A 112,162-nucleotide genomic window follows, 5' to 3' on the forward strand; every position below is an offset into this window, starting at 1 on the left:
AAATAGATCCTGAAACCGTGTGCGTACAAGCAGTCGGAGCCCGCAAGGGTGACGGCGTACCTTTTGTATAATGGGTCAGCGACTTACTGTTCGTGGCGAGCTTAACCGTATAGGGGAGGCGAAGGGAAACCGAGTCTGATAAGGGCGCATAGTCGCGGGCAGTAGACCCGAAACCGGGTGATCTAGTCATGCCCAGGGTGAAGGTCGGGTAACACCGACTGGAGGCCCGAACCCACTCCCGTTGCAAAGGTAGGGGATGAGGTGTGATTAGGAGTGAAAAGCTAATCGAACCCGGAGATAGCTGGTTCTCCTCGAAAGCTATTTAGGTAGCGCCTCATATGTATCCTCTCGGGGGTAGAGCACTGTTATGGCTAGGGGGTCATTGCGACTTACCAAACCATTGCAAACTCCGAATACCGAGACGGACTGTATGGGAGACACACGGCGGGTGCTAACGTCCGTCGTGAAAAGGGAAACAACCCAGACCCACAGCTAAGGTCCCAAATTCATCGCTAAGTGGAAAACGATGTGGAAAGGCACAGACAGCCAGGAGGTTGGCTTAGAAGCAGCCACCCTTTAAAGAAAGCGTAATAGCTCACTGGTCGAGTCGGTCTGCGCGGAAGATTTAACGGGGCTAAGCGATGAACCGAAGCTTGGGGTGCATACTTCTGTATGCGCGGTAGAGGAGCGTTCCGTAAGCCGTTGAAGGTGACTTGAGAAGGTTGCTGGAGGTATCGGAAGTGCGAATGCTGACATGAGTAACGATAATGCGGGTGAAAACCCCGCACGCCGAAAGCCCAAGGTTTCCTTGCGCAACGTCAATCGGCGCAGGGTGAGTCGGCCCCTAAGGCGAGGCTGAAAAGCGTAGTCGATGGGAAGCTGGTTAATATTCCAGCACCTCGCGTAAGTGCGATGGAGGGACGGAGAAGGTTAGGCAGGCCCGGCGTTGGTTGTCCGGGTGAGAGAGTTGAGGCGGTTCCCTTTGGCAAATCCGGGGGAGCAACGTTGAGACTAAGGACGAGCCCATTAGGGCGAAGCTGCCGATATCACGCTTCCAGGAAAAGCTCCTAAGCTTCAGCTTACGCAGACCGTACCGTAAACCGACACAGGTGGGCAGGATGAGAATTCTAAGGCGCTTGAGAGAACTCGGGTGAAGGAACTAGGCAAAATAGCACCGTAACTTCGGGAGAAGGTGCGCCCTTTTTGGTTAATAGCTGAGAAGGGCCGCAGTGACCAGGCCGCTGCGACTGTTTATCAAAAACACAGCACTCTGCAAACACGAAAGTGGACGTATAGGGTGTGACGCCTGCCCGGTGCTGGAAGGTTAAGTGATGGGGTTAGCCGCAAGGCGAAGCTCTTGATCGAAGCCCCAGTAAACGGCGGCCGTAACTATAACGGTCCTAAGGTAGCGAAATTCCTTGTCGGGTAAGTTCCGACCTGCACGAATGGCGTAACGACAGCGGCGCTGTCTCCACCCGAGACTCAGTGAAATTGAAATCGCTGTGAAGATGCAGCGTTCCCGCGGCAAGACGGAAAGACCCCGTGAACCTTTACTATAGCTTTACACTGAACGTTGAGTTCGTCTGTGTAGGATAGGTGGGAGGCTATGAAACCGAGGCGCTAGCTTCGGTGGAGCCATCCTTGAAATACCACCCTGATGTGCTTGACGTTCTAACCTGGCGCCGTTATCCGGCGCGGGGACCGTGTATGGTGGGTAGTTTGACTGGGGCGGTCTCCTCCCAAAGAGTAACGGAGGAGCACGAAGGTACGCTCAGCGCGGTCGGACATCGCGCACTGTGTGCAAAGGCATAAGCGTGCTTGACTGCAAGATCGACGGATCAAGCAGGTACGAAAGTAGGTCTTAGTGATCCGGTGGTTCTGTATGGAAGGGCCATCGCTCAACGGATAAAAGGTACTCCGGGGATAACAGGCTGATACCGCCCAAGAGTTCATATCGACGGCGGTGTTTGGCACCTCGATGTCGGCTCATCACATCCTGGGGCTGTAGTCGGTCCCAAGGGTATGGCTGTTCGCCATTTAAAGTGGTACGCGAGCTGGGTTCAGAACGTCGTGAGACAGTTCGGTCCCTATCTGTCGTGGGCGTTGGAGATTTGAGAGGGGCTGCTCCTAGTACGAGAGGACCGGAGTGGACGAACCTCTGGTGTTCCGGTTGTCACGCCAGTGGCACTGCCGGGTAGCTATGTTCGGAAGCGATAACCGCTGAAAGCATCTAAGCGGGAAGCGCGCCTCAAGATGAGATCTCCCGGGAGCTTGACTCCCCTAAAGGAACGTTGAAGACTACGACGTTGATAGGCAGGGTGTGTAAGCGCAGCAATGCGTTGAGCTAACCTGTACTAATGATCCGTGCGGCTTGACCATATAACCTCAAGACGCTTTGGGTTAACCAAAGCACCTTACCCTCGTGACACGTCACGACATTCACTGCTCGCTACATCCAACTTATTCCGCTCAGATCGCAAGGTCTGTCCGGTAACCGTCGAGAGCGTGGCGCCGAAAGGCGACCCTCCACCCTCTCCCTGGTGACCATAGCGGTGTGGAACCACCCGATCCCATCCCGAACTCGGAAGTGAAACGCACCCGCGCCGATGGTAGTGTGGCATTTGCCCATGCGAGAGTAGGTCATCGCCAGGGTCTTTATCCCGCAAACCCCCGCCTGTACATACAGGCGGGGGTTTGTCTTTGGGCGGTGTGGAATATTGGCGGTTACGCTGGAAGAAGTAATGGCGCATTGGGCTTGGCTAATGCGTACGGGGCCCGAAGTCGTCCTGGCCTGGGACGCGGCAACTGATGGCGCAGCGCCCGGTATTCGAAGGCGTCTTAGGTAGCTGCCTGCAGCTCGGCAGCGCCCGCAGCGCGTTGAGTTCCACTGGGGTGGTGGGCTAGCCGATCTCTGGTGGCTGTATTAATTAGCGCACCGTTCAAGTCGCGCAAGCAATGTGGCTCATAGCTCAGACGTCGGGTAGGCGCCTATTAGGGCGACCCGACATCCCGCGCGCCTGCTTGAGCCCGGTAATACGCGACGCCCCCGGCGCACTACCCGCGCCGTGGGTTCAATCGTCCCTTTGACCTAGGCATATGGTATCGATGTCGCGCCCTTGTTAGCAGCGCGGTCGAGCTGGCGACGCAGTGCTTGGGGTCCCTATAGTCCGGCAGGGCCTAAGTCGTCGGCCCGACGCCCAGGAGCGCCGAATTGCTCCTCGAACGTCGGCTCGGTTGGCGTTGTCGCGCCGTATGACGTTCGCGAGCGAATGTCGATGACCAAGTCCTACAAAAGGATTGCCGCATCCGCGGCCGTTGCGCTAGTTACTGTCGTGGGTGCGGCCACGGCGGGGCCGCAGTCTGAGACGGCGGGACGGATGTCCGCAGCCGAGCTGACACGGCTTAACGCCGGGTTGGCGATCAAGGTGGCGGGTGTCGACCGCGTGCCATTGCTCATCGAGGGCTATCGTCCGCTCTTTCCGGCGCCACGCGTCGTGCGAGGCCAGGCGGGCAAATGCCTTGTGCGTTTCTCGATCGGCGTCGACGGTCGGGTGGCTGACGCCAAGGGCGATGGCACGGACAAGATGATGTGTGACCACGCGATCATCGCCATGCGCTACTGGCGTTTCGAGCCGGCGCTAAAGAACGGCATGCCGACCATCGCCAGTGATCTGGCCATGCCCGTGAACTACGAGCTTCGCTGACCCGGGCGCTTGTCGCGCGGCGTTTTGGGGCCGCGACCAGCTCCATTGCCCTCTTAGGCCGACGCTACCGGGCGCCGTAGAGACAGATTTCGGAAGCGCTACAAACGCCGCGCTTATGTCCGCACCGAGTTGCTCGAAGCTGCACCGTTGCGGCCGGGCATAGCTCGCCATGTTTCGCGTCCACTGATCCGGACTGACGCGATCCTCGACCGCACAATCTTTAACCAACCGCGCTACCTCGTGGTGCGAGCATGCGCAACATCACGACTGCGCCGCCATCGCCGCCTGCATCAACAGCGCAAACACGCACACGATCCCAACCAGCCAGCTCAGGCTGCGCGCGCGCGGGAAACCTGCGACGTACAACGCGCCATGCAGCACGCGGGCAATGACGAACACGATCGCGAGCACCGAGATCCGCTCGTCCGCAACACCGGCGACATGCGCCAGGATCACACCCGCAGCAAACGCGGGGAACGCCTCGAACGCATTCAGCTGCGCCGCATTCGCGCGCTGGATTCGCGGGTCGGTCTGGCGTGCCAGCCAGGCGCGCGGTTCGCGGTTGTCGTAGCGCTCGCCCTTCGACTTGGCGATGACGGCCCAGACGTACGGCAGTGCGGCCGCGATCAGCACGCACCAGTAGGCGATCGAGATCGGCATGTCGGTTCCCCTGAGAGTCCGGGGAGACTAACCGAGCGCGTATCGCGACGGCCATGACTTCCGGCGGCCGGAATTCGCCGCATTTGCCGTTAGGCTGCCCGCTTCCAACCGGAAGGGGAATTCCGATGCGACGTCGTCTATTGCCCGCGCTGCTCGGCGGGCTGCTCATCACCGCGTCCGCGCATGCCGCGACGCCCGATCGCTGGCAGGTGCCGGTGTCGGTCAAGAAGCTCGACAACGGCCTGACCGTCGTCGTGTCCGAAGACCACAGCTCGCCCACCGTCGGCGTCTCGATGGTCTATCACGTCGGCATGCGCCTCGAGCCGAAGAACCGCACGGGTTTCGCACACCTTTTCGAGCACCTGATGTTCGAAGGCACGCCGAATGCGAAGGAAGGCGTGTTCGACAAGGTGATCACCGGTGGCGGCGGTCGCAACAACGGTTCGACGCGTCCGGACTTCACCAACTACATCGAGATGGCGCCGGCGTCGGCGCTTGAGCCGATCCTGTGGCTCGAAGCCGATCGCATGAAGACGCTCGACTTCAACCCGGTCACGCTGAAGAACCAGCAGGACGTGGTGAAGGAAGAGATCCGCGTCAACGTGAAGAACCAGCCGTACGGCGGCTTCATGTGGATCGACATCGGCCAGCAGGCCTTCAACAAGTGGGAAAACAACCACGACGGCTACGGCAGCTTCAAGGATCTGGAAGGCGCGAGCCTTGCGGATGTCGCGAGCTTCCATCGCGATTTCTACGGCCCGAACAACGCGGTGCTCGGCATTTCCGGTGACGTCACCCCGCAGCAGGCGTTCGCGCTCGCGCAGAAGTATTTCGGTGCGATTCCGGCACGCACGACGCCGAAGCGCCCGGACGTCAAGGAAGGTTTGAACACCGTCGAGAAGCGCATCCAGCAGACCGATGCGCTGGCGCAGGTGCCGGCGATCGCGGCAGCGTGGAAGATGCCCGAGCGCGGCAGCAAGGATCAGGCGGCGATGGCGGTGCTCGGCGATGTGCTCGCTGGTGGTGATGCATCGCGCTTCTATCAGGGCCTGGTCAAGGGTCGGCAGCTCGCGATCAACGTCGAGTCGCTGTACGGCCTGACCAGCCCGTGGGAATACGACGGCCCGACGCTGTTCACCGCGTTCGCGCTGTACAAGCCGAACACGACGGCCGACGCCGTGCTTGCCGCGATGGACGAGGAGATCGCGAAGGTCGCGAAGGACGGCGTCAGCGATGCCGAGCTCAAGCGCGTCAAAACCAAGATGCTCGCCGACTGGTACAACGGGCTCGAATCGTTCCTCAACCGTGCCGACACCGTCGCCAAGCTGCAGACGCTGTGGGGCGATGCAAACGTGGTCAACAAGATTCCGACGTGGATCGAAGGCGTGACCAGCGCCGACCTGCAGCGCGTGGCGAAGACGTATCTCGCGCGCACCAACCGCACCGTCATCGACCGCGTTCCGACCGCGATGGCGAAGGCCGCGCCGGCCGCACCGGCCGCCGGCAAGTAAGGAGACGACGATGAAGACGATTTCCCTGCTCGCCGCCGCCGTATCGCTGGCGATCGCCGGCGCTGCCGTCGCCGGGCCGAAGGCCGTGATTCCGGCCGACCTGCCGAAGTACGCGCCCGACCGTCCGTTGCCGGTGCCCGCAATCCAGAAGACCACGCTGTCGAACGGTCTCGAAGTGTGGATCGTGCCGCGCACGGGCATTCCGCGCGTCGATGCGGTGCTCGCGATTCGCGGCGCTGGTCTTGCCGCTGACGACGCGCAGCATCCCGGTTTCGCGAACACGCTGGCCGGCCTGCTCAACGAAGGCACGACGAAGCACGACTCCAAGGCCATCGCGGAACTCGCGCAGGGCCTCGGTGGCGGCATCGGTGCGGGCGCGAACAACGACGGCATGATGGTGTCGGCGAATTCACTGGCATCGCACGCGAACGAGATGCTCGCGCTGCTCGGCGAAGTTGCGCGTACGCCGACGTTCCCCGACAACGAAGTGAAGCTCGCGCAGGCCAATGCGCTGCAGAACCTCAAGGCCGCCGAAGCGCAGCCGGGTTTCAAGGCCGAACGCGCGCTCGCCGAAGCGGTGTACGGCGATCACCCGTACGCGCATACGCAGCCGACCGAAGCATCGATCATGTCGGTGACGCCGCAACTTCTTCGTGACGCGTATGTGCAGCGCTTCCGTCCCGATCGCGCGTTGCTGGTCATCACCGGTCCCGTCAATCGCGACGAGGCGATGCGCGCGGTGAATGCCGCGTTCGGCGACTGGGCCGCGAGCGGCACGGCACTCGCCGACACGCCGCCCGCGCCGCATACCGCGACGCCGAAGTACGTGCTCGTGCAGCGCGACGGCAGCGTGCAATCCGCGATCCGCCTCGGCCGTCCCGGCATCGCCGCGACCGACCCCGACTACGTGCCGCTGCAACTTGCCGGCACCGTGCTCGGCGGCGGTTTCAGCTCGCGCTTGATGCAGAACCTGCGCGAGGACAAGGGCTATACCTACGGCGCACGCGGCGGTTCCAGCGCACTGCGCGAAGGCGGCCGCATCAGCGCGTCGGCCGACGTGCGCAACGAAGTGACCGGCGCATCGATCAAGGAGTTCATGGCCGAGTTCAAGCGCATGGGCGACGAACCCGTGCCCGCGCAGGAACTGGAAGACACCAAGCGCTACGTCGCCGGCGGTTACCTGCTCAGCAACCAGATGCAGGCCGCCGTCGCCGGCACGCTCGCGACCAACTGGCTGGTCGGACTGCCCGCCGAATTCCTCGGCGAATACGTCCCCAAGATCCGCGCCGTCGACGCCGCCCAGGTGCAGGCCATGAGCCGCAAGTACTTCGACCCGAAGGACCAGTCGATCGTCGTGGTCGGCGACCCGAAGGCCGTCACCGAACAGCTCAAGCCGTACGGCAACTTCGAAGTCCGCACGAAGTAAGCGGCAACGCAATCGAGAAAAAGCCGCCGAAAGGCGGCTTTTTCTTTTACGCCGAGTCAGTGCGAGACCACATGCCCACCCATCGGCCGTGTTCTTAGCGAAGCAAATATTCGGCGTGTACCGCGCGAGGAGTCAGGTGCGACCAGCGGCGCACAAAGTCGCCGCATGTACTCGACCACCACGCGATCGCTTCGCCGAGTCGCCGACGAGCACCTTGCGAGCATGCATCGACGCTCATCGCAAGCGCACGCGCGACGAGCAAACCGAAGGTCGCACGGCGCATAGGCAACAAGCGACTCGAAACAACAAGTGACGAATCGCGACTGCAGTCGTAAGACCCGAAGGGCGGCGCACAGGACGTGCGCCGTCCGCACCCGAGCCAGGATGGCGAGTGTGCGGATCGTGGCGAACTCACACGATCGCGCGCTGTAGACCTGATCGGGGAAGGTGCTTTCTTTTGGTTACTTTTCTTTGCACCAGCAAAGAAAAGTAACTCGGGCGCGCCAGCGTACGAAACGCCTTTTGCTTCGCGCAACCAGCAACCAGCAACCAGCAACCAGCAACCAGCAACGAGCAACGAGCAACCAGCAACCAGCAACGAGCAACCAGCAACCAGCAACCAGCAACCAGCAACCAGCAACCAGCAACCAGCAACGACGCCAGCCGCGCCAAACAACGCCCGTCAGCCAGACCCACAAACAACGAAGCCGCCCAAAGGCGGCCCCGTCCCGACAAGAACAACCCAACCCTTACGGCGCAGCCGGCGGCACAGCCCCACTGAACCTCTGCACCGTCGCCCCCGTCACCGCCCCGATCTTCGCGCTGTCATGCACGAACAACGTCACCGGGCGCTCGAACACCAGCGCGCCGTCCACCTGCGCATTCGGCCCGATCACGATGCGCGGATCGCGCTTGTGGAAGCTGATCACCTGCATCCGCTGCTTCTCGATCGTGATCCCGCCGTGCACGTGGCTCCCGACGCCCACCGTGATGTCGCCAGTCACCGTGCGGATGCCGTGCGATACATCCGTGCCGACCAGCCCGATCGCGCCGTTCACCGTTTCGATGCCGCCGGAGATCGTGCTGCCGTTGTCGACGAAGATGCCGCCGTTCACGGTGGTCACGTCGCCGGTGATGCGCAGGCGCGTGCCGACATGGATGCCGCCATTCACCGTGGTGAGCTCGCCCACCTGCGCGCCATCGCCGACGCGGATGCCGCCGTTCACCGTCTCGGCCGAACCGGTCTGCACGTTGGCGTCGATCTCGATGCCGCCGTTGACGGTCTCGAGGCTTCCGTAGGCGCGGCCGGCCTCGGCGTGGATGCTTCCGTTGACCTTGTCGATGCTGGTGCGGTCTGCAGCTGCGGCGGACGCCGACAGCGCGAGGCCGAGGGCGAGCGGCAGGATCATCAGGCGGGTGCGCATGGCGTTTCCTCGTGGTCTGTACGTCTGGGATGCCGCGAGCCGCGCGAAGGTTTAAGGGCGTCGCGGCAGGGCGTTGATCATGCGCCGGTACAATCGCGCTTCCGCTCCCGCCGGGCACCTGCCCGAAGTCACAGGTCTGCGCCGTGTCGAACGCCCCCGCCGTGAAACCCGTTGTCCTCCTGATCCTCGATGGCTGGGGCCATCGCGACGATCCCGCCGACAACGCGCTGGCGCAGGCCTCGCTGCCGAACTGGGACGCGCTGGTGCGCGACTGCCCGAACACGCTGATCCATACCGAAGGCCGCCATGTCGGGCTGCCGGACGGGCAGATGGGCAATTCCGAGGTCGGCCACATGAACCTCGGCGCGGGGCGCATCGTCTATCAGGACCTGACCCGCATCGATGCGGCGATCGAGGACGGCACGTTCTTCGACAACGCCGAGCTGCGCGCCGCCTGCGAGGCCGCGAAGGCCGCGAGCGCGACGCTGCACGTGATGGGCCTGCTTTCACCCGGCGGCGTGCATAGCCACGAACAGCACATCTTCGCGATGCTGGAGATGGCGCATCGCCTCGGCGTCGCGAAGGTCGCCGTGCATGCGTTCCTCGACGGCCGCGACACGCCGCCGAAGTCGGCCGAGCCGAGCCTGCGCGCGCTGCAGGACGTCTGCGACCGTCTCGGCAACGCACACATCGCCACCGTTGGCGGCCGTTACTTCGCGATGGATCGCGACAAGCGCTGGGATCGCGTGCAGCGCGCATGGGATGCGATGGTCGACGCACGCGCCGCGCATGGCGCGACCGATGCGCAGGCTGCGCTCGCCGCTGCATACGAGCGTGGCGAGAACGACGAGTTCGTCGCGCCGACGGTGCTCGACGGCTACACCGGCATGCACGACGGCGATGCGATCGTCTTCATGAACTTCCGCGCCGACCGCGCGCGCCAGCTCACCGCCGCGTTCGTGCTGCCGACGTTCGATGGCTTCGATGCACGCCGTCCGCGGTTGTCGCGATTCGTCTGCCTGACCGAGTACGACGCCAAGCTTCCGGCGCCGGTCGCGTTCGGTCCGGACGATCTTCGCAACACGCTGGGCGAAGTACTCGCTGACCATGGCTTGAAGCAACTACGCATCGCCGAGACCGAGAAGTACGCGCACGTCACCTTCTTCTTCAGCGGTGGACGCGAAGACGAATATCCCGGCGAGACGCGCATCCTCGTGCCGAGCCCGAAGGTCGCGACGTATGACCTGCAGCCGGAAATGAGCTGCCCGGAAGTCACCGAAAGGCTGTGCGCGGCGATTCGCTCGGGCGACATCGATGTCGCGATCTGCAACATCGCCAATCCCGACATGGTCGGCCACACCGGCATCATCAGCGCGGCGATCAAGGCCGCCGAAGCGGTCGACATCGCGCTCGGTGCGATCCGCGCGGCGGTTGCCGACGTGCACGGCGCGCTGCTGATCACCGCTGACCACGGCAACCTCGAAATGATGCGCGACGTCGCCACCGGCCAGCCGCATACCGCACACACCGTCGGCCCGGTGCCGTTCGTCTACTGCGGCCCGCGTGGGGCGACGCTGCGCACCGGCGGCGCGTTGCGCGATGTGGCGCCGACCATGCTCGATCTGCTCGGCGTGGACGTACCGGCCGAAATGACCGGCACGAGCCTGCTGCAGGGCTGACGCATGCGCCTGCGTGTCGCGTTGCTCACGCTGATGCTGGCGTCGCCCATGATGGCTGGCGCGGCGCAGGACACGCGGGGCACCGAGAAAAAACTGCAGGCGATCAAGCGCGAACTGCAGGGCGTCGCCGCCGAGCGTCGCAATCTGGAAACGCAGCGCGGCAGCGCGAGCCAGCAACTGCGCCAGGCTGACGAACAGGTCGGACGCACCGGCGTGCAGCTCGAGACCACGCAATCGCGCATCCAAAACGAGAAGGCGCGCCTCGCGCAGCTGCGCGTCCAACAGGCGCAACTGCGCGCGACGCTCGGCGGTGCGCGGGAGGAACTGGCGACGCTGCTGCGTGCGGCGGATCGACAGGGCCCTGCGGGACCACTCAAATCCTTGCTCGCGCGTGATCGCGTCGAGGATGCGCAGCGCCTGCTCACGTATCACGCGTATCTCGAAAAGGCGCGCGCCAAGCGCATCCGCGAACTCACCGCGCAGCTCGCCGGGCTGGATCGTGTCGAAGCGGAGATCGCGCAACGCACCGGCGAACTCACCGCCGCGCAGCAGGCGCAGGCCGATCAGCTGAAGAAGCTCGAGCAGGACCGCCAGGAACGCGCCGTGCTGGTCGCGCAGCTCGACGCGAAGTACAAGGACCGCGCCGCGCGCGAGCAAGCGCTCGGCCGCGATGCGAAGGCGCTGGAATCGCTGCTGCAGAAGCTGCGTATCGCCGCGGCGAAAGCGCGCGCCGAGCAGAAACGCATTGCCGAGCAACGTGCCCGCGAAGCCGCGGCAGCCGATGCCGCCGCAGCGAAAGCCGCGCAGGCGAAGGGGCTTCCGCCACCGCCGAAACGTCCCGCACGTCCGCCGGTGCAGGTCGCGAGTGCGCCGGCGCCGCAGGTCGGTGGTCTCGGTTGGCCGCTGTCCGGCGCATTGCTTGCCGGCTACGGCGGAACGATGCCGGATGGTCGACGCAGCGACGGCCTGCTCATCGCAGCCAGTGCGGGCACCGCCGTGCATGCGGTCGCCGACGGCACCGTCGTCTATTCCGAATGGATGACCGGTTACGGCCAGCTGCTGATCATCGACCACGGCAACGGCTACATGAGCCTGTACGCGCACAACGACTCGCTGCTCCGGCAGACGGGTGCGCCCGTGCATCGCGGCGACAACATCGCCACCGTCGGCACCTCGGGCGGACAGGGTCGGCCGTCGCTGTATTTCGAGCTGCGCCGCAATGGCCAGCCGGTCGATCCCGGCACGTGGCTGCGTCGCTGAGTCGAACCCCGTCTCGACGCCGCTTTCCGAGCGGCTGGTTAACGTGCTGAACTCGACGCTTCCTCGACGGTCCCACCGTCGCCCCCGTTCCGGAGTCGCCATGCGCCGCCTGCTCGCCCTTGCTCTCCTCGCCGCGCTGCCCGTGGCCGCGCAACAGGCGCCCGCGCCCGCTACGCCGCCGAAGGAAACGCCGGCCACGCCCGCGCCTGCCGCGGATCCGCAGGCGCCCGCGAGCACGCCCGCGGCGCCGGCCGCGAAGGCTGCGGTCGCCGCCGATGCGAAGGCCGACGAAGACGCGAGCAAGGTGCCGCTCGACGAGATCCGCCGATTCGTCACCGTCTACAACGCGGTCAAGCAGGCCTATGTCGAGCCGGTCACCGACGACAAACTGATGAAGGCCGCGATCCACGGCCTGCTGCTCGACCTCGATCCGCACAGCACCTACTTCGACAAGAGCGACGCCGAGGATTTCGACGAGAACGCACGCGGCGCGTACGAAGGCATCGGCGTCGAACTGCAGCGCCAGAAGGACGGCACGCTCAAGGTGGTGTCGGCGATCGACGACACGCCGGCTGCCAAGGCCGGCTTGAAGTCGGGCGACATCATCGTCGCGATGGACGGCAAGCCGTTCGGCCCCGACCAGGGTGATACGTCGGCGCCGTTGCGCGGCGCGGCAGGCAGCAAGGTCGTGCTCACGATCGTGCGCAAGGGCGCGACCAAGCCGATGCAGATCACCGTCGTGCGCGACACCATCCATGTCGCGTCGGTGCGCGGCCGCATGCTCGAGCCGGGCTTCGGCTACGTGCGCGTCGCCGCGTTCCAGGCCGACACCGCGGCCGATTTCGAGAAGGCCCTCGACAAGCTCAAGGCGAACGGCAAGTTGCGCGGCCTGGTCATGGACCTTCGCAGCAATCCGGGCGGCCTGCTGACCAGCGCGGTGCAGATCGCCGACGACCTGCTCGACAAGGGCGGCATCGTCAGCACGCGCGGCCGCATCTCCATCAGCGACGCGCAGTTCTCGGCGACGCCGGGCGATCGCCTCGACGGTGCGCCGCTCGTGGTGCTGGTCGACGGCGGCTCGGCCAGCGCGTCGGAAGTGCTCGCCGGCGCGCTGAAGGACAACGGCCGCGCGCGCATCGTCGGGAGCCGCACGTTCGGCAAGGGCTCGGTGCAGACGGTGCTTCCGCTCGACAACGGCGACTCGGTGAAGCTCACCACAGCGCGTTATTTCACCCCGAGCGGCAAGTCCATCCAGGCGCTGGGCATCGTGCCGGACGTGGCGTACACCGCGACGCGTTCGCCGGACGACGCGCGCCTGCTGTTGTCGGAAGCGAGCCTGCCGGGTCACCTGCGCGGCGATGCCGACGACAACGAGGATGCCGGCGACGTGCTCGAAGGCGAGGGCTACATCCAGCAGGCGTTGAACGAACTCAAGCGCATGGCGGGCGTGCCGGTCGCGCCGGCGTCGACGAAGCCTGCTGCAAAGCCGGCGCCGAAGACGAAGTAATCGTCAGCGCGGCTTGCCCGGCATCGGGAACGGCGTCACCACGCGCTCGCCGGTGGTGGCGTCGCGGATCGCGGACTGCGCTTTGCGCTCGACTTCCTCGATGCGCACGATCGAATGCATCGGCAGGTGCAGCACGCGCGTATTGCCAAACTCGTCGCGCAGGCGTTCCTCGGTGGGGTCGACGACCACGCCCTCGTTGACGTCGAACACCAGCTCGCCGACCTCGGTGAAACCCCAGATCGCGCCGCTGGCGACGTGGCGGGCGTACAGCTCGTACACCTTGCCGGCGTTGAGGAAGGTCACCTTGTAGAGCGGCTTGGACATGTCGGGTTCGTTCTGCGGGGTCGCAGCGAAGTGGGGTGGCGATCGCCGCGGTTCAATAGGATGCGCCGCGCCGCGTTGCCGGCGTCAGAAGCGCGGCTCGCGCTTCATCCGGCGTTTGATCGCCTTGGCCGAGACGAGCGCGAACGCGCCGCCGAACGCGAAGCCCGCCAAATGCGCCGACCACGCCACCGCACCGAACGCGGGGCCGACGAAGGTATAGACCAGCTGCAGGCCGGCCCACAGCCCGATCAGCACCGCGGCGGGCATCCGCACGAACTGCAGGAATAGGCCCAGCGGGACCACCAACCCGAGGCGCGCGGTCGGGAATAGTGCGAGATAAGCGCCGATCAGCGCCGAAACCGCGCCACTTGCGCCGATGATGAGCCGATCGGGCGTGCCGATCGCGAGAACCGTCGCCAGGTTCGCCACCGCGCCACCGACGAGGAACAGCGTCAGGAAGCGCCACGGGCCCATCGCCCGTTCGGCCGGCACGCCGAAGATCAGCAGGAACAACAGGTTGCCGACCAGATGCGCCCAGTCCGCATGCAGGAACAGGGCGGTGACCAGCCGTGCGAGGTGCCCGTCGGCCACCGCCGCCTTGAGTTCCGGCCACGAACGCAGGTCGCCCGACAGCGCGCCCCACTGCATCACCAGCTGCTGGCGCTCGGCCTCCGGCAGCAGGATGGTCGCGACGAAGCAGCCCCACAGCACCACGAACAGCGTGGGCATGGCCCACGGCAGCGGCGGCTTCTCGCGAGGGGGAATGGCGACGAACACGGTGTGGCGGGGCGCTCCGGTCGGGCCCGGGCATCATGCGGCACGGCCCGGGCGACGCCCAGCTCCCCGCCCGATGGCCTATTGTTAGGTGAGGGTTAAAGGCTATATTCGGTCCCGCATGGTCGCCGTCAAACGGGCCAGCCACAGAAGCCGGCCCGACCGGCACAGCACAAAATTCCTTCGGAGAGAGACATGCAGAACGGCTTCATGCGCTTCACCGCGCTCGCGCTCGGCGTCGCCGGCGTGTTGACGCTGGGCAATGCCCATGCGTCCGGCTTTCAGATCCGCGAGAACAGCGTCAAGAACCTCGGCCGCGCCAACTCCGGCACGACGGTGGCGAAGGACGACGCGTCCGTGGTCTCGAACAACCCGGCCGCGATGGTCAACTTCAGCAAGGCCGCCGTCCGCGTCGACCTGACCGACATCGACCTCGATGCCGACTTCACCGGCGGCGGCACCACCGCTATCGGTACGCCGCTCAACGGCGGCAACGGCGGCGACCCGGGTGATCCGACGATCGTCCCGGCGCTCTCGGCCGTGTTCCCGCTGTCGGGCGCGCTCGACAACGTCACCGTCGGCGTCAGCGTCGATGCGCCGTTCGGCCTCAAGACCGAATACGACCCGAACTGGGTGGGCCGCTACAACGCCATCAAGTCGGACGTGAAGACTGTCGACCTCAACCTCTCGGCCGCGCTCGCGATCACCGACCGCTTCTCGATCGGCTTCGGCGCGATCGTGCAGCGCGCGGACGTCACGTTGTCGAACGCGATCGACTTCGGCACCGCCGTGTGCGCGGGCTCGGGCAACCCGGCCAACTGCGTCAACCCGGCGTACCCGTTCCACCCGCAGGGCAGCGACGGTTCGGTCGAGGTCAAGGGTGACGACACCGGCTTCGGCTGGCGCGTGGGCCTGCAGTGGCGCCCGACCGATGCGCTGAGCATCGGCGTCGCCCACCGCTCGGAAATCGACCACAACCTGCAGGGCGACGCGGACTTCACCGTGCCGTCGGCGATCGCTGCGATCCCGACCATCGCCGCGACCTACCGCGACCAGGGCATCTCCGCGCCGCTGACCACGCCGAGCACCACGACGGTGTCGGTGCAGTACGACTTCAGCGACAGCTTCCGCCTGATGGCCGACTACCAGGCCACCGATTGGCATTCTCTGCAGTCGGTGAAGATCTTCACTGCCGGTGGCGGCGTGCTCGGCAACGAGCCGTTCCAGTGGAAGGACACGAACTTCTACTCGCTCGGCGGCGAATGGGATCTGAGCCCGTCATGGACGCTGCGCGCCGGTATCGCGAAGGACGAGTCGCCGACCAACGACAAGTACCGCACGCCGCGCCTGCCGGACAAGGATCGCAAGATCTTCTCGATCGGCGCGACCTGGAACGTCAGCGATGCGTTCAGCGTCGATGCGGCCTACATGCGCATCAACGTCGACGATCCGACCATCAACGGCGCGACCTCGTCGAGCAGCTCGAAGCTGACCGGCGTGTTCAATGCGCATGCGGATCTGTTCGGTGTGGCGGCGCAGTTCAAGTTCTAATTCGCTGCAATCGCATTACGAGAAAGCCCCGCTTCGGCGGGGCTTTTTCTTTTGGGCACGTGCGAGTTCTTTCTTGATTGCTCGGCTGCTCGGCTGCTCGGTTGCGTTGAAGCCAGAGCGTTTCGTGCGCTGCGCGCCCGAGTTACTTTTCTTTGCTGGTGCAAAGAAAAGGTAACCAAAAGAAAGCACCTTCCCCGATCAGGTCTACAGCGCGCGATCGTGTGAGTCTTCCACGATCCGCACACTCGCCATCCTGGCTCGGGTGCGGACGGCGCACATCCGTGTGCGCCGCCCTTCGGGTCTGGCGATTGATGTGGTTGTCGGGAGATTTAATGTGTGGCTGCGTCGCGCTCGTGCGCGCTTCGCTGTGTCGCGATCAACGTTCGATCGGTGTGGTTGTATTCGACCACCGGTGCCGCCGCGAGCCGAGCGACTGCCTCTGCCAGCGCCGCAATCGCTCTACGTCGGCAAGCGTCGAAAAGAAAAAGCCCCGCATTCGCGGGGCTTTTGTGCATCGGCGTTGCGTGCGTCAGTCGCCCAGCGTCAGCAGCGATGCATTGCCGCCCGCCGCGGTCGTGTTGACGGTGATCGTCTTCTCGGTCGCGAAGCGTGGCAGGTAGTGCGGGCCGCCAGCTTTCGGGCCGGTGCCGGAGAGGTTCTGCCCGCCGAACGGCTGCACGCCGACCACCGCGCCGATCTGGTTGCGGTTGACGTAGCAGTTGCCGACCTTGATGCGGCTCGCGATCTTGTCGATCGTCGCGTCGATGCGCGAATGCACGCCGAGCGTCAGGCCGTAGCCGGTGGCGTTGATCGCATCGATCACCGCGTCGAGCTGGTCGGCCTTCCAGCGGATCACGTGCAGCACCGGGCCGAACACTTCGCGATGCAGCTGGTCGAGCGAGCGCAGTTCGTACGCGCGTGGCGCGAAGAAGCTGCCGTGCGCGGCGTTCTCGCCGAGGCCGACTTCCGCGATCTTCGCGACCGCTTCCTTGTCCATGCGTGCGGCGTGTTCCTTCAGCACGCGCAGTGCGTCTTCGTCGATCACCGGACCGACGTCGGTCGACAGCAGACCCGGGTCGCCGACGACCAGCTCGGCCATCGCGCCGGCAAGCATCTTCGTCACCTTGTCGGCGATGTCGTCCTGCACGAACAGCACGCGCGCGGCGGAGCAGCGCTGGCCGGCCGAAGTGAACGCCGAGCCGATCGCATCCTTCACCACCTGCTCGGGCAGCGACGACGAATCGGCGATCAATGCGTTCTGGCCGCCGGTCTCGGCGATCAGCACGCCGATCGGTGCGTTCTCGCGTGCGGCGAGCGCACGGTTGATCGCACGTGCGGTGTCGGTCGAGCCGGTGAACGCGACGCCGACGATGCGTTCGTCGCGCGTCAACGCGGCACCGACCGTCGCGCCGTCGCCCGGCAGGAACTGCAGCACGGCTTCCGGCACGCCGGCTTCGTGCAGCAGCTTCACCGCGGCGAAGCCGACGAGGTTGGTCTGCTCGGCGGGCTTCGCGATCACGCAGTTGCCCGCGGCGAGCGCGGCGGTGATCTGGCCCATGAAGATCGCGAGCGGGAAATTCCACGGCGAGATGCACACGAACGTGCCGCGGCCCGACAGCTGCAGCGTGTTCGATTCACCGGTCGGGCCGGGCAGGGCTTCCGGTTTGAACAGCGCGCGCGCCTGTTCTGCGTAGTAGCGCAGGAAATCGACCGCTTCGCGCACTTCGGCGATGCCGTCCGGAATCGTCTTGCCCGCTTCCTTGGTGCACATCGCGATGTACGCCGGCATGCGCTGCTCGAGCAGGTTCGCCGCGTGCTCGAGGATCGCCGCGCGGCTCGCGGCCGGCGTCGTGTTCCATGCATCGTGCGCGGCGCTCGCATTCGCAAGTGCGCGTTCGACCAGCTGCGTATCGGCAGCGATCCAGTGGCCCACCACTTCACGACGATCCGACGGATTCGTCACCGTGATGCGCTCGCCCGACGCCTTCGCGCCCGCGACGAGCGGCTCCGCGAACCACGGCTGCGCGGCCGCGGCATTGACCTGGTCGGCGAGTGCGCGCAGCGCGTCGTCGTTGGCGAGGTTCACGCCCATCGAATTGCTCCTGGAAATGCCAAAGCTGCGGTAGAGATCGACCGGCAGCGGAATGCGGGGATGCGGGATCGATTCGAACTGCGACACGACGTCGATCGGATCGCGGATGAGTTCGTCGACCGGAATCGATTCGTCGGTGATGCGGTTGACGAAGCTCGAGTTCGCGCCATTCTCGAGCAGGCGCCGCACGAGATACGGCAACAGGTCTTCGTGCGAGCCGACCGGCGCATACACGCGACACGGCACGTTCAATCGATCGGTCGGAATCACTTCGGCATACAGGTCGTCGCCCATGCCGTGCAGCTTCTGGAACTCGAACGCGCGACCGGCCGCCATGCCATGCACGTGCGCGATGGTCTGCGCGTTGTGCGTGGCGAACATCGGGTAGATCGCATCCGACGAATCCAGCATCTTGCGGGCGTTCGCGACATAGCTGACGTCGGTGTTCGGCTTGCGCGTGAACACCGGATAGCCCGGCATGCCGTCGACCTGCGCGCGCTTGACCTCTGCGTCCCAGTACGCGCCCTTGACCAGCCGCACCGGAATGCGACGACCAGTGCGACGCGCGAGATCGGCGATGAAATCGATCACCTCCGGGCAGCGCTTGGAATACGCCTGGATCGCGAGGCCGAAGCCTTCCCAGCCGGCGAGCGATGCATCCGAATACGCACCGGCGATGACGTCGAGCGAGAGTTCGAGACGATCGGCTTCCTCGGCATCGACAGTGAAGCCGATCGCGTACGACTTCGCGAGCTGCGCGAGTTCCAGCACGCGCGGCGTCAGCTCGGCGGCGACGCGCGCGCGCTTGGCGTGCTCGTAGCGCGGATGCAGCGCGGACAGCTTCACCGAGATCGACGGCGCGGCGAATACCGCGACCGCGTTCGATGGATCGACCGTGCCTTCCTTCGCCGCATGCTTGCCGATCGCATGGATCGCCATGCGATACGCGTTGAGATAACGGTCGGCGTCGGCCTGCGTGAGCGCGGCTTCGCCGAGCATGTCGAACGAATAGCGGTAGGCCGCGTTGTCGCCCTTGCGCGACCGCGCGAGCGCTTCGTCGATGGTTCGGCCCATGACGAACTGGTGGCCCATGATGCGCATCGCCTGGCGCACGGCGAGGCGGATGACGGGTTCGCCGACGCGTCCGACCAGGCGCTTGAAGGCACCGTGCACGTCGCGCTTGGTGTCGTCAGCGAGGTCGACCAGGTGGCCGGTGAGCATCAGGCCCCAGGTAGACGCGTTGACCAGCACCGACGGCGACTGGCCCATGTGCCGCTTCCAGTCGGCATCGCCGAGCTTGTCGCGGATCAGGCGGTCGGCGGTCTCGGTGTCCGGAATGCGCAGCAGGGCCTCGGCCACGCACATCAGCAGCACGCCTTCCTCGCTGCCGAGGTCGTACTGGCGCATGAAGGCCTCGATTGCGCCCTGGTCGGTCGCGCGGCGGCGAACGCGGGTGACCAGGTCGGCGGCGGTGGCCTTCACGGCGGCGCGGTCGGCCTCCGGCAGGCGGGCGAGGTCGAGCAGGCGGCGGACGTGGGCGGCCTCGTCGCGCACCCAGCCGGCGGTGATGGCGGCGCGCGGGCCCGGCGGGGGGGCGGGCAGCTCGGGCGCGATCAGGACGTGCACCGGTGTACCGGGCACGGCGGGGGACGGAGTCGACATCGGATCCCAACAACTGCGACGGAAGCCGCGTAGTCTAGCGATCGCGCCCTCGCGGGTCGCGCGGAATGCCCGGCGGATACGGCTTTCGCGACCGCTTTTGCTTGCCGGGTCCGGCGTGCAGGGCTAACATTTCTCGGTTTCCATAACGCTCTGGCTCCGGCCAGGAGGCGGGCCGTCCCGGTCCGTCGGCGGCTCCCTTTCCTCCCGTCGATCGCGCTGGCGCGCGACGCAGGACGGCAGCCGGCGGAAAATCCGAATTCACGCCAATTTGCTGATCTGGGGCTCCATCTGATGAAAGCCGGTCGTATCAAGCAGTGGGCTGCGGGCCTGGTCGCCCTCACCCTGCCGGTCCTCGCCATCGCGCAGCAGCATCCGGGCGATCCGACCAGTCCGCATCGCTGGCAGCTCAATATGCGCGAGGGCGTGACGCAGATCTCGCACAACGCCTATTCGGCGCACATGCTCGCGCTGTGGATCTGCGTCGCCATCGGCATCCTCGTGTTCGGCGCGATGGCCGTGGCGATGGTGAAGTTCCGCAAGTCCAAGGGCGCGGTGCCGGACGTCGACTTCACGCACAGCACGAAGCTCGAAATCCTCTGGACCGTCATCCCGATCGTGATCCTGGTCGGCATGGCGTTCCCGGCGACGCACAAGCTCATCAACATGTACGACGTCCGCCAGTCCGAGATGACCATCAAGGTCACCGGCTACCAGTGGATGTGGAAGTACGACTACCTCGGCCAGGGCGTCTCGATGACGAGCCGCCTCAAGCGCGAGAGCGACGCGATGCGCCAGAGCGGCAAGGTGCCGACCGCGGAGACGAACCCGAACTACCTGCTCGAGGTCGACAACGAGCTGGTCGTCCCGACCAACACCAAGATCCGCTTCGTGGTCACCGCCGACGACGTGATCCACGCGTGGTGGGTGCCGTCGCTGGGCTGGAAGCAGGACGCCATCCCGGGCGAGATCAACGAGGCCTGGGCGCGCGTCGACCAGCCGGGCATCTACCGCGGCCAGTGCGCCGAGCTCTGCGGCAAGGACCACGGCTTCATGCCGATCGTCGTGCGCGCCGTGCCCAAGGCCGAGTTCCAGCAGTGGCTGGCCTCGCGCCAGCCGCAGCCGGCCGCTGCGCCTGCCGCGCCTGCGGCTCCGGCCGCCGCGCCGTCGACGCCGGCCACGACCTCGCAGCCGGCCACCGCCGCCGCCCCGAATACCGACGCCACGACCGCTCCGGTCGCCGGCTGATCGCACCGAATACGCAGAGGTAGTCCCAATGGCTGTCACGCATCCCGTCGCCGACCATCATTCCGATGAGCACGGCCACCAGCAGGGCTTCATCGAGCGCTGGTTCTTCTCGACGAACCACAAGGACATCGGAACGCTGTACCTGATCTTCTCGTTCACGATGTTCATCGTGGGCGCGTTCCTGTCGGTGCTGATCCGCGCCGAGCTGATGAAGCCGGGCCTGCAGTACTTCGATCCGATGCTGTTCAACTCGTTCACCACCATGCACGCGCTGGTGATGATCTTCGGCGGCGTCATGCCGGCCTTCGTCGGCCTCGGCAACTGGATGATCCCGCTGCAGATCGGCGCGCCCGACATGGCGCTGCCGCGCATGAACAACTGGTCCTTCTGGATCATGCCGTTCGCGTTCACGCTGCTGCTGATGACGTACTTCCTGCCGGGCGGCGCGCCCGCCGGCGGCTGGACGATGTATCCACCGCTGTCGCTGCAGGGTGGCTACAACGTCGCGTTCCTGGTGTTCGCCGTCCACCTGATGGGCATCAGCTCGATCATGGGCGCGATCAACATCATCGCCACCATCCTCAACATGCGCGCACCGGGCGTCGACCTGCTGAAGATGCCGATCTTCGTGTGGACGTGGCTGATCACCGCGTTCCTGCTGATCGCCGTGATGCCGGTGCTCGCCGGCGCGGTGACGATGCTGCTGACCGACAAGTACTTCCACACCAGCTTCTTCAACGTGGCTGGCGGCGGTGACCCGGTGATGTTCCAGCACATCTTCTGGTTCTTCGGTCACCCCGAGGTCTACATCATGATCCTGCCGGCGTTCGGCATCGTGTCGGAAATCATCCCGACCTTCAGCCGCAAGCCGCTGTTCGGTTACCAGGCCATGGTGTACGCGACCGCGTCCATCGCGTTCCTCTCGTTCATCGTGTGGGCGCACCACATGTTCACCGTCGGCATGCCGCTCGGTGGCGAGATCTACTTCATGTTCGCGACGATGCTCATCGCGATCCCGACCGGCGTGAAGGTGTTCAACTGGGTCACCACGATGTGGCGCGGTTCGCTGTCGTTCGAAGCGCCGATGAAGTGGGCGCTCGCGTTCGTCATCCTGTTCACCATCGGCGGTTTCTCGGGCCTGATGCTCGCGATCGTGCCGGCGGACTTCCAATACCACGACACCTATTTCGTGGTGGCGCACTTCCACTACGTGCTGGTGACCGGCGCGCTGTTCTCGATCATCGCGGCCACGTACTACTGGTGGCCGAAGTGGACCGGCAAGATGTACAGCCAGAAGCTCGCGGGCTTCCACTTCTGGTGGTCGATCGTGTTCGTGAACCTGCTGTTCTTCCCGCAGCACTTCCTCGGCCTCGCCGGCATGCCGCGCCGCATCCCCGACTACAACGTCGTGTTCGCGGACTGGAACCTCGTCAGCTCGATCGGTGCGTTCGGCATGTTCGCCACGCCCTTCATCATGCTGTTCGTGCTCTGGCATTCGAAGAAGTACGGCGAGCCGGCGACGGCGCGCGTGTGGGAAGGTGCGAAGGGCCTGGAGTGGACCGTGCCGAGCCCGGCGCCGCACCACACCTTCACCGTGCCGCCGGTGATCCGCGACGGCGACCTCGCCCACGGCGACATCACGCACTGATTCCGTCGACCGAATGACCGGCCCGACCGCCCCGCGTACACCCGACGACCCGCGCACCGCGCGGGCGCGTCGTACCGCGTTGTGGTTCGGGCTGTTCGCGGTCGCCGTGTTCGTCGGCTTCATCGCGTTCACCGCACTCACCCGATGACCGCCGACGCGCGCAATTCCGGCTGGGGCAAGCTGGTGGCGGTGTCGCTGCTGGCCTTCGGCTTCACCTTCAGCCTGGTGCCGCTGTATCGCATCGCCTGCGAGAAGGTGTTCGGCATCAAGCTCGCGCAGGGTCCGCAGCGCGAAGGCGGTTCCGGTGCGGTCGGCACGCGCTGGGTGACGGTCGAGTTCGACGGCAACGTCAACTCCAAGCTCGACTGGCAGTTCCATCCGGACCGCATGTCGATGCGCGTGCAGGTCGGCAAGCCCTACGAGACGACCTACTTCGCGAAGAACGATGCGACGCGTCCCATCGTGGGCAGCGCCGCGCCGTCGGTCGCGCCGTCGCGTGCGTCGAAATACTTCGTCAAGACCGAATGCTTCTGCTTCACCGCGCAGACGCTCGCCGCGGGTGAATCGCGCGAGATGCCGGTGCGTTTCATCGTCGATCCGGCGCTTCCGCCGGACATCTCGACGCTCACGTTGTCCTATACCTTCTTCCGCAACGATACGTTGACCGCACGCCTCGGGCCTACGCCCGCCGGTGTCGGCGCGGCGCCGTGACTGCGGAACCTTGAATCACGACCTACGGAACGCCGACATGGCCCACGCCCATCCCACCGATCGCAACGTGTATTTCGTGCCGCACAGCAGCCGCTGGCCGTTCCTCGGCTCGATCGCGCTGTTCGTCACGATGATCGGCTTCGCCAGCTGGCTCAACGAGCTCTCGTGGGGCCGCCCGGTGTTCCTGGCGGGCGTCGCTCTGGTGATGGCCGTGCTCTTCATGTGGTTCCGCGACGTGATCCGCGAGTCGATCACCGGCAACTACAACCGCCAGGTGGACATCTCGTTCCGCATGGGCATGGTGTGGTTCATCTTTTCGGAAGTGATGTTCTTCGCCGCGTTCTTCGGCGCGCTGTTCTACACCCGCCAGTACTCGCTGCCGTGGTGGGGCGGCGAAGGCGACGGCGCGGCGACGCACGCGCTGCTGTGGCAGAACTTCAGCGCCGGCTGGCCGAACAACGGCCCGGGCGCAGTCGGCGGCGAGTTCCGCACGATCCCCGCTTGGGGCCTGCCGCTGGTCAACACGCTGATCCTGCTGACCTCGGGCAGCACCGTGACCGCCGCGCACCACGCGCTCAAGGCCGGCCACCGCAAGTCGCTGCTGGTCTGGCTCGGCCTGACCGTGCTGCTGGGCTGCACGTTCCTGTACTTCCAGTCGACCGAGTACGCCGAGGCCTACAAGGAGCTCAACCTGACGCTGGGTTCGGGCATCTACGGCTCGACGTTCTTCATGCTGACCGGCTTCCACGGCCTGCACGTCACGCTGGGCACGATCATGCTGGCGATCATCTGGCTGCGTTGCGCCAAGGGCCACTTCGATCGCGACAACCACTTCGCGTTCGAAGCGGTGGCCTGGTACTGGCACTTCGTCGACGTGGTCTGGCTGGGCCTGTTCCTGTTCGTCTACGTGCTCTAAGCACCGCGACGCAGGATGCGACGACGGGCCGGCACTCGCCGGCCCGTTGGCGTCTGGGGGATGCGGTCAGGCGTCAGTGCGAGGGGTTGGAACCGACGCCGTGCAGGTCGATCCAGCCCATCCACGCGGCGAAGGCGACACCCAGGAACAGCACGACCGACAGCACGATGCGACGGGTCAATGCATTGACGGTGCGCTTGCTGCCGCCCTTGTCGACCAGCATGTAGTACAGCCCCGCGCCGAGGTTCCAGATGATCGCGATCAGGAACGCAATGACGATCAGCGTTTTCAGCGAATGGCTCACGCGCGGCTCCTACGGGGTTCGGGTGACGATGCGTCGCTGCGCATTATCGCGTCCGGGCGTCCGCCTGTCGTGAGCCGCCGCGGAACGCTGCTGCTCGGCTGGACCTTCGCGCTGCTGACCGCCGCGGGCTTCGCGCGTCTGGGTGTGTGGCAGAGCGATCGCGCAGTCGAAAAGGAACGGCTGCTCGCCAATGTGGCGAGCGTGCTGAAGGATCGCCACGCTTTGCCGCTGTCCGCTGCGAGCGACGCGTCCCAGTCCACGACGTACGCATGGACCGCAGGCAGCGGCCACTTCCTCGATACCGCGCCACTGATGCTCGACAATCAGCAGCGCGACGGCCGCGTCGGCGTGCATGCGTATTCCGTGTTCGCACCCGACACCGGCACGCCGCTGCTGGTCGATCTCGGCTGGCTTCCGCTCGCTGCCGATCGCGTGCTGCCGAAGATCGCGCCCCCGAGCGGCACGCAGACCGTGCGCGGCTTACTGGTGCCGCCGCCCTCGACCGGCCTGCGCATGGGCGCGCCGATGGCGAAGCAGGGCGATGCCTGGCTGGTCGTACGTTTGGAGCCGACCGTCGTCGCAAAGGAACTCGGCCTGCCGGCGCTCGCGCCGCGCGTGCTGCGCCTCGATCCCGCACTACCGATCGGCTATCCGCGCGACCTCGAGTTGCTCGTCAATACGCTTCCGCCCGAACGCCATCGCGGCTACGCCGTGCAGTGGTTCGGGCTCGCGATCACCGTGCTGGTGACCGCGCTCGTCCTCACGTTCCGCCGGAGTCGCCGATGACCGCCGATACACCGCCCGACGCGCAACGTCGCCGCAACCGCATCACGTTGCTGGTCATCGTTGCGCTGTTCTTCGGCACGATGGCGATCGCTGGCCTGCTGCGCTTCGCCGATATCCATCCGGCCGCGACCAAGCAGAAGGGCGAGCTGCTCGATCCCTACACCGACCTGCGCGATGCACGCCTGCGCGACATCGACGGCCGCGCCTACGAATGGACGCCGATCAAGCGTATCTGGCGCATCGTCGTGCCGGCGCCAAACGAGTGCGACGACGCGTGCCGTCGGCGCGCGCACGACATCGGCGTCGTCTGGGAAGTGCTCAACAAGGACGCGCCGCGCGTCGACATCCTCTGGTGGTGCGCGACGTCGAGCTGCAGTTGGCCGCAGGGCCTGGCGGCGCCGACCACGCTGCATGTGATCGCCGGTGATGCGGCGCGTGCGAAGCTGCCGCGGGTGGACGCCGCTGGCGGCCTGCCGGTATACGTCGTCGATCCCAACGGCTTCGTGGTGCTGCGCTACGCGCCCGACACCGACCTCGCGGGCCTGCGCGAGGACCTCAACCGACTTCTGAAGCTGCAATGACGTCCATGGGCTTGACCCCGCGATCCGATTCGGTCCGCACGCCGTACCGCCACTTCCACCGCATCGCGTGGCTGGCGACGACGCTGGCGCTGTGCGTCATCGTGTTCGGTGCATTCGTGCGGCTGTCGAACGCGGGCCTGAGCTGCCCGGATTGGCCGACCTGCTACGGGCGGGCCGCATGGCCGACGCAGGCCAGCGACGTCGCGCAACACGCGGCCAACGCGATCCGTGTCGCCGACCCGACCAAGGCTTGGCGCGAGCAGTTGCACCGACATCTCGCCGCGACGCTGGGCGGGCTGGTGTTCGTGCTCGCGCTGCTCGCCGCGCGCCGGCGTCGCCTCGGCATCGCGCAGGTGCTGGTCGCCGGCGTGCTCGTCGGCATCTCGATTCCGCTGTACATGCATGCGCAGTACACGCCGGCCGCCGCGCTCGCGATCGCCGGTGAACTGATCCTGCTCGCCGCCGCGGTGCGTTGGGACAACAGCGATCTGTCGCGCGTCGCCGCACTCGTGCTGATGACCATCGTGTTCCAGGCACTGCTCGGCATGTGGACGGTCACCTGGCTGCTCAAGCCGATCGTGGTGATGGGCCATCTGCTCGGCGGCCTGACGACGTTCGCCTTGCTGCTGTGGATGGCGTGGCGCGCAACCAATCTTCCGATCCGCCTCGCCGAAGCGCGCACGCTGTGTCGCCTCGTCGCGATTGGTGTGGTCCTGCTCGGCGTGCAGATCGCGCTCGGCGGCTGGGTGAGTTCGAACTACGCGGCGCTCGCCTGCGGCAACGACTTCCCGAAGTGCGTCGGTCAGTGGATGCCGCCCGCGAATTTCCATCAGGGCTTCGTGCTGTGGCGTGGCGTCGGCGTGGATTACGAAGGCGGCGTGCTCGACGGCGCGTCACGCATCGCGATCCAGCTCGCGCATCGCGTCATGGCCGGCGTCGTGTTCGTCTACCTGCTCGGGCTCGCATTGCGACTCCTGCGCACGCCGGGCATGCGCGGTTGGGGCACAGTGCTGGGCGTACTGACGCTCGCGCAGGTCGCGCTCGGTATCGCCAACGTCAAACTCGGCTTGCCGTTGCATGTCGCGGTGTCGCACAACGCGGGTGCCGCGCTGTTGCTAGCGACACTCGTCACGTTGCTCGCGCGCGTGCGCGCGCCGAGGGTCTGATGCACGCACGGAGCCGCCCATGACCGCGACGCTGCGCCAGTACTTCGCGCTGACCAAGCCGCGCGTGGTCGCGCTGATCGTGTTCACCGCGTTGGTGGGCATGTTCCTCGCCGTGCCGGGGCTGCCGCCGTTGCGCGAGTCGGTGCTGGGTTTCCTCGGCATCTGGCTGGCGGCATCGTCCGCTGCTGCGATCAACCAGCTGCTCGACTCGCGCATCGACGCGAAGATGGCGCGCACGTCGTGGCGGCCGATCGTCGTCGGGCAGATCACGCATACGCGCGCGCTGGTGTTCGCACTCGTGCTCGCCGCGCTGTCGATGGCGCTGCTGGTGCTGTTCGTCAACACGATCACCGCGGTGCTGACGTTCGCATCGCTGATCGGCTACGCGGTGATCTACACCGTGTTCCTCAAGCGCGCGACGCCGCAGAACATCGTGATCGGCGGCATCGCCGGCGCCGCTCCGCCGTTGCTCGGCTGGGCCGCGGTCACCGGCATGCGCGGCGACTGGGACTGGGCGCATTCGCTGCTGCTGGTGCTGATCATCTTCGTGTGGACGCCGCCGCACTTCTGGGCGCTCGCCATCTTCCGTCGCGACGACTACGCGCGCGCACTGGTGCCGATGCTACCGGTCACGCACGGCGTCGAATACACGCGCTGGCAGATCCTCATCTACACCGTGCTGCTCGTGGCAGTGACCGTGCTGCCATGGGCCGCGGGGATGAGCGGGCTGTTCTACCTCGGCGGCGCGCTGGTGCTGGGCCTCGTGTTCCTCAAGCACGCCTGGCGCCTGCTCGACCCGCCGGACGAGCTGTACGCGATGAAGGTCTTCAACTATTCGATCGTGTACCTGATGGCGCTGTTCGCGTTCCTGCTCGTCGACCACTGGCTGCTGCCGTGGCTGGAGCCGGTGTCGCCGCTGGCTTTCCGGCGCGTGGGTTGAACACCGCCTGCTGAGGCCGCACGTCCGTCGCATCCAACCGGGAGCGATGGAATGTATGGAATCCGCAGGATCATCGGCGTGTCGGTCTGCGCCGCGCTACTGACTATCGCGCTTGCGGCATCCGCGTCGACCGCTGACGCCGGCATCGGCCGCGCCGTTGACGACGTGATCCGCCAATCGCAGGGCCATCGGCTCGTGATCCTCGGTGACCTGCACGGCACCCGCGAGATTCCGCTACTTGTCGGTGGCGTGGTCGAGCGCTTGTCGACGCGCGAGCCTGTATTGCTCGCGCTGGAGATGCCAAGCGCGGAACAGGGACCGCTCGACGCCGCGATGGCCTCGCGTGATGCATCGATCGCACGTCGTCTGCTACTCGCACGCCCGTGGTGGCAACGCAGCGACGACCAGCACGACGGTCGACGCAGCCTCGACATGCTCGACCTCATCGAGCGCATGCGTGTGCTGAAGCATCGGGGGCATGATGCCGTGGTGCTTGCCTACGACGTCGGCGAAGGCGAGACGCAGACCGATCCTAGCGTGCGCGACCGCGTCATGGCGGGGCGTGTTCGGCAGGCGTATCTCGCAGCGCCGGGTCGGCGCGTGGTCATGCTCACCGGCAACTTCCACGCCTTCCTGAAAATTCCGTCGTACATGCAGATGCCAACAGCGATTTCCGCCGCCGGCATGCAGCTCGCGGACCTGCATCCAGCGTCGCTGCGAATCGGCGCGAAGCGCGGAACCGCCTGGGGGTGCGTGCAGCACCGCTGCCAGACGATGCCGGCGTACCCTGCTAGTGAACCGCACGAGGGCGAATACAGCGGTAGCGTGACGTTGCCGGAGCTGCACGTCGGCAGGCTGGTGACCGTGCCTAAGTCGTAGAGTCAGCCGCCGACGACGTGTCGAACAGCACGATGCTGCACGCCCGCGCTTTGCGATACTCGGCGTTCCGATCGAACCGAGTCTTCCCGTGCGCCATCGCCTGATCGCCGCTGCAATCGCCACGCTTCTTCCGCTCGCCGCGCAGGCGCAGCAGGCCACTGTCGTCACCGCCGATCGATTGCTCGACGTGCGCACGGGGCAGTACGTGGAGCATCCGCAGATCGTGGTGCAGGGCGAGCGCATCGTGTCGGTCGGGCACGCGGGCGACGCCGCTCCGGCCGATGCGAAACACGTCGACCTGCCGGGCATGACGCTGCTGCCGGGGCTGATCGACATGCATGTGCATCTCGACAGCGACCCCACCTACGGCGGCTACACCGGCCTGCAGTTCGGTGATCGGTTCTGGTCGGTGGTCCAGGTGCCGAATGCGCAGAAGACGCTGATGGCCGGCTTCACCACGGTGCGCAACGTCGGCAGCGATGCATGGGACGACGTCGGCCTTCGGCAGGCGATCGAGCAGCACAAGCTGATCGGCCCGCGCGTGGTCACCGCGACGTATGCGGTCGGCGCGACCGGCGGACACTGCGATTCGACCTTCTTCCCGCCGTCGATGGACCAGAAGGGTCCGTTCAATGTCGACAGCCCGGAAGAAGGTCGCAAGGTGGTGCGCACGCTGCACAAGTACGGCGCGCAGGTGATCAAGATCTGCGCGACCGGCGGCGTGTTCTCGCATGGCGACGAACCCGGCGCGCAGCAGCTCACGCTCGAGGAGATGAAGGCGATCGTCGACGAAGCGCACATGGCGTCGCTGAAGGTCGCTGCACACGCGCACGGCGCGGCGGGCATCAAGGATGCGATCCGCGCCGGCGTCGACACCATCGAACACGCATCGCTGATAGACGATGAAGGCATCAAGCTCGCCAAGCAGCACGGCTCGTGGCTGTCGATGGACATCTACAACACCGATTACACGCAGGCCGAAGGCAAGAAGAACGGCGTGCTGGAAGACAACCTGCGCAAGGATCGCGACATCGGCGAGATCCAGCGCGAGAACTTCCGCAAGGCGGTGAACGCCGGCGTGCACATGATCTTCGGCACCGACGCCGGCGTGTATCCGCATGGCGACAACGCCAAGCAGTTCGCGGTGATGGTGCGCTATGGCATGACGCCGGTGCAGGCGATCCAGGCTGCGACGCTCAATGCATCCGAGGCGCTGGCGAACAAAGAGGTCGGCGTCGTCGAGGCCGGCCGCTTCGCCGACCTGATCGCGGTGCCGGGCGATCCAACGCGCGACGTCACCGTGCTGCAGAGCGTGCCCTTCGTGATGAAGGGCGGAGACGTGGTCAAGAACACCCACTGATTCATCCACGCACGGAAAGCGCATGAACGAAAGGATTCGGGGACTCGACGGACTGCGCGCCGTCGCGATCGTGTGGGTGATGCTGTTCCACTTCTGGCTGGTCGGCGGGTTGGGGCGCTGGGACTGGCTGGCGACGCCGGGCTGGATGGGCGTCGACCTGTTCTTCGTGCTCAGCGGTTATCTCATCGCATCGCAGGTGTTCGCCGGCATCGCGCGCGGCGACCGCTTTTCGTACGCCGATTTCTACACGCGTCGCGCGTTCCGGATCCTGCCGGCGTTCCTCGTGGTGCTCGCCCTGTATGTGGCTGTGCCCGCGATCCGCGAAGTCCATCGACTTCCGCCGGTATGGATGTTCCTGACGTTCACGCAGAACCTGTTCGTCGACTACTCGCACGACAGGGCGTTCTCGCATGCGTGGTCGCTCTGCGTCGAAGAACACTTCTACCTCGTGTTCCCGGCGCTCGCGATGTTGCTGGTGCGACGCATCGGCGGTCGCGGCGTGGCGGCGATTGCAATTGCGACGGCGCTCGCCGGCATCGCGTGGCGCGGGATCGTCTGGACGCAGTGGCTGGCGCCCCTGCGCAGCGCGTCGGGCGGGCCATCGGCCTTTGGTGTGCGCTGGGTGGAGTGGATCTACTACCCGACGTGGTGTCGCCTCGACGGCCTGCTGTTCGGCGTGCTGCTCGCCGCCATGCGCACGTGGCGGCCGTCGTGGTGGACGGTGATCGCAGCGCGCAACGGCTCGATCGCTCTTGGCGGGCTCGCCTGCCTCGCGGCCGCCGTCGTCGTAACGAGCGAGCGCGACGGGTTGCTGGCGAGCGTGGTCGGTTTCCCGCTGGCGTCGTTCGCGATGGCGTTGCTCGTGGCTGCCGGCGCGACGGCTAACAGCTGGATCTCGCGCCTTACGCCGCCGGGCGCCGGATGGGTCGCCGCGGCGTCATACAGCCTGTACCTCACGCACAAGGCGACGTTCGCAGTGGTCGACGGGCTGCTGCCGGAAGACATGCATGGCATCGCGCGGTTCGCGTTGATCGGGGTCGCGGCCGTGGCGATCGGCGCGCTGCTCCACTACGTCGTCGAGCGGCCAGGGCTGCGCATACGGCAACGGTTGCAACGCGCTCGCGCGACGTCCCCGGCGGCCCTGCCCGAAGCCGTGTGACGCGACGCACGCGACTGCGGCGCGAACCTAACCGGGCGCCCACCCGCGCCCGTCTAACGTAGCGGCCATGATCTTCCCGGGCCTGCTCTCGCGCGATCCCAAGACCCGCGTCCGCCTCAAGCGGCAGCTGATGGGGCTGGCGAGCTACCTCATGTTCCTGCTGCCGGGCTCGCTCGCAGTGCGCTGGGGATGGATGCAGTACGGCTACTCGGCGCTCTTCGGGCTGCTCGCCATCGCGATGGCGTTCAACGTCGCGTTCTTTGCGCTGATCCGCAGCGGCTACAGCCGCAGGTTGCGCGACCCGACGCTGCTGGTGCCGCAGATCCTCGTGGCGCTGGTGCTGGCACTAGCGGTCGTCCACCTGATGCAGGGCGACGTCCGCAGCCTGATGCTGATGCTGTTCGTCGCGATGTTCTTCTTCGGCATGTTCGGGCTCGACACGCGCCAGTTCCTGCGATTGTCGGCCGTTGCGGTCGGCGGCTATGCCGGGCTCATGGTCGTCGAGTACCACGACCGCCCGCTCGACACGCCCGCATTCCACATGGAAGTGCTGCGGCTCGTCGTGTTGCTGATGATCACGCTGTGGATCTCGTTCGTCGGCGGCTATTTCGCGCACCTGCGCGCCAAGCTCGCGGATAAAAAGCACGCACTTGAAGAAGCACTGGAGCGGGTCAAGGATCTTTCCGAACGCGACGAACTCACCGGTGCGCGCAACCGCCGCTACCTGATGCAGGCGCTGGAGAAGGAGCGCGCGCGTGCCGAGCGTTTCCACCTGCCGTTCTGCGTCGCGATCATCGACCTCGACCACTTCAAGCGCATCAACGATGCATACGGGCATCCGGTGGGCGACGAGGTCCTGCGTGGCTTCTGCGACCTCGTGCGTCGACAGGCGCGCGAGCTCGACCTGATCGCGCGGCAGGACGTCGACGACGCATTCGGACGTTATGGCGGTGAGGAATTCCTGCTGGTGCTGCCGCACACGACGCTCGACGGCGCGATGCAGTGCCTCGAACGCATGCGCACGGCGACGGTGGCGCACGCGTTCGAAACGCAGGCCGGCGCGCTGGACCTCACGTTCTCCGCGGGTGTGGCGCAGTACGTCGAGGGCAGTTCGGTATCGACGTTGCTGGGAAGTGCGGACGGCGCGCTGTATCGCGCGAAGAGCGAAGGTCGCGATCGCGTCGCGGCCGCGTAATCAGCTGGCGTTTGTCGCGCCGGGGCGCTGCGTCAGCAGTTCGCGCAGCTCGACTTTTTCCTCGTCCGACAACCGTCCGGTTTCCGCGAGGACCTGTCGCAACTCCGTCATGCGCTGATCGGTCGCCGCCTTGTTGAGGTTGACGACGTTGTCGAGCAGTTCCGCGCGCCAGTTCTCGTCGATACCCGGCAACGTCTGCACGACGAGTTTCTGCAGCGGCTCCTGCTCTTCGCGCCCCGCGAAATGCTCGATCAATGCCGCGGCACCGATGTCGGGCCTTGCGTGCACGAGTTCGATCAGTTCGACGAGCAACGGAACGCCCGGCTGGCGCAATGCGGCGAATGGCGGGTTCGCCGGAATCTCCAGTGCGAGCGCCGGCTTGTGCAGCAGGTACAGAATCGCGCTGCGCACCAGGCTACGTTTCGGCGGCGGCGCATTGCGCGACGGCGTGGCACGCGCGCGTTGCGCAGGCACATGCGTGTCGGGCGACGCGTTGCGCGCGCCGACGCCGGTGATCTCGGTAAGACGCTGGCGCATTAGATCGGCGAACGCGCCGTCCGGAATCTGCGCGAGCAATGGCTTCGCGCGTTCGGCGAGGCGACCCTTGCCTTCGAGCGTCGCGAGATTGACGTCGACCGACAGCGTGTCGAACAGGAACTGCGACAGCGGCGTCGCGTCGAGCAGGCGCGCTTCAAAACCGTCGCGGCCTTCGTTGCGGACGATCGAGTCCGGGTCTTCGCCTTCGGGCAGGAACAGGAAGAACGCCTGGCGTCCGTCCTTCATGCGCGGCAGTACCGATTCCACCGCACGCCATGCGGCGCTGCGCCCGGCGCGGTCGCCGTCGAAACAGAAGTAGACGTCGGGTGCGTTGCGGAACAGCAGTTCGGCGTGATCCGGCGTGGTCGCAGTGCCCAGTGTCGCGACGGCCTGCGGCACGCCGTGCTGGAACAGCGCGATCACGTCCATGTAGCCCTCGACGACGATCAACCGCTCGATCTTCGAGTTCGCGCCGCGCACCTGCCACAGGCCGTACAGCTCGCGGCCCTTGTGGAACAGCCGCGTCTCCGGCGAGTTGAGGTACTTCGGGCTCGCGTCCTTCTCGATGACGCGGCCACCGAACGCGATCGGCCGACCGCGTCGATCATGGATGGGAAACATCACGCGATCGCGGAACTTGTCGTAGACGCGGCCCGAATCGTTCTTCGAGAACATGCCCGCGCGCTCAAGCAGTTCGAGCCGCTGCGGGCTCGTGCCCAGCGCGTTCTTCAGCGCTTCGAAACCGTCGGGCGCATAGCCGAGCTGGAACTTGTCGCGGATCTCGTCGGACACGCCGCGCGCATCGAAATACGCACGCGCCTTGGTGTTCGACTTGAGTTGCTGGCGGAAGAACGTGGTCGCCGATTCGAGCACGGCGTAGAGGTCGAGCAGTTGCGGATCGGCCGCGCGCTGCTGCGTGTCCTTCGGCACGTCCATGCCGACGCGCTTGGCCAGTTCCTCGATCGCGTCGAGGAATTCCAGGCGGTCGTACTGCATGACGAAACTGATCGCGGTGCCGTGCGCGCCGCAGCCGAAGCAGTGATAGAACTGTTTGACCGGCGAGACGGTGAAGCTCGGCGAACGCTCGTCGTGAAACGGACAGCGCGCCGAGAACTCCTTGCCCTGGCGCTTCAGCGGCACGCGACTGCCGACCACCTCGACGATGTCGGTGCGGGCGAGAAGATCGTCGATGAAGGCGTCGGGGATGCGGGCCATCGGGTGGCTCAAAAGCTCGTCAGCGAGTATCGCAGCGCGCGGCGGCGCGTTGGAGATGCCCGCGCGTGAAGTCGGCCGCGGCGCGTCCCGGCGCGGAAAAAGGCGGCGGAACGCCTGCGACGAGTGTAGTCGACGCCGGCGCCTTACCTTCGCAGGCCCGTGTGTCGGCGGCTGCGACTCAGGGCTTGGGCGCCGGGCCTAGGCGTTCGTCGATGACCGCGGTCACCACCGCGCCGCCGAACAGGATCATCGCGGCGTAGTAGACCCAGAGCATGGTCAGCACCAGCGCACCCATCGCGCCATAGGCCGACGCCGTGGTCTGGTGGGTGAGGTACCAGGCGATGCCTGCGCGGCCGGCCATGAACAGCACCGAGGTGAAGCAACCGCCCGCGAACGCAAGCTTCCAGCGGACGCGGCGATCGGGCAGGAAGTGGTACATCAGCGCGAAGGTGAAGGCGTAGACCAGCAGCGCCGCCAGCGTCGCCGCGACGGTTTCGCCCTGCGCGTAGCGGCCGAGCGTGAGGTCGAGCAGCGTGGTCACCGTCATCGAGATCACCAGCAGGAACACGACGGCGAGCACCAGCCCGAACGAGAGCAGGCGTTTTTTCAGCCAGTTCCACAGGCCGGGCAGGGCGGTGGCGTCGGTGCGGAAGATGCGGTTGAGCGCGTCCTGCAGCTGTGCGAACACGGCGCTGGAGCCGACGAACAGCAGCGCGATGCTCCACCAGCCGGCCATGGAGCCGGTGTCCGGCGTCGAGGCCGCCTGCCCGAGCACCTGACGCGCGACATCCTGCGCCTGTGGTCCGACCAGCAGGCCGACCTGCGAGATCACCGCCTGCTGCGCGCTGGCATTCGACGCTGTGAGCCAGAGCAACAGGAGCAGCAGCGGCGCCATCGCCAGCGCGGCGTAGAACGCGAGCGCCGCGGCCTGGGCGATGACGTCGGAATCGAGGAAGCGCCGCAGCAGTGCCATCGGCAGCGTGCCGATGCTGGCCTTGCGAACCACCTTCTTGACGTCGGCCGGGGGCGGCGCGCCGTCCGCCTGCGTGATCGAGGCTTTCTCGGTCGGGTCGAGCTGTGCGGTGACCGGCGGTGCGTCCGCCGCGGGGGCGGCATCGGCCGCGGCGTCGTGCGACGCCGGCTTCACCACGTTGGCGTGGATCTTCGGGGCGCCGTGCTTGGCGGAGTCTGAGTCGGACGGCGATCGGGCCATGCGGCGAGCGTGCCGCAGCCGCCGTCATGGCATCGCGAGCGGCCGCGGTCGGCCGCGCGCGGGGGTGCGTCAGCCCAGTCGGGCCTTCACCAGCTTGGATACCAGGCCCATGTCGGCCTGGCCGGCGAGCTTGGGCTTCAGCACGCCCATCAGCTTGCCCATGTCGGCCGCGCCGGCGGCGCCGGTCTCGGCGATGGCGGCTTCGATCGCCGCGTTGATCTCGGCCTCGCCCATCTTGGCCGGCAGGTAGCGCTCGATCACCGTGATCTCGTCGCGCTCGACCTGCGCGAGGTCCTCGCGATTGGCGGCGGCGTACTGCGTTACCGAATCGCGGCGCTGCTTGACCATCTTGTCGAGCACGCCGATCACCGCGGTGTCGTCGAGCTCGATGCGCTCGTCGACTTCCCTCTGCTTGATCGCGGCGTTGATCAGGCGGATCACCCCGAGCGATTGCTTGTCGCCGCCCTTCATGGCGGTCTTCATGTCGTCAGTGAGTCGCTGCTTCAGGCTCATGGCGGGGGTCCGATGCGGAAAGGCGCACTAGGGTACTCCCGCCTGCCCGGTCGACGCCGGCGCCCGCCAGTGACGCAGCGTTTGCGCGACCGCCACCAACTCCGACGGCTGCACCGGCTTGGCGACATGCACCTGGAAGCCGGCCGACAACGCGCGCGTGCGGTCTTCGACGCGCGCATACGCGGTCAGCGCGACTGCGGGCACCGCGTCCAGACCGCTCGCGTACTCCCATGCGCGCAGCGCCTGCACGAAGTCGTAGCCGTCCATCCCCGGCATGCCGATGTCGCTGATCACGAGGCAGGGCGCGTGCAGTCGCGCGGCTTCGAGCGCGGCGTAGCCCGACTCGCAGGCATCGACCGTCGCACCGTGCGCTTCCAGCACCGACGCCAGCATCGAGCGCGCATCGGCGTCGTTCTCGACCAGCAGCACGTGACAGTCGGTGAGCGCATCGGCTCCGGCGGTCGGTGACGTTGTCGTTGGCGCATGGCGACGCTCGATCTCCACGCCGTTCGACGTCGCCGCGATCGGCAGGCGCACGGTGAACGTCGCGCCGCGACCGACGCCCGCACTGTCCGCCCGCACGGTGCCGCCGTGCATTTCGACAAGATGCCGCACGATCGACAGGCCGAGCCCGAGCCCGCCGTGTTCGCGCGTGGACGATGCATCGACCTGGCTGAAACGCTCGAACACATGCGGCAGGAATTCGGGTTGGATGCCACGTCCGGTATCGCGCACGCGGACTTCGACACCGTCATCGACACGCGCCACCGACACGTCGACGCGACCGCCACGGTCGGTGAACTTCACCGCGTTCGTAACGAGATTCCATACGACTTGTTGCAGGCGATCGGGATCAGCGCGCATGCGCACCGCATCGTCGACATGCACTTCGAGCCGCACGTCGCGCGCGAGTGCGGCGGGGCGGATCGCATCCACCGCGGCTTCGACCGGCTGCGCGGCGTCGATGTCCTGCACCGCAAGGTTCAGCTTGCCGCTGATGATGCGCGAGATGTCGAGCAGGTCCTCGACGATCTGCGCCTGCGCGCGCGCATTGCGTTCGATCGTCGTCACCGCACGTTTGGCCATGTCCGGCGACAGACGACCGGAACCGAGCATCTCGCTCCAGCCGAGGATGGACGTCAGCGGCGTGCGCAGTTCGTGCGAGATGGTCGCGAGGAACTGGTCCTTCATGCGGCCGGCACGAATCGCGTCCTGATACAGACGTTCCTTCTCTTGCGCGTCCGCCTGCGTCGCTTCGAACAAACTCAACCGGCTCATGCCGACGGCCGCCAACGCCGCGATCGATTCGACCGCGCGCACGTGTTCGAGCGTGAAAACACCCGCGTGTTCGTGACCGAAGAACAGGCCGCCCAGCACTTCGTCGTGGTCGGACTTCACCGGCACCGCGAGATAGCTGCGCACCGGCAGATGACCCGGCGGCATGCCGTGATACGGCGCCCACTGGCCGTAGCGTGTATCCGCGTGTACGTCGGCGATGCAGATCGTGCCTTCTCCGCGGAACGTCGGCGCGAACAGCGGCGTCGCGCGTGGATGCGCGAACTGCGAAAAACTTTCCCCCGGCACGCCCGACAACGCGTACAGCATGTAGCTGCCGCCATCGCCGTCGTCCACGTTGTAGAAGAACGCACCGAACTGCGCGCCGGTCAGGCGTGTCGCGGTGTCGGTGACGGCGTGCACCAGCTTGCCCAGATCAAGTTCGTCGAGCATCTGCTCGGACAGGCGACGGAACGCGACGTCCTCGTCCTCGCGACGCTTCTCGCGCGAGATGTCGCGCAGTTCGATCACGGTGCCGGCGAGTTCGCCATCGATCTGGATCGGCGTGGCGGTATAGGCGACCGGATAGAAGCGGCCGTCCTTGTGGACGAACACTTCTTCGCCGTGATCCTGCTCGTTGCGCGGGCCGGCGCCGTCGATCGGGCATTCGTCGACCGGAAACGGCGTGCCATCGGGCCGCGTGTGGTGCAGCGTCTCGTGCAACGCGCGCCCCTGCACCTCGTGCAGTGCATAGCCGGTCAACGCCTCCGCCGATGCGTTCATGTACACGCAGTGGCGCTGCGCGTCGACGACGAACAGCGCGACGGTCGCGTTGTCGCAGGCGACCTGCAGAAGGCCTGCCGGCATCGGGGAGCGGGGCGATGACATGCGCGCAGCCTGCATCAGCGGCAGTCGACGGCATGCATGCGGGCTGCGACCGCCGCGGCGGGCTGATACGCTACCGCGGCCGCACTGCGGCACCCGGCGTCCAGGATCGGACGCGACTCGCGGAAGGGAGGTCCGCATGCATACCCCACCCGTGCTCTACGCCCGCGGCCCGTATCGCGTCATCGCGAACGTGCAGGGCGCCGACGATCGCTCGTACGTCGTCGTCGACACCGCCGGCACCTGGCTTCACGAAGACATCGCGCTCGAGGCCGCCTGCGACTGGGTCGACCTGCGCATGGCCGAACTCGATCAGCCCGTGCAGGCCCTGCGCCCGCGCCGGAGCCGCGCATGAACCGCCGCGTCGTCATCGCGTCGCTCGGGTTCGTGGTCGTCGCGCTCGCCGGGCTCTGGCTGTCGGGCCGCGTCACCGCGATGTTCCTCGGCCTGCACACCACGCTGCCGCACTGGTACGTCTACGTCGATTACCTGCGCACGATCGACCTACCGCAGGTGCAGCCGTACGCCGCGAAGATCCGCGCGGCCGGCTGGGTCGGTTTCGGCGGCCCGCTGCTCGCGTACATCGGCGTGCTCGCGGCGGTGATGCGACGCCCGGCGAAATCGCTGCACGGCGATGCGCGCTTCGCACGCGCCGGCGACCTCGCGAAACATCGCCTGTTCGAAGACGGCCCGACCAGTCTCGTCGTCGGTCGTTACGGCGGTCGCCTGCTGCGCCTGCCTGGCCAGCAGTTCGCGATCCTCGCCGCGCCCACGCGCTCGGGAAAGGGCGTCGGCATCGTGATTCCGAACCTGCTCGAGTACCAGGATTCGATCGTCGTCCTCGACATCAAGCAGGAAAACTTCGACCTCACTTCCGGCTGGCGCAAGTCGCAGGGCCACGAGGTGTTCCTGTTCAATCCGTTCGCTGAGGATCGACGCAGCCATCGCTGGAATCCGCTTGGTTATGTGTCGAACGATCCTGCGTTCCGCGTCTCCGACGTCATGGCGATCGCGGCGATGCTGTATCCCGATGCCGGCGACGAGCAGAAGTTCTGGGTGAGCCAGGGCCGCAACGCATTCCTCGCGTTCGCGCTCTACCTGTTCGAGAAGTACGACCACGAAACCACCTGCGGTTTTCCCGGTGCGACGCCGCCGACGCTCGGCGCGGTGTATCGGCTGTCGTCCGGCACCGGCGACAACCTGCGCGCCTACCTGCAGTCGCTCACACGGCAGCGCTTCCTGTCCGAGCCCGCGCGCATGGCGTTCGCGACGTTGTTGTCGCAGGCGGACGAAACCTTCGCGTCCATCCTCGGCACATTCAAGGAGCCGCTGAATCCGTGGGTGAATCCGGTGCTCGACGCCGCCACCAGCGCCAACGATTTCCTGCTGACGGATCTGCGCAGGAAGCGCATGACGGTGTACATCGGCATCCAGCCGAACAAGCTCGCCGAGAGCCGGCTCATCCTCAACCTGTTCTTCAGTCAGCTCATCAACCTCAACACGCGCGAGCTGCCCCAGAACAATCCCGAGCTCAAGCATCAATGCCTGTTGCTGATGGACGAGTTCACGTCGATCGGCAAGGTCGAGATCATCGCCAGCGCCGTCGCCTACATGGCCGGCTACAACCTGCGCCTGTTGCCGATCATCCAGAGCATGGCGCAGCTCGACGCCACCTACGGCCGCGAAACCGCGCGCACGCTGGTCACCAACCACGCGTTGCAGATCCTCTACGCGCCGCGCGAACAGCAGGACGCGAACGACTACTCCGAGATGCTCGGCTATACGACGGTGCGACGTCAGAACGTCACGCGCGGCCGTGATGTGTCGCGCAGCGAATCGGAAGAGCGCCGTGCCTTGATGTTGCCGCAGGAATTGAAGGCGCTCGGCCCGGAACGCGAGGTCGTGATGTACGAAGGCATCCCGCATCCGGTGCTGTGCGAGAAGATCCGGTACTACACGGACAAGCGCTACACGGCGCGCCTGTTGCCCAAGGTCGCGGTGCCCGCCCTCGCCATCGTGACTTCACGCGGTGTTGACGCCCGCGATCCCGTTTCGGTACCGTAGTCACAGAAGACGCAAGGTCTTCGCCCGGCCCACGCCGGAACAGGGACGAATGCGGCACGCCATGCGTGCCGGTCATGGAGCAGTACAGGGGACATCGACAAGGACTCGTTTCAAGCCGGCAGGACGCCGCACATCCGCGCACCTCGCCGTTCCATCCGACCCGTCATCGCCTTCGTGCGCGCCTGCGCGCCGGCGATGCGTTCACGCGTACCGGTGAGCCGTGAATCCGCTTTCGCAATCCGTTCGTTTCCTCGTTGTCGTCGCCGCAACCGCCTCGCTCGCGGCCTGCGCCACGCGTCCGCCGCCGTCGGCCACGGGCCGCTGGATGCCCGTCAATCATTACGACGCGCAATCCATCGCGCTGCCGCTGCGTCCGGCCTACGTCTACTACGCCGCGCCCGTCGACCGCACGCTCAAGGGCCTGCTCGAACGCTGGGCGCGCGACAGCAAGATGGAGCTGGAGTACCGGCACGATTCGGACTTCACGCTGTATCGCGGCGTCGCCGACCTGCACGGCGATGACCTGCGTTCGACGCTCGCACAGCTCGCATCGCTGTACGCGGCGCAGCAGGTCGCGATCGACGTCGAAGGCAACCGCATCGTCGTAAAGCGCGCTGCCGCCGCATCGACGCCTGCCGCGAACGCCACCGGGGGCCAGCCATGAGCGCACGTGTCGCCTCGGAAAGCCTGCGCGTCGAGCACGCCGTCGGCCGCGCCGTGAACTACGAAGTCAGCCTGGCCGACCGCGCGCGCCGCAGCGAGCGTCGCGCGTGGTGGGTGGCCGGCACGTCCTGCGCGATCTCGCTGATCCTCGCAGGCGGCTACTTCTACTTCCTTCCGCTGAAGGAAAAGGTGCCGTACCTGGTGATGGCCGATGCCTACACCGGCACCGCGACCGTCGCGAGGCTCGACGGCAACTGGGGCCAGAACAACATCACCCTCAGCGAAGCCGTCAACAAGAGCAACGTCGCGCACTTCGTGACTGCGCGCGAGTCCTACGACATCGCGCTGATGCGCCTTCGTGACTGGACGACGGTCTACACGATGTCCGCGCCTTCTGTCGCTGCGGGTTACACCGCGCTGCATGGCAAGGACAATCCGGAGCGCCCGTACAACACGTACGGCGACAAGGCGGCGATCCGCGTCAAGATCCTCAGCATCACGCTGATCAACGACGCGAACGGCAAGCCCAACGGCGCGACGGTGCGCTTCCAGCGCACGCTGTACGACAAGTCCACGGGCCGCACCGCGCCGCTCGACAGCAAGATCGCCACGCTCACGTTCACCTACAAGGCGAACCTGGCGATGGACGAGAAGTACCGCGTCGAGAACCCGCTCGGCTTCCAGGTCACGACCTACCGCGTCGACAACGACTACGCCGAAGCGCCGCCGGTCGAACCGGAAATTCCGGCGTTCTCGATGCCGGAGATGGGTGAGCCGACAGCGTCGGCTCAGGCCGCAACCGCAGCGCCCGCTACGGCACCGACGAATGACGCCGCGACGCCAGCTGCATCGCCAAGCGCTACTGCACAGCCGACCACCGGAGCCCGCCCGTGACGCCCCGTTCGTTCGCGATCGTCCTCGCCGCTGTGCTCGGCGTCGCCGCCGGTGCGGTGCCGCTGCATGCATCGGCCGAGCCGATCCAGGAATACGACTACGCCGACAACCGCATCTATCCGGTGCGCACCGGTCTCGGCATCACGACCGAGATCGAGTTGTCGCCGAGCGAAACCATCGTCGACTACAGCACCGGGTTCTCGAGCGGCTGGGACATCAGCCGTCGCGACAACGTTTTCTACGTCAAGCCGAAGAATGTCGATGTCGACACCAACCTGCTGATCCGCACCGAAACACATTCGTACATCATCGAACTGCGCGTGGTCGCGACCGACTGGAAGGCGCTCGACCAGGCGCGCAACGCCGGCGTGCAATACAAGGTGCGTTTCGTCTATCCGACCGACGCGAAGTTCCGCACCGAGTCCGCAGTGAAGGCGCCGGAGCTCGACGTCGCGCTGGACCCGTCGCGCAATTACCACTTCGACTACGACTACCGCACGCGCACCCGGCTGCGCGCGCTGGTGCCGGCGAGCGTCTACGACGATGGGCGGTTCACCTACATCAAGCTCGGCGACACCACGCCGTTCCCGACTGGATCGTTCCCGGCGGTATTCGGCAGCGAGACCGAGAACGGTGACGAGTTCATCGTCAACACGACGGTGCAGGGCAACACGATCATCGTGCACGGCACCTATCGCTATCTCGTGATCCGCCACGGCAAGGACGTCGTCGGCATCCGCAGGAATCCGCACTCGTGAGCCAGATCGTCAGCAATCCCTACGAGCAGGACCCCGTCGCCGCGGTGGCGGACGCCAATCCCTACTTCGGTGCGCACGCGCAGGCCGCCGCGCCGGATCTCGATGCCGGCGCGCCCACGCTGCGCACGGCGGAACAGCAACGCGTCAATCGCAAGGCGTTGCTGTTCCTGGGCGGCATCATCCTGCTGCTGATGATGATGGCCGTGCTCGTGTTCCGCGGCAGTTCGAAGCCGAGCGATGCGACCAAGCCGAGCGAAGAGCAGGTCAGCATCCCCACGCTGAGCGACGCGACGCCGCCCTTGCCGCGGACGCCGCCGGCCGCGCAGAGCGTCGAGCCGATCGCCGTGCAGTCAACGCAGCCGGAGGCGCTGTCCCCTCCGCTTCCGCCATTGCCCGTTCAGCAGGAGTCGATGGCGTATCCCGCCACGCCATCTGCACGGTCCTACGCGCGTACGCCAACCCTGTTGGAGCGTCGCATGGGCAACGACTCGACGGCGACAGCCGGTGACACCGCCAATCCGCAGACTGCCGCGTATGCACAAACGCTCGCGATGGCACAGGCAGCGCTCGGCCAGTCGGGCGGCGCAGGTCAGGCAGGGGAACAATCAGCGCCGATCGACGCTGCCAAACGGCCCACGGTTGCACGCGCGCTACGCAATCCCGACACGCTGCTCGTGCGGGGCACGCTGCTGCGGTGCGTGCTCGAGACACGCGTCATCAGCGAAGCCGACGGCTTCACCTCCTGCATCCTCACCGAGCCGGTGTACTCCATCAACGGCCGCACGCTGCTGCTTGATCGCGGCTCGAAGATCTACGGCGCCTACAAGGCGCGACCGAAGGGCAATCGCATCGAAGTGGTGTGGGACCGCATCACCACGCCGAACGGCTACGACGTCAGCATGATCAGCCCGGGCGTTGATCCGCTCGGCAGTGCGGGCTACCCGGGCCAGGTCGACGCGCACTGGAGTTCGCGCATCACCTCGGCACTGATGGTCAGCCTGCTCAGCGACGCGTTCAAATATGCAGCCGCGAAGAACGGGCCGCAAAGCTCGACCGTCAGCCAGGGCGTGGTCGTGACGTCCCCTTACGAGAGCAACACGGCCAATACCATCGACCGCCTCGCGAATCAGGCAGCCGAGGAGGGCATGTCCCATGCGCCGACGGTGACGATCAACCAGGGCTCGATGGTCAGCGTGTACGTCGCGCGCGATGTCGACTTCACGGAGGTCGTCGGCCGCTGAGCCGACCACGATGGAGCTCGACGCGCTCGCGCAGGTTTCGGACGACTTCCTGTCGTACCAGTACGAGGTGCTCGGCATCCTTGGGCACATGGCGTCGTCGGACGTCACCGAGATCTGTATCAACCGGCCCGGCGAAATCTGGATCGAGTCGCGCGGCGGCTGGCAGCGTCACGACGTGCCGGCGCTCACCTTCGAGCGTGCGCGCCAGTTCTGCACCGCGGTGGTCAACGAAAGCAATACCGGGCAGCGCATCACCGATACGGATCCGGTCGTCTCGCTCACGTTTCCGACCGGACAGCGCGCGCAGTTCGTGATTCCACCGGCCTGCGACGCCGGCAAGGTGTCGATCACGATCCGGCTGCCGTCGCACCGCACGAAGACGCTCGAGGAATACGACGCCGACGGCTTCTTCGGGCAGATCGTCGAACAGGCCGGCGAGGTCAGCGACCACGACCGCGAACTGCTCGACCTGCGTGCGCGCCGCGACTACGCCGAGTTCTTTCGGCGCGCCGTGCACTACCGCAAGAACGTCGTTGTCGCCGGCGCGACCGGCAGCGGCAAGACCACCTTCATGAAGTCGTTGGTCAACCACATTCCGGACGAAGAACGCCTCGTCACCATCGAAGACGCGCGCGAGCTCTTCATCCGCCAGCCGAACGTCGTGCACCTGCTGTATTCGAAGGGCGGGCAAAGCGCGAGCAACGTGACCGCCAAGAGCTGCATGGAAGCCTGCCTGCGCATGAAGCCCGACCGCATCATCTTGGCCGAGTTGCGCGGCGACGAGTCGTTCTACTTCATCCGCAATTGCGCGTCGGGCCACCCGGGCTCGATCACCAGTTGCCATGCCGGCAGTACGGCGCAGACCTGGGACCAGCTCGCACTGATGGTGAAGGCCTCGAACGAAGGCTCGGGCCTGGAATTCGCGGTGATCAAGCGCCTTCTGATGATGACGATCGACATCGTCGTGCACATCAAGGCGCATGCCGGACGACGCTTCATCACGGGCATCGATTTCGATCCGCAGCGTGGATTGGCGGCCGCATGACGTGCAGTCATGCCACTGCAGCAGGCGGCGTTGACAATGCGCGCGGACGCGTGAGTCAATCCTCGCGACGCCGTCGCCCGCTATCGGCACGGTCGCGCAAGGACGCCGCGCACGGATGGAATCGCCCTGTCGATCCCGCCGCGCGTTGCACGCCAAGGACGGGGGGCTGACGGTGTTGCCTGGCATGGAGCTGATGGGCTGTCCGGACCTCGCGGTCCCCGTGGACGTGATGCATCACGTCGTCCATGTCGAGTCCTCGTTCAATCCCTACGCGATCGGCGTGGTCGGCGGTCGACTCGCGCGCCAGCCGGTGAACCTGCCCGAAGCGCTCGCCACGGTGCGAATGCTGGAAAGCCGAGGCTTCAACTTCTCGCTGGGCCTGGCGCAGGTCAACCGCTACAACCTCGCGCGCTACGGGCTCGGGTCGTACGAGCAGGCGTTCCAGACCTGCCCGAACCTGCGCGCCGGCTCGCGCATCCTCGCCGAATGCCATGAGCGGTCCGGTCGCGACTGGGGCAAGTCCTTCAGCTGCTACTACTCCGGCAATTTCGTGACGGGCTTTCGAGAAGGCTACGTCCAGAAGATCTACGCCTCGATGCGTGCGGCGTCGAACCCGCGCATCCCGGGCGCGATCGCCGTGTACGGAAGCCCGACGTCGCGCCATGCAGCCGCACCGTATCCGTTGCGCGCAACCGGCGACGTGCCGTCGCGCATCGAGACGTTGCAGAACGCGCCGACCTCGCCTGTATCGACACCCGCAGTTGCGCCGCCTGCCAACGCTGTCTCTGCGACACCGGATAACAGTGTCGACAGCCTCGTCGTATTGCGCCCCGACGGCGCACCTCCGCTGGTCGCGGGCGCGAGCAGCGCGTCTGCTCCTGCCGCGCCCGCAACAAACCCCACACCCGATGCACCGCCGCGCGACGCGGCATTCGTGTTCTAACCCGCCCCGGCGGTCAACGCCGTCCCGCAACGACAAGGAAAGCCCATGAAGTCGATCAAGTCCCTGAAGTCCACCGTTTCCTCGGCGCTCGTCGGTGCCGCGTTCGCACCGGGTCTCGCGCTCGCGCAGGCGACGGGCGGTGGTGGCGATTTCACCGACACGGGTAGCACCGTGAGTACGTTCTTCCGCAACATCAACGGCCTGCTCAACCTCGCGTCGATCTCCGTTGTGACCATCGCGGTGATCTTCGCGGGCTACCAGATCGCGTTCGCACACAAGCGCATCGCCGACGTCGCCCCGATCCTGATCGGCGGCTTCCTGATCGGCGCGGCGACGCAGGTCGCGAAGATGCTGATCGGCGGGACCTGATCGACCTCCGTCGCGACCATGCAGAAGAACGTTCTCTTCCGCGGCTGCACGCGGCCGCCCATGTTCATGGGCGTGCCGTACGTGCCGTTCTTCATCGGCGCGGGCACCGTGATCCTGCTGTCGTTCTACACCAACATGTTTTTCCTGGTGCTGCTGCCGGTGGTGATTTTCATCATGCGGCAGATGGCCCGGCGCGACGAGATGATCTTCCGCCTGCTCGGCCTCCGCCTGCAGGTGCGCATTAAGATCCGCAACCTCGACGTGCACGACGGCATGTGGGTGTTCACGCCGAACCTGTATCGCGACCCGCGCAGCAAGTCCCCGGACCGCTGAGGCGCTCCCTCATCGATCCCCGCGGCGACGCGAAGCGCGCGTCGCCGATGTTTTCCGGTTGACCGAATTTCATGACGACGTTCACGCCCGACACCCCGATCAGCGATTTCATCCCGCTGTCGACCCATGTCTCCCCGACCGTGGTGAAAACCACGGGCGGCGACTACCTCATGACCTGGCATCTCGAAGGGCTGCCCTTCGTAGGGCGCGAGGAATGGGAGCTCGAGCATCGGCACAACACGTTCAACCGGATGCTGCAGACGCTGCGCGCGCCGGACTTCGTCAATCTCGCCTTCTGGGTGCACGACGTCCGTCGTCGTCGTCGCATCAAGCAGCGCAGCAGCTTCAACCAGCGCTTCAACCAGGAACTGTCGGACGCCTACTTCGAGTCGCTCTCGTCGCAGAAGATCATGGCGAACGAGCTGTACCTCACCATGATTTACCGGCCCGTGGTGACCGGTAAGAAGTTCGTCGAGAAGTCCACTGACGTGCGCCAGTTGCAGGCGCAGCAGGACGAGGCGATCGCCAAGCTGCTCGAGCTCGCGGGCAACCTCGAAGCCGTGCTCAAGGACTACGCGCCCTACCGTCTCGGCATGTACGAAGCGGCGAACGGTGTCGTGTTCTCCGAGACGCTCGAGTTCTTCGGCTACCTGATCAATCGCATCGACGAACCCGTTCCGGTGCTCGACGCACCGGTGCACAGCTACCTGCCGGTCAGCCGCCACATGTTCTCGGGCAAGACGGGCGACTTCGTCGTGACGTCGCCGTCGGGCTCGAACCAGTTCGGCGCGATCCTCAACATCAAGGAATTCACCGACGGTACCTACCCGGGCATCCTCAATCGCCTGAAGTACCTCGACTTCGAGTACGTCATCACGCACTCCTTCAGCCCGATGGGCCGACAGGACGCACTCAAGGTGCTCGACCGCACCAAGGGCATGATGATTTCGTCGGGCGACAAGGCGGTCAGCCAGATCATCGAGCTCGACCAAGCGATGGACCAGCTCGCCTCCGGCAACTTCGTGCTCGGCGAATACCACTTCACGATGTCGCTGTTCGCCGACTCGCAGGAAAAGCTGTCGCAGAACATCGCGACCGGCCGCGCGGAGCTGTCGAACGCCGGCTTCGTGTCGGCGAAGGAAGATCTCGCCGTCGTACCGTCGTTCTATTCGCAGCTGCCGGGCAACTGGAAATACCGCACGCGCATCGCGAACGTCAGCTCGCTGAACTTTCTGGGCCTCGCGCCGCTGCACAACTTCGCGTCCGGCAAGAAAGAGAACAATCCCTGGGGCGACTGCGTCACCACGCTGCAGACCACCAACGGCCAGCCGTACTACTTCAATTTCCACGCCACGCACCCGGGCGAGAACTCGCTGGGCGAGAAGGCGATCGGCAACACCATGGTCATCGGCAAGTCCGGTACCGGCAAGACCGCGCTGATCAATTTCCTGCTGAGCCAGGTGCAGAAGCTCGAACCGTCGCCGACGATCTTCTTCTTCGACAAGGACCGCGGCGCCGAGATCTTCGTGCGCGCCTGCGGCGGTAATTATCTGGCACTGGAGAACGGGCGGCCGACGGGCTTCAATCCGTTCCAGTGCGAGCGCAGCGAAGCGAACGTGCAGTTCCTCGCCGACCTGGTGAAGGTGCTCGCCGGCAAGACGCTCTACACCTCGCGCGAGGAAGAGGACATCTTCCGCGCGGTCGAGAACATCCTCGACACGCCGGTGCGCTTGCGCACCATGACCAACTTCCAGAAGAGCCTGCCCAACATGGGCGACGACGGCCTGTTCGCGCGCATGCGCAAGTGGACCGCCGGCAACTCGTTGGGTTGGGTGTTCGACAACGCCGACGACACGATCGATCTCGCGAAGGCGAACATCATCGGCTTCGACTACACCGACATCATCGACAACTCCGAAGTCCGCGTGCCGGTGATCAACTACCTGCTGCACCGGCTCGAAGCGCTCATCAACGGGCGTCCGCTGATCTACGTCATGGACGAGTTCTGGAAGATCCTCGACGGTAAGGGCGGGCTCAAGGAGTTCGCCAAGAACAAGCAGAAGACGATCCGAAAGCAGAACGGTTTGGGCATCTTCGCCACGCAGAGTCCGGAGGACGCACTGGCCAGCGATATCGCCGCGGCACTGATCGAGCAGACCGCGACCATGGTGCTGCTGCCCAACCCGAACGCGAGCCGCGAGGACTACATCGAAGGCCTCAAGCTCACGGAATCCGAGTACCAGGTCGTCGTCAACCTCGACGAACGCTCGCGCTGCTTCCTGGTCAAGCAGGGCCACGCGGCCAGCGTCTGCCAGCTCAACCTGCGCGGCATGGATGACGCCCTCGCCGTGATCTCGGCGTCGACCGACAACATCGAAGTCATGCACGACGTGCTCGCCCACGAGGCCGAGCGCCATGGCGTCAGCGTCGACCGCCTGACGCCGGAGCAGTGGCTCACCACGTTCTACGAATGCCGCAAGGGTTCGGGCAAGTCGCGTGTTGCGTCGGCGACCCGCCCGAAGGCCCAAGTCGCCTGAACCTCGCCAAGGAAAGGAATCCATGATGAAGAAGACTTACCAGCACATTGCATCGGTCGTTCTCGCAGTAGCCCTCGGCACGGGCGTCGCATCGAACGATGCACGTGCGACCGGAATACCGGTCGTCGACATCAGCGCGATCATTACAGCGCTGCAGTCGCAGCTCAACGACATCGCGCAGTACGCGAAAGAACTGCAGGGCATGGCGACGGACGCCGCTCACTATCAGGAAGTGATGAGTCACTACCGCCAGCAGCTCATCAAGCTCCAGCGCATGGTGTCGACGTTGTCGTTCAGTGGTACCCAGCCACTGAACAAGCGCGACGACGACTTCATGGTCGACGTGGTGTGTGACGGTTCCCATGGCGGACTGGATCTTCGCCGCCTTCTAAGTGTCTTCCAGTTGGACCCCAACGGCGACATCGTCGGGCAGCAGCGGACGATCTGTCAGCTTCGCCAAGTGGCACGCAACCAGAAGTTCAACGAGACGATCGACTTCCTGACACGCGTCAAGGCCGAGACCCAGGCGGAACTCAACGAGATGGCATCGCGTCAGGACGCCGGCGGCGAAACGCAGGGCGGAGTGCAGACCAGCGTCAACGACGCTACTGCGACGAGTGTCCGGCTGAGTGCGATTTACCAGAACTATTCCACGAAGGTCCAGATGTACGACAACCAGATCGCCGCGCTCGACGACATGCAACGGACGCTCACGGCGGCCGCGCTGAAGGGCGGGAACGATCCGATCGGGACCATGGTCCACACAGCAACACTGGAAGCAGCCCTCAAGATCCATTGAGGATGTGCGGGACGCAGGTCCGCGGAAGGACAAGGAGTAACAGTAGATGGGGCTGAACTGGCTGACGCCGCGGGTAGATTCGATCGGGGACTTCGTCTTCTACCGGTTGATCCTCGGCTACCTGCGCGAGGCGATTCATAAGTTCGGCATCGACCTCATGGCACGCGCCATGAGCTGGGTCGGCATGATCGCGCTGACCCTGCTCACGCTGTGGATCCTGATCCAGGGCTTTCGCATCGTGACCGGTCAGTCGCGCGAATCGATGATGGCGCTCGTCATGAACTCGCTGAAAGCGACGCTGATTCTCAGCATCGCGACCTCAATGGCGATGTTCGGCACGAAGATGGACAAGTTCCTGACGGAGGACGTCAAGAACGAGATCAATCACGTGGTGACGGGCTCCTCGTCGTCGCCGGAAGAGGCAATCGACCGCAACCTCGCGTGGATGCAGGTCGCGTTGTCGAGCATTGACGTGCTCGACGTCGCAAGTGATCCAACCCTCGACGCGCAGAAAACGCGTGCGCTCTACATGGTGGGCATTGGCACCGGCGGCCCCGCCATCGTCGGCGGCACGATGCTGCTGCTTAACGAAGTCGCACTCGCGCTATTCATCGGCTTCGGGCCGCTGTTCATTCTGTGCCTGCTGTTCGACCAGACCAAGCCGCTGTTCGGACGATGGCTGTACTACGGAATCGGAACCATGTTTTCGATGGCGGTACTGAGCGCCATGGTGTCGATCGCCCTTGAAATGGTCGTACGTGTTGCCAGCTCCTTCTGGGGCGCGGCGCTGATCGGAATACTCACCAAAACCAACTTCAGCGACGGTATGACCAGCCAAGCGATGCAACAGGGTGGTCTCGGCCTGATTCTCACCGCGCTGATCATCAGTGCACCGCCGATGGCGGCTTCGTTTTTCCAGGGCACGCTAGGGCAGTTCAACTACACGAGCGCGTTCCAGCGTGCCGGATATTCAGGTAACGGCGCGCCGCCGGGCTCTCCGAATTACATTCCGACGTATGCTCCATCCGCGCCGGCAAACGCCTCGAGTGCGCATTCGGCAAGCACTGCGCTGCCGGCGGCGTTGCCGCGTATGAATCCCGTAGACGGCCGGACTGTGGGCGCTCGGGGCGCGACCAACATTGAGACATGACATGTACAAGTTGCTGACCGCATTTTTTCTAGCCGTTGCTTCGCACGGTGCTCTTGCGCAGAACTGCCCATCGGGTATTCCCGAGGCAAACAATCCGTCGTGTCTTCCGCCATCCGACGCGGCCTCGCCCTACTACGTGGCTCCGGCACCGCCCCAACCCAGGCCGTCCGGCTATTGGATCGATCAGTGGGGAGCGATCGTGGGCGACGTTGCAAAGGGAGAGATCGCCACCGTCCTTCATGGATCGACAGAGCAAGACGCGGTAGCGAAGGCAATGACGCAGTGCGCTGCCGCTGGTGGGGTGGCGTGCGAAACGATGATCGCATTTAAGAATCAGTGCGGGGCATTGGCTTGGCCAGTCGGTGGGGCCGGCAAAGCGACAGCCGGACGCGGACCTACGAAGCAGGTCGCGACCGGGGAGGCGATGGGCGCTTGCGAAGTCAGTGGCAAGGGCTGCCAGATATTCTTTTCAGATTGCGCACGTCCGGTCTTCCACCCGTACTGAACTTCGCCGGCGGCTGATAAGGGAGGTCTGTCGCGGCACTGGGAGCGCTCAGCACGGGAGAGCTGCTTGAGGAGTTCCTCGCGGCACAGCTCCCTATAATTCGGTCATCGGCGTTATTTCGCCGGAGGCCTATCAGGTTGCGCCGATCGTGAGTTCCCGCGTCGCCCGTCTCTCCGTAGCCCCCATGATGGACTGGACCGACACGCACTGTCGGGCGTTCCATCGTGTGCTCGCGCCGTCGGCGTTGCTCTACACGGAAATGGTCCACGCCAACGCGGTGATCTACGGTGACCGCGCGAAATTGCTGGCGATGGATTCGACGGAACATCCGGTCGCGCTGCAGCTCGGTGGAAGCGATCCGCAGTTGCTTGGCGAAGCGTCGCGCATCGCGGCAGAGTGGGGCTTCGACGAGATCAACCTCAATTGCGGCTGCCCGTCGGATCGTGTGCAGGCCGGGCGTTTCGGTGCCTGCCTGATGCGCGAGCCCGCGCTCGTCGCCGATTGCGTCGCTGCGATGAACGATGCGGTGTGTGCGAGCGCGCGTCCCCACGTTCCGGTCACGGTGAAGTGCCGACTCGGCGTCGATGACGACAACGACTTCGACGTATTCCTCGCCTTCGTCGATACCGTCGCGAAGGCCGGTTGCAAAACCTTCGTCGTGCACGCGCGCAACGCGTGGCTGAAAGGGCTGTCGCCAAAGGAGAACCGCGAGGTTCCGCCGCTGCGTTACGAATGGGCGTATCGGCTCAAATCACTGCGGCCGGAGCTCGGCATCATCGTCAACGGTGGCATCGCCGGTGTCGACGACAGCGTCGAGCACCTTTCGCATGCCGACGGCGTCATGCTCGGCCGCGCGGCCTATCACGATCCGTACGCCCTGCATCGCGTCGATGCACGACTGACCGGGCGCGACGTACGCACGCGCGAATCGTTGCTTCTCGACTACTTGCCCTACATGCAGCGCCAACTCGATCGCGGCGTCGCACTCAAGCACATGACGCGGCATCTGCTCGGACTGTACCTTGGTGAGCGTGGTGGCCGCGCATTCCGGCAGGTGCTGAGCGAAGGCTCGCATCGGCCCGGTGCCGGCCTGGAACTTGTCGAGGCCGCGCTCGCGTGCACACGGCCCGATTGGCTGAGGCGCATCGCGTGATCACCCGCGATCGTGCGTATTTTCTCGACGCCGCTTCCCGATACGCGCCAGATGCCGGAGCGGCGACGGCGCGTGCCGCATTCCTCGTCACGCCGGAAGGCTTCTCGCGTGCCGAGCAGTCCGCGTCCGACAACCGCTACATGGCCGACGCCGCGCAGTTCGACGCCGATGCGGCTCTGCGCCAACACCGTGCGCTGCAGTCGGCATTGTCGGTGTCGGTTCCGGTAATCGCATTCCCCGGCGATGCGGCGACGCCCGACGCGACCTTTCCCAACAACGTGTTCGCGACAGCGCGCGTCAATGGCGAAGCGCGTTTCATCATCGGGCGCATGCGCCACCCGGTCCGTCAGCGCGAGGCCGAACGTGCCGACATTCGCGGCTTCTTCGTGGACACGATGGACTACACGCCGCTCGATCTTTCCGCGCAGCCGCATGCGTGCGAACTCACCGGCGCACTTGCGATCGATCGTGCGCGCGGCATCGGATTCGCAGGGCTGTCCGAACGCTGCGACGAAGAAGGCGCGCGTCGCATGCACGAGGCGTTCGGCCTGCGTGCGACTTTCATGTTCGATCTCGCACCGGGCGAATACCACACCAATGTCGTGCTCGCGGTTCTTGCCGGGCGCGCCGTCATCTACGCACCGAAAGGTTTCGCGAATGTCGAGGACGCGCGCACCATTGCATCGTTGTACGCACCGCACGCGATCGAGCTTTCGACCGACGAAGCGTCGCGCTTCGCAGGCAACGCGATCGCGCTCGATTCGCAGCGCGTATGGATGAGCGGCAGTGCCGATGCGTCGCTTCGTGCATCGACGCGTGCCGCGCTCGCGGATGCAGGCTTTTCGGTGCACAGTGTGCCTCTCGATGCGATCGAGGCTGCTGGCGGTTCGTTGCGTTGTTGTGTCGCCGAGATATTCTGAGGAACTGAACCGCGACAGCGCGTTAGCTGAAAAGTTCAGAGCGGATTCACTGCTTCGCTTCGATCATCTGCCCCGCACCACGGCGCCGCATCGCCGTTTCGAGTCGCGTCATGCCCTACGGTCGCTCCATCCTCATCGCTGCGCTTCTGCTCGCTTCCGGCAGCGCCCTCGCGGGTCCGCCGGGTGGCCGTGGCGCGCCGCCGCCGGAGATGCCGCGTCTGGGCGTCGCCGGTGGCATGCCTCACGAGAGCCGACCGGAAGAGCGTTCGCTCGCCGAATCGGTCCGCCGCGTCGAGCGGGCGACGGGTGGCGAGATCCTGAGCGCCGAGCGCGTCCCGTTCGACGGTCGCGACATCAATCGCATCAAGGTCCTCGACCAGACGGGGCGGGTCCGCGTGATCACCGAAGACCCGCACCCGCAGGGCCGTCCGCCCCGGGATTGAGACGCCAGTACCGCCGCTCGCTGAACAGCGGCGACCGTACACGCGGTGACGACGGCCGCAACGACTAAGCTACCTGAACAGCCGGGCGGCCCTGCCGCACCGTCCCCCTGTCCCGGAGCCTGGAACATGCGAATCCTGCTGGTCGAAGACGAAGCCCCCCTCCGCGAAACCCTCGCCGCACGCCTGCGGCGCGAAGGGTTTGCGGTCGACGCGGCCCAGGACGGCGAGGAAGGCCTGTACATGGGCCGCGAAGTACCGTTCGACGTCGGCATCATCGACCTCGGTCTGCCCAAAATGTCCGGCATGGAGCTGATCCGCGCCCTGCGCGAGGAAGGCAAGAAATTCCCGGTCCTGATCCTGACCGCCCGCTCCAGCTGGCAGGACAAGGTCGAGGGCCTGAAGCAGGGCGCCGACGACTACCTGGTCAAGCCGTTCCATGTCGAGGAACTGCTTGCGCGTATCAACGCGCTGGTCCGGCGCGCCGCCGGCTGGAGCAAGCCGCAGCTCGAGTGTGGCCCGGTCGTGCTCGATCTCGCCGCGCAGACGGTCACGATCAATGGCAGCAACGTCGACCTGACGAGCTACGAGTACAAGGTGCTCGAGTACCTGATGATGCATGCGGGCGAGCTGGTCTCGAAGGCCGACCTCACCGAACACATCTATCAGCAGGATTTCGACCGCGACTCCAACGTGCTCGAAGTCTTCATCGGTCGACTGCGCAAGAAGCTCGACCCGGACGGCTCGCTCAAGCCGATCGAAACCGTTCGCGGTCGCGGCTATCGCTTCGCGATTCCGCGCAGCGGCGAGTAAGCGGAAGCACGATGGCCACGACCGCAGCGCGGTCGTTGTGCCATCCCGGATGTGTCGCCGAATGCGTTGCGCCATGTCCATCCTCCGGCGCTGAAACCCCGCGCGCCGGAGCTATCGACATCGTCTTCGCCTGTCGCAATTCGCGCTGTACGCGAATCGCGCGGCAGTGGTTCAACGAACGGCCTTCGCGCATGATCTCTGAATGAGGATCGGACAGCCGCGCTCGTTGCAGACACGCCAGTTGCTGGCGGCGAGCCTGTTCCTTGTCGCGTTCCTTGCGCTTGCCGGCTATGCGCTCGACCGAGCGTTCCTCAAGACCGCGCGCGACAACCTGCACGAACGTCTTGAAAGCTACGCGCTGTCGATCACGCGAGGCGGCGAGTTCGCGCGCGACGGCACGTTCGTCGCACCCGACTCGCTGCCCGATGCGCGTTTCGAGCGCCCGGGCAGTGGTCTGTACGCGGAAGTGATCTTTCCGAACGGACATTGGGACTCGGAATCGGCGCAAGGCCCCGGCTTGCCGCCCGCGCCGCTGCTTCCGCAGGGCGCGCGACGCTTCGAGGGCCCGCTGCCCATGCACAAGATCGACGGGCACGCGGGGCAGGTGTATCGCTTCGGGCTCGGCTTGATCTGGTCCAGCGACGACACGAACAAGGTCGCGGAATTCCCGTACACGATCTACGTTTACGAAGACACCAGCGCACTAGCCGAACAGGTCGAGGTGTTCCGCGCGGCACTGTGGCGTTACCTCGGCGGCGCGGGCCTGGTGCTGCTCCTGCTGCAGGGCGTGATCCTGCGCTGGAGCCTGTTGCCGATGCGCAAGGTCATCGACGAACTCAAGCGCGTGCAACGCGGGCAGGCCGTGCGCATGAGCGAGCGCCATCCGCGCGAGCTCGAGCCGCTCACCGATTCCATCAATGCCTTCATCGAGAGCGAGCGCGAGAACCTCGATCGCCAGCGCAATACGCTGGCCGACCTAGCGCACTCGCTGAAGACGCCGCTCGCCGTGCTGCATGCGCGACTGGAAGACTCGCAGGACGACGTCGACGCCATGCGCATCGAAGTCCGCGCGCAGGTGCAGCGCATGACCGACATCGTTTCGTACCAGCTTGCGCGTGCGGCAAGTCGGGGCCATGCATTGTTCGCCGCACCGATCGCGATCGAGCCGCATGCCGAGCAGATCGTCACCAGCCTCGAGAAGGTCTATTCGTCGAAGGGCGTGCTCTGCGAATTCGAACTCGGCGAAGGTCTGCAGTTCTACGGCGAGGCGGGCGACCTGCAGGAGCTGCTCGGCAACCTTCTCGAGAACGCGTTCAAGTGGGCGAAGTCGCGCGTGCTGCTCACGATCACGCCGACGCCCTGCGACCAGAACCGCCGGCCGGGCCTGCTGATCGCCGTCGACGATGATGGCCCGGGCATTCCGCCTGACAAGGTCGCACTGGTGCTGCAGCGCGGGGTTCGCGGCGACGAGCGCGTGCACGGGCACGGCATCGGCCTCGCCATCGTGCAGGACCTGGTGCGCGCGTATCGCGGCGATCTCGAGGTGGGCAAGTCGACGGAACTCGGCGGCGCGCGCTTCGAAGTGCGACTGCCGCCCGGTCTCTGACGGGATCGTCCGCGCCGCCCCGCTAGAATCGGCGGATGACGTTCCACATCCGCGCCATCACCCTCGATCTCGACGACACCCTCTGGCCGATCGCGCCCGCCATCGATCGCGCCGAAGCGGCGCTGGACGCATGGCTCGCCGCGCATGCGCCGCGCGTCGCCGCGAGATGGCCGCTGGAATTGCGCCAGCCGCTGCGCCTGCAGATCGATGCCGAGCGACCGGAGATGGCGCACGACATGACGGCGCAGCGCCAGTGGATGCTCGAACGCATGTTCGCCGAGGCCGGCGAAGATCCGGCACTCGTGCATGACGCGTTTGAGGCCTACTTCGCCGCGCGTTGCGAAGTCGAACACTATCCGGACACGATGGATGCGCTTGAGCGACTTGCTGCGCGCGTGCCGCTCGCATCGGTCAGCAACGGCAATGCGTGTCTCGCGCGCATCGGCCTGATGCCGTTGTTCCGCTTCCAGCTCGGCGCACGCGAACACGGTGCGGCCAAGCCGACGCCGAGCATCTATCTCGAAGCCTGCGAGCGCCTCGGCATCGAGCCGCAGCATGTGTTGCACGTCGGCGATGACATCGAGCTCGACGTTGTCGGTGCTGCACGCGCGGGTCTTCGCACGTGCTGGATCGATCGCCGCGACGAAAAGTGGCCGCGCGATGATGTCCGGCCCGACCTGCATTTCACCGATCTTGCCGCGCTGGCCGACTGGCTCGACGCGCACCTCGCTACGGAGCACCACGCCGCATGAACCTGCCGACCGGCTTCGTCGCCTCGTCCCACATCGCGCGCCCGCTGCACATCATCGACCGCGTGCGCACACCGCAGTGGCGCGATGCGCTGTCGCCGGCCGCGCAGACCTGGGCCGACGCGCAGGGCTTCGATGCGTCGCCCGGCACCGTGTTGGTCATTCCTGATGCGAACGGCGGTGCGGAGTCGGCGCTTCTTGCGATCGGTGATGCGCTCGACGCGTTCGCCTATGCACATGGGCCACGCATGTTGCCCGCACGCGACTGGACGCTCGCGACGTCTCTCGACGATGCCGAACGCAACGCGCTGCAGATCGGCTGGGGCCTCGGCAGCTATCACTTCGGCCGCTACCGCGCGCCGCTTCGTGCGCCAGCGCAGCTGGTCGTCGAAACGTTGGCGGATGAAGTGCGCGACCAGATTGCGGCGTGCGTGCGCGTGCGCGATCTCGTCAATACGCCGACGCAACACATGGGCCCGGACGAACTCGAACGCACCGTCTGCGAGATCGCGGAAATGCATGGCGCGAAGATCAAGGTCGTCAGCGGTGATGACCTGATCGACCAGAACTTCCCGGCGATCCATGCGGTCGGCCGCGCTTCGCACCGCGCGCCGCGCCTGATCCGTCTCGACTGGGGCGATGCCGCGCATCCGCACGTCGCGATCGTCGGCAAGGGCGTCTGCTTCGACACCGGCGGCCTGAACATCAAGACCGGCGACGGCATGCGCAACATGAAGAAGGACATGGGCGGTGCCGCGCACGCGATCGCCCTGGCCGAACTCGTGATGGCGCGTCGCCTGCCGTTGCGCATCTCGCTGCTGGTGCCGGCGGTGGAGAACGCGATCGGACCGGATGCGCTGCGTCCGGGCGAAGTCATTGCGACGCGCATGGGCCTGCATGTCGAGATCGACAATACCGACGCGGAAGGTCGACTCATCCTCGGCGATGCCCTGACACACGCGGCGGAAGACTCGCCGAAGCTTCTGATCGATTTCGCGACGCTTACCGGTGCTGCACGTGTCGCGCTCGGTCCCGATCTTCCCGCGCTCTACGCCAATGACGAAGCGCGCGCCGCCGAGCTGTTGCAGGCGAGCAACGACGCGCGCGATCCCCTGTGGCGCATGCCACTGTGGCGGCCGTACTGGCGTTATCTCACCAGCACCGTGGCGGACTTCGCCAACAGTGGTCCGTCGCGAATGGCCGGCAGCGTCACTGCCGCGCTTTACCTCGAGCGCTTCGTGCCTGAGAAGCAGCCGTGGCTGCACATGGACACCTATGCGTGGAACGACGCCGAACGTCCGGGGCGTCCCGTCGGTGGTGAAGCGCAGGGGCTGCGCGCGGTGTACGCGATGTTGAAGTCGTTCTCGACGCGCTGACGCGTCTTACAACCAGCCCTTCTGCCGCGCCAGTCGATACGCCTCGACGCGGTTCGCGGCGTTGAGTTTGCCGATTGCTTCAGACAGGTAATTGCGCACGGTGCCGGCGGAGAGATGCAGTTGCGCGGCGATGTCGCCGGCGGTCAGGCCTTCGCCCGCGAGGCGTAGCACCTGGCGTTCGCGGTCGTTGAGCGGATCAGCTTCGGACCAGGCGTCGACGGCGAGCTGTGGATCGATCGCGCGTCCGCCGCGATGCACTTGGCGGATCGCTTCGGCGAGTTGTTCGGCCGGCGCGTCTTTCAACACGTAACCGCCGACGCCGGCGTCCAGCGCGCGTCGAAGGAAACCCGCACGCGCGAACGTGGTGGCGATGACGATGCGCACCGGTAGTTCATGGCGGCGGATGCGTTGTGCGAGTTCAAGGCCGGTGAGACCGGGCATCTCGATGTCGGTGACCAGCACATCGGGCTTGAGGCGCTCGACCTCGCGCCACGCGGCGATGCCATCGGGTGCGGCGCCGACGACTTCGATGTCGGGCTCCAGCGCGAGCAGCGCGGTGAGCGCGCCACGCACCATTGCCTGGTCTTCGGCGAGCAGGACGCGGATCACGGGTTTTGCAGGCGATTCGACATGCGCGAACGGTAGCAGACGCGAATCAGGCGGCGCGTACGTCGATGTCGGGCGCGGGCAGCGACGTCACCATCTTCGGCAGCGGGATACACGCTTCCAGCTGCGTGCCGGTCGCGGCCGATTCGATGCGCAGCTTGCCGCCGAGGGCTTCGACGCGCTCGCGCATGCCCGACAGCCCATTGCCGGGCGTGATCGCACCGCCGCGTCCGTCGTCGACGATGCAGAGCTTCACTTCGCGCGGTGTCGAGGACAGCGTGATCTCGGCGTGCCGCGCACGCGCGTGGCGCTGGATGTTGGTGACCGCCTCGCGCACCGTCAGCGCGAGCACGGTTTCGATTTCAGGCGGCAGGGTGACCGGTGCGAGCGCGTATTGAAGTTCGATCGCATCGGATTCGAGCAGCAGGCGCGCCGACGCCAACTCGGCGCCGAGCCCCGCCGCGCGAATGCCGGTCACTGCGCTACGCACCTGCGTCAACGCTTCGCGTGCGACGCGGCTGACTTCGTCGAGTTCGCGTCGTGCCGACGCCGGATCGCGATCGATCAGCTTGCCGGCAAGCTCCGACTTCAACGCGACCAGCGACAGCGTATGCCCGAGCAGGTCGTGCAGGTCGCGGCCGATGCGTTCGCGTTCGGCGAGTGCGGCGAGGCGTCGCACTTCGTCATGGCTGAGCTTGAGCGCGACGTCCGCCTGCTTGCGACGGATGTAGTGCACGTTCATCAGGCCGACGACGAGGCCGACGACGACGGCATTGAGCACGAACACCCACGGCAGCCGCAGTGTCAGCCAGTACGCGGTGTACGTCGCCACCAGCGCCAGCATCGCGATGAGTGCATAGCGCGGCCGGAACGCGAACGCGATGTAGGCGCAGGCGTAGATGATGTAGCCCTGCGCGCCCGGGTTCCATGGCGTGACGATGAAACCCAAGGCGGCGATCGCCAGCGATGCGCCTAGTACCTGTGGGCGTTCGCTGAAATGCACGTGCAGGAAGAGCAGCAGGAAGATCGTGTAGCTCGCGAGCGTCGGCACCAGCCAGTGCGGGAACACGCCGGGCGCTTCGGTGAGCGGCACCAGGAAGATCCACATCGACCACACGAGGTTGAGCCACGAATACCAGCCCGTGCCCGGTTGGCAGTGCGGCTTGGGCAACGCGACGGATCGGCGCATGAGGGTCTCCTGATGCTGCATCTTCGGCGGTGCCGTGCCTGGCCTCAAGCCCGTGCGAGGCGGCGACGCGCGGCGAAGAAGAACACCGCCGCGTAGCCCGCCAGCACCAGTGCGTGACCGCCGACGGCGCCGACGTGCTCGGAGCCCACCGTCGCCAATGCGATCTGCGACAGGTGATACGCCGGCCACAGCGGTGCGATCTTGCCGATGAACGCCGGCAGCATCGACAGCGGCATCCAAAGTCCCGCAAGGAAGGCCATCGGCAGGTAGGTCATGTTGACCACCGCCGGCGCGCCCTGGCCGGAGACGAGGCTGCCGATGAAGAGCCCGATCGCGCAGAACGGCAGGACGCCGAGCATGTCGACCACTACCAGCGACACGGCCTGCGATGCGCTGATCGACACGCCGCCCGCGGTGAGTCCAATGGTCAGCAGGATCAGCGAGATCACTGTCGCGAACACCATCGCCATCGCCATGCGCGACAGCAGCACCGCGCCCGCCGGCACCGGTTGCGCGCGCTTGAGCGTCAGGAAGCCGCGCTCGCGGTCCATCGCGATCGCCACACCGAAGCCGAACAGGCCCGGTGCCATCACGCCGAACACGCCGTAGGTCGCGAGTAGATACGTCGCCACCTGCGGCCCGCCCTTGTGGTTGAGCAGGATCGCGAACAGCACGTAGAACATTGGCGGGAAGATGAGCGTGGGCACCGCGAACGAAGGCGAGCGCAGCAGGCGCAGGAATTCGTTACGGGCTTCGAGCCAGTACGCGCGCATCGGGTTCGGGCGTAGCACGGGAGCGAGTGCGTTCATGCGGCCTCCTTGGTGATTTCGACGAAGGCGTCGGCCAGGCCAGCGCGGGTGACTTCGAGGTCCGACAACGTCGGGTCGTCGGTGAGCAATCGATAGACGACCGCTTCGATCGCATCGGCGATCACTTCCAGCCGTTCGCCGTCGTGCGTCGCCGCCAGCACGTTCGGCCACGATGCGACCACCGCCGCATCCAGCGACGACACACAGCGCACGCGGCGCTGTGACACCCGCGAACGGATCTGCGCGACACTGCCCTGTGCGACCACGCGTCCGCCATTGATGACGACGACGCGGTCGGCCAGCGCTTCGGCTTCCTCGAGGTAGTGCGTGGTGAGCACGACGCCCGCACCGTCGGCGACCAATTCGCGGATCGCCGCCCACAGCTTCTGGCGCGCATCGATGTCGAGGCCGGTGGTCGGCTCGTCGAGGAAGAGAAGCTTCGGGCGGCCGCAGATCGCCATCGCGAACTGCACGCGGCGCTGTTGTCCCCCGGACAAGCGCCCGTAGCGACGCTCGAGCAGGCCGTCGAGCCCGGCCAGCGCCACGCAGTCGGCGATGCTGCGCGGGTTCGCGTAATAACTGCGCGTCACTTCGATCAGCTCGCGCACTTTCAGCGTGTCGGGAATGCCGGCCGACTGCAGCATCACGCCCACCTGCCGACGCGCGTCGATCTCGTGCGGGTCGCGATCGAACAGCTGCACGCGACCGTCGTCGGCCGAGGTCAGGCCGAGCATCAGCGCGATGGACGTGGATTTGCCGGCGCCGTTGGGGCCGAGCAGGGCGAGCAGCTCGCCGCCACGGACCTCGAGATCGAGGCCGTCGAGTGCGACGACGTTACCGTAGCGCTTGCGCACCCCGGCCAGGCGGGCGAGCGGCGAGAGCGTAACCGTGGATCCCATGACGCATCTCCGATGGAAAGTGGGGCCACGATGCGCCGCGCGAGGCGGCCGCGGCAGTCGCGGGTGTCAGGCATTCCACATGACACTCGTCAGGTGACGCGGGGCAGGGCGCACCGTAACCTGCGCCCATCGCCGATCAGGGGCGACCGGCCGCGATGCCGGTCATGCAGGCGACATCCCACTGTCGTAATGGAACGCGATGAACACGTCCGCCGATCTGCTGAAGGAACTTCGCATCGACCGCAGCGCGGCGCCGCCGCCGACGAATCGTCGCGGGCTGTGGATCGGTCTTGCGATCGCGGGCGCCGTGGTCGTGCTCGGTGGCGCGGCGTTCGCGCTGACGCGTGGCGGTGGCGGCCCGGAGGTGCATGTCGCCGATGTCACGGCGGTTGGCGCGGGCGGCAATGCATCCGTGCTCGACGCCACGGGTTATGTCGTCGCGCGTCGCATGGCCACGGTGTCGGCCAAGATCACCGGCAAGGTGCGCGACGTGCGCATCGAGGAAGGCCAGCACGTCAACGCCGGCGACATCATGGCGACGCTCGATCCCGTCGATGCCGCGGCCACGCGCACGCTCGCGGGTGCGCAGGTCGAAGCCTCCCGCACGCAGATCGCATCGGTGCAGGCGCAACTGCGCGATGCGGAAGCGAACGCACGACGCCTGTCGTCGCTGGTGAGCCAGCAGCTCGTATCGAAGGCGCAGTACGACCAGGCGGTCGCGCAGCGCGATGCATTGCGCGCGCAGCTCGCCACCGCGCAGCGCAGCACGCAGGTGTCGAGCGCAAACCTGCGCATCGCCGAGAACGGCGTCGACAACACCGTGGTGCGCGCGCCGTTCTCCGGCGTGGTAATCGCCAAGGCCGCGCAGCCCGGCGAGATCGTGTCGCCGCTGTCGGCGGGCGGCGGTTTCACGCGCACCGGCATCGGCACCATCGTCGACATGGATTCGCTGGAAGTCGAAGTCGACGTCGGCGAGGCCTACATCGGCCGCGTGCAGCCGGGCATGCCGGTCGAAGCGGTGCTCAATGCCTATCCGGACTGGAAGATTCCCGCCGAAGTGATCGCGATCATTCCGACCGCCGATCGCAGCAAGGCGACGGTGAAGGTGCGCATCGCGCTGAAGCACAAGGACGCACGCATCGTGCCCGACATGGGCGTGCGCGTGAGCTTCCTCGAGCGCGAACAACCGACGCAGGCCAAGCGCGCTCCGGCTGCACTCGTGCCGGCGGCGGCCATCGTCGATCGCGACGGCAAGCAGGTCGCGTTCGTCGTCGAAGGCGACGAAGGCAAGACGACGGTGTCGCGCCATGAACTCAAACTCGGCCGCACGCTCGGCGACGATCGCGAAGTGCTGTCGGGCCTCACCGGGGGCGAGCGCGTGGTGCTCGATCCGCCCGAAAAACTCGCCGACGGTGCGCATGTGCGCATCGCCAAGGACGAAGCCGACACCGCGTCCGAATAACGCAGCGCAACGGTCACAGGGAGAAGTGTCATGACGTTCGATCTGCAACAGGCCCAGGCGGACATGCGCCGGGCGTATTACGGCGGCGCGACCGGCATGATCGCTTCGGCGACCGCGTGGCTGGCGGCGGGCTGCGTTGCATGGCGCGGCGCGCCGACGACGGCGGTGTGGACGCTGCTCATCGCCGGCATGTTCATCCATCCCGCGGCGATGCTGCTGTCGCGTGTGATCGGGCGTTCGGGCACGCACGCGAAAGGCAATCCGCTCGGTCGGCTCGCCGGCGCCAGCACGTTCTGGCTGATCTTCAGCCTGCCGCTCGCGTATGCCGCATCGCGCCTGCACATCGAATGGTTCTTCCCGGCGATGCTGCTCGTCATCGGCGGCCGTTACCTCACGTTCGACACGCTGTACGGCAAATCGCTGTACTGGCCGTGCGGGCTCGTACTCGCCGCGGCCGGTTTCGCACTCGGCCGCATGTTCGCGACGCCGGCGCTCGCCGCATTCGTCGGCGGCGGTATCGAGTTCGCATTCGCCATCGTCATCGCCCTTCGCGAGCAGCGCGCATCGCGCGTGCTGAGCGCCGCCTGATCCATCGACCGTTTTTACGTAGCAGGAGATCGCCATGTCGTCGCTCGTCAGCATCCGAGGCCTGCGCAAGACCTATCAGCGCGGCGCCGAACGCGTCGAAGTGCTCCACGGCATCGACCTGGAGATTCCCGAGGGCGACTTCGTCGCGCTCATGGGCCCGTCAGGCTCCGGCAAGTCGACGCTGCTCAACCTCATCGGCGGGCTCGATACGCCCACGGGCGGCGAGATCGATGTCGGCGGTCGCCGCATCGACACGCTGCGTGCCGGCCAGCTCGCACAGTGGCGCAGCGACAACGTCGGCTTCGTGTTCCAGTTCTACAACCTGATGCCTACGCTCAACGCGCAGAAGAACGTCGAACTGCCGTTGCTGCTGACCAAACTCAACGGCGCGCAGCGCACGCGCAATGCGGCGATCGCGCTGCAGCTCGTCGGCCTTGCCGATCGCGCCAAGCACAAGCCGAACGAACTATCAGGCGGGCAGCAGCAGCGCGTCGCCATCGCACGCGCGATCGTGTCCGATCCCACGCTGCTGATCTGCGACGAACCGACCGGCGACCTCGATCGCCAGTCCGCCGAGGAAATCCTCGGCCTGCTGCAGACGCTCAATCGCGACCACGGTAAGACGATCGTGATGGTGACGCACGATCCGAAGGCCGCGGACCACGCGCGTCGCACCGTGCATCTCGACAAGGGCGTGCTGGTCGACCAGCCGGCTTACGCACACTGATCCCGTCGCGACGCGCGGGCCGCGTCGCCGTCTCCGCCGCAGCGGAGCCTTTCGACGATTCGAAGAGGCGGCCATGAAATACCTGCATCTCATCTGGGCTTCGCTGTTCCGAAGCCGCACACGCACGCTGCTGACCTTGCTGTCGGTCTTCGTCGCGTTCTTCCTGTTCGGCATGCTCGACTCGGTGCGCGTCGCCTTCAATTCGGGCGGCGATGTCACCGGGGCGAACCGCATGGTCGTGGCCTCGCGGCTTTTCGATCACGCAGATGCTGCCGTATCGCCTCGATCCGCAGATCGCGTCGATTCCCGGCGTGCGCAAGTCGAGCTACGCGGCGTGGTTCGGCGGCATCTATCAGGACCCGAAGAACTTCTTTCCGAACTTCTCCGTCGGCGACAAATATCTTGATCTCTATCCGGAGTTCCAGATGGCGCCCGCGCAGCGCAAGGCGTGGGAGAGCGATCGCCAGGGCGCGATCGTCGGCGAAGCACTGGCGAAGAAGTACGGATGGAAAGTCGGCGACATCATTCCGATGCAGGCGACGATCTTCCCGACCAAGGGCAGCAACGACTGGCAGTTCAAGCTCGACGGCATCTTCCATATCGCCGACGTCAAGCGCAAAGGCCAGGAGCAGATCCTGCTGTTCCACTGGAACTACTTCGACGAGGCCAACGACTACGTCAAGGGTCGCGTGGGCTGGTACATCATCCAGGTCGACAACGCGGGCGTGTCCAATCGCGTGTCGAAGGCGATCGATGCACTGAGCGCGAATTCCGACCACGAAACCAAGACGCAGACCGAGGAAGCGTTCAACCAGTCGTTCGCCAAGCAGATCGGCGACATCGGGCTGATCGTCACCGCCATCATGGGCGCCGTGTTCTTCACCCTGCTGCTGCTCACCGGCAACACGATGGCGCAGGCCGTTCGCGAACGCATTCCGGAACTCGCGGTGCTGAAGACGATCGGCTTCCAGGACCGCACGGTGCTCGGGCTGGTGCTGTTCGAATCGATCTTCCTCGTCGCACTCGGCGCGATTCTCGGTCTGGTCTGTGCCCCACTGGCAATGCAGATCGTGAGCCGCGGCAGTGGCGGCTTCATTGCGCTGCCCGACAACCTGCCGCCGGAAAGCTGGGCCACCGGGCTCGTGCTGATGGTGCTGTTCGGCGTGCTCTCCGGCGTGCTGCCGGCCCTGCGCGCCATGCGCCTCAACATCGTCGACGCCCTGGCCGGGCGCTGAGGAGGACATCGTCATGCGCAACAATCGATTCCGCCGTCTGAAGCGTTCCCTCGGCAATGCCGCGGTGTTTTTGCTGCTCGTTGCCGCACTCGTCGTGTGGACGATGCTGCCCTGGCCCGCGGTCGCCGGGCTCGCCGTGCTCGTCGCGCTCTGGCTGTTCCTCACCCGCAGCGGGCGGCTCACGCTCGCCGCGGCGCAGGTCGGTATTGCGGGCCTTCCGCAACGGCTCGGCGCATCGTCGGTGATCGTGGTCGGCATTGCCGGCGTGGTCGGCGTGCTGGTCGCGATGCTGGCAATGGGCGAAGGCTTCCGCGCAACGCTCGCCAGCACCGGCGGCAACGACACCGCGATCATCCTGCGCGGCGGTTCGCAGGCTGAAACCAATTCGGTGATCACGCGCGACCAGGTGCCGCTGATCGAATCGCTGGACGGCATCCAGCGCGGCACCGATGCGCGTGCATTGATCTCGCCGGAGCTGTCGCAGGTGGTCAATATGCCGTCGATGGCGGATGGCACCGACTCGAACGTGCAGTTCCGCGGCGTCGGCCCGGCCGCGTGGCTGGTGCGGCCGAAGGTGAAGATCGTCGAGGGACGCAAGTTCAATCCGGGCCTGCGCGAGATCGTCGTCGGTCGCGGAGCACAGCAGCAGTTCCGCGGCCTGAAGGTCGGCAACAAGCTCAAGCTCGCGCAGCAGGAGTGGACGGTGGTCGGCGCGTTCGAATCGGGCGATTCGCACGAGTCCGAGCTATGGGCCGACGTCGATGTGCTCGGCCCGGCGTACCAGCGCCAGGCGTTCCAGTCGGTGACCGCGAAGCTCGATGGCGCGACCGGCATCAAGCGCCTGAAGGCCGCGCTCGCCGCCGACCCGCGCCTCAAGCTCGACGTCATGACCACGCACGACTACTACGCGAAGCAGTCGGAGAACCTCACCAAGCTGATCAACATCCTCGGCAAGGTGATCGGCGTGATCATGGCGCTGGGCGCGGTGTTCGGTGCGCTGAACTCGATGTACGCCGCGGTGTCGGGTCGTGCGCGCGAGATCGCGACGATGCGTGCGCTCGGCTTCCGCGCGCTGCCGGTGGTGACGGCGGTGATGCTCGAAACCATGCTGCTCGCCTTCGCAGGCGGTGTCATCGGCGCGCTCATCGCATGGCTGATGTTCAACGGCCACTCGGTGTCGACGCTGGGCAACAACTTCAGCCAGGTCGTCTTCAAGTTCCGCGTATCGCCGGAGCTGCTGTGGACGGGCTTGAAGTGGGCGCTGGGTATTGGCTTGGTGGGCGGCCTGTTCCCCGCGCTGCGTGCGGCGCGGATGGAAGTGACGGACGCGCTTCGCGCGCAGTGATGGCTACGCCGGCGGTTCGCTCTTCGCGGCCGCCGGCACCGCGGGCTTCGTCGCACGCGCCTTCGACAACGTGATGATCACCACGCCGACCAGAATCACCGCCATCGCGCCGACGTCGCCGGCGGTGAAGGTCTCGCCGCCAATCAACGCACCGAACACCACGGCGAGCGGCGGGTTGACGTACGCGTAGCTGGTCGCGAGTGCCGGGCGCACGTGGTGCAGCAGCCAGATGTAGGCGGTGAAGCCGAAGATGCTGCCTGCGACCACGAGGTAGAGCATCGCCAGCGTCGATGACGTACTCGGCACGGCGGTGAAGCGTTCGCCGTGGATCAGCGCGGCGACCAACATCCAGCCGCTGCCGGCGATCATCTGCGCGCTCGCGGCCATGAAGGGTTCGGGAAGGTCCTGGTCGCGGCTCCAGATCGAGCCCCAGGCCCATGCGATCGGCGCGATGGTCAGGCAGACGAGGCCCAGCGTCGAACCGCGCAGTGCGCTGCCGGCATTGAGCCAGACGACGCCGAGGAAACCGACCACCAGCCCGATCCATTCGACTTTCGACGGGTGCCGGCCGCGCAGCATCGCGAACAGGCCGGCGAACAACGGCATCGATGCGACGGCGATCGCGGCGAGGCCCGAGCTCACCTGTGTCTCCGCAAGATTCACGAAGCCGTTCGACAGCAGCACCATGAAGATCGACAGCACGGTGAGCGTGCGCCACTGCTTCGCAGTCGGCCCGGGCGTGCCGCGCAGGCGCAGCACGACGAACATCAGCAGGCCTGCGATGAACATGCGGCAGGCGCCGAGCAGGAACGGCGGGTAGCCGTGCAGCGCGAAGCGGATCGCGAGATAGGTCGAGCCCCACAGCACGTAGAGCGAGGCGAGGGCGATGCCGATTGCGAGCGGCGTCGCGGTGCGCGCGGACGGGGCGTGCATCGATGGAATCCGGAAGGCGGCCGCGGTCGCGGCGACCTCGACAGCCTAGCGCCTGCGACGCGTCGCCGTCCGTGCCGGAGGTTGGATCACCGTGTTGCGCGGCGCGTCAGTAACCGCTGCCGGCGTCGTCGATCACCTCGTCCTCGTACTCGGCGAACCGCTGCAGTTCGACACCTTCCAGGCGGAACTGCTGCGCGGCGGCGGAGAACGCCATCAGCGACAGGATGCGCTGCGGCTCGCGCGCCCACGGCGGCACGTACACCGCCGGTGCGATGAGGTGCGACTGCAGGTAGGGCGCGAGCGCGACGACATCGCCGGTGGTCAGGCGGCCGACGAACAGCATGCGCAGCAGTTCGGCGCGGCCTTCCTGCAGCGCTTTGCGTACGAACAGGTGGGTGATGAAGAGGCCTTCGAGATACGCGCCGTCCTTGGTGAAGCAGACGCGCCCGCGCACATTGCCGCCGCGGAAGATGCGCGACGCACTGCGATAGCTTTCGACGTCGCTCTGGCCGGCGTCGAGAAAGCCCTTGAACACCTCGATAAAGTCGGCGCCGTCCAGCGCTTTCTGCACCATGATCACGCGCAACGCGATGCGACGCAGCCGCACGATGTCCATCGCGCCGGTCACGCATTCGGCGAACGTCGCCAGCCCTTCCTGCGTGCGCGTCGTACGTGGGGCACCGAGACCCAACGCCTTGAAGTGCGGTTGGTGCTTGCCGTTGAGCAGCGTCGCCGTGTGGATGAAAGCTTCGTGCTCGAGCAACTGGTCGAGATCCGCATCGGAAAACATCGCGGTGGATCGCAGCTTCACCTTGCTGCTGCTCGCGGTCGCTTTCGATGACAGCGTCGGATCGAGCACGACCTCGACGCGGTCGTGCGTGAAGTATTCGCCGATGCGCTCGCCCAGTCGCGCTGCGAATTGCTCGGCCGTCATCGAGCATTCGACCGGTGGAAGCAGTTGACGGTCGACCAGGTCGTCGGTGATCGTCAGCACTTCGCGCGCGCCATCCGCCGCCGTCGCGTGCTGGCTGCGGTATTTCACGTCGGGCCGTCCGTAGAGCAGCACCGAGCACCGCGTAAAACCGGGATGCCCGATCTGTTCCAACATGCGCGCGGCAACGCGATAGCTCCACGCGGTCTTGAACAGCCAGTTGCCGATGGGATGGCCGCGGTCGAGCCGATGCATGATCGCGTCGAGCGCTTCGAGTTCCGCGTCGAGTTGGACGGGCACCGTCGGCGGTTGCGGAAGCTGCGGTCGCCCGGTATTCCAGCCGTCGAGGAACTGCGCCTCCATCGCAGCGGGCCAGCCGATCGCATTGAGCACGCGGATCTTGCTGCCCACGCGACAAAGCGCGCGGTCGCATTCGAAGAGTGTTTCGAGTCGCGTGTCGTTTTCGACGACGGTGGCCACGCTATTCGCACTCCGCAACCCGATGCATGGGCTTCGATTACAGGCGTTGCGCGAGACGTTTGCTATTGACCCAAGGTGCAGCGGCCGTAGCGCACGCAAAACACAGCACATCGAGCGTTTCGACCGGCGTGCGTTGTGTCGCGGGTCAGCTACTTAAGCGACTGCAGGACGCAAGCGTCCATTGAGCGGCAGGCGGGTCGATCGATAAGGTGGCGTCAACGACCTGTGAAAAGCGCGGTTCGACGCTGCGCGGAGCCCAGCCTCTGATGATGTTTCAGGCGATTCCCCCGTTCGACGAAGTGCCGTCGCACACCCGCTGGTTGCACGACCTGCGCAACCTGGTGAGCACGGCAAGCGTCGCTGCAAGCGTCGGCCGTACGCTGCTGCGCGATGACGTCGATTCCGCGCTCGAGCTGCTGGGCGAAGCCGAGCGTGCGTTGCACGAATGTCGCCACCTGCTGGCGAACGGTGGCGATCACGTGCGCAGCGACAGCGAAACGCTGTCAGGCGAACTGCCGCCGGCGCAGGGCGAGCGCAGCCACAACGATGGCGAACGTCGCAACGACGCTTGAAGCCGCTTACGCCCGTTCGCGTTCCAGCACACGCTGCTTGAGCGGCAGCCCCCAGCGATAGCCGCCGAGCGAGCCGTCGCCGCGCACGACGCGATGACAGGGCACCACGATCGCCAGCCGGTTGCCGGCGCATGCACGCGCCACCGCACGCGCGCCGCGCGGTGCACCGAGTGATTCGGCGAGTTCGGCGTAGCTGCGCGTCTCGCCCTTGGGAATGCGCATCAGCGCGTCCCAGACCTTCTTCTGGAACGCGGTGCCGATGAGGTCGAGTTGCACATCGGCCTGCAATCCGGCCAATGCATTCGCGACAGCCTGCAGCCGCGGCGCGAGGTAATCGTCGCGGCCGTCGTCCACGCGCTCCAAAGTCGCCTGCGGGAATTCGCGACGCAGCTTCGCTTCGAGCGCTGCATCGTCATCGCCCAATTCGATCGAGCAGATGCCGCGTTCGGTCGCCGCGACCAGTGCGCGACCCAGCGCCGTGTCGATCAGGCTCCATCGCACGGATTCGCCCGCACCACCGCGTCGATAGCGCGACGGCGCCATGCCCAGTCGCGCCGCGCCCGCTTCGTACACGCGAGAAGGGGAGCCGTAGCCGGCGTCGTACAGCGCAGTGGTGACGTCGGCGCCGTCACGCAATGCCTGCTTGAGGCGACCGAGCTTGCGCTGCGCGAGATAGTCCGCCGGGCTCAGCCCGAAGCGCGCCGTGAAGCGGCGCTGCAGGTGCGCGGGGCTCCAGCCGATCGCATCGGCGAGCTGCTGCAACGTCGGCTCTCCGGCGTCGAGCAGGTCACGGGCGCGGTCGAGTTTTGCGGTCGCGGTGGTCATGGCTCAAACGATAACGGGCGCCCGAAGGCGCCCGCTATCCGTTTGTTGCGATGTGCGTCGAGCGTCAGTCGGCCCAATGGCCGGGGCTGCGCGCGGTCGGCAGCACCTTGGCCGACAGCTGGCGATCGGAGTTCAGCACGCCGACCGCGTCACCGAGGATCGTCGCGGCTTCACGCAGCAGCGGATCCGGACGCTTCTCGGCCAGCTTGTCGCGCTGCGCATCCTTGGCGATGTCACGCTCGTTCGCCTGCAGGCCGTCGTCATCGTCATCCGCGAGCGGATCGAGTGCGATGCCCAGCTTCGCGCGCTCGGCTTGGCGCGTCTTGCGCTTGGCTTCCTCCTTGTCGCGTTCGGCGCGGCGGTCGGCCTCGTTGAGCGACACCGTCTTCTCGGCGCGTTCCTTGCGGAACTGCTCGACGTCCTGGCTCCACCACTGGAACTCGGGATCGGCGGCGATGCGCTGGTCGTGATGCTGCTGCAGCGTCGGCAGGATCGGGCGGAAGTCGCCGTACTCGGTGTGCGGCACTGCGGCGATGCGTGCCCAAGGCAGCGCGTTGTCATAGGTGCTCTCACCGAACTCGCTGGCATCGACCGACGCCGGGAACGCGATGTCGGGCACCACGCCCTTGTGCTGCGTCGAGCTGCCGCTCACGCGGAAGAACTGCTGCACGGTGAGCTTGACCTGGCCGAAGCGCGCCTGTTCGTTGGCGGGCCAACGATCGAGGTCGAGCAACGTCTGCACGGTGCCCTTGCCGAAGGTGCCTTCGCCGATGATCAGGCCGCGACCGTAGTCCTGGATCGCGCCGGCGAAGATCTCCGATGCCGACGCCGAACCGCGGTTGACGAGCACCGCGAGCGGGCCCTCCCACGCGATCTGCTTGTCGTCATCGCCGTTGACCGTCACCCGGCCGCCGGACTCGCGCACCTGCACCACCGGACCCTGGTCGATGAAGAGACCGGTGAGTTCGATGGCTTCGTCGAGCGAGCCGCCGCCGTTGTTGCGAAGGTCGAGCACGACGCCATCGACGTGCTGGCCCTGCAGCGTCTGCAGCAGCTTGGCGACGTCACGCGTGGCGGACGCGAAGTCCTTGTCGCCACGACGACGCGCGTCGAAGTCCTGATAGAACGCCGGCAGCTTGATGACGCCGATCTTCTGCGCCGGCTTGCCGTTGCTCGCCGGCACGTCGATGGTTTCAGCCTTTGCGGCCTGGTCCTCGAGGCGCACGCGATCGCGCACGATGTTCACGCGCATCGGCTTGGCGTCCAGCGGCGATTCCGCGGGCACTACGTCGAGTCGCACGGTCGTGCCCTTGGTACCGCGGATCTTGGCGACGACGTCGTCGATGCGCCAACCCACCACGTCCTCCATCGCACCGCTGGTGCCCTGGCCGACCGCCATCACGCGATCGCCCGGCTTGACCTTGCCGGTCTTCGACGCGGGACCACCGGCGACGATCTCGCGAATGGCGACGACGTCGTCCTGCTTCTGCAGAACCGCGCCGATGCCTTCCAGCGTGTTCGACATCGTCAGGTTGAAGTTGTCGGCGCTGCGCGGGGTGAAGTAATCGGTGTGCGGATCGACCGCGTTCGCATAGCTGTTGAGGAAGGACTGGAACACGTCCTCGCCCTTCAGTTCGCCGATGTTCTGCGCGAGGTTCGCGTAGCGCTTGTCGAGCGTCTTGCGGATATCGTCGGGCTGCTTGCCCGCGAGCTTCAGGCGCAGCCAGTCGTTGCGCACCGACTCCTTCCACAGCGTGTCGAGCGCAGCGTCGTCCGCAGCCCACGGCACGTCCTTGCGGTCGAACTGGAAGTCGTCCTTGCGCGTGAAATCGAAGATGTTCTGCTTCAGCAGATCGCGTGCGTACTGCGCACGCGCCGCGGCATGCTGGCGGTACGACGCGAAGATCGCGTACGCCGGGCTCAGGTCACCGCTCTTGATCGCATCGTCGAGCTGCGTCTTGTAGACGTCGAACTTCGCCACGTCCTGCGCGGTGAAGAACTGCTTGTTCGGATCGAGCGACTCGAGATAGCGCTTGTAGATGTCGGCCGACAGCGAATCGTCGAGCGCACGCGGGCGATATGCGTAGCGACTATCCGATAGCAGACCGTAGACCAGCTTGGCCGCGGTGGCCTGGTCGGGCGTCGGCGCGTTCGGGATGGTCTTGGACCCACCGTCCGGGCCCGCGAGCAACGCGAGCGGTGCGGTGAGAAGAAGGGCGAGCAGGGGAGTTTTTAGCTTCATCGGAACCGGGCGTGGGGACGCCGATCAGGTCCGGCGGATCGCCGGGATACCACGGTGGAGTCGATTCAGACCGCAGCCCAGTGCCGAAAGTTGCATGGGCTCGTTCCATATGATCGCGATGCAGAGCCCGGTGCAACCCGGAACTCGCATTCGTCGCCGTACGTTCAGGCCCAAATGCGGGCGCCGTCACCCAGCGGCCGTCGTCTTCACGACGACGTCGACGACTATGCGCCGCGCGCAGGGGAATACGGCGTGGAGACGCGCGACAGTGCGTGTCGCGATCTGCGCTTTCGCTGCGCTCAGGCGGTCTCGACCACGCCGGCTTCCGCGGCGGAGCGATCGGCGTGATACGACGAGCGCACCAGCGGACCGGACGCGACGTGGTGGAAGCCGAGCGCGTAGCCGAACTCTTCGAGTTGCTTGAACTCGTCGGGCGTCCAGTAGCGCATCACCGGGTGATGGTGCGGCGTCGGCTGCAGGTACTGGCCGATGGTGACCATGTCGACGTCGTGCGCGCGCAGGTCGCGCAACGTGCCTTGCACCTGTTCCATCGTTTCGCCGAGGCCGAGCATCACGCCGGACTTGGTCGCGATGTCCGGATGCTGCGCCTTGAAGCGCTGCAGCAGCGTCAGTGACCACTGATAGTCGGCGCCCGGACGCACGTTCGGATACAGGTCCGGCACCGTCTCGATGTTGTGGTTGAACACATCCGGCGGATTGGTCGCGAGGATTTCCAGCGCGCGATCCATGCGGCCCTTGCCGCGGAAATCCGGCGTCAGCACTTCGATCTTGGTGCGCGGCGAATGCGTGCGGATCTCGCGGATGCAGTCGACGAAGTGCTGCGCACCGCCGTCGCGAAGATCGTCACGGTCGACGCTGGTGACCACGACGTAGCGCAAGCCCATGTCGGCGACGGTCTGCGCTAGCTTCAGCGGTTCACCCGCGTCCGGCGGCTTCGGCCGGCCATGCGCGACGTCGCAGAAGCTGCAGCGTCGCGTGCAGACCTCGCCGAGGATCATGAAGGTCGCCGTGCCGTGGCCGAAGCACTCGTGGATGTTCGGGCAGCTGGCTTCCTCGCAGACGGTGACGAGGCGGTTCTCGCGCAGCTTCGCCTTGAGGTTGGCGACCGCGTTGCCCGACGGAATGCGCACGCGGATCCACGACGGCTTGCGCAGCACCGGGGCGTCCTCGAACTTCACCGGGCTGCGGCCGATCTTGTCGCCGCCGAGCTGCTTCGCGCCCTCGACCAGCGGCGCGGGCGCGCTTTCGACGACGGCGAGGGGAATGGTGCGCGGAGCGGACTCGGTCATGGCGTCGGCCGTGGAGGAAGCGGTCCGGCGATGGCCGGGCCTGCATTGTCCCGCGCCGGGGCGGTGAACGCCAAAACGTGCGGGAAACGGTGGGGCGGGGTTATGGAAACGACGATCGAGGCGAGACGTCGGCAGCGGCCGCGAAATGGTCCGCGGCGGGGCTGCGTGGGCCGCTGGGTCAGGACGGAAGCGACGGCGCGGCGTCGACCGTCGAAAGCCCAAACTGGCGGGCGATGTGAGCGACCAGCCGCGGCTTGACGGTGTCCAGCCCGGACGGGCCGCCGAGGTCGGCCATGCTCGTCACCTGCAGGCCGGCGTAGCCGCACGGATTGATGCGGCGGAAGGGCTCCAGATCCATCGCGATATTGAAGGCCAGGCCGTGGAACGTGCAGCCACGTCGCACGCGGATGCCGAGCGCGCCGATCTTCGCGTCGTTGACATAGACCCCGGGCGCGCCGTCGCGGCGGACCGCGTGGATGTTCCAGTCGGCCAGCGTGTCGATGATCGCCTGCTCGATGCGGCAGACGTATTCCTTTACGCCGACCTTGAGCCGGCGCAGGTCGAGCAGCGGATACAGCACGATCTGGCCGGGCCCGTGATAGGTCACCTGGCCGCCGCGATCGACGTGGATCACCGGGATGTCGCCCGCCATCAGCACGTGCTCGGGCTTACCGGCCTGGCCGAGAGTGAACACCGGATCGTGTTCGACGATCCACAGCTCGTCGGGCGTCGTGTCGTCGCGCGCGTCGGTGAAGGCCTGCATCGCGCGCCACACCGGTTCGTAGGGCTGCCGGCCGAGGTCGCGAACGCGTGCAGCGGGGATATCGACGGCCGCGGATTCCGGCTCGGCGACCGCCACCGCGCAGGCGGTCAGATCGTCCACTTCACTTCCGGGTGGTCACGCAGGATGCGGTGCGCGCGATCGTGATCCTCGCGATTGTTCGCGCGGAACCGGATGCGCACCGAGACGTATTTGCCGTTTGACGACGGCTTCCACGTCACGTCCTCGTGCACCACGTCGACGCCGCCTTCGGTCAACAGGCGCGGCAAAGTGACTTCGAGCCCGGCCTCGGCCGGACCCATCGCAGACAGTTCGAATTCGCCCGGGAACTGGAACCCGTGCGCGGGGTTGTCGGAATGGATGTCCATGGGCCCGATTATGGGGACGAGAGCGTCATGACCCAATGCATCGAGGCACTGCGGTCGCGCCCGGCGGCCGCAGTGCGCAAGACGTGCCTTACTTCGACATCTGCAACAGCATCGAGGACACCCAGCCCTTGTTGCCGAATTCGTCTTCGACTTCCCACATCGCGCCCTGCTTCTGGCCGGTGGGGTACAGCATCATGCCGACGTCGAGCGCGCGGACGACCTTGCCCTTGCCGGTGGCGTCGCTGAACAGGCGGGCCGGCTTGGCGACCGTCACGGCCTGGGTGGCGTTCGCGGCGCTGGCGTTGGCCGGCAGGCCGCCGAGCTGGGCGATTACGTCGGTATAGGCCTGCAGGTAGGCCAGGGTGATGACTTGCCCGACTTCGGTACTGGCGTAGCCACCGGCGCCCAGGCCACCGAGGCCCGAGCTGCCGAACAGCACGCCGCTGCCGGACCAGCCGAGGTCGGTCTTCTTGGCGTTGCCTTCGGCCATCGCGACCTGCTCGGACGAGCGCACGTCGGTGACGGTCAGGACGACGTTCGCCGTCTTGCTCTTGAAGTTCAGACCGCCGATCGCGGCGCCCGCGCGGCCACCGACCAGACCGCCGAGCAGCCCACCGATGTTGTTGCCGCTGGCGTTGTTATTGGCGTTGACGAGGTCCGGGACCATTACGTAGTCCGCAGCCTTGATCTGGCCCTTGCCGATGTTGGAGCGATTGCGCAGCTCGCCGCTGGACGCGAGTTCGCGTTCGCGCATCGCCGCGTCCATGCCCATGCCGCGGTCGACCAGCGTGAAGCAATGCGACTTCGCGACGAACAGCTTGATCAGCTTGCTGGGCGCTTCGAGCTGCTGGCCGGACCACCAGTTGGTGCCGTGCTCGGGCTCGATCACCGACAGCGTGCCGAGCGGGCGCGCGCAGGTCGGAATCTGCCCGGTCTGCTGCTGGCGCGTCTCGTCGATGCTCGCGGCAGCGGCCGGCAGGGCGATGAAGGCGAGGGCGATAAGTGCGGTGTTCCGAACGGTCATGCGTCGAGCTTCCTGGCTGCTGGGTGGTCGGCGCGGCGCGCCGGCCGCCAGCATAGCGGCAGTAAAGACGCCGCCGATCGGCTCGTCCCGCTAAGGATTCGCTAAGACGAAAAAGCCGGCGCGAGGCCGGCTTGTCCGTGGATCCGAGGCGTGGCGGTTACGAATTCCACCACATCAGCAGCTCATGCCAGAGCCGCTTGAAGAAGCCGGCCTCCTCGACCGCGTCGAGCGCGATCAGCGGGCGCAGCGCGAGTACCTGGTTGCCGAGCATCACGCGCACGCTGCCGATCTTCTGGCCCTTTGCGATCGGGCCGACGAGCTGCTTCGGGACGTCCATCACCGGCTTGAGCTGCTGGTAGCGGCCGCGCGGCAGGGTGACCATCATCGGCTCGGCAAGACCCAGGCGGACCTGGTCTTCCTTGCCTTTCCAGACCTTCTGCACCGCGACCTGCTTGCCGGCGTCGTAGAGCTTGTGCGTCTCGAAGAAGCGGAAGCCCCAGTTGAGCAGCGCCTGGCTGTCGTCGACGCGATTGGGTTCGCTGGGCTCGCCCATCACCACCGAGATCAGGCGCTGGTCGCCGCGCTGCGCCGAGCCCATCAGGCAGTAGCCGGCGGTCGCGGTGTGGCCGGTCTTGATGCCGTCGACCGACGGGTCGCGCCACAGCAGGCGGTTGCGATTGCTCTGCGTGATCGGGCCGACCGTGTATTCCTTGATCTTGTTGAGCGAGTACGACTCCGGGTAGTCGTGGATCAGCGCGCGGCCGAGCAGCGCGAGGTCATGCGCGGTCGTGTAGTGGCCCTCGGCCGGCAGGCCGTCGGGGTTCGCCCAGTGCGTGTGCTTGAGGCCGATGCGCGCGGCGTAGGCGTTCATCAGCGACGCGAACGCGTCCTCGCTGCCGGCGATGTGCTCGGCGAGCGCGATGGCGGCGTCGTTACCCGACTGCACCACCATGCCCTTTTCCATCTCGATCAGCGGTGCGGTCTTGTTGACCTCGAAGCCCGAGTACGAACCCTCGGTGCCGGCGCCGCCTTTGCGCCAGGCGTTCTCGGTCATCATGACCTGGTCGTCGCGCTTGACCTTGCCGGCCTTGAGCTCGGCGGCGACCACATAGCTCGTCATCACCTTGGTGATGCTCGCGGGCTCGACCTGCGCGTCGTAGTTCTGGCCTGCGAGCACATTGCCGCTCGCGTAGTCCATCAGGATCCAGGCCTTGGCGTTCACGGCCGGCGGCGGCGGAACGGGCAGCTCGTCGATCGCGGCCGGAGGCGGCGTGTTGTTCGGCACCGGGCCGGTCTGCGCGACGGCGAGGCCGAGCGACAGGGTGAGACCGGCGGCGAGCAGGCCGGCGAGACGGGCAGGGGACTTCATCGGGACGGGACTCCGGGCCGGCAGGGCGGCGGTGGAACGGATGCGGATGGACATTCTGGACGCACGGACGCCGCGGGCAAACCCGCGCGGCGACTCAATCGTGCACGCGTTGCGGCGTGGCGAAGCCTAGACCGCGAACGCGCGCGGCGAGTTCCGCCTCGCCAGCGGCGGGAAGCGGGCCGATGCGAAGGCGCCAGATCGGCTGGCCCTTGGTGACGGCGTCGAACAGTTGCGCGCCGGCGATGCCCGCATTGCGCAGCGTGGCGAGCGCGCGATCGGCGTTGTCGCGCGCGGAGAAGCTCGCGACCTGCAGGGTGATCGCGTCGTCGGACGACGCGGTGGCGGCGGGTGTAGTGAACGTAGGTGCGCTGACGACAGGCGCGCTCGCAGTTGGCGGCAGCGGCGTCACGGCGACCGACGTTGTCGGCGCGGCGACCGATGCGGACGTCGCGACCGTCTGCGTCGCGCTGGGCATCGTCACCGTCGTGCGCTCGGCCGTCGCGACCTGCGTGGTCGACGGCACGATCGTCGCCGGCTTGCCCGTCGCGACATGCACGCCACGCTGCGCCATCCAGTCTTCGAAGCCCTGCGTCTGCGTGCTGCCGTCGCCCGGGCGCACTGCATAGCGGTAATCGCGCGTGGCGACGTCGAGCGCGGTCGGTGTCGGCTTCGGGTGTGTTGCAGGCGCAGGCGTCGTCGACGCGAACGTCGTGCCGGTCGCCGGGTCGCCCGGCTGCAGCGCTTCGACGCGTACGCGTCCCGTGCCCGCCGGGTAGATGCCGAGCTTCACCGCGGCCGCGAGGCTGAGGTCCATCACGCGGCCGTCGTGGAACGGCCCGCGATCGTTGATGCGCACCACCACCGACTTGCCGTTACCGAGGTTGGTGACGCGCGCGAAACTCGGCAGCGGCAGCGTCTTGTGCGCGGCGCTGAAGGCGTACATGTCGTACACCTCCCAGTTCGACGTGCGGCGGCCGTGGAACTTCTCGCCGTAGTACGACGCCAAGCCTTCCTCGACGAAGCCATGCGTGTCGTCGAGTACGCGGTATTCCTTGTCGAGCACCGTGTACACCGGCTTGTTGCCGAGCTTGGAGCGCGGCAGCGACACGACCTGCGGTTCGGGGATACACGCGACATCGGGAATCGCCGTCGGTACGCGGTCGTTTTCGTCGGGCCGGTACAGGCCGCCGGCGACGTAATCACCGCGCTTGCTGAGATCTTCCTCGGCCGGCTGATACCAGCTGCAGTCATGGCCGGCGGGCGACGACGACGGCCGCACCACCGATGCGGTCGACGACGGCGGTGCCGATGACGGGCGTGGAGCGCTTGCGCAGGCCGCAAGGCCCGCGCAGACCAGCACGACGACGAGCTTCTTCATGGGGCCGGAGCAGTTCCGGTTGCGGCGGCAGGAAGCGGCGGTACATCGCGGCCGGCGATCGATTCGGCCAGCTGGTACACCGCCATCGCGTAATGCTTTGAGATGTTATAGCGGGTGATCGCGTAGAAATTGCGGAAGCCGAGCCAGTATTCGACACCGTTGGCGCCGTCGAAACGTAGCGGCACCGCGCTCACGCCCGGCGGCACGGATGCAAGCGGCCGGTAACCGCGCGCCTGCAACTCGCTCATCGTGTAGATCGGATCGAGCGCTTCGGGCTCGAAGGCCTGTGCCGACGGATCGTGCGTCGCGCGCACCGCGATCGGCCCGCCGCGTACCCAGCCGCCCTTCTTCGCGAAGTAGTTGGCGATGGACGCAAACACGTCGGCCTTGTTGTCGAACAGGTCGCGACGCCCGTCGCCGTCGCCGTCGACCGCGAACTCGCGATAGCTCGACGGCATGAACTGCCCCCAACCCATCGCGCCGGCGTAGCTGCCCTTGAGCTGGGTGATGTCGAAACCGGTTTCCTTGCCGAGCGCGAACAACTGGCCCAATTCGCCACGGAAGAACTGCTCACGCTGCTCCTCGCGCGCCGCCTTCGCCGGATCGCCGCTGCGCGGGTACGCGAACGCGAGCGTGTACAGCGCATCGACGACCGGATAGCTGCCCTTGTTCGCGCCATAACTGGTTTCGACGCCGATGATCGCGGTGATGATCTCGGCCGGCACGCCGTAGCGCGCTTCGGCGCTGGCCAGGTCGCTTCGGTTGTCGGCGTAGAACTGCCGACCGGCGTTGATGCGAGCATCGGTCATGAAGATCGGTCGGTAGTCGCGCCAAGGCTTGGCTTCGGCCGGTCGCGACATCGCGGTGACGATCGAATCGCGGATCTGCGCCTTCGCCAGCACCGACTGGATGTACATCGGATCGATGCCGTACTGCTTCGCGGTGTCCTGCACGAACTTCGCGCGCGCGGCTTCGAACGGAACGCGCACCGGAGCGGGTGGCGGCGGGGGCGGCGTCACCACCGGCGGTGGCGTGGTCGGCACGGTCGGCGGCGGCACCGCGCAGGACGCGGCGGCGAGTGCGATCGCGCAGGTGAGCGCGCGCAGAAGGGGGCGTCGGATCGTCGTCATCGTCGCGAGGTTATCACGCGATTTTCGCGCGAATCACACGTTTTACGGCCGCTACGGCGACGGTTCAGCGCCGTGACGCGATGCGCGCCAGGCCGCTTGCGCGAGCGCGGCGCCGATCGCATCGGCGAGTGCATCGAGTGGATCTGCCGAGCGCGATGTCGTGAACAGGCCCTGCGCGATCTCGATCGCGATGCCGAACACGATCACCGCGATGAGCACGCGCAACCAGCGCGCCGGATACAGCCACGTGCCGTACGCGGCAAGCACCGCATAACCCAGCGCATGCTCGACCTTGTCCATGCCATCGAACACCGGCGACGGCAGGTCGTGCGCGGGCAGCAGCGAACCGATCGTGATCGCGACATACATCGCGATCCACAGCGGCAGCGCCCATGCCGGACGCGACGTCACAGCCGATGGCTCAGGTCGCCGACGAGGAAGGCCGCGCCGAACTCGACATCGTTGGAAAAACCCATCGCCTGGAAGCGCTCGCCCATTTCGCTGGGCAGCGTGAGGTGCTTGACCTCGTTGGTGCGACGCAGGCGTTCGGCCTCGTCACCGATCTGCTCGATGCGCGACAGCACGCCGGCCAGCCCGTTGCCGAGCAGGAAACTCGCCTGCGAACAGTAGCCGGCAAAATCGAAACCTGCCGCCAGCCCGGCTTCGCCGAGGGCAGTGAAATCCACCGACGCGGTGACGTCCTGCAGGCCCGGCCAAGCGAACACGTCGTCGTGCATGCGGTGGCGATAGAACGCGCGCAGCGTGCCGTTGCTGCGATCGTCGGCGTAGAACTCGTCGCGCGCATACCCGTAGTCGACGAACAGCATCGCGCCGCGCTTCATGCCGCCCGACACCGCCTGGATCCAGTACGGCAGCTGCGGCAGCACTTCAGAGACGTAACCGTCAGGCAGTGCGCGGCCGATGCGGCGTTCGATATGGCGCACCGATTGCACGAGCATCGAATCGCCGGGGCGCCACTGGGTCACGAAGCGCTCGCCGTCGCTGGCGACGTACTGCTCCATGACTTCGTTGTTGCGGACCGCGAAACGCGGCGTCGGCAATGCATCGATGACTTCGTTCGCAAACAGTACGCCGTTCCAGTCGTGCGGCACCGGGCCGTCCACCCATTCGACCAGCTCGAACAGCATCGGATGCAGGCGTTCGAACAGCCGTGCGCGCTGGCGTTCGCGCAGCTGCGCCGAAGGTTCCAGGATGAGATAGCGCGACGGCAGCGCGTCGAGTTCCAGCAGGCGCATCAACGCGACCTGCGCGAACGCACCGGTGCCGCCGCCGAGTTCCAGCATCAACGCGCCCGGTCCCAATTGCTGCAGCACCGGCGCGACCGCATCGGCGACGCATGCGGCGAATACGGGGCCCAGCTCCGGCGCGGTAACAAAATCGCCGGCTTCGCCGAACTTCGTCGCACCCGCGCTGTAGTAGCCGAGGCCGGGCGCGTAGAGCGCGAGTTCCATGAAGCGCGAAAACGGAATCGCGCCGCCCGCTGCGGCGATCTCCGCGTCGATATGCGCGGTGAGTTTGCGGCTGTGCGCCTGCGCCGCCTCGTCGGGCATCGGAAGCTCGGACGCAGCGCGCGCAGCAGGATCCATCGGCATTGGGACACGGGACATGGGAGACTCGCGCAGGATACGGGACGCGTGTCGAAAGGAGCGGTGATGCAGGCGACGGCGACGGGCGATGCACGCCCGGTGGTGCTTGTGACGGGCGCGGCGCGACGTATTGGCGCTGCGATCGTCCGACGGCTGCACGCTGCGGGTTGCCACATCGCGTTGCACTACCGCGGCTCGGCCGACGATGCACTCGCGCTGTGCAGCGAACTCGAGCGCGTGCGGCCGGGGTCGACGTTGCCGCTGCATGGCGACCTCGCCGAGTTCGATCGTCTTGCCGAACTCGTCGCGAAAACCGTGGGCCGATTCGGCCGTCTCGACGCACTCGTCAACAACGCATCGACGTTCCGCGCGACGCCGCTCGGCACCGTGACACCTGCGCAATGGGACGACCTGTTTGCATCGAACGCGCGCGCACCGTTCTTCCTCGCACAGGCGGCCGCGCCGCACCTGCGCGCGACACGCGGCGCCATCGTCAACATCACCGACATCTACGCCGACCGGCCGTTGCCGCAGCATTCGGTCTATTGCATGGCCAAGGCCGCGCTGGTGATGGCGACCAAGTCGCTAGCGCTTGAACTCGGCCCGGACGTGCGCGTCAACGCGATCGCGCCCGGCGCGATCCTGTGGCCGGAAAACGACGGCGACACGGCCGCACGCGACGCGATGCTCGCGCGCACGCCGCTCGGTCGCACGGGTACGCCCGAGGACATCGCCGACGCCGTGCGCTGGCTGATGTTCGATGCCGCGTACTGCACCGGTCAGGTCATCGCGGTCGACGGCGGCCGCACCATCACCGGCGGCTAGGCCTCGACCGCCCGCGGTCACAGGCCTACAGTCGTCTCGACCCGTCGAAGAAGCAGCGCCATGGCCGACTCCGTGATGCCCGGCGATCTCGTGCGCATCGCACCCGGCAACGACCTGCCGCTGCATGCCGCGCGTGCCGCGGTAACGGCGGCGATCCGCGAGACCTGCGAAGCCGGCGGCCGAAAGCTCCTCGTCGACTTCGTGAACTGGCGTGGCAACGAGAATCCCTCGCTCTCGCTGCGCATCGACAGCGTCTTCGAATGGGCCGCGGCCGCCGAGTCCGCGCCGGGTTTCGTCATGGCGCTGGTGATGCCGCCGCATCTGGTCGATCCGGGGCGCATCGGCTTCATCATCGGCCGACGCATCGGTTTCAACTTCGATGTATTCGGTGATGTCGACGAGGCGATCGCGTGGATCGAGGCCGAAGCGCTGTCGTTGCCCGCGATGCCGACCGATCGCTAGCTGCGGTCAGTCGAGCGCGATGATGTCGGCGGGCGTGCCGTAGTCGGCATGCGCCTGCCACAGCTGTGACAGCGTGCGTTCGGTACCCGGCACGACCACATCCGGTGCGATGTCGGCGAGCGGACGCAGCACGAAGGCGTGCTTCAGCTCGGCACGCGGAATGCGCAGGTTGCCCGCGCCGTCGAGCACGCGGTCGTCGAACAGCACGATGTCGATGTCGAGCGTGCGGTCCGAAAAACGCGGGCCGCTGCGGTCGCGACCATGTGCATCCTCGAGCGCGTGCAGCCAGTCGTTGAGCGGCTGCGGTTCCAGATCGCTGTCGATGATCGCGGCCGAGTTGAGGAACGCAGGGCCGTCGAAACCGACCGCGGGCGTTCGATAGATCGGCGATGCGACGACATCACCGAAGCGTGCGCGCAGCGCGTCGACCGCCGCGCGTAGATGACGCTCCGGTTCGACGTTACTGCCGAGGCTCAGGTACGCGCGGCCGCTCATGCCGCGCGCGAGCGTTCGATCATCACGCCGACAGCGCGCGCACCGCGCACGGCGCCGGGCTTGCTCAGCTTCAATCGCAGGTGTTGCACAGGGAATTCCGTCAATACGAGTTCGGCAACGCGTTCGGCCAGTGTTTCGACCAGACCGAAACCCGACGCGGCGACGTAATCGCGAATGCGCGTGCTCACGTCCTTGTAGTTGAGCGTATGCGCGATGTCGTCGCTGGCCGCCGGGATGCGGTTGTCGAAGGCCATTTCGAGGTCGAACACCAACGGCTGGCGCACGCGGCGCTCCCAGTCGTAGATGCCGATCAGCGCCTCGATCTCGAGGCCTTCGATGAAGACGTGGTCCATGGCGGCGTTCCGTTGCGGTGCGGCGATGCTACGGACGCCGGCCGCGATGTCCACTCACGCCGGCGCGAGGTCGACGGCGGGCAGCGTCGACATGTCCCAGCGCGGCGTGACGTGCACACAGAGGTCCGCGTGCTGGCCGGCCTGCAGGCGCAGCGCGCCAGCGAACGCGATCATCGCGCCGTTGTCGGTGCACAGCACGGGCGGCGGGAAGCCGACGATCGCGTCGCGCTTGGCCGCGAGTTCCTGCAGTTTCGCGCGCAGGCGGCGGTTCGCACCCACGCCGCCGGACACGACGAGGCGACGAAAACCGGTTTCGTCGAGCGCGCGTGCGCACTTGATCGCGAGCGTGTCGACCACGGCGTCTTCGAATGCGCGGGCGATGTCCGCGCGGGTCGCGTCGCTCTGGTCGGACGCGCGCCAGGCCAGCAGTACCTGCGTCTTGAGCCCGCTGAAGCTGAAGTCGAGGCCGGGGCGGTCGGTCATCGGTCGCGAGAACTTGAATGCGCCCGGACGGCCGTGTTCCGCGATCGCGGCGAGTTGCGGGCCGCCGGGGTAGGGCAGGCCCATCAGTTTCGCGGTCTTGTCGAACGCCTCGCCCGCGGCGTCGTCGAGCGTTTCGCCGAGCAGGCGATATCGGCCGATCCCATCGACACCGACCAGCTGCGTATGCCCGCCGGAGACCAGCAGCGCGACGAAGGGTTCGGGCGCGAGTCCGGCGTGCAGCGCGTTCCGCTGGTCCGCATCGTCCATCAGCGGCGCCAGCAGATGGCCTTCCATGTGGTGGACGGCGACCGCCGGCACATCCAGCGACCAAGCCAGAGCGCGCGCCACACCGGCGCCCACGAGCAGAGCGCCGACCAGCCCCGGTCCGGCCGTGTAGGCGACGCCGTCGAGGTCGGTGGTGGCGATGCCGGCCTCGGCCAGCGTCTGCCGGATCAGCGGCAGCGTCTTGCGCACGTGGTCGCGGCTGGCGAGCTCGGGCACCACGCCGCCATACTCGGCGTGCAGCGCAATCTGGCTGTAGACGGCATGCGCCAGAAGGCCGTCCGTCGTGTCGTACACGGCGATCCCGGTCTCGTCGCAGCTGGTCTCGATTCCCAGTATTTTCAAAGACTTGGCCTCGGTCCGGCGGTCATCGCCCACCCCGACCGGCACGGCATGACGAAAAAGTGAGAGCAGCGGCTTGCGATGCCGCTAGGCAGGCCGATATCATAGGCGGCTCGCCTGCCTCGTGGCCGGCGGTTCCTATACACCGAGATTCCTATGCCGAGCGTCAAAGTCCGCGAAAACGAGCCTTTCGAGTTTGCCCTGCGCCGCTTCAAGCGCACCTGCGAGAAGGCTGGCGTGCTCGCTGAAACGCGCAAGCGCGAGTTCTACGAAAAGCCGACGCAGGAGCGCAAGCGCAAGGCGGCTGCGGCCGTGAAGCGTCAGTCGCGCCGTTCGTCGCGCGACGTGACCAAGCGCCAGCGCATGTACTGATCCGCGACGCCGGTTCGCCGGCGCGCGTTGATGCAGCACAAGAAAGCCGACCACGCCCTGCGTGGCCGGCTTTTCTGCGTTCGGATCTCAGGCGGACGAGGCCAGTTGGGTTGCGTGCCTTACTAAAAAAAACCCGACGCTCCCATCGGACGCGCTGGGGTAGTCACCGCGCACGCCTGACCGCTAGTGGTTGTTTGGGCTCGACGATGCCGGCGCCGGCTTGGCTGAGGCCGCATCAGGCTTGCCCGGCTTCCCCGCCTCGCGCGGACGCTGCGGGAAATCCGCCGCGAGTTCGGCGTCCATCCGAACCGGGCGCGCCCAGCGGTCGTAGGTCGCGACGATGTCGCGCTTGAGCGCGTGCAGGCCGGGCGATCCCTGCGTCAGGCCCAGCTGCTTCGCAAGCGCATCCCAGCCCGGCGGCGGATCCTTGGCGCGCAGGTCGGCGACGCTTCGGCAGGGCTGGCCCGATTGCTGCGCGAGGCTGCACGCGTAGTAGACATCGCCCGGCGTCCAACCCGGGCGCGCCAGCAGTTCCTGCACGAGTTCCCGCGGCGCGCGGTGGTAGCGGGCCATCTCGTCGACGAAGGCATCGCGGTACGTGGCCGCGTAGCTGTCGATGTCGACCAGGCGCGCATCGATCCATGCGTCGCCGGTATGACGATCACCGGCGGATGCCGCCTGCGCGAACGCCCCGCCGGAAGCGAGCAGGCCGGCGATCAGCAATGCGGCGGTGCGAAGACGGGTCATGGCGTGGGCTCGGTGCGGTCGGCGTCGATCATGCGCGTGGTGGTGTCGCAGTGCCAGCGACATGCGAAAAAGCCACGGCCGTGAGGCCGTGGCTTCCGGAGCACATCTGCAGGAACGGATCAGCGACCGTAATAACCCTTCTGGTCATAGCGCGGGTCGTAGTACTCGGCCTTGCACTTGCCGTTCTTGTTGCACTTCACGCGCTGCGCCTGTTGCGTCTGACGGTAGTAGCCGTTGGCGCGGCCATACGGCTGCGCAGTGCGGTAGCCGGTGTTGTAGTACGAATTGTTGTAGTTGCCGTTGTTGTAGTAGTTGCTGTTGTAGCCGTTGTTGTACGCGTTGTTATTGACGACGCGGTAGTACACCGGGCGTCCGTAGGCATCCTGGCGCACGATCAGGCGGTCGTCGGCGCTGTAGTTGCCGCCGCTGTAATACGGCTGGCCACCACGGAACGCGACGTCGGCGATGTTGACGATCATCTGCGTGAGCTGATCCATCGACTGCGCCTTGGCCGGGGCCGGCGCGAGCGATGCGACGCCAAGCGTGGCGGCGAGGACGGCAGGTGCGACCCAGCGGGTAAGAGCCATGGAATCCTCCATTCGCCCCGCACCGTGCGGGACATGGGTCGACCATGCGCCCCCCGGAATGAATCCCTATTTAATTTCGACGTAGGCTGCGGATCGGCTCAGCTCACGTTGTCTTTGCGGTCATCGCGCGTTCGATCTCGTCGAGCACGTCGAAGAGGCCAGCGGCATTCTCGAGCGAACGCACGCGTGATACATCGGCGACATTCGCTTCGCGCTCGTGCACCCAAGTGAGGTGATACGGGATGTGCACTCCGTGGCCGCCGAGTTCGACGACCGGCGCGATGTCCGAACGCATCGCGTTGCCGACCATCACGAAGTCGCGCGCGTCGATGCCGAATTCCTCGAGCAGACGCGCGTAGGTGCCGACATCCTTCTCACTGACGATCTCGATGCGATGGAACAGGTCGGCGAGACCCGAGTCGCGCACCTTCGCTTCCTGGTGGAACAGGTCGCCCTTGGTGATCAGCACCACCGGCCATCGCGATGCGACGCGCTCGACCGCTTCGCGAATGCCCGGCAGCAGCTCGACCGGATGCCGCAGCATGGACTGCGCGAGTTGCACGATGCGATGGATGTCGGCGGCGGCGATGCGTGCGTCGGTGATCTCGATAGCGGTTTCGATCATCGACAGCGCCATGCCTTTCACGCCGTAGCCGAACACCGCGATGTTGCGTTTCTCGACCGCGTACAAGCGCTGGTGCAACGCATCGCCGCGCAGTTCGACATACGGCGCGACGATTGCTTCGAACGTCGCCTGCGCCTGCGCGAAATAGTCTTCGCTTCGCCACAGCGTGTCGTCGCCGTCGAAGCCGATCATCTTCAGTGTCATGCGCGGATTATTGCAGACAGCCCCTCACGCCTCGTGTACCCGGCGCGCGCCACGCTGCCGCGATCCGGCACGTCCGCAACAGCGTGCACATGAGGAGTCGCGATGAAGACCCGCCACGTCTACAGCACCACCGACCTCGACATGACGCGCGCCGCGATGAACGCCGCGCGCAATGCGGGCATCGGCGAGGAATGCCTGATGCTCGTCGCGCGCTCGGACATCGAGCTCGACGCCATCTCGAACGATCACAAGGAAGCCGACAGCGACGCGGTCCCCGGTGCCATCAAGGGCATGGTCGCCGGCGGCGCGACCGGCCTGCTGCTCGGGCTCGCTGCGATGGTGTTTCCGCCGGTCGGCATCACGCTGGCAGGCGCCGGCATCGCTGCGCTGGCGGGCGCGGGCATTGGCGGTTTCTCGTCCGCGCTGTTCGGTTCCGGCCTGCCGGATCCGGTGCGTCAGAAATTCCACGACGAGATCGCGGCCGGACGCATCCTCCTGGTCACCGACAGCGACCTGCCGACCCACCAGGCTGCACGACCGGCGATCGAGGCGACCGGCGCGACGCTGCTGCCGTTCGAGCAGTCGACCAGCACGCTGCGCTGATCAGACGCTGCAGGCGCGCAATAGAACGTTGACCAGGATGGTCAGCACGACGGAGATGATGAGGCTCGGCAGGCAGCCGACAAGACGGACGCGGGCGGGCATGCATGACCTTGGCGATGGACGGGCCGCGATGCTCCGGTGCGCGTCGTGAATGCGTCGTCGCACCGGATGCGCGGGCGAACACTTCCGCGTGCGTTCTATCGGCGCGATCCGCGCATCGTCGCGGTCGAGCTGCTCAACAAGGTGCTGGTGCGCGACGACGGCCGTCGCGGCCGCATCGTCGAAACCGAAGCCTATTGCGGCGCCGAGGACCCGGCGGCGCACAGCTATCGCGGCCCGACTCCGCGCACCCGCACCATGTTCGGCCCGCCGGGGCGGCTGTATGTCTACTTCACCTACGGCATGCACTGGTGTTGCAACCCGGTCTGCGGCGGGGACGGTGAAGGCGTCGCGGTATTGATCCGTGCGCTCGAGCCGCTCGACGGACTGGAGCTGATGCGTGCCGCACGACCCGCGGCGAAGCGTGACGTCGATCTCTGTCGCGGCCCGGCGCGCCTGTGCGCTGCGTTCGATATTTCCGGAGCGCAGGACGGCGTCGACCTCGTCACCGGCGATGGCGGACTGAGAATCGTGGACGACGGCACACCTCCGCCCGAACAGCCCGTAAACGGCGGCCGTATCGGCATCCGTCACGCCGTGGATGCACCGTGGCGGTGGTACGTTCCTTGCAGCCCGTTCGTCTCGAAAGCCTGAAACCCGTCACGGCCGACCGTTCAAGTCAGGAACGCGCCCGGCCGATAGAACGTTAGGGAGGACCGCCTCCCGCTAGGCATGGCCGGAGGCGGCCGGAGATGGACTCGATGGGAACGGCATTGAACGCGATGAGGATGGAACGAGCACCGGCGGCGGAGCGGCAGCGCATCGGGCGCGCGCTTGGCGGTCTGCTCGATGCGTCCGACATCTCGGATTTCGCCGAGCGCGTCCAGTCGTATCTCGCCGACGAAGGCTTCGAGCGCGTCGCCGTCGTCTGGCGCACCGCGGGCAGCGATCTGCGCGGCACGTCGGAAGCCTGCCTGCTCGACGGCGATCTCGAACTCGCCCGCTCGGCGCGCAGCAGCGACGACTGGGCGGTCGACCCGACGCGCAGTCGCATTGCCGCCTGCATCGAAGTGCAGGACAGCGGCGATGCGATCGGGGTGGTGCTGGACGGCCAGCCGCATATGCGTGCGCAGGTGCGTGAGCAGTGCGAACTGCTAGCGCCGGTCGCACGCGCAGTGTTCGAGAAGAACCGGCTCACCGAATCGATGCGTGCGCTCGAGCGCTCCGAGCAGTTGCAGTCCGCGCTGTTCCAGATCGCCGACATGGCGAGCTCGGAAATGGACCTCGAGGACATGCTGCGCGCGCTGCATGCGATCGTCGGCCGTTTCATGTACGCCGAGAATTTCTACATCGCACTGTACGACGACACGCGCGACGCGATCCGCTTCATCTACCTGGTCGACACCGAAGACACGATCACGCGCCCGCCGAACGAGTTCATCTCGATGGACGTGCTGGAGCGCGGCCTGACCTGGTACGTGATCCGCGACAGGCATCCGCTGATGGGGTCGATGGCGGAGATGCGCAAGCAGATCTCCGGGCCGATGCGCGACATCGGCATGGACGCGTATGACTGGCTGGGCGTGCCGATCCTGGTCGGTAACAGCGTTCGCGGCGTGCTCGTCGTGCAGAGCTACATCGAGCGCCCGCGCTACACGCCGGCCGACCAGGCGCTGCTGGCTTACGTCGGCAGCCACATCCTCACCGCGCTCGATCGCAAGCTGCAGCAGGAAGAGCTCGAGCGTCGCGTCGAAGAGCGCACGCACGAGCTCACGCTTGAGGTGCATGAGCGCCAGCGCAGCGTGCGCATCCAGGAAACCCTGTACCGCATCGCCGAGCTGTCGCATACGGCAACGAACCTCGACGAGTTCCACGCCGCGGTGCACCGCATCGTCGGCGAGTTCCTCGATGCGCGTAACTTCTACATCGCACTGATTTCCGACGACGGCAACACGCTGCACTTCCCATATTTCGTCGATCAGTACGGCAACAAGGCGGCCAGTCGACCGGTCGGCCGCGGCGTATCCGAATATGCGATGCGCTACGGCAAGCCGCTACTGCTGGACATGACCGAGCCGGAGACGATCGAACACATCCGCGACCTGCAGCGTCGCGGCGAGCTCAATGTCATCGGCAAGGAGTCCGTCGCGTGGCTCGGTGTGCCGCTGGTGCTTGGCGATCGCGTCATGGGCCTGCTCGCGGTGCAGAGCTACACGCCGGGCGTGGGTTACACCGATCGTGATCGCGAACTGCTGACTTTCATCAGCTACCAGATCGCGAACGGCCTGGAGCGTCAGCGTGCCGCGGCCGAGCTCAAGAACGCATACGCCGACCTGGAGCGCCGCGTTGCCGAGCGCACCGTCGAGCTGTCCGAACAGATCGAGGTACGCGAACAGATCGAACAGCGCCTCAAGCACGAAGTGCTGCACGACTCGCTGACCGGCCTGCCCAACCGCGCCTACCTGCGCGACCAGCTGGTTCGCGCACTCGCACATCGCGAACGTGATCCGCACTACCGCTTCGCCGTGTTGTTCATGGATCTCGACCGCTTCAAGGTCATCAACGACTCCGTAGGGCATCTGGTCGGCGACGCGCTGCTCAAGGAAGTCGCACGCCGCTTCAGCAAGTGCGTGCGCGGCGGCCGCGACATGGTCGCGCGTCTGGGCGGTGACGAGTTCGCGATCCTGATGGAAGTCGATTCGCCGGAAACGGCGATGCGCATGGGTCAGCGCGTGATCGATGCGCTGAAGGAGCCGGTGCGGGTCGAAGGCAAGGAGTTGTTCTCCGGCGTCAGCGTCGGTATCACGCTGAGCAGCCCGCACTACACGTCGCCGGAAGACCTGCTGCGCGACGCCGACATCGCGATGTATCGCGCGAAGGCCGGCGGTCGTCACCGCATCGAGGTCTTCGACGAACAGCTGCACGAACAGGCGCTGCAGCTGCTCGAGGTCGAAAGCGACCTGCGCCGCGCGATCACGCGCCAGGAATTCGAACCATACTTCCAGCCGATCGTGCGCCTCGTTGATGGCGCGGTGGTCGGTTACGAAGCGCTGATCCGCTGGAACCATCCGGACCGCGGCGTGCTTGCACCGGCCGCATTCCTGCACGTCGCCGATGCGAGCGGCAGCATGGAAGCGATCGACTGGCAGATGTTCGAGCGCACGCTGGATCGCATCCCGCAACTGCTCAAGCCCGGTCAGTACGTCAACCTCAACTTCTCGCCGCGCCACTTCCGTTCGCAGGAACTCGACCAGCGCTTCCTGCAGCTCGTCGATGCCAAGGGCGTGTCGCCGTCGCAGGTGCGCATCGAAGTCACCGAGGGCGCGCTGCTCGAGAATCCCGAGCAGATTGGCCTCGTCTTCAATCGCCTGCGCGAGAAGGGCGTGCTGATCGCGCTCGACGACTTCGGCACCGGCTATTCGTCGCTGAGCTACCTGCACCGCTTCAAGCTGCACACGGTGAAGATCGATCGCTCGTTCATCAGCGACCTGCAGATCGAGGAAGAGGGCGGCAGCACCGCGGTCGTCCGCGCGATCCTCGCGTTGTCGCGTGCGCAGCGCCTGGAAGTGGTGGCCGAGGGCATCGAGACCGAGGCGCAGCGACAGGCGCTGATGGTGCTCGGCTGCGAACTCGGACAGGGCTACTTCTTCGCGAAGCCGGCGTCGCTGGGATCCATCCTCGCATCGCGCGGCCAGTGAAGTTCACGACAGGCCCGCACCACGCGGGCCAGTGCATCACCCGGCACGCCGGTACGCACCGCGCGACCACCGCCGAATAGCGTGAACGACTTCGCGACCAGCATGCGATCGAGGATCGGCGCGTCCAGAGCGATCTTCGACCGATAGCCGCCGGCAGCCGAGCGCTCCAGCGGATATTCCATGCCGATGCCGTCGGCGATCAGGCTGACCTGTTGCAGGTCGGACGGCAGCACCGAACCGTCGATGCGCAGCAGCACGCGCGGATCGCCGTGGTCGCATTGCAAGGTAATGCCCGAATCCCCGGGCGGGATCCGCCAGGCGGCCTGCGCGCCGACGCCATCGCCGCGCGCCTGCCAGTGCCCGACGGTCTGCGACGCAGGCGGGTTCGCAAACGCCGCGAACGCGCATACGAACGCCGCCAGCGCGAAGGCCAGTCGAATGGGTCGGGCAGTGGAATGTGACGCACGTCTCATTAGCGTTGCTAACCTACCGTCCGGCCGTGGGCAGCGCGTGCATGGCGCGCGGATTTCCGACCGGCGGCGTTATGCGGGGCTCACCGCCCCATGGCTCCTGGCTAACGCGCGGGGCGACAGGATCGTGGACACACGAGGAGGTCGCCATGAGCAAAAACACCCACGAGAAGCACCTGCGCGACGCCGGTCGCTCCAATCCGCCGCCTGGCCCGGACGATCTGGGCGGTCGCACACATGCGCTGCGCGCCGGCAAGGACGGCCCGACCCAGCGCAAGTCCGTGCAACCCCACGAATCGCCGACGCGCGATGCCGGCCGCGACGACCGCCGCGACGGCAGCGACAGCAACCCGAGCTGAGGAGACCAGCATGCGAACCGACCCCGCCGACCGCCGCGCTACCCAGGAATCCGGCCGCAAGGACGAGGCGCGCGATCTCGATCGCCACGGTCAGAAGGTCTCGCCCGCGAACCAGCCTGAGACGCAGGCCGAGGACGACGCGGCGGGGCTCGATCGCACGCGCTCGCGCGATCCCGGCTTCGGCCGCGGCCACCACTGACCGCATGGCGATGAGCCGCGCCTACGTGGCGCAGGAACCCACGCGCGATGCGGTCGATGCCATGCGCGGCGAGGTGCTTCTGGAATTCGGCGCGCCGTGGTGCCCGCACTGCCTCGCCGCCGAACCGCTGGTGGAGCATGTGCTGTCGACCCACGGCGACGTCGCGCATCTGCGTATCGAGGACGGCCGCGGTCGTCCACTGGGCCGCTCGTTCCGCGTGAAGCTTTGGCCGACATTCGTGCTGATGCGCGACGGCGTGGAGTACGCACGCGCCGTGCGGCCGCGATCATCGCGCGAGGTCGAAGCGCTGTTCGACGAGTGATCGAACGCCAAAACGAGATCAGCGGCGCGACACATCCCGCGGTACTCGGGTCGACATATCGAACACGCAGCACATGCGCGGTCGTCGCGTCCATTACCGCCGCCTGACTCGCGATACCCCGAGTCAGTTTCCAGCGGGGTGGCGTTGCCTAGATTCGGGGCGTCTTTCCCCGAACGAGTTCGCCATGAACCTCATCCGTTCCCTCGCCGTCACCGCCCTCCTTTCCGCCGCCGTTGCCGCGCCCGCCGTGCAGGCGCAGCCGCGCTGCCACGACCGCGTCGTCTATCACAAGAAGCCCGTGCAGGATCCGCATCGCGTGACCGGCACCGTGCTCGGCGCCGCGCTCGGTGGCCTGGTCGGTCACCAGATCGGTGGCGGCACCGGCAAGGATCTCGCGACGGTCGGTGGCGCGGTCGCCGGCGGCGTGGCGGGTCACAAGATCCAGCGTCATCGCCAGGACCGCACCTACAAGGAAGTCGTCCGCGTCTGCGATTGACCGATACGTTGTGTCCGCGGCGACGGCATGATGCCGTCGCCGCGTGCGTAAACTGCGCAGCCCACGCACGACCTGCTGCCGATGAGCGCCTATTCCGAGATCGCCGACGCCATCGTCGACCATGCCGACGCGATTGCACGCCTCGATGCGCGCCGCCTCGACGAGGCTGCGTTCGAAGCGTCCGTCGACGAACACGTGCACGCGATCCGCGTGCTCGCCGTCTCCCACATCGACCCACGTGCGGACCGTGCCTTCTTCAAGGCGATCAAGGCCGCGACGCTGCGCGTGGCCGGCGTGTTCGTGCATATCCCGGACGGCATCATCGAGTTCATCGTCGACACCGCGCGCGGACAGCGGCGCTTCGACCTGTGGAACGCCAAGGAACTGCGCGAGGGCGGGCCCGGTTGAGGCTCAGCGCGGCGCGTCGTTGATGCACCTGCAGGCGGTCTCGCAGCGGTCGCGTCGGCCTTCGACCACGCGCACCGGTGCCGGAAACAGTTCGCCGACGTGCAGTTCGCAGGTGAAGTAGGGATCGCCGTCGCTGTTCTTACCTTCGACCACTTCCGCTCGCGGCCGATCGCGCGCCGCGAAACGATGTTCGACCGCGCGAAAAGGAAATCGGTGGCGCACCAGTAGGCCGCCGTCGTCGAACAACTGTACGCGCGTACAGGGCTGACGCGACGCAACGATCGCCAGCGCGACGCCCGCGATCCAGAACGCGGTGAAGATCGCGGCGATCAAGAATGGCGACCGCAGCGACGGCGAACCGTCGCGCAGCAGCACCCACGTCATCACCAGCAGCATCGCGTTCCATACGACGGTCATGACCCACATGAACGCGGCGGTGCGATTGCGGTAGGTCATTGGTGCCGTCGCGAGCGCCTTGCGCGTCAAAGCAGGTGTCGCAACGCGGGCAGGTACTTCTCGCTCGATCCGGTATTCACTGCGACCACGCGCTCGCCGTGGCACACCAGTCCGCGATCGAGCAGTTGCGGCAACGCCGCAAGACAGGCCGCGCCTTCCGGGCTGATCCAGTCGTGCGTGCGTCGCCACGTGGTGGACAGCTCATTCGCGATGTCCGCTTCGTCGACCGCGATCGCCGCGCCACCGCTCGCGCGGATGATCTGCAGCACGCGGAAATGGCCGACGCCACCGGGCACGTTGAGACCCGTCGCGAGCGTCTGTCCCGCATCGACGACGGTCGTGTCGTCCGCACCCGCATCGAACGCGCGCACCAGAGGGGCGGTCACCGCGCTCTGCACGCACAGCATGCGCGGGCGTCGCGAATCGATCAGGCCGAGCGCTTCGAGTTCGTCCCAGGCCTTCCACATACCGAGCACGCCGGTGCCGCCGCCGGTGGGATAGATCACCGCGTCGGGCAACGGCCAGCGCGTGTCACCCGGCGCGGGTTCGGCAAGTTCGAGCCCAAGCGATTTCTTCCCTTCGATGCGCCAGCCCGGTTCCTGGAACGTGGCGACCGAGAAGTAGCCCTGCGGGATGTAGTGCTCTTTGAGGAACGCGCCGGCTTCGCGGATCGTCGGGCCGACGAGTTCGAGCGTCACGCGATCGGGCCAGCGACGCGCAGCTGCGGCGACGCTGCCGAGAATTGGCATCGGTGTGTCGTCGGGCATTGCGACGGCCACCGTCAGCCCACCAGCCAGCGCATAACGCACGAGCGAATCGCCGGCATTGCCCTGGGTTGGCACTGCCAATTTCGTAAGCCCGAGACGACGCGCCTGCGCGGCGACCATCGCCATGCCGCGGTCCTTGAAACTCTGCGTCGGGTTCGCGCCGTAGCCTGTGTGTGCCTTGCCTTCGTCCTTTAGTTGCAATCGCAGGCCCGCGGCGGCTGCAACGGGATGCGATGCGTAATCGAGCAATGGCGTTGCGCCTTCGCCGAGCGGTACGAGATGCGCGGCATCGACGGGATCGTTCGCGTCCAGAGCCATCAGTGCGCCGAAGCGCCACATATCGCGACGTTGCGGTCGATACCACGCCGCATTCGGTTGCTCGGCCGCGAGGCGTTCGAGATCCAGCACCATCTCGACCGGCCGCCCATCGACCGGATCGAGGTTCATCGGCACGTCGGCGGAATACTCCACGCCGGACGCAATGCCGCGGACGCAACGCACGTAGCTCATGGATGGACGCTCAGGGATCGATGCGTCCGTATCGCAGGACGGCGCGCGGATTTCAACCGCAGTGCCCGATCAGGCGATCACGGCGCCACGCTCGGCCAGCAGCTCGCGCAGCAGCGAGCGATGGCAGCGCGACTCGTCGGCGCAATAACAGCCAACGGAGAAATCGGTTGTGTGCGACAGCGCGGCGAGCGTGTCCAGCACGTGGCGCGCCTCGCCCTTCGACATCTCGCTGCGGTAGCGGCGCGCGAACCGCGTCAATTCGGCCGGCGTCGTCGCAGAGAGCGCGAGCGCGACGGTCTCGGGCTGCGGCGCGAGCGTCGGCAACCACACGTCGTAGAAATCGCGCGACGCGAAGTCTTCCTTGCGAACGCCGCGCGGCGGGCGACGTACGGTGCCCAGACGAGTGCCTTCGTTTGGCAGTCGCGGTGTACCGAGGCGGACGATGTGGACGGCCATGGCGCGCTCCGGAACGTGATGCGCGATGCTCGCGCGCCGCGTCCCGGAGGCGCAAGCGGGCGTCAGGCGGCGCGACGCAGTTCGCGCGTGGGACGCGGTGCACGGCGGCGGTCGATGCCGACGTAGTTGCGGGTGATGACGGTGGGCATGCGGAACACGCGTGCACGTCGACGCATGCGTGCGTCGTCGTCGAGGTGTTCGCGATGCAGCGCATCGCCGGTGAGCAGCGAGAGAGCAAGCACCAGCGCGATCGTCAGCACGGTGCCGAGCAGCATGAAGGCGGACATGGCGATGGAACGGATGCGTGCCGGGTCGGCACCCTTATTCCGATGCGTGCGAAGCGCGAAAAGTTGCAATGAATCGGGCGACTAGGTCGTCAGTCATGCAAGCGACGCTAGTCAGGCCGCTCGACGCGGCGAATCGCGTTGCCGGCTGCGTTCCTGCAGCACGCGACCGCCCGGGAACGCGACCGCCGCACGCAAACCGGCGACGGTGGATGCATTGCGCACGCCACGTCGCGCGACGTTGAGCACGTGCTGCAGCATCTCGCGCCGCGGCACTTCGCCTTCCTCGCGCACCAGCGAAAGGCGGTGCAACGAATACAGTCCGACGATCGCGGAAATCAGGAAGAAGAACTGCCACCAGCCGATCGACAGCGTCACAAGGTCGAGTGCGCCATCGGGCGAACGCCAGTTGACGGAGAAACGCAGCTGTCGCTTTTCGAAGAAGCTCGCGAACAGGCCGCCAAGCAGGGGCGCGACGCCCGCGGCAAGTGCAGTCACCAGCGCATTCGTCGCGATGTAGGCCGTTGCGCGCCCGCGCGGCGCGAGCTTGAGCCCGATCGCGCTGGACGCGAGCGCGACGCCCGCGGACGTCATGCCCATCAGCACGTGCAGCGTGGTGAGGTAGGCGATGGTCCAGCCCGGCGGACCGATCTGCCCGGCCAGCGCCATCGCGCCGATGCAGGCGATGAACGCAGGCGCTGCGACGCCGAGCACCGTCTTGTTCGCGAACCGATCCGACAACCGGCCCCATGCGCGCAGCACGATGATGTTGGCGACCTGGCTGACGATGCTCATCACCAGCACGAAGCCGGCCGACAGCCCGAGCTGGCGGATCATGTAGACGCTGAAGAATGGCGCGGCGAGGTTGACCGCGAACTGCCACGACGCGAAGAAACGGATCAGCCGACGGAAGCCGGCGTCATGCAGCGGCTCCATCAACATGCGACCGAGGCCTCGACCCGGCACTGGTGCCGGCATCGGCGGTTCGGGCACGCGCGACAGATGCCACGTGCTCACCAGGCTCGACAGGAAGCCGATGCCGTACAGCGCGGCAAACGCGAGCGGGCTACCACCGCCGCGCCCGCTGGGGTCGCCGAACTGCAGCGCGCCTGCTGCTGCTGCCGTGCCCGCAATACCGAGCGCGGTCGCCCAGATCGTGCGGCGCGCGAAGAACACGCCGAGCTTGGAGTCGGGAATGAGATCGCGGATCCACGAGTTCCATGCGCAACCCGCGACGGCATTGAACGCGCAGTGCACGGTTTCGCCGAGCACGAGCAGCACCAGCGCGACATTGCGATTCGGCAGGAAGCCGAGCATCGCCATCAGCGGCAGCGCCAGCCGTGCGACGAACAGCCCGATGATCGCGACACGACGCCGAGAGCGCACGCGCTCCAGCAGCGCGACCGCCGGCGCCTGCAGCAGCTGCGTGAGGAACGGAATCGCCGCGAGCACGCCGATAACCGTCGACGATGCACCCAGCATCAGTGCGTACGCGACCAGCACCACGCCGCTGTTGAGCGTGCCGACGATGGTCGCGAACGCGGCGTCGAACATCAGCCGCCGGCCGCCTTCGCGCAGCTCGCTTCGGGGCATCTCGGTGGACGGGGACAGTCCGGGCATCGTCGCGTCGGCGGTCGCGGTTCTGCTAGCGGAACAGGCGACCCGTGACGGTTGGATCGGCCGCTTGCGTCACGTCGTCTGCGCGCGATGAATCAGCGCGATACCGACGATTAGCATCGCCGCGCCCCAAGCGAGGAACACGTAGTCCCAGATCGACAGGCCGAGCACTTCGACCACGTGGTGGATCTGCAACAGCAGGTGATCGATCACGCCTTCAACCAGGTTGAACACGCCCCAGCCCGCGAGTAGTGCGCCGACGAACAGTCGCGTGGACAGCAGCGCATCGCGGCGCCGACAGGCTCGCCACAACAACGCGATGCCCGCCGCGGTGAGCAACCACACACCGGCGTGGAAGAACCCGTCCCAGACCATGTTGATCTTGGCGCCAACCAGTACGTCGTTCGGAATGCGCGCCGACAGCATGTTGTGCAGCTGCAGGATCTGATGAAAGACGATGCCATCGACGAAGCCGCCCATGCCCATGCCAATCGCAAGACCCGCGGCGCGCACCGGAGCGGGGGAACGGCGCGTCATTGCGAAGGGTCCGGATGTCGGCGGTCGCGTGCCGCCAGCGCGATAACGGCTACGAGCAGGAGCAAGGGAAGCGCGACCGCCGTGGCATGCGCCGCGAAGCCATGGTGCAACACGTGATCGCGCACTAGCCGCGCGGTCGGGCTGTGGCATAGCGTGCAGGCGTCAGCACGAAACGCGACGCCCGCGAGCATCACAAAAAAGGCGAGGGCGGCAGGATGCAGTCGCATGCGTAACGCTCGTCGAACCTGCGCGAAACGCTAGGGGCGCGACCGCGGACGATGCGTGACAGCGGCACGTCTTCATCCGCACGCGACGGCCGGTCGGGTTTTCCTATGTCGATGAGACCGCGCTATATCGCCGCCCGGCGCCCCGACGGCAGCCCCTCGCTGCACCTCACCGCACGCCAGTTGCGGCGCATGCGCACGCGCTTCCAGCGCCTTGCCGTGTTGATGGCCACGACCCTACTGACTGCGGCCTGCGTGATCCGCTAGCGCACGACGACCCGCGGACGGACTAGCATCGGCCGATCTTCCCGCCGGTGCCCGCGATGTCGACTCCCGCCTTCGAAACGCACGAAGTCGCCAACCAGCCTCCGGAGTTCGCACCGCGCGACCTGCATGCGGACGACATCGCCCTGCGCGAGGCGCTGCATCGCGAAGGCGCGGCCGCGTTCGACGCTGAGATTGCCGCCTACGGCGCGCTCGCCGGCGACACGCTCTACACGCTCGGCTTCGACGCCAACCGCGATCGCCCGCGGCTGCGCACGCACGACGCGCGCGGCCGGCGCATCGATCGCGTCGAGTTCCATCCCGCATATCACGGCCTGATGGACGCCGCGATCGCTCACGGCGTCGCCGGGCTGTCCTGGCATGACGGCGGACCCGGCGCGCACGTCGCGCGCGCGGCGCTGAGCTACCTGCAACACCAGGCCGACGCCGGCACCAGTTGTCCGCTGACGATGACCCACGCCGCGGTGCCGGTGCTGCGTCGCGAACCGGCGCTGCGCGAATGGGCCGACAAAGCCGCCGCGCCGCATTACGACCCGCGCGAAGTGCCGATCGCCGACAAGCGCGGCGTCACCCTCGGCATGGGCATGACCGAGAAGCAGGGCGGCAGCGACGTGCGCACGAACGCGACGGTGGCGACACCGCAGGCCGACGGCCGCTATGCATTGGTCGGTCACAAGTGGTTCTTCTCCGCGCCGATGTCCGATGGCTTCCTTGTGCTCGCACAGGCGCCGGGCGGGCTGAGCTGTTTCCTGATGCCACGCCGGCTCGACGATGGCGACAAGAACGCGTTCCGGCTCATGCGGCTGAAGGACAAGCTGGGCGACTGGAGCAACGCCTCGTCGGAAGTGGAGTTCACCGGCGCGCTTGCGTGCCGCGTCGGCGCGGAAGGTCGCGGCGTGGCGACCATCCTCGAGATGGTGATGCTGACGCGGCTGGACTGCATGCTCGGCGCCGCGGCGCAAATGCGCATGGCGCTGGCGCAGGCGATGCACCACGCGCGGCATCGCGTCGCCTTCGGCGCGCGGCTGGTCGAGCAACCGCTGATGCGCAACGTGCTCGCGGATATCGCGCTGGAGGTCGAAGCCGCGATCGCGCTGTCGATGCGGGTCGCACGTGCAGTCGACAGCGCGCCGAACGATGCCGACGAGGCCGCATTTGCGCGTATCGCCACGGCGATCGGCAAGTTCTGGCTGTGCAAGCGCGCACCGGTCGCGGTGAACGAAGCGCAGGAATGCCTGGGTGGCGCGGGCTACATCGAGGAATCGATCCTTCCGCGGCTGTACCGGCAGGCGCCGCTCAATTCGATCTGGGAAGGCAGCGGCAACATCCAGTGCCTGGACGTGCTGCGTGCGTTGTCACGCGAGCCGGCGGCGCGCGATGCACTGTTCGCGGAACTCGACGCCGCGCGCGGTCACGACGATGGCTACGACGCTGCGGTCGAGGCGCTTCTGCAGACGCTGCGCAATGGACAGGCAGCCGAATCGCAGGCACGTCGCGTGGTCGAATCGCTCGCCCTCGCGTTGCAAGCCAGCGTATTGCTTCGCGCGAACTCGCCGGTTGCGCAGATGTTCGTCGCGACGCGGCTCGCCGAACCGCATCGGCTCGCCTTCGGCACGCTCGACGATGCGCGTATCGACCTCGGCATCGCGATCGATCGCGTGCTGCCGCCCTGATCAGTTCGTTCGCGGTGCCCAGGCCATCAGCACCGCGCCACCGGCGATCATCGCGATCGCGATCCACTCGCGCAGCGACGGCCGCTCACCGAGCACCGCCGTCGCGAACAGCGCGACCAGCACCACGCTGAGCTTGTCGACCGGCGCCACCTGCGAGGCGTGGCCCAGTTGGAGTGCGCGGAAGTAGCAGACCCACGACGCGCCGGTCGCCAGCGCCGACAGCGTGAGGAACAGCAGCGTGCGTGGCGGCAGTGCGCGCGGATCGCTCCACTTGCCGGTGAACGCGACGAACGCAGCGAGCACGGCGACGATCACGAACGTGCGTAAAAGTGTCGCGAAGTCCGAGTCGACGCCCTGCAGGCCGATCTTGGCGCAGATCGCGGTCATCGCCGCGAAGGTGGCGGAGAGCAGGGCCCAGAGCAGCCATCCGGAAGTGGTCGGCATGTTCGTCATCCCAAAGAAGGCGTTCGCAGACTAGCCGGCCGCAGCGGGCGGCGGCGTGTCGGCGCCGTCGCGCACGCGGGTCATGCGCTCGCGCCAGACTTCGGCCGTCTGAGGTTTGACGAACAGCGCGACCACCTCCGGGTGCGCGGCCTGCACGCCCGATTCGATGCGCCGGATGCACTGCTCGATACGCGGCGTGTCGAGGTGGTCGTGGAAGTCGGCGCTCAGCGCAGCGATCACCGTATCCGGCCCGAACTGCTGGGTGATGACGCCATTCGCGCAACGCACGTCGGGGTCGTGCTTCGCGATGCGCAGGATGTCCTCGCGCACGCTGCGTCCCGCGCTTTCGCCGAGCAGCAGCGCCTTGGTCTCGCGTGCGAGCAGGCCGGCGGTGATCGCGAGGATCAGGCCGATCACGATCGACGCGCCGCCGTCGAAGCGCGGATCGCCGGTGAGCTGGGCGAGTGCGATGCCGGCAAGTGCGACGGCCAGGCCGGCAAGCGCAGCGGTGTCCTCGAACAGTACGGTGAAGGTGGTCGGGTCCTTGCTCTGCCGGAAGGCCTGGAACCAGCCGAGCGCGCCCTTGTCGCGACGGAACTGCCGGATGGCGACGATCCAGGAATAGCCTTCGAACAGGATCGACGCGCCGAGCACCAGGTAATTCACCAGCGGCCGCACCATCGGCTCGGGATTGCGCAGGTGGCGCACGCCCTCGTACACCGACACGCCGGCGCCAAGCGCGAACACCAGCAGCGCAACGATGAAAGCCCAGAAGTAGAGTTCGCGGCCGTGGCCGAACGGATGGGCTTCGTCCGGTGCGCGATTCGCGCGGCGCATGCCATGCAGCATCAGCACTTCGTTCGCGCAGTCGACCAGCGAATGCACGCCCTCGCTGAGCATCGCCGAACTGCCGGTGATGGCCGCGGCGACGAACTTGGTGACCGCCACCGCGACGTTGCCCAGCAACGCGGCGATGACGACCTTGTGGCCGGAAGACGCCATCGAAGCATCGCGGAGGTCGGGCGGCCGATGCTGGGTGCCGGGCCGTGAACCGGTCGTCGTGCTGGTGACTGCAGTCCGTTTTCTCTTTGGTCAGCGCGCAGACGGGTTTACGGCCGTTTGTCGTCGGCACGCTCACACGAGGGCGCACAGGCTGTGTTTCCGATCGCATGTGCGATCCCCGCCAACAGGAGAGAACGATGAGCGCGCCGAAGAAACCCGCGTCCGAGAACCCGCACATGATCCGCGCCACCAACAAGGGCCAGATCGACACGCAGGCCCAGCGCGAAGCGCAGCTTGCGCACAAGGACAACCAGGCCGACCAGTCCGAAGGTGCGAAGGCCGAAGGCCAGCCCACCGCCATGCACGGCAAGGGCGCCGGCTTCAGCCGCAACATGCACTGAGCGGTACCGACACGGACGTCGGGCGCGCGCACGGTCGCGCGCTCGGCGTCATGCAGGCGATGCGCCATCGCATGAATGCGTTCGGGTGCGCATGACATTGTCGCGATGCGCACGTAACACGCGCGATGCAACGGTCGCCTGTCCCGGCACGAGGAGACATCATGAGTACGACCGGCAACGACAAGTCGTCCAATCCGATTTCCCGCGCGTTCTCGCGCATCTTCCATCACGACGACGAACACGCGGCGACATCGCAGCCTGCAGCCACGCCGCATCCGACACAGAACACGCAGCAGGTGACGCCGCGCGTCGCGGGCGCACCGGCACCGACCGTGCAGCAGCACGCCGCAACGCAACCGCAGGCGAACACGCAGACGATGGCGCCGCCGACACCGCATCCCACGCCATCGGCAACGGTATCGCCGACGCCCACGGCCACGCAGCGCACCTACACCGTGCAGCAGGGCGATTCGCTGTCGAAGATCGCGGAGCACATCTACGGCGACGCCAATCGCTGGCAGCTGATCTACAACGCGAACCGCGAACACGTCAGCGATCCTGACCGCATCTATCCCGGCCAGGTATTGATGCTGCCGGACGCGCCTTCCGTGCATTGATTGACGCGTGCGCATCACGACGGAGCCGGGCAGTGCCCGGCTTCTTCGCATCCGGGCGCGGTACGCAAGCGGCTGTTAGCATCGCCGCGCCGGCCGGGGAGCCGGTGCAACGGCCGCGATGCGGCCTCACCAGGGGATGAACTCGATGAAGAACGGATTCGTGGCCGTCGCGGCCGCACTGCTGCTCGTCGCCGGCGCCGCGCAGGCGAAGGGCGCCGTCGCCAAGACCGAAACGGCGATGTACGAAGGCAAGGATCAGAAGGCGGCCGCGAAGGCGCTGCTCGATGCGGCCATGTCGCAGACCGAAGGCGGCAGCTGGGAGCGCATCGGCGTCGGCCGCGTGCTGTACCTCGGCGGCCAGAAGGCCGACGCGCAGGCGATCTTCGACCAGGTGCTGGCCGGCAAGCACGATGCCGGCGACGTCTACCGCATTGCGCGCGTCTACGCCGAAGCGCACGACTGGGCGAAGGCCAAGCCGCTGTTCGACCAGTTCCTCGCGATGGGCGACTACGACGAGAAGGAACTGTCGGAGATCGGCGCGTTCTACATGCTCAACGGCGACCGCGCCGCCGGCGAGAACTACTTCCGGCAGGCGATCGCGCGCGATCCCAAGAGCACCTGGGCGTCGATGCGGATGGCCGGTGCGTATCTGGGTGTCGAACCGCAGCCGTAAGCGGCCGCGATGCGTCGAGAAGGCCGGCCTCGTGCCGGTCTTTCTTTGCGGAATATCGCCAGCGTTGCTGAACGCGACAGCCGCTGCGGTTCGTCGGATCAAGAACCCGGCGACGCTGCCGATAGCCGATTCGAGTCGCCGCGCCCGGCGATCGCACGGATATCCGATGAGTCCTCCGCCGGCGCCGGCACCTGCCGCCGCTTCGCCCTACCAGCGCGCGCTCGACCGTGGCTTTCCCAAGCTGCGTTTCGAGCCGTTGCTCGAGCGCGAGTTCCAGCGCTTCCACAGCCGCGTGAACCTGGCGCGCGTGCGCTGGTCGGCGTGGCTGGCGTTCGCGTTGTACGGCGTGTTCATCGCCATCGACGTGCTGACGTTGCCGGCCGACGTGCATCGCTGGACCGCGCCGATCCGCCTGTTCGCGATCATGCCGGCCTTCCTGTGGGTGATCGCGGCGACGCATCGCGATGCATGGCAGCCGCGCATGCAGGGCCCGATCACGATCGCCGCCGTGCAGGCCGGGCTCGGCACCGTCGTGCTGATCGCGATCGGCCTGCGCGCGCGGCATCCGTTGCCGTACGAAGGCATTCTGCTGGTCGCGATGTTCATCTACCTGCTCGCGAGCCTGGGCTGGTGGCGCGCATTGATCGTCAACATCGCCACGCTCGCGGCGCTGGTCGGTGCCGAACTCGCCTGGCAGTCCGATCCGCAGGCGCGGCTGTACCAGATCGTCTTCATGCTCGCGGCGAACATCGTCGGCGCGACCGGCGCGTACTTCCTCGAACATTCCACGCGTTCGGTATTCCTCGTGCAGCGTCTGCTCAACGAGCGCGCGTCGCACGACGGGCTCACCGGCCTCGCCAATCGCGTCGCGCTCGACGAGCACCTGTCGCGCGTGTGGCGACAGGCAGTGCGCGAGCGCGCATCCGTCGCGATCGCGATGGTCGATGTCGATTATTTCAAGCGCTACAACGATCGCTACGGCCATGCCGAAGGCGACGTCGCGCTGCAGGCAGTGGCGGGCGTGGTCGGCGCGCAGGCGCGGCGTCCGCTGGATCTCGCCGCACGCTACGGCGGCGAGGAATTCATGGTGGTCTGGTATCGACCGGCCGATGGCGAGCTCGATGCGCTCGGCGAGCGCCTGCGCGCCGAGGTCGAAGCGCTGCGCATTCCGCATATCGATACCGACAGCGGCGTGCTGACCGCGAGCGTCGGCATCGCCTGCGTCGTCGCAACGCCATCGGGTACGCCGCAGCGGCTGATGGAAGCGGCCGATGCCGCGCTGTACGCCGCGAAGCAGGCGGGTCGCAATGGCGTGCATATCGACGGCGCCGCATCGCGCATCGCAGTCGCGCCGCCGCTTTGATCCGCGCTTGATCGCAGGTGGGCTGACATTGCCGACTCGTTCGCAATCGGCCGATCGACCGGCCGTGGAGTCGTCATGCAGCAGTCCACGCCCCGCAATGAAACCCGCAACGCGACATCGCACGGTACGTCGACCACGCCCGAGCTGATCGAAGTCGCGCGTTTCGATCATGAAGTCACCGGCGTCACCGTCACCGAAGACGGCCGCATCTTCGTCAACTTCCCGCGCTGGACTGAAGACGCGCCGATCTCCGTCGCCGAGCTGATGCCCGACGGCGCACTGCGTGCGTATCCCGACGAGCGCTGGAACGAATGGCGCAATGCGCGCAAGAACGAGCTGTCGCCGCAGGACCGTTGGGTGTGTGTGCAGAGCGTCGTCGCCGATTGGCGCGGTGCGGTGTGGGTGCTCGATCCCGCGGCGCCGGCATCGGCGCAACTGGTGAAGGGCGGGCCGAAGCTGGTGCGCATCGATCTCGCCGGCAACGAGGTGTCGCGCACGTATGCATTCGACGAGGACGTCGCCCGCGAAGGCTCGTACCTCAACGACGTGCGCTTCAGCCTCGACGGTCGACATGCCTACATCACCGATTCGGGCGCACGCGGTGCGATCGTGGTGGTCGACCTCGAATCGGGCAATGCACGTCGCCTGCTCGACGGCCACCCGAGCACGCAGCCCGAGAAGGACGTCGTGGTGAAGCATCACGGCCGTGAGATCCGGCGGCCCGACGGCCGCGGCGTGGAGTTCTCGTCCGACAGCCTCGCGTTGTCGCGCGATGGCGAGACGCTGTACTGGCAGGCGCTGACCGGTCGCACGCTCTACAGCATTCCCACCCGCGTACTCATCGACGCGAACGCATCGGACGACGACGTCGCCAATGCTGTGCAGCGCGTCGGCGAGAACGGCGTCAGCGATGGCCTGTGGATCGATCCGCAGGGCCGCATGTACATCTCGGCACTGGAGGAGGATGCGATCAAGCTGCGCGAAGGCGATCGCGTCACCACGCTGCTGCAGGACGATCGCCTGCGCTGGCCCGACACGTTCTCGCAGGGCCCGGACGGCACGATGTACGTCACCGCGTCCCGGATCATGGACAACGCCTGGCATAACCCCGACGCCGATCCCGCCATCTCGACCACGCTGTTCCGCTTCTCGGTCGACAGCGACGAACCCGGCCGCGCGCATTGAGCGTGCACGACGACGGCCCGCGATACGGCGGGCCTCAAGCTCCGCCGGAAGCGGCCGTTAATGCCCTTATCCCTTCCCCGGCCGGGGCGATGACGCACGTTCTGATCGTCGAAGACGACGCCACCACCCGCGACGGGCTCGCGGGCCTCCTGGAGCTCGAAGGCTTCAGCGTCAGCCGTGCCGAGAACGGGCAGGTGTCATTGAGCCTGCTGCGCGCGGGCCTGCGACCCGACGCGATCGTGCTCGACCTGGTCATGCCGGTGATGGACGGCCTGCGGTTCCTGAAGACAATCCGCAGCACCATCCATTCGAACATCCCCATCCTGGTGATGACCGCGGTGGGCGACCAGGTGGATCTCGACAACCTGGCCGAGGACATCGGCTGCCGCGTGCTTTCGAAGACCGGACCGATCGAACCGCTGCTCGACGCGCTTCGCGCGCTCTGAGCCGCTACTGCAGCAGCGCCATCGCGTCGAACGCGGCGTGTGCCAGCACCACCGGCCACAACCGCCCGGTGCGTGCATACCAGCCCGCGAACAGCAGGCCGACCGGAATGATCTGCAGCGCCGGCGCGCCCTGGTAGAGGTGGTATGACAATCGCAGCGCCGTGCTCACGTTGATCGAGAACGCCGCACCGCGCAGTGGTTTGAGCACGCCGACCACGTAGCCGCAGAGCACGAGCTCCTCGAACAGCGGATTCACCATCGACACCAGCGCGACGGTGGCCAGCGGAATGCCGTGCGCGACGAGCGCGTCAGTCGATTGCGGCGGCAGCTTCACCAGGCTGCGCGTCGCGAGGTCGACCGCATTGCATGCGAACGCGGTGACCAGCGTCAGCAGCATCGCTGCCGGCGCGTCCCAACCGCTCCACACGATGCCGAGGTGGCCGCGCTGCCAGCCGCGAAGGCGCAGCAGGCCGAGCAGGCCCGCGAGCACGATCGCTTCGTAGACGATGAGGCCGCGCAGGCCGTCTTCGGTGATCGCCGGCTGTGTCGACGGCGCGAACAGCGATGCCACGCTCGACAGCACCGGCAGCGCGAACGCGACCAGCACGACGAGCATGAACTCCGTCCGCTGCGACATGGCCCGCACCATCTTCATCACCCCCGATTCGAACGCGGCGAAGCATACCGGCGGACGACGCTGCGCGCGCACGCGACGACGAACATCGTCGTGCTTAGATGCGACGACTGCCGGAGCCCTTATGCGCGCGTTCGCCGTCCCGTCGTTCCTGCACCCGCGGCGTCATCCGTCCGCCTACCTGCTGGGCGTGCAACTGCTCAGCCTCGTGCTGTACGCGCCGCTGGGCGGCACCGAGTCCGAAGCCGGGCGCGCGCTGTTCAGTGCGGCGACGCTGATCGTGGTGCCGCTCGCGGTGTGGGTGGTGCGGCGTAGCCCATCGGCCAATTCCGTCGCGTGGGCGCTGGCGATCCCGGCGATGCTGCTGTCGATCGCGGCGATCGCGTTCGATCGTCCCGGGCTGGTGATCTGGTCGTCGCTGATCGAATCGGCGCTGTACTTCTACGCCGCGGTGAGCCTGATCGGCTACATGTTGCGCGACCACGACGTCACCACCGACGAGCTGTTCGCCGCCGGCGCCACGTTCACCCTGGTCGCGTGGGCGTTCGCTTACGCGTACGTCGTCTGCCAGGCCTGGTATCCGCACAGCTTCGTCGGCCTCGTACAACCCGAGCGCACGCGCACGTGGCTGGAGCTGCTGTTCGTCAGCATGTCGACGCTGTCGGGCGTGGGCAATGGCGACGTGGTGCCGATCGGCCCGCAGGCGCGCGTGCTGGTGATGTTCGAGCAGATGGCCGGCATCGGTTACATCACGGTGGTGGTGTCGCGGCTGATCGGCCTGTCGATCATGCGCGGGCGGTCGTGACACGCGTCGTCGATGCGCGCACATCGCGCGCGAGGGCGTACCGTCGTCGCATGTCATCGCCGGAGGCCGCCATGTCCGTCCATCGCGTCATGCTCGTCCCGCTGCTGGCCGCGCTCGCCGCCTGCGCGACCGGCACGCCGGCTGCACGCACGAGCCCGAAGAGCATGGCCCTGGTCTGCGGCCCCGGCGGCGACATCGCCTGTTTCGAGCGCGCCAGCGACCTGTGCCGGCCCAACGGCTACGACCTGTTCGACCGCGACGGCCGCCCGGCCACGGTCGCCGACGCCCAGGTGCGCATCGTCGAGGCCCGCTGCCGGCCCTGAGCCGCACGGCGCACCACGGCTGCGTCCGCCACGTAAGATGTCGGCCATGGACGTGGCCAATCTCGACATCAGCACGCTGGATGGCGGCATCGCGGTACTCGCCGTCACCGGCGATGGAAGCGTCGCCGCGGCGCGACGCGCGGTTCGCGCGGCACTGATCGACGCGCAGACGCGCGGGCACCGACGCATCGTCATCGACGTGCGCGCCGCCACCGGGCTCGGCTATCCGGGTGTCATCGAACGCATGGACACGGTGCGCGAATGGGCGAGCGTCGCGGTGCCCGGCCTATCGGTCGCGTTCGTCGCGCATGCGGATTTCCTCGACGAGGACCGCATCGGCATGATCGTCGCCACGCAGCTCGGCCTCAACGCCTACGTCTTCAGCTGCGCCGACGAAGCGGTCACGTGGCTCAAGCGACAGAAGATGTTCCGCAGCGTCGACATCGACGACCTCGCGCTGCAGGGCGGTTGAGCTTCGACGCGCGATTCGCAGCGCGTCGGTCTGACGACGCTGCGATCGCAACGGTCAACTCAGTGCCGCTAACCTAGAAGCGGTACACCACGCCGATGCGCACGCCGCTGTCGCGGAAGTTGAGGTTGCCGGTGAAGCTGCTCTTGTCGGCGTCGATCTTGACCCGCCGCGACGTGTAATCCGCCGAGAAACCCCAGCGTTCCCACGGGAACCATTCGACGCCGACGCGCGCGAAGTACACATCGCCATCCAGCCCGCTCGAATTGAGTGAGAACCAGCCGCCATCTGCACCGAAGCGCCAAGCCGAATCGCCGCCGGGCACCCAGCGCCATGCGCCGCCGAGCGTTGGCACCGGAAGATCCGCCGAGACTTCGCCGCGCGAGTGGTTCGTCACTGGCGCGCCCGCCGCGTCGCGTTCGATCTCAAGCGTGAGGTCGATGCGATACCAAGTCAGGCCGAGGCGCGGGCCCAGCGACCAGTTCGGATTGTTCGCCGCCCACCACACGTAGTACGCCTCGTACGCGTCGATGGCGTTCTCGGCGTGCACCACCGCATTGGCCTGATAGGTGTTGCCGTCGAACTCGATGGTGCGGCTGAGCTGTCGTGACGCGCTGGTGTCGTCCTGGTAGTAGCCGATGCCGAATTCGTGGTTGTCGAGCGGGCGCCAGCTCATGTTGATGTAGGCGATCGCGTTGCCCTGGCCGAGATCGAGATCACGATCGAGATCGACCTCGCTGCCCTGCACCGTGGCGTTGTCCGCGCGCACCTGCGTGTCGAACTGCTTGATGTAGCCGCCGAACCGCGCGCTGAAGGTGTCGAGCGGCGTCACCGCCTGCGCGGCCATCGGCACGGCCGCGAGCATCAGGAACGACGCGAGCAGCAGCGGGCGACCGGGCAGGGGGGAATGGGTCGTTTGCATGGCGACGTCCTCGGTCGGGGCATCCATCGTCCCGCCCGGTTCGGAAATGGCGGCGCCGTCCGTCGGCCTTGCACGATGGTGCATTTCGCGATGCACGACGGCCCGCTTGCGCGACGCCGGCGGTCGCGTGCCGCGCACGGCCGCCATGGCGCGAACTACACTCGCCAGCCAGACAGGGGATCACATGAAAGCCAGCGGCATTTCCTTCCACCATGCATGGGCGTTCTGGCTCGGCTGCGCGCTCATCACCGCGGGTGTCTGCGCACACGTGCCGATGTTCATGATGGGCCAGTACACGCACTGGCAGATGGTCGGCATGCCGATGACCACCGGCATGATCCTGGGGATGCTCGCGATTCCCGTCGGGCTCGCGTTCTCCTGCTACGGGCTGATGCCGCGCATGGAGCGCATGCGCGCGGCCGGTGGCGTGTCGTCGGCGCCATTGCAGTTCCACATCGCCGATGGCGTGCCGCTCAACATCGAGCACTGGAAGCTGGTGACGGTGCTGACGGTGACGCTCGCGATCGACGTCATGAAGCCGGCGACGCTCGGCTTCGTCGTCCCCGGCATGAGCGCGGAGTACCAGATCGCCAAACCCACGGCGAGCCTGCTCGCGCTGTGCGCACTCACCGGCACCACGGTCGGTTCGGTGGTCTGGGGCCGCATCGCCGACATCTCCGGGCGTCGCGCGGCCATCCTGCTGTCGGCGCTGATGTTCATCGGCACCGCGATCTGCGGGGCGATGCCCTCGTTCGGCTGGAACCTCGCGATGTGCTTCCTGATGGGCGCATCCGCCGGCGGCCTGCTGCCGATCACGTTCACGCTGATGGCGGAGACGATCCCCGCCGCGCATCGCGGCTGGTTGCTGGTCGCACTCGGCGGCGTGGGCACGTCGGCAGGTTACCTGCTCGCGGCAGGCGCGGCGGCGACGCTCGCACCGATGTTCAGTTGGCGCGTGCTGTGGCTGCTCGGACTGCCGACCGGCGCCGCGATCATCTTCCTCAACCGTTTCATTCCCGAATCGCCGCGATTCCTGTCCAGCGCAGGTCTCGAACACGTTGCGCGCGCCGTGCTTCGCAAGTTCACCGGCGATGTCGAAGGCGGCATCGAACGCGAAGACGCCGCGCATCCCGGCCCGCCGGTCATCGACGAACAACACGCGGCATCGGGCATGCGCATGCTGATGCGCGGCCGGCATGCGCGCATCACCGCGGGCCTCGTTGTGTGCGGTGTCGCTTGGGGCCTGGTGAACTTCGGCGTGCTGCTGTGGCTGCCGGTGAATCTCACCGCGCTCGGCGTCGATGCGAAGGCGACCAGCGGGCTGCTCGCGAAGTCGGCAATCTATGCATTGCCCGGCATCGCGGTCGT

At 66.6% G+C, this 112,162-nt stretch carries 112 protein-coding genes, 2 rRNA genes and 1 pseudogene (2 of these 115 cut by a window edge); 71 read left to right on the plus strand and 44 right to left on the minus strand.

What is annotated here, in order from left to right:
• From ACVWZN_RS13670 to ACVWZN_RS13680, 3 genes are all read left to right on the plus strand, one after another.
• Positions 1-2,379: ribosomal RNA gene (locus ACVWZN_RS13670) — 23S ribosomal RNA — on the plus strand; it begins 486 nt to the left of the window's first position.
• Positions 2,380-2,536: 157 nt separating this feature from the next.
• Positions 2,537-2,652, plus strand: a 5S ribosomal RNA gene (rrf, locus tag ACVWZN_RS13675).
• A 623-nt stretch (positions 2,653-3,275) separates the two neighbouring features.
• Positions 3,276-3,704, plus strand: coding sequence for an energy transducer TonB (locus ACVWZN_RS13680; protein ID WP_456954295.1), 429 nt, complete (start codon positions 3,276-3,278; stop codon positions 3,702-3,704).
• Between the two features lie 261 nt (positions 3,705-3,965).
• On the opposite strand, the gene ACVWZN_RS13685 is transcribed toward ACVWZN_RS13680, so the two are convergent.
• Positions 3,966-4,364, minus strand: a complete 399-nt coding sequence (locus tag ACVWZN_RS13685) for an MAPEG family protein (protein WP_456954296.1) — start codon at positions 4,362-4,364, stop codon at positions 3,966-3,968.
• A 125-nt stretch (positions 4,365-4,489) separates the two neighbouring features.
• Here ACVWZN_RS13685 and ACVWZN_RS13690 point away from each other — a divergent pair, with 125 nt between their 5' ends.
• Together ACVWZN_RS13690 and ACVWZN_RS13695 are read left to right on the plus strand one after the other, a co-directional pair.
• A complete protein-coding gene (locus tag ACVWZN_RS13690) occupies positions 4,490-5,875 on the plus strand; it encodes a M16 family metallopeptidase (RefSeq protein ID WP_456954297.1) in 1,386 nt (461 codons plus the stop codon).
• A gap of 10 nt (positions 5,876-5,885) precedes the next feature.
• The gene (locus tag ACVWZN_RS13695) at positions 5,886-7,301 is read left to right on the plus strand and encodes a M16 family metallopeptidase (protein WP_456954298.1); all 1,416 of its coding nucleotides are present in this window, start codon (positions 5,886-5,888) and stop codon (positions 7,299-7,301) included.
• A 749-nt stretch (positions 7,302-8,050) separates the two neighbouring features.
• On the opposite strand, the gene ACVWZN_RS13700 is transcribed toward ACVWZN_RS13695, so the two are convergent.
• Positions 8,051-8,725, minus strand: a complete 675-nt coding sequence (locus tag ACVWZN_RS13700) for a hypothetical protein (protein ID WP_027084100.1) — start codon at positions 8,723-8,725, stop codon at positions 8,051-8,053.
• A 161-nt stretch (positions 8,726-8,886) separates the two neighbouring features.
• Here ACVWZN_RS13700 and gpmI point away from each other — a divergent pair, with 161 nt between their 5' ends.
• The 3 genes from gpmI to ACVWZN_RS13715 all read left to right on the plus strand — a co-directional run bounded on the left by gpmI (position 8,887) and on the right by ACVWZN_RS13715 (position 13,171).
• Positions 8,887-10,404, plus strand: a complete 1,518-nt coding sequence (gene gpmI / locus ACVWZN_RS13705) for a 2,3-bisphosphoglycerate-independent phosphoglycerate mutase (RefSeq protein ID WP_456954299.1) — start codon at positions 8,887-8,889, stop codon at positions 10,402-10,404.
• Positions 10,405-10,407: 3 nt separating this feature from the next.
• Complete coding sequence (locus ACVWZN_RS13710) at positions 10,408-11,664, plus strand: murein hydrolase activator EnvC family protein (protein ID WP_456954300.1); 1,257 nt, start codon at positions 10,408-10,410, stop codon at positions 11,662-11,664.
• Positions 11,665-11,764: 100 nt separating this feature from the next.
• Positions 11,765-13,171 (plus strand): S41 family peptidase, encoded by a 1,407-nt coding sequence (locus ACVWZN_RS13715; RefSeq protein ID WP_456954301.1) that lies wholly within the window; start codon positions 11,765-11,767, stop codon positions 13,169-13,171.
• A 3-nt stretch (positions 13,172-13,174) separates the two neighbouring features.
• Here the strand turns inward: ACVWZN_RS13715 and ACVWZN_RS13720 are convergent, their stop codons facing one another.
• Together ACVWZN_RS13720 and ACVWZN_RS13725 are read right to left on the minus strand one after the other, a co-directional pair.
• Positions 13,175-13,495, minus strand: a complete 321-nt coding sequence (locus ACVWZN_RS13720) for a DUF1820 family protein (protein WP_407910089.1) — start codon at positions 13,493-13,495, stop codon at positions 13,175-13,177.
• An 84-nt stretch (positions 13,496-13,579) separates the two neighbouring features.
• Positions 13,580-14,272 carry a rhomboid family intramembrane serine protease gene (locus ACVWZN_RS13725; protein ID WP_456954302.1) on the minus strand — a complete coding sequence of 231 codons (693 nt, stop codon included), beginning with the start codon at positions 14,270-14,272 and terminating at the stop codon, positions 13,580-13,582.
• Between the two features lie 192 nt (positions 14,273-14,464).
• Between ACVWZN_RS13725 and ACVWZN_RS13730 the strand changes: the two genes are divergently transcribed.
• Positions 14,465-15,820: an OmpP1/FadL family transporter gene (locus ACVWZN_RS13730; protein WP_456954303.1), complete on the plus strand. Its 1,356-nt coding sequence runs from the start codon at positions 14,465-14,467 to the stop codon at positions 15,818-15,820.
• A gap of 529 nt (positions 15,821-16,349) precedes the next feature.
• Here the strand turns inward: ACVWZN_RS13730 and putA are convergent.
• Positions 16,350-19,574: a bifunctional proline dehydrogenase/L-glutamate gamma-semialdehyde dehydrogenase PutA gene (gene putA / locus ACVWZN_RS13735; protein WP_456954304.1), complete on the minus strand. Its 3,225-nt coding sequence runs from the start codon at positions 19,572-19,574 to the stop codon at positions 16,350-16,352.
• 291 nt (positions 19,575-19,865) lie between these two features.
• Between putA and coxB the strand changes: the two genes are divergently transcribed.
• From coxB to ACVWZN_RS13760, 5 genes are read left to right on the plus strand one after another with little or no spacing between them, the layout of a single operon-like run.
• Positions 19,866-20,819: a cytochrome c oxidase subunit II gene (gene coxB, locus ACVWZN_RS13740; RefSeq protein WP_456954305.1), complete on the plus strand. Its 954-nt coding sequence runs from the start codon at positions 19,866-19,868 to the stop codon at positions 20,817-20,819.
• A 28-nt stretch (positions 20,820-20,847) separates the two neighbouring features.
• Entirely contained in the window at positions 20,848-22,467 is a 1,620-nt protein-coding gene (ctaD, locus tag ACVWZN_RS13745; protein ID WP_027084092.1) for a cytochrome c oxidase subunit I, read from the plus strand.
• A 13-nt stretch (positions 22,468-22,480) separates the two neighbouring features.
• Positions 22,481-22,615: a hypothetical protein gene (locus ACVWZN_RS13750; RefSeq protein ID WP_456954306.1), complete on the plus strand. Its 135-nt coding sequence runs from the start codon at positions 22,481-22,483 to the stop codon at positions 22,613-22,615.
• Positions 22,612-23,178 (plus strand): cytochrome c oxidase assembly protein, encoded by a 567-nt coding sequence (locus tag ACVWZN_RS13755; protein ID WP_456954307.1) that lies wholly within the window; start codon positions 22,612-22,614, stop codon positions 23,176-23,178. The genes ACVWZN_RS13750 and ACVWZN_RS13755 overlap by 4 nt, the downstream gene beginning before the upstream one ends.
• A gap of 37 nt (positions 23,179-23,215) precedes the next feature.
• Positions 23,216-24,094, plus strand: coding sequence for a cytochrome c oxidase subunit 3 (locus ACVWZN_RS13760; RefSeq protein WP_027084090.1), 879 nt, complete (start codon positions 23,216-23,218; stop codon positions 24,092-24,094).
• A gap of 73 nt (positions 24,095-24,167) precedes the next feature.
• Here the strand turns inward: ACVWZN_RS13760 and ACVWZN_RS13765 are convergent, their stop codons facing one another.
• On the minus strand, positions 24,168-24,398 hold the full coding sequence (locus ACVWZN_RS13765) for a twin transmembrane helix small protein (protein ID WP_027084089.1): 231 nt from the start codon (positions 24,396-24,398) through the stop codon (positions 24,168-24,170).
• A gap of 69 nt (positions 24,399-24,467) precedes the next feature.
• On the opposite strand from ACVWZN_RS13765, the gene ACVWZN_RS13770 reads away from it, so the two are divergent.
• The 8 genes from ACVWZN_RS13770 (at position 24,468) to ACVWZN_RS13805 (ending at position 32,464) form a co-directional block, all read left to right on the plus strand.
• Positions 24,468-25,184, plus strand: a complete 717-nt coding sequence (locus ACVWZN_RS13770; protein ID WP_456954308.1) for an SURF1 family protein — start codon at positions 24,468-24,470, stop codon at positions 25,182-25,184.
• On the plus strand, positions 25,181-25,765 hold the full coding sequence (locus ACVWZN_RS13775) for a hypothetical protein (RefSeq protein WP_456954309.1): 585 nt from the start codon (positions 25,181-25,183) through the stop codon (positions 25,763-25,765). Before ACVWZN_RS13770 ends, ACVWZN_RS13775 begins: the two co-directional genes overlap by 4 nt.
• A gap of 5 nt (positions 25,766-25,770) precedes the next feature.
• Positions 25,771-26,931, plus strand: a complete 1,161-nt coding sequence (locus ACVWZN_RS13780) for a COX15/CtaA family protein (RefSeq protein ID WP_456954310.1) — start codon at positions 25,771-25,773, stop codon at positions 26,929-26,931.
• Between the two features lie 19 nt (positions 26,932-26,950).
• Positions 26,951-27,871, plus strand: coding sequence for a heme o synthase (locus ACVWZN_RS13785; RefSeq protein ID WP_456954311.1), 921 nt, complete (start codon positions 26,951-26,953; stop codon positions 27,869-27,871).
• 51 nt (positions 27,872-27,922) lie between these two features.
• A complete protein-coding gene (locus tag ACVWZN_RS13790) occupies positions 27,923-28,750 on the plus strand; it encodes a calcium-binding protein (protein ID WP_456954312.1) in 828 nt (275 codons plus the stop codon).
• An 88-nt stretch (positions 28,751-28,838) separates the two neighbouring features.
• Positions 28,839-30,110 (plus strand): Xaa-Pro dipeptidase, encoded by a 1,272-nt coding sequence (locus ACVWZN_RS13795; protein ID WP_456954313.1) that lies wholly within the window; start codon positions 28,839-28,841, stop codon positions 30,108-30,110.
• A 22-nt stretch (positions 30,111-30,132) separates the two neighbouring features.
• Positions 30,133-31,269 carry an acyltransferase family protein gene (locus ACVWZN_RS13800; RefSeq protein WP_456954314.1) on the plus strand — a complete coding sequence of 379 codons (1,137 nt, stop codon included), beginning with the start codon at positions 30,133-30,135 and terminating at the stop codon, positions 31,267-31,269.
• Between the two features lie 67 nt (positions 31,270-31,336).
• On the plus strand, positions 31,337-32,464 hold the full coding sequence (locus ACVWZN_RS13805) for a GGDEF domain-containing protein (protein WP_456954315.1): 1,128 nt from the start codon (positions 31,337-31,339) through the stop codon (positions 32,462-32,464).
• Here the strand turns inward: ACVWZN_RS13805 and dnaG are convergent, their stop codons facing one another.
• The 4 genes from dnaG to ACVWZN_RS13825 form a co-directional block, all read right to left on the minus strand.
• Entirely contained in the window at positions 32,465-34,216 is a 1,752-nt protein-coding gene (gene dnaG, locus ACVWZN_RS13810) for a DNA primase (RefSeq protein ID WP_456954316.1), read from the minus strand.
• Positions 34,217-34,394: 178 nt separating this feature from the next.
• Positions 34,395-35,429: a YihY/virulence factor BrkB family protein gene (locus ACVWZN_RS13815; protein ID WP_456954317.1), complete on the minus strand. Its 1,035-nt coding sequence runs from the start codon at positions 35,427-35,429 to the stop codon at positions 34,395-34,397.
• Between the two features lie 69 nt (positions 35,430-35,498).
• The gene (locus ACVWZN_RS13820) at positions 35,499-35,942 is read right to left on the minus strand and encodes a GatB/YqeY domain-containing protein (RefSeq protein ID WP_456954318.1); all 444 of its coding nucleotides are present in this window, start codon (positions 35,940-35,942) and stop codon (positions 35,499-35,501) included.
• Positions 35,943-35,969: 27 nt separating this feature from the next.
• Positions 35,970-38,084 carry an ATP-binding protein gene (locus ACVWZN_RS13825; RefSeq protein WP_456954319.1) on the minus strand — a complete coding sequence of 705 codons (2,115 nt, stop codon included), beginning with the start codon at positions 38,082-38,084 and terminating at the stop codon, positions 35,970-35,972.
• Positions 38,085-38,241: 157 nt separating this feature from the next.
• On the opposite strand from ACVWZN_RS13825, the gene ACVWZN_RS13830 reads away from it, so the two are divergent.
• From ACVWZN_RS13830 to ACVWZN_RS13930, 21 genes are all read left to right on the plus strand, one after another.
• The gene (locus ACVWZN_RS13830) at positions 38,242-38,457 is read left to right on the plus strand and encodes a hypothetical protein (RefSeq protein WP_027084079.1); all 216 of its coding nucleotides are present in this window, start codon (positions 38,242-38,244) and stop codon (positions 38,455-38,457) included.
• Positions 38,454-40,166 carry a type IV secretory system conjugative DNA transfer family protein gene (locus tag ACVWZN_RS13835; RefSeq protein WP_456954320.1) on the plus strand — a complete coding sequence of 571 codons (1,713 nt, stop codon included), beginning with the start codon at positions 38,454-38,456 and terminating at the stop codon, positions 40,164-40,166. The genes ACVWZN_RS13830 and ACVWZN_RS13835 overlap by 4 nt, the downstream gene beginning before the upstream one ends.
• A 220-nt stretch (positions 40,167-40,386) precedes the next feature.
• The gene (locus tag ACVWZN_RS13840; RefSeq protein ID WP_456954321.1) at positions 40,387-40,830 is read left to right on the plus strand and encodes a hypothetical protein; all 444 of its coding nucleotides are present in this window, start codon (positions 40,387-40,389) and stop codon (positions 40,828-40,830) included.
• The gene (locus tag ACVWZN_RS13845; RefSeq protein ID WP_456954322.1) at positions 40,827-41,723 is read left to right on the plus strand and encodes a virB8 family protein; all 897 of its coding nucleotides are present in this window, start codon (positions 40,827-40,829) and stop codon (positions 41,721-41,723) included. Before ACVWZN_RS13840 ends, ACVWZN_RS13845 begins: the two co-directional genes overlap by 4 nt.
• Positions 41,720-42,481: a TrbG/VirB9 family P-type conjugative transfer protein gene (locus tag ACVWZN_RS13850; protein ID WP_456954323.1), complete on the plus strand. Its 762-nt coding sequence runs from the start codon at positions 41,720-41,722 to the stop codon at positions 42,479-42,481. The genes ACVWZN_RS13845 and ACVWZN_RS13850 overlap by 4 nt, the downstream gene beginning before the upstream one ends.
• Complete coding sequence (locus ACVWZN_RS13855) at positions 42,478-43,722, plus strand: TrbI/VirB10 family protein (protein WP_456954324.1); 1,245 nt, start codon at positions 42,478-42,480, stop codon at positions 43,720-43,722. The genes ACVWZN_RS13850 and ACVWZN_RS13855 overlap by 4 nt, the downstream gene beginning before the upstream one ends.
• A 10-nt stretch (positions 43,723-43,732) precedes the next feature.
• The gene (virB11, locus tag ACVWZN_RS13860) at positions 43,733-44,767 is read left to right on the plus strand and encodes a P-type DNA transfer ATPase VirB11 (protein ID WP_456954325.1); all 1,035 of its coding nucleotides are present in this window, start codon (positions 43,733-43,735) and stop codon (positions 44,765-44,767) included.
• A gap of 184 nt (positions 44,768-44,951) precedes the next feature.
• Entirely contained in the window at positions 44,952-45,710 is a 759-nt protein-coding gene (locus tag ACVWZN_RS13865) for a lytic transglycosylase domain-containing protein (RefSeq protein ID WP_456954774.1), read from the plus strand.
• Between the two features lie 45 nt (positions 45,711-45,755).
• Positions 45,756-46,079 (plus strand): TrbC/VirB2 family protein, encoded by a 324-nt coding sequence (locus tag ACVWZN_RS13870; protein ID WP_456954326.1) that lies wholly within the window; start codon positions 45,756-45,758, stop codon positions 46,077-46,079.
• 18 nt (positions 46,080-46,097) lie between these two features.
• Positions 46,098-46,412 (plus strand): type IV secretion system protein VirB3, encoded by a 315-nt coding sequence (locus ACVWZN_RS13875; protein ID WP_456954327.1) that lies wholly within the window; start codon positions 46,098-46,100, stop codon positions 46,410-46,412.
• 71 nt (positions 46,413-46,483) lie between these two features.
• Entirely contained in the window at positions 46,484-48,949 is a 2,466-nt protein-coding gene (locus ACVWZN_RS13880) for a VirB4 family type IV secretion/conjugal transfer ATPase (protein WP_456954328.1), read from the plus strand.
• A 22-nt stretch (positions 48,950-48,971) separates the two neighbouring features.
• Positions 48,972-49,748, plus strand: a complete 777-nt coding sequence (locus ACVWZN_RS13885) for a hypothetical protein (RefSeq protein WP_456954329.1) — start codon at positions 48,972-48,974, stop codon at positions 49,746-49,748.
• A gap of 46 nt (positions 49,749-49,794) precedes the next feature.
• Positions 49,795-50,898: a type IV secretion system protein gene (locus ACVWZN_RS13890; RefSeq protein ID WP_456954330.1), complete on the plus strand. Its 1,104-nt coding sequence runs from the start codon at positions 49,795-49,797 to the stop codon at positions 50,896-50,898.
• Between the two features lies 1 nt (position 50,899).
• Positions 50,900-51,403: a DUF4189 domain-containing protein gene (locus tag ACVWZN_RS13895; protein WP_456954331.1), complete on the plus strand. Its 504-nt coding sequence runs from the start codon at positions 50,900-50,902 to the stop codon at positions 51,401-51,403.
• 145 nt (positions 51,404-51,548) lie between these two features.
• Entirely contained in the window at positions 51,549-52,556 is a 1,008-nt protein-coding gene (dusA, locus tag ACVWZN_RS13900; protein ID WP_456954775.1) for a tRNA dihydrouridine(20/20a) synthase DusA, read from the plus strand.
• Positions 52,553-53,476, plus strand: coding sequence for an arginine deiminase-related protein (locus tag ACVWZN_RS13905; RefSeq protein WP_456954332.1), 924 nt, complete (start codon positions 52,553-52,555; stop codon positions 53,474-53,476). The genes dusA and ACVWZN_RS13905 overlap by 4 nt, the downstream gene beginning before the upstream one ends.
• Before the next feature lie 110 nt (positions 53,477-53,586).
• Entirely contained in the window at positions 53,587-53,919 is a 333-nt protein-coding gene (locus ACVWZN_RS13910) for a hypothetical protein (protein ID WP_051235619.1), read from the plus strand.
• Positions 53,920-54,045: 126 nt separating this feature from the next.
• On the plus strand, positions 54,046-54,729 hold the full coding sequence (locus ACVWZN_RS13915; protein WP_027084065.1) for a response regulator transcription factor: 684 nt from the start codon (positions 54,046-54,048) through the stop codon (positions 54,727-54,729).
• A 202-nt stretch (positions 54,730-54,931) separates the two neighbouring features.
• Entirely contained in the window at positions 54,932-56,335 is a 1,404-nt protein-coding gene (locus tag ACVWZN_RS13920) for an ATP-binding protein (RefSeq protein ID WP_456954333.1), read from the plus strand.
• A 35-nt stretch (positions 56,336-56,370) separates the two neighbouring features.
• A complete protein-coding gene (locus ACVWZN_RS13925; RefSeq protein ID WP_456954334.1) occupies positions 56,371-57,087 on the plus strand; it encodes an HAD family hydrolase in 717 nt (238 codons plus the stop codon).
• Positions 57,084-58,460 (plus strand): leucyl aminopeptidase family protein, encoded by a 1,377-nt coding sequence (locus tag ACVWZN_RS13930; RefSeq protein WP_456954335.1) that lies wholly within the window; start codon positions 57,084-57,086, stop codon positions 58,458-58,460. Before ACVWZN_RS13925 ends, ACVWZN_RS13930 begins: the two co-directional genes overlap by 4 nt.
• A 6-nt stretch (positions 58,461-58,466) precedes the next feature.
• Here the strand turns inward: ACVWZN_RS13930 and ACVWZN_RS13935 are convergent, their stop codons facing one another.
• The 4 genes from ACVWZN_RS13935 to ACVWZN_RS13950 are packed head-to-tail and all read right to left on the minus strand — an operon-like array spanning position 58,467 to position 61,963.
• Positions 58,467-59,069, minus strand: coding sequence for a response regulator (locus ACVWZN_RS13935; protein ID WP_456954336.1), 603 nt, complete (start codon positions 59,067-59,069; stop codon positions 58,467-58,469).
• 46 nt (positions 59,070-59,115) lie between these two features.
• On the minus strand, positions 59,116-60,255 hold the full coding sequence (locus ACVWZN_RS13940) for a sensor histidine kinase (protein WP_456954337.1): 1,140 nt from the start codon (positions 60,253-60,255) through the stop codon (positions 59,116-59,118).
• Positions 60,256-60,299: 44 nt separating this feature from the next.
• Complete coding sequence (locus ACVWZN_RS13945; protein WP_456954338.1) at positions 60,300-61,064, minus strand: ABC transporter permease; 765 nt, start codon at positions 61,062-61,064, stop codon at positions 60,300-60,302.
• Positions 61,061-61,963 carry an ABC transporter ATP-binding protein gene (locus tag ACVWZN_RS13950; RefSeq protein WP_456954339.1) on the minus strand — a complete coding sequence of 301 codons (903 nt, stop codon included), beginning with the start codon at positions 61,961-61,963 and terminating at the stop codon, positions 61,061-61,063. The genes ACVWZN_RS13945 and ACVWZN_RS13950 overlap by 4 nt, the downstream gene beginning before the upstream one ends.
• Before the next feature lie 199 nt (positions 61,964-62,162).
• Here ACVWZN_RS13950 and ACVWZN_RS13955 point away from each other — a divergent pair, with 199 nt between their 5' ends.
• From ACVWZN_RS13955 to ACVWZN_RS13975, 5 genes and pseudogenes are all read left to right on the plus strand, one after another.
• Complete coding sequence (locus ACVWZN_RS13955) at positions 62,163-63,425, plus strand: efflux RND transporter periplasmic adaptor subunit (RefSeq protein WP_456954340.1); 1,263 nt, start codon at positions 62,163-62,165, stop codon at positions 63,423-63,425.
• A gap of 30 nt (positions 63,426-63,455) precedes the next feature.
• The gene (locus ACVWZN_RS13960) at positions 63,456-64,013 is read left to right on the plus strand and encodes a DUF7010 family protein (RefSeq protein WP_456954341.1); all 558 of its coding nucleotides are present in this window, start codon (positions 63,456-63,458) and stop codon (positions 64,011-64,013) included.
• A 34-nt stretch (positions 64,014-64,047) separates the two neighbouring features.
• A complete protein-coding gene (locus ACVWZN_RS13965; protein ID WP_027084056.1) occupies positions 64,048-64,740 on the plus strand; it encodes an ABC transporter ATP-binding protein in 693 nt (230 codons plus the stop codon).
• A 73-nt stretch (positions 64,741-64,813) separates the two neighbouring features.
• Positions 64,814-65,975: pseudogene (locus tag ACVWZN_RS13970) on the plus strand (ABC transporter permease).
• 13 nt (positions 65,976-65,988) lie between these two features.
• Positions 65,989-67,320, plus strand: a complete 1,332-nt coding sequence (locus ACVWZN_RS13975) for an ABC transporter permease (protein WP_456954342.1) — start codon at positions 65,989-65,991, stop codon at positions 67,318-67,320.
• A gap of 3 nt (positions 67,321-67,323) precedes the next feature.
• Here the strand turns inward: ACVWZN_RS13975 and yedA are convergent, their stop codons facing one another.
• On the minus strand, positions 67,324-68,253 hold the full coding sequence (yedA, locus tag ACVWZN_RS13980) for a drug/metabolite exporter YedA (RefSeq protein WP_456954343.1): 930 nt from the start codon (positions 68,251-68,253) through the stop codon (positions 67,324-67,326).
• A 106-nt stretch (positions 68,254-68,359) separates the two neighbouring features.
• Positions 68,360-69,664 carry a tyrosine/phenylalanine carboxypeptidase domain-containing protein gene (locus ACVWZN_RS13985; RefSeq protein ID WP_456954344.1) on the minus strand — a complete coding sequence of 435 codons (1,305 nt, stop codon included), beginning with the start codon at positions 69,662-69,664 and terminating at the stop codon, positions 68,360-68,362.
• Between the two features lie 266 nt (positions 69,665-69,930).
• Here ACVWZN_RS13985 and ACVWZN_RS13990 point away from each other — a divergent pair, with 266 nt between their 5' ends.
• On the plus strand, positions 69,931-70,236 hold the full coding sequence (locus ACVWZN_RS13990; RefSeq protein WP_456954345.1) for a hypothetical protein: 306 nt from the start codon (positions 69,931-69,933) through the stop codon (positions 70,234-70,236).
• Between the two features lie 6 nt (positions 70,237-70,242).
• Here the strand turns inward: ACVWZN_RS13990 and ACVWZN_RS13995 are convergent, their stop codons facing one another.
• The 11 genes from ACVWZN_RS13995 to ACVWZN_RS14045 form a co-directional block, all read right to left on the minus strand.
• The gene (locus ACVWZN_RS13995; protein ID WP_456954346.1) at positions 70,243-71,061 is read right to left on the minus strand and encodes a methylated-DNA--[protein]-cysteine S-methyltransferase; all 819 of its coding nucleotides are present in this window, start codon (positions 71,059-71,061) and stop codon (positions 70,243-70,245) included.
• A 64-nt stretch (positions 71,062-71,125) separates the two neighbouring features.
• Entirely contained in the window at positions 71,126-73,303 is a 2,178-nt protein-coding gene (locus ACVWZN_RS14000) for a carboxy terminal-processing peptidase (RefSeq protein WP_456954347.1), read from the minus strand.
• A 299-nt stretch (positions 73,304-73,602) separates the two neighbouring features.
• Positions 73,603-74,613 carry a lipoyl synthase gene (gene lipA / locus ACVWZN_RS14005; protein ID WP_456954348.1) on the minus strand — a complete coding sequence of 337 codons (1,011 nt, stop codon included), beginning with the start codon at positions 74,611-74,613 and terminating at the stop codon, positions 73,603-73,605.
• A gap of 178 nt (positions 74,614-74,791) precedes the next feature.
• Complete coding sequence (gene lipB, locus ACVWZN_RS14010; RefSeq protein WP_456954776.1) at positions 74,792-75,472, minus strand: lipoyl(octanoyl) transferase LipB; 681 nt, start codon at positions 75,470-75,472, stop codon at positions 74,792-74,794.
• 11 nt (positions 75,473-75,483) lie between these two features.
• On the minus strand, positions 75,484-75,762 hold the full coding sequence (locus ACVWZN_RS14015) for a DUF493 family protein (protein WP_027084046.1): 279 nt from the start codon (positions 75,760-75,762) through the stop codon (positions 75,484-75,486).
• Positions 75,763-75,850: 88 nt separating this feature from the next.
• Positions 75,851-76,786 (minus strand): CsgG/HfaB family protein, encoded by a 936-nt coding sequence (locus tag ACVWZN_RS14020; RefSeq protein WP_456954349.1) that lies wholly within the window; start codon positions 76,784-76,786, stop codon positions 75,851-75,853.
• 157 nt (positions 76,787-76,943) lie between these two features.
• Positions 76,944-78,155: a D-alanyl-D-alanine carboxypeptidase family protein gene (locus tag ACVWZN_RS14025; protein WP_456954350.1), complete on the minus strand. Its 1,212-nt coding sequence runs from the start codon at positions 78,153-78,155 to the stop codon at positions 76,944-76,946.
• 94 nt (positions 78,156-78,249) lie between these two features.
• Positions 78,250-79,533 (minus strand): septal ring lytic transglycosylase RlpA family protein, encoded by a 1,284-nt coding sequence (locus ACVWZN_RS14030; protein ID WP_456954351.1) that lies wholly within the window; start codon positions 79,531-79,533, stop codon positions 78,250-78,252.
• Entirely contained in the window at positions 79,530-80,663 is a 1,134-nt protein-coding gene (mltB, locus tag ACVWZN_RS14035; RefSeq protein ID WP_456954352.1) for a lytic murein transglycosylase B, read from the minus strand. Before mltB ends, ACVWZN_RS14030 begins: the two co-directional genes overlap by 4 nt.
• Positions 80,664-80,714: 51 nt before the next feature.
• Positions 80,715-81,074, minus strand: a complete 360-nt coding sequence (locus tag ACVWZN_RS14040; protein WP_456954353.1) for a VanZ family protein — start codon at positions 81,072-81,074, stop codon at positions 80,715-80,717.
• Complete coding sequence (locus ACVWZN_RS14045) at positions 81,071-82,291, minus strand: class I SAM-dependent methyltransferase (RefSeq protein WP_456954354.1); 1,221 nt, start codon at positions 82,289-82,291, stop codon at positions 81,071-81,073. The genes ACVWZN_RS14040 and ACVWZN_RS14045 overlap by 4 nt, the downstream gene beginning before the upstream one ends.
• A 45-nt stretch (positions 82,292-82,336) precedes the next feature.
• On the opposite strand from ACVWZN_RS14045, the gene ACVWZN_RS14050 reads away from it, so the two are divergent.
• Positions 82,337-83,095 (plus strand): pteridine reductase, encoded by a 759-nt coding sequence (locus ACVWZN_RS14050; RefSeq protein ID WP_456954777.1) that lies wholly within the window; start codon positions 82,337-82,339, stop codon positions 83,093-83,095.
• A gap of 60 nt (positions 83,096-83,155) precedes the next feature.
• Positions 83,156-83,557: a hypothetical protein gene (locus ACVWZN_RS14055; RefSeq protein ID WP_456954355.1), complete on the plus strand. Its 402-nt coding sequence runs from the start codon at positions 83,156-83,158 to the stop codon at positions 83,555-83,557.
• Positions 83,558-83,563: 6 nt separating this feature from the next.
• Here ACVWZN_RS14055 and folK read toward each other — a convergent pair whose 3' ends face one another.
• The 3 genes from folK to tsaD are packed head-to-tail and all read right to left on the minus strand — an operon-like array spanning position 83,564 to position 85,515.
• Positions 83,564-84,052, minus strand: coding sequence for a 2-amino-4-hydroxy-6-hydroxymethyldihydropteridine diphosphokinase (folK, locus tag ACVWZN_RS14060; protein ID WP_456954356.1), 489 nt, complete (start codon positions 84,050-84,052; stop codon positions 83,564-83,566).
• On the minus strand, positions 84,049-84,405 hold the full coding sequence (gene folB / locus ACVWZN_RS14065) for a dihydroneopterin aldolase (protein WP_456954357.1): 357 nt from the start codon (positions 84,403-84,405) through the stop codon (positions 84,049-84,051). Before folB ends, folK begins: the two co-directional genes overlap by 4 nt.
• Before the next feature lie 54 nt (positions 84,406-84,459).
• Positions 84,460-85,515, minus strand: coding sequence for a tRNA (adenosine(37)-N6)-threonylcarbamoyltransferase complex transferase subunit TsaD (tsaD, locus tag ACVWZN_RS14070; RefSeq protein ID WP_456954358.1), 1,056 nt, complete (start codon positions 85,513-85,515; stop codon positions 84,460-84,462).
• Positions 85,516-85,668: 153 nt separating this feature from the next.
• Between tsaD and rpsU the strand changes: the two genes are divergently transcribed.
• Entirely contained in the window at positions 85,669-85,884 is a 216-nt protein-coding gene (gene rpsU / locus ACVWZN_RS14075; RefSeq protein WP_027084036.1) for a 30S ribosomal protein S21, read from the plus strand.
• A 183-nt stretch (positions 85,885-86,067) separates the two neighbouring features.
• On the opposite strand, the gene ACVWZN_RS14080 is transcribed toward rpsU, so the two are convergent.
• The 3 genes from ACVWZN_RS14080 to ACVWZN_RS14090 form a co-directional block, all read right to left on the minus strand.
• On the minus strand, positions 86,068-86,631 hold the full coding sequence (locus tag ACVWZN_RS14080; protein WP_456954359.1) for a hypothetical protein: 564 nt from the start codon (positions 86,629-86,631) through the stop codon (positions 86,068-86,070).
• 119 nt (positions 86,632-86,750) lie between these two features.
• On the minus strand, positions 86,751-87,218 hold the full coding sequence (locus tag ACVWZN_RS14085; RefSeq protein ID WP_456954360.1) for a hypothetical protein: 468 nt from the start codon (positions 87,216-87,218) through the stop codon (positions 86,751-86,753).
• Between the two features lie 103 nt (positions 87,219-87,321).
• Positions 87,322-88,047 carry an HAD family hydrolase gene (locus ACVWZN_RS14090; RefSeq protein ID WP_456954361.1) on the minus strand — a complete coding sequence of 242 codons (726 nt, stop codon included), beginning with the start codon at positions 88,045-88,047 and terminating at the stop codon, positions 87,322-87,324.
• 102 nt (positions 88,048-88,149) lie between these two features.
• Between ACVWZN_RS14090 and ACVWZN_RS14095 the strand changes: the two genes are divergently transcribed.
• From ACVWZN_RS14095 to ACVWZN_RS14105, 3 genes are all read left to right on the plus strand, one after another.
• Positions 88,150-88,650: a hypothetical protein gene (locus ACVWZN_RS14095; protein WP_456954362.1), complete on the plus strand. Its 501-nt coding sequence runs from the start codon at positions 88,150-88,152 to the stop codon at positions 88,648-88,650.
• Between the two features lie 168 nt (positions 88,651-88,818).
• Positions 88,819-89,403, plus strand: a complete 585-nt coding sequence (locus tag ACVWZN_RS14100; protein WP_456954778.1) for a DNA-3-methyladenine glycosylase — start codon at positions 88,819-88,821, stop codon at positions 89,401-89,403.
• Between the two features lie 134 nt (positions 89,404-89,537).
• Positions 89,538-92,447 (plus strand): bifunctional diguanylate cyclase/phosphodiesterase, encoded by a 2,910-nt coding sequence (locus tag ACVWZN_RS14105; protein WP_456954363.1) that lies wholly within the window; start codon positions 89,538-89,540, stop codon positions 92,445-92,447.
• Here ACVWZN_RS14105 and ACVWZN_RS14110 read toward each other — a convergent pair.
• Positions 92,390-92,920, minus strand: coding sequence for a hypothetical protein (locus ACVWZN_RS14110; RefSeq protein ID WP_456954364.1), 531 nt, complete (start codon positions 92,918-92,920; stop codon positions 92,390-92,392). The genes ACVWZN_RS14105 and ACVWZN_RS14110 overlap by 58 nt on opposite strands.
• 146 nt (positions 92,921-93,066) lie before the next feature.
• Between ACVWZN_RS14110 and ACVWZN_RS14115 the strand changes: the two genes are divergently transcribed.
• The 5 genes from ACVWZN_RS14115 to ACVWZN_RS14135 all read left to right on the plus strand — a co-directional run bounded on the left by ACVWZN_RS14115 (position 93,067) and on the right by ACVWZN_RS14135 (position 94,701).
• Positions 93,067-93,276 carry a hypothetical protein gene (locus tag ACVWZN_RS14115; protein WP_456954365.1) on the plus strand — a complete coding sequence of 70 codons (210 nt, stop codon included), beginning with the start codon at positions 93,067-93,069 and terminating at the stop codon, positions 93,274-93,276.
• Positions 93,277-93,286: 10 nt separating this feature from the next.
• Entirely contained in the window at positions 93,287-93,475 is a 189-nt protein-coding gene (locus tag ACVWZN_RS14120; RefSeq protein WP_456954366.1) for a hypothetical protein, read from the plus strand.
• Between the two features lie 4 nt (positions 93,476-93,479).
• A complete protein-coding gene (locus ACVWZN_RS14125; RefSeq protein WP_456954367.1) occupies positions 93,480-93,797 on the plus strand; it encodes a thioredoxin family protein in 318 nt (105 codons plus the stop codon).
• A gap of 184 nt (positions 93,798-93,981) precedes the next feature.
• Positions 93,982-94,293, plus strand: coding sequence for a glycine zipper 2TM domain-containing protein (locus tag ACVWZN_RS14130; RefSeq protein ID WP_051235605.1), 312 nt, complete (start codon positions 93,982-93,984; stop codon positions 94,291-94,293).
• A gap of 81 nt (positions 94,294-94,374) precedes the next feature.
• Positions 94,375-94,701 carry a hypothetical protein gene (locus tag ACVWZN_RS14135; RefSeq protein ID WP_456954368.1) on the plus strand — a complete coding sequence of 109 codons (327 nt, stop codon included), beginning with the start codon at positions 94,375-94,377 and terminating at the stop codon, positions 94,699-94,701.
• Positions 94,702-94,704: 3 nt separating this feature from the next.
• On the opposite strand, the gene ACVWZN_RS14140 is transcribed toward ACVWZN_RS14135, so the two are convergent.
• From ACVWZN_RS14140 to ACVWZN_RS14165, 6 genes are all read right to left on the minus strand, one after another.
• On the minus strand, positions 94,705-95,157 hold the full coding sequence (locus ACVWZN_RS14140) for a hypothetical protein (RefSeq protein WP_456954369.1): 453 nt from the start codon (positions 95,155-95,157) through the stop codon (positions 94,705-94,707).
• A 26-nt stretch (positions 95,158-95,183) separates the two neighbouring features.
• A complete protein-coding gene (locus ACVWZN_RS14145; protein WP_456954370.1) occupies positions 95,184-96,434 on the minus strand; it encodes a threonine synthase in 1,251 nt (416 codons plus the stop codon).
• A 69-nt stretch (positions 96,435-96,503) separates the two neighbouring features.
• Entirely contained in the window at positions 96,504-96,890 is a 387-nt protein-coding gene (locus ACVWZN_RS14150) for a DUF488 domain-containing protein (RefSeq protein WP_456954371.1), read from the minus strand.
• Between the two features lie 62 nt (positions 96,891-96,952).
• Entirely contained in the window at positions 96,953-97,177 is a 225-nt protein-coding gene (locus ACVWZN_RS14155; protein WP_027084024.1) for a hypothetical protein, read from the minus strand.
• Between the two features lie 111 nt (positions 97,178-97,288).
• Positions 97,289-98,794: an MFS transporter gene (locus ACVWZN_RS14160; protein WP_456954372.1), complete on the minus strand. Its 1,506-nt coding sequence runs from the start codon at positions 98,792-98,794 to the stop codon at positions 97,289-97,291.
• A gap of 69 nt (positions 98,795-98,863) precedes the next feature.
• A complete protein-coding gene (locus ACVWZN_RS14165; RefSeq protein WP_456954373.1) occupies positions 98,864-99,328 on the minus strand; it encodes a DUF2243 domain-containing protein in 465 nt (154 codons plus the stop codon).
• 547 nt (positions 99,329-99,875) lie between these two features.
• On the opposite strand from ACVWZN_RS14165, the gene ACVWZN_RS14170 reads away from it, so the two are divergent.
• Positions 99,876-101,510 (plus strand): acyl-CoA dehydrogenase family protein, encoded by a 1,635-nt coding sequence (locus ACVWZN_RS14170; RefSeq protein ID WP_456954374.1) that lies wholly within the window; start codon positions 99,876-99,878, stop codon positions 101,508-101,510.
• Here the strand turns inward: ACVWZN_RS14170 and ACVWZN_RS14175 are convergent, their stop codons facing one another.
• Positions 101,511-101,954, minus strand: a complete 444-nt coding sequence (locus ACVWZN_RS14175) for an EamA family transporter (protein WP_027084020.1) — start codon at positions 101,952-101,954, stop codon at positions 101,511-101,513. It lies immediately after the preceding gene.
• Positions 101,955-101,984: 30 nt separating this feature from the next.
• Positions 101,985-102,956 carry a cation diffusion facilitator family transporter gene (locus ACVWZN_RS14180; RefSeq protein ID WP_456954375.1) on the minus strand — a complete coding sequence of 324 codons (972 nt, stop codon included), beginning with the start codon at positions 102,954-102,956 and terminating at the stop codon, positions 101,985-101,987.
• Between the two features lie 197 nt (positions 102,957-103,153).
• Between ACVWZN_RS14180 and ACVWZN_RS14185 the strand changes: the two genes are divergently transcribed.
• The 6 genes from ACVWZN_RS14185 to ACVWZN_RS14210 all read left to right on the plus strand — a co-directional run bounded on the left by ACVWZN_RS14185 (position 103,154) and on the right by ACVWZN_RS14210 (position 107,641).
• On the plus strand, positions 103,154-103,357 hold the full coding sequence (locus ACVWZN_RS14185; RefSeq protein WP_027084018.1) for a hypothetical protein: 204 nt from the start codon (positions 103,154-103,156) through the stop codon (positions 103,355-103,357).
• A 161-nt stretch (positions 103,358-103,518) separates the two neighbouring features.
• On the plus strand, positions 103,519-103,974 hold the full coding sequence (locus tag ACVWZN_RS14190; protein ID WP_456954376.1) for a LysM peptidoglycan-binding domain-containing protein: 456 nt from the start codon (positions 103,519-103,521) through the stop codon (positions 103,972-103,974).
• Positions 103,975-104,119: 145 nt separating this feature from the next.
• A complete protein-coding gene (locus ACVWZN_RS14195; protein WP_456954377.1) occupies positions 104,120-104,647 on the plus strand; it encodes a tetratricopeptide repeat protein in 528 nt (175 codons plus the stop codon).
• 166 nt (positions 104,648-104,813) lie between these two features.
• Complete coding sequence (locus ACVWZN_RS14200) at positions 104,814-106,010, plus strand: diguanylate cyclase domain-containing protein (RefSeq protein WP_456954378.1); 1,197 nt, start codon at positions 104,814-104,816, stop codon at positions 106,008-106,010.
• Positions 106,011-106,085: 75 nt separating this feature from the next.
• Positions 106,086-107,195, plus strand: coding sequence for an L-dopachrome tautomerase-related protein (locus ACVWZN_RS14205; RefSeq protein ID WP_456954379.1), 1,110 nt, complete (start codon positions 106,086-106,088; stop codon positions 107,193-107,195).
• Between the two features lie 2 nt (positions 107,196-107,197).
• Entirely contained in the window at positions 107,198-107,641 is a 444-nt protein-coding gene (locus tag ACVWZN_RS14210) for a response regulator transcription factor (RefSeq protein WP_456954779.1), read from the plus strand.
• 4 nt (positions 107,642-107,645) lie between these two features.
• On the opposite strand, the gene ACVWZN_RS14215 is transcribed toward ACVWZN_RS14210, so the two are convergent.
• Complete coding sequence (locus tag ACVWZN_RS14215) at positions 107,646-108,278, minus strand: CPBP family intramembrane glutamic endopeptidase (RefSeq protein WP_456954380.1); 633 nt, start codon at positions 108,276-108,278, stop codon at positions 107,646-107,648.
• A gap of 121 nt (positions 108,279-108,399) precedes the next feature.
• Between ACVWZN_RS14215 and ACVWZN_RS14220 the strand changes: the two genes are divergently transcribed.
• The 3 genes from ACVWZN_RS14220 (at position 108,400) to ACVWZN_RS14230 (ending at position 109,875) form a co-directional block, all read left to right on the plus strand.
• Positions 108,400-109,080, plus strand: coding sequence for an ion channel (locus ACVWZN_RS14220; RefSeq protein WP_456954381.1), 681 nt, complete (start codon positions 108,400-108,402; stop codon positions 109,078-109,080).
• Positions 109,081-109,151: 71 nt separating this feature from the next.
• The gene (locus ACVWZN_RS14225) at positions 109,152-109,403 is read left to right on the plus strand and encodes a hypothetical protein (protein ID WP_456954382.1); all 252 of its coding nucleotides are present in this window, start codon (positions 109,152-109,154) and stop codon (positions 109,401-109,403) included.
• Positions 109,404-109,449: 46 nt separating this feature from the next.
• Positions 109,450-109,875, plus strand: a complete 426-nt coding sequence (locus tag ACVWZN_RS14230; protein ID WP_456954383.1) for a hypothetical protein — start codon at positions 109,450-109,452, stop codon at positions 109,873-109,875.
• 73 nt (positions 109,876-109,948) lie between these two features.
• Here ACVWZN_RS14230 and ACVWZN_RS14235 read toward each other — a convergent pair whose 3' ends face one another.
• A complete protein-coding gene (locus ACVWZN_RS14235) occupies positions 109,949-110,794 on the minus strand; it encodes a hypothetical protein (RefSeq protein WP_456954384.1) in 846 nt (281 codons plus the stop codon).
• A gap of 184 nt (positions 110,795-110,978) precedes the next feature.
• On the opposite strand from ACVWZN_RS14235, the gene ACVWZN_RS14240 reads away from it, so the two are divergent.
• Positions 110,979-112,162, plus strand: the 5' portion of a protein-coding gene (locus ACVWZN_RS14240; protein ID WP_456954385.1) for an MFS transporter. The gene runs 427 nt beyond the window's last position; the window shows 1,184 of its 1,611 coding nt (coding positions 1-1,184); it begins with the start codon at positions 110,979-110,981; the stop codon falls past the right edge of the window.

The sequence above is a fragment of the Lysobacter sp. HA35 genome (assembly GCF_054061195.1).

Bases quoted from the DNA above. Each gene is read 5' to 3' on its own strand.
- ACVWZN_RS13680 (WP_456954295.1), top strand. From the start codon at position 3,276: ATGACCAAGTCCTACAAAAGGATTGCCGCATCCGCGGCCGTTGCGCTA.
- ACVWZN_RS13685 (WP_456954296.1), bottom strand. From the start codon at position 4,364: ATGCCGATCTCGATCGCCTACTGGTGCGTGCTGATCGCGGCCGCACTG.
- ACVWZN_RS13690 (WP_456954297.1), top strand. From the start codon at position 4,490: ATGCGACGTCGTCTATTGCCCGCGCTGCTCGGCGGGCTGCTCATCACC.
- ACVWZN_RS13695 (WP_456954298.1), top strand. From the start codon at position 5,886: ATGAAGACGATTTCCCTGCTCGCCGCCGCCGTATCGCTGGCGATCGCC.
- ACVWZN_RS13700 (WP_027084100.1), bottom strand. From the start codon at position 8,725: ATGCGCACCCGCCTGATGATCCTGCCGCTCGCCCTCGGCCTCGCGCTG.
- ACVWZN_RS13710 (WP_456954300.1), top strand. From the start codon at position 10,408: ATGCGCCTGCGTGTCGCGTTGCTCACGCTGATGCTGGCGTCGCCCATG.
- ACVWZN_RS13715 (WP_456954301.1), top strand. From the start codon at position 11,765: ATGCGCCGCCTGCTCGCCCTTGCTCTCCTCGCCGCGCTGCCCGTGGCC.
- ACVWZN_RS13720 (WP_407910089.1), bottom strand. From the start codon at position 13,495: ATGTCCAAGCCGCTCTACAAGGTGACCTTCCTCAACGCCGGCAAGGTG.
- ACVWZN_RS13730 (WP_456954303.1), top strand. From the start codon at position 14,465: ATGCAGAACGGCTTCATGCGCTTCACCGCGCTCGCGCTCGGCGTCGCC.
- putA (WP_456954304.1), bottom strand. From the start codon at position 19,574: ATGTCGACTCCGTCCCCCGCCGTGCCCGGTACACCGGTGCACGTCCTG.
- coxB (WP_456954305.1), top strand. From the start codon at position 19,866: ATGAAAGCCGGTCGTATCAAGCAGTGGGCTGCGGGCCTGGTCGCCCTC.
- ctaD (WP_027084092.1), top strand. From the start codon at position 20,848: ATGGCTGTCACGCATCCCGTCGCCGACCATCATTCCGATGAGCACGGC.
- ACVWZN_RS13750 (WP_456954306.1), top strand. From the start codon at position 22,481: ATGACCGGCCCGACCGCCCCGCGTACACCCGACGACCCGCGCACCGCG.
- ACVWZN_RS13755 (WP_456954307.1), top strand. From the start codon at position 22,612: ATGACCGCCGACGCGCGCAATTCCGGCTGGGGCAAGCTGGTGGCGGTG.
- ACVWZN_RS13760 (WP_027084090.1), top strand. From the start codon at position 23,216: ATGGCCCACGCCCATCCCACCGATCGCAACGTGTATTTCGTGCCGCAC.
- ACVWZN_RS13775 (WP_456954309.1), top strand. From the start codon at position 25,181: ATGACCGCCGATACACCGCCCGACGCGCAACGTCGCCGCAACCGCATC.
- ACVWZN_RS13780 (WP_456954310.1), top strand. From the start codon at position 25,771: ATGGGCTTGACCCCGCGATCCGATTCGGTCCGCACGCCGTACCGCCAC.
- ACVWZN_RS13785 (WP_456954311.1), top strand. From the start codon at position 26,951: ATGACCGCGACGCTGCGCCAGTACTTCGCGCTGACCAAGCCGCGCGTG.
- ACVWZN_RS13790 (WP_456954312.1), top strand. From the start codon at position 27,923: ATGTATGGAATCCGCAGGATCATCGGCGTGTCGGTCTGCGCCGCGCTA.
- ACVWZN_RS13800 (WP_456954314.1), top strand. From the start codon at position 30,133: ATGAACGAAAGGATTCGGGGACTCGACGGACTGCGCGCCGTCGCGATC.
- ACVWZN_RS13805 (WP_456954315.1), top strand. From the start codon at position 31,337: ATGATCTTCCCGGGCCTGCTCTCGCGCGATCCCAAGACCCGCGTCCGC.
- dnaG (WP_456954316.1), bottom strand. From the start codon at position 34,216: ATGGCCCGCATCCCCGACGCCTTCATCGACGATCTTCTCGCCCGCACC.
- ACVWZN_RS13815 (WP_456954317.1), bottom strand. From the start codon at position 35,429: ATGGCCCGATCGCCGTCCGACTCAGACTCCGCCAAGCACGGCGCCCCG.
- ACVWZN_RS13820 (WP_456954318.1), bottom strand. From the start codon at position 35,942: ATGAGCCTGAAGCAGCGACTCACTGACGACATGAAGACCGCCATGAAG.
- ACVWZN_RS13825 (WP_456954319.1), bottom strand. From the start codon at position 38,084: ATGCCGGCAGGCCTTCTGCAGGTCGCCTGCGACAACGCGACCGTCGCG.
- ACVWZN_RS13830 (WP_027084079.1), top strand. From the start codon at position 38,242: ATGCATACCCCACCCGTGCTCTACGCCCGCGGCCCGTATCGCGTCATC.
- ACVWZN_RS13835 (WP_456954320.1), top strand. From the start codon at position 38,454: ATGAACCGCCGCGTCGTCATCGCGTCGCTCGGGTTCGTGGTCGTCGCG.
- ACVWZN_RS13845 (WP_456954322.1), top strand. From the start codon at position 40,827: ATGAGCGCACGTGTCGCCTCGGAAAGCCTGCGCGTCGAGCACGCCGTC.
- virB11 (WP_456954325.1), top strand. From the start codon at position 43,733: ATGGAGCTCGACGCGCTCGCGCAGGTTTCGGACGACTTCCTGTCGTAC.
- ACVWZN_RS13865 (WP_456954774.1), top strand. From the start codon at position 44,952: ATGGAGCTGATGGGCTGTCCGGACCTCGCGGTCCCCGTGGACGTGATG.
- ACVWZN_RS13870 (WP_456954326.1), top strand. From the start codon at position 45,756: ATGAAGTCGATCAAGTCCCTGAAGTCCACCGTTTCCTCGGCGCTCGTC.
- ACVWZN_RS13875 (WP_456954327.1), top strand. From the start codon at position 46,098: ATGCAGAAGAACGTTCTCTTCCGCGGCTGCACGCGGCCGCCCATGTTC.
- ACVWZN_RS13880 (WP_456954328.1), top strand. From the start codon at position 46,484: ATGACGACGTTCACGCCCGACACCCCGATCAGCGATTTCATCCCGCTG.
- ACVWZN_RS13885 (WP_456954329.1), top strand. From the start codon at position 48,972: ATGATGAAGAAGACTTACCAGCACATTGCATCGGTCGTTCTCGCAGTA.
- ACVWZN_RS13890 (WP_456954330.1), top strand. From the start codon at position 49,795: ATGGGGCTGAACTGGCTGACGCCGCGGGTAGATTCGATCGGGGACTTC.
- ACVWZN_RS13895 (WP_456954331.1), top strand. From the start codon at position 50,900: ATGTACAAGTTGCTGACCGCATTTTTTCTAGCCGTTGCTTCGCACGGT.
- ACVWZN_RS13910 (WP_051235619.1), top strand. From the start codon at position 53,587: ATGCCCTACGGTCGCTCCATCCTCATCGCTGCGCTTCTGCTCGCTTCC.
- ACVWZN_RS13915 (WP_027084065.1), top strand. From the start codon at position 54,046: ATGCGAATCCTGCTGGTCGAAGACGAAGCCCCCCTCCGCGAAACCCTC.
- ACVWZN_RS13920 (WP_456954333.1), top strand. From the start codon at position 54,932: ATGAGGATCGGACAGCCGCGCTCGTTGCAGACACGCCAGTTGCTGGCG.
- ACVWZN_RS13925 (WP_456954334.1), top strand. From the start codon at position 56,371: ATGACGTTCCACATCCGCGCCATCACCCTCGATCTCGACGACACCCTC.
- ACVWZN_RS13930 (WP_456954335.1), top strand. From the start codon at position 57,084: ATGAACCTGCCGACCGGCTTCGTCGCCTCGTCCCACATCGCGCGCCCG.
- ACVWZN_RS13940 (WP_456954337.1), bottom strand. From the start codon at position 60,255: ATGCGCCGATCCGTCGCGTTGCCCAAGCCGCACTGCCAACCGGGCACG.
- ACVWZN_RS13945 (WP_456954338.1), bottom strand. From the start codon at position 61,064: ATGAACGCACTCGCTCCCGTGCTACGCCCGAACCCGATGCGCGCGTAC.
- ACVWZN_RS13950 (WP_456954339.1), bottom strand. From the start codon at position 61,963: ATGGGATCCACGGTTACGCTCTCGCCGCTCGCCCGCCTGGCCGGGGTG.
- ACVWZN_RS13955 (WP_456954340.1), top strand. From the start codon at position 62,163: ATGAACACGTCCGCCGATCTGCTGAAGGAACTTCGCATCGACCGCAGC.
- ACVWZN_RS13960 (WP_456954341.1), top strand. From the start codon at position 63,456: ATGACGTTCGATCTGCAACAGGCCCAGGCGGACATGCGCCGGGCGTAT.
- ACVWZN_RS13965 (WP_027084056.1), top strand. From the start codon at position 64,048: ATGTCGTCGCTCGTCAGCATCCGAGGCCTGCGCAAGACCTATCAGCGC.
- ACVWZN_RS13975 (WP_456954342.1), top strand. From the start codon at position 65,989: ATGCGCAACAATCGATTCCGCCGTCTGAAGCGTTCCCTCGGCAATGCC.
- yedA (WP_456954343.1), bottom strand. From the start codon at position 68,253: ATGCACGCCCCGTCCGCGCGCACCGCGACGCCGCTCGCAATCGGCATC.
- ACVWZN_RS13990 (WP_456954345.1), top strand. From the start codon at position 69,931: ATGATGTTTCAGGCGATTCCCCCGTTCGACGAAGTGCCGTCGCACACC.
- ACVWZN_RS13995 (WP_456954346.1), bottom strand. From the start codon at position 71,061: ATGACCACCGCGACCGCAAAACTCGACCGCGCCCGTGACCTGCTCGAC.
- ACVWZN_RS14000 (WP_456954347.1), bottom strand. From the start codon at position 73,303: ATGAAGCTAAAAACTCCCCTGCTCGCCCTTCTTCTCACCGCACCGCTC.
- lipA (WP_456954348.1), bottom strand. From the start codon at position 74,613: ATGACCGAGTCCGCTCCGCGCACCATTCCCCTCGCCGTCGTCGAAAGC.
- ACVWZN_RS14015 (WP_027084046.1), bottom strand. From the start codon at position 75,762: ATGGACATCCATTCCGACAACCCCGCGCACGGGTTCCAGTTCCCGGGC.
- ACVWZN_RS14020 (WP_456954349.1), bottom strand. From the start codon at position 76,786: ATGACCGTTCGGAACACCGCACTTATCGCCCTCGCCTTCATCGCCCTG.
- ACVWZN_RS14025 (WP_456954350.1), bottom strand. From the start codon at position 78,155: ATGAAGTCCCCTGCCCGTCTCGCCGGCCTGCTCGCCGCCGGTCTCACC.
- ACVWZN_RS14030 (WP_456954351.1), bottom strand. From the start codon at position 79,533: ATGAAGAAGCTCGTCGTCGTGCTGGTCTGCGCGGGCCTTGCGGCCTGC.
- mltB (WP_456954352.1), bottom strand. From the start codon at position 80,663: ATGACGACGATCCGACGCCCCCTTCTGCGCGCGCTCACCTGCGCGATC.
- ACVWZN_RS14045 (WP_456954354.1), bottom strand. From the start codon at position 82,291: ATGTCCCGTGTCCCAATGCCGATGGATCCTGCTGCGCGCGCTGCGTCC.
- ACVWZN_RS14050 (WP_456954777.1), top strand. From the start codon at position 82,337: ATGCAGGCGACGGCGACGGGCGATGCACGCCCGGTGGTGCTTGTGACG.
- ACVWZN_RS14055 (WP_456954355.1), top strand. From the start codon at position 83,156: ATGGCCGACTCCGTGATGCCCGGCGATCTCGTGCGCATCGCACCCGGC.
- folK (WP_456954356.1), bottom strand. From the start codon at position 84,052: ATGAGCGGCCGCGCGTACCTGAGCCTCGGCAGTAACGTCGAACCGGAG.
- folB (WP_456954357.1), bottom strand. From the start codon at position 84,405: ATGGACCACGTCTTCATCGAAGGCCTCGAGATCGAGGCGCTGATCGGC.
- rpsU (WP_027084036.1), top strand. From the start codon at position 85,669: ATGCCGAGCGTCAAAGTCCGCGAAAACGAGCCTTTCGAGTTTGCCCTG.
- ACVWZN_RS14080 (WP_456954359.1), bottom strand. From the start codon at position 86,631: ATGACCCGTCTTCGCACCGCCGCATTGCTGATCGCCGGCCTGCTCGCT.
- ACVWZN_RS14085 (WP_456954360.1), bottom strand. From the start codon at position 87,218: ATGGCTCTTACCCGCTGGGTCGCACCTGCCGTCCTCGCCGCCACGCTT.
- ACVWZN_RS14090 (WP_456954361.1), bottom strand. From the start codon at position 88,047: ATGACACTGAAGATGATCGGCTTCGACGGCGACGACACGCTGTGGCGA.
- ACVWZN_RS14095 (WP_456954362.1), top strand. From the start codon at position 88,150: ATGAAGACCCGCCACGTCTACAGCACCACCGACCTCGACATGACGCGC.
- ACVWZN_RS14100 (WP_456954778.1), top strand. From the start codon at position 88,819: ATGCGCGGGCGAACACTTCCGCGTGCGTTCTATCGGCGCGATCCGCGC.
- ACVWZN_RS14105 (WP_456954363.1), top strand. From the start codon at position 89,538: ATGGAACGAGCACCGGCGGCGGAGCGGCAGCGCATCGGGCGCGCGCTT.
- ACVWZN_RS14110 (WP_456954364.1), bottom strand. From the start codon at position 92,920: ATGAGACGTGCGTCACATTCCACTGCCCGACCCATTCGACTGGCCTTC.
- ACVWZN_RS14115 (WP_456954365.1), top strand. From the start codon at position 93,067: ATGAGCAAAAACACCCACGAGAAGCACCTGCGCGACGCCGGTCGCTCC.
- ACVWZN_RS14120 (WP_456954366.1), top strand. From the start codon at position 93,287: ATGCGAACCGACCCCGCCGACCGCCGCGCTACCCAGGAATCCGGCCGC.
- ACVWZN_RS14125 (WP_456954367.1), top strand. From the start codon at position 93,480: ATGGCGATGAGCCGCGCCTACGTGGCGCAGGAACCCACGCGCGATGCG.
- ACVWZN_RS14130 (WP_051235605.1), top strand. From the start codon at position 93,982: ATGAACCTCATCCGTTCCCTCGCCGTCACCGCCCTCCTTTCCGCCGCC.
- ACVWZN_RS14135 (WP_456954368.1), top strand. From the start codon at position 94,375: ATGAGCGCCTATTCCGAGATCGCCGACGCCATCGTCGACCATGCCGAC.
- ACVWZN_RS14140 (WP_456954369.1), bottom strand. From the start codon at position 95,157: ATGACCTACCGCAATCGCACCGCCGCGTTCATGTGGGTCATGACCGTC.
- ACVWZN_RS14145 (WP_456954370.1), bottom strand. From the start codon at position 96,434: ATGAGCTACGTGCGTTGCGTCCGCGGCATTGCGTCCGGCGTGGAGTAT.
- ACVWZN_RS14150 (WP_456954371.1), bottom strand. From the start codon at position 96,890: ATGGCCGTCCACATCGTCCGCCTCGGTACACCGCGACTGCCAAACGAA.
- ACVWZN_RS14155 (WP_027084024.1), bottom strand. From the start codon at position 97,177: ATGTCCGCCTTCATGCTGCTCGGCACCGTGCTGACGATCGCGCTGGTG.
- ACVWZN_RS14160 (WP_456954372.1), bottom strand. From the start codon at position 98,794: ATGCCCGGACTGTCCCCGTCCACCGAGATGCCCCGAAGCGAGCTGCGC.
- ACVWZN_RS14165 (WP_456954373.1), bottom strand. From the start codon at position 99,328: ATGACGCGCCGTTCCCCCGCTCCGGTGCGCGCCGCGGGTCTTGCGATT.
- ACVWZN_RS14170 (WP_456954374.1), top strand. From the start codon at position 99,876: ATGTCGACTCCCGCCTTCGAAACGCACGAAGTCGCCAACCAGCCTCCG.
- ACVWZN_RS14175 (WP_027084020.1), bottom strand. From the start codon at position 101,954: ATGCCGACCACTTCCGGATGGCTGCTCTGGGCCCTGCTCTCCGCCACC.
- ACVWZN_RS14180 (WP_456954375.1), bottom strand. From the start codon at position 102,956: ATGGCGTCTTCCGGCCACAAGGTCGTCATCGCCGCGTTGCTGGGCAAC.
- ACVWZN_RS14185 (WP_027084018.1), top strand. From the start codon at position 103,154: ATGAGCGCGCCGAAGAAACCCGCGTCCGAGAACCCGCACATGATCCGC.
- ACVWZN_RS14190 (WP_456954376.1), top strand. From the start codon at position 103,519: ATGAGTACGACCGGCAACGACAAGTCGTCCAATCCGATTTCCCGCGCG.
- ACVWZN_RS14195 (WP_456954377.1), top strand. From the start codon at position 104,120: ATGAAGAACGGATTCGTGGCCGTCGCGGCCGCACTGCTGCTCGTCGCC.
- ACVWZN_RS14200 (WP_456954378.1), top strand. From the start codon at position 104,814: ATGAGTCCTCCGCCGGCGCCGGCACCTGCCGCCGCTTCGCCCTACCAG.
- ACVWZN_RS14205 (WP_456954379.1), top strand. From the start codon at position 106,086: ATGCAGCAGTCCACGCCCCGCAATGAAACCCGCAACGCGACATCGCAC.
- ACVWZN_RS14215 (WP_456954380.1), bottom strand. From the start codon at position 108,278: ATGTCGCAGCGGACGGAGTTCATGCTCGTCGTGCTGGTCGCGTTCGCG.
- ACVWZN_RS14220 (WP_456954381.1), top strand. From the start codon at position 108,400: ATGCGCGCGTTCGCCGTCCCGTCGTTCCTGCACCCGCGGCGTCATCCG.
- ACVWZN_RS14225 (WP_456954382.1), top strand. From the start codon at position 109,152: ATGTCCGTCCATCGCGTCATGCTCGTCCCGCTGCTGGCCGCGCTCGCC.
- ACVWZN_RS14230 (WP_456954383.1), top strand. From the start codon at position 109,450: ATGGACGTGGCCAATCTCGACATCAGCACGCTGGATGGCGGCATCGCG.
- ACVWZN_RS14235 (WP_456954384.1), bottom strand. From the start codon at position 110,794: ATGCAAACGACCCATTCCCCCCTGCCCGGTCGCCCGCTGCTGCTCGCG.